The sequence below is a fragment of the Pseudomonas sp. dw_358 genome (genome assembly GCF_018449655.1).
Lineage (GTDB): Bacteria > Pseudomonadota > Gammaproteobacteria > Pseudomonadales > Pseudomonadaceae > Aquipseudomonas.
Window position 1 is genome coordinate 1 of the sequence record NZ_JAAVUX010000006.1, and the last position, 114255, is coordinate 114255.

Genomic DNA, 114255 nt, shown 5'->3' on the forward strand with positions numbered 1-114255 from the left:
GGTCAGGGTCGCGGTGTAGGTGATCACGCCGCCTTCGGTGACGCTCGGCGTAGCGGCGAGGCTGACGGTGGTGGTATCGATGGAGTCGACCACTTGAGTCACGGCCGGGGTGGTGCTCGGGGCCAGGTTCTCGAAGTTTCCGCCACTGGCCGCCGTGATGGTGGTGGTCACGGTGGTCGGGTCTTTGTAGACGTCGTTGGCCGGGGTCTGGAAGTCGACGCTGCCGGTGGTCTTGCCGGCATCGATGGTGATGGTCTGGCCATTGGACAGGGTCACGCTTACCGGCGTCTGCGCAGCGTTGGTCAAGGTGGCGGTGTAGGTGATCACACTGCCTTCCACGACGCTGGCCGCGGCCGTCAGGGTCAGGTTGGTGGTGTCGAGGGTGTCAGTGATCTGCGTCACCGCCGGCGTTGGGTCGGTGGTCAGGGTCAGCCCTGCGCCGCCGCTGGTGCCGGTGATGGTGGTGGAAATCGAATGGGCATCGATGTACGGCGTGTCGTTCGGTGCCAAGGTGAGGTTGGCCGAACCGCTGGTCTCGCCGGCAGCAATGACAATGGTCAGGCCGTTGGCCAGGGTTACGTTGACCGCGCTGGTGCCAGCCTGGGTCAGGGTCGCGGTGTAGATCAGGGTGCCACCGGCCTCGGTCAGGGTCGGCGTGGCGCTGAGGCTGACGGTCGAGGCCAGGTTGGCCGCCGTGGCATTGGTGGTGTTATTGACGACCGGGTTGACTTGCAGCGTGTCGATTACCGGCGCGCCAGTGCTGAAGGCCGTCGGGAAGCCAATGGTCGGAGCGACCGAGCCGCCCACTGCGTCGAGCAGCACGAAGCTGTGGCCGCCGCCGCCTTCACCACCGGTGTCGGCAGGCCCTGCTGCGGCAGCCTCAAGCTCGGTGGTCGGGTCGGCACCAGCAGCGATGGCTTGCTGCAACTCCGACACTGAAGGCGCTTGCTGCGCGGTGTCGGTGGCGACGATGGTCTCCGGTGCTCCGGCGTTCCAATGGCTGTCACGGCCCAGGTCGATGGTGCGGCCATCTTCCAGCGCCAAGGTCACGGCACCGGCGGCGCCAGTGTCGATCTGTTCCCCGGCAAACAACCGGTCTCCCTCGATGAGCACGCGTTGAATCCCTTCAGGGGATACGGCAATTACTTGGCCAACAATGCTTTTAACGATGGCAACAACAGTGCTCATTGGGAAACTCTCCGGTGTAACCGTTCAGTTGGTATCCATTGGACCGACCGGCCTTCTTTTGCCGTTTCAGACAGAGGACTTAATTAGTGTATTGATACGAATACATGACGCTGAATCGCCAATAGATTGGCTATAGCCGATTGGAATTGAGATTATGCCAAAGTATTGACCTTGGCACACAACTACCCATTCCGACCGTAATGTCACACTGATACTACACTGCGGTCGGTCCCTTCGCCTGGGCAAATCCTGTTTCCGACATGCGGTTTTTTCCCGGCACTCTCTGGCGCCCCTCCCGGGCCATCAAGCAATCACGGCAAAGGGCTAGCATCCTAATTCAAACGCAAGCCTGCCGGGGCTTTGAACGATGAAATTCACATCCGTTCATCTGTAAAGCACAAAGCCTGCCACTGCTTGTGCCTTGGTTCTCAAGCCACTTATTCATCAGCGCCAAGCGCTTGACCTGTATAGAATCTTTCGCGTCGCGGGGCGTCAGTGACGGTTCGCCAACGTCACGGAAATGACGGCAATGCCGCCATAATTTGTCAAAGGTGACAAATTTGGTCCGCCTGTTACTCGCCCCTCACTGCCACTGTGTCGTTTTAACGCAGGTCACTGCCGTCTCCTTTATATCGACACATTGCCCCGACTCTTAAATCGGCCCCGTGCCGTCGGCCTGCAGTTTTACGGTGGCTGGCCGATAAGTGAGCAATGAGGCCCGGGATGAGCGCGACAGCCCGCTTGGCATTGCTTGTGCAATGCCAGTCGTGGGCATCAACAGGTCGGCATGCTGGTAGGTGCCGCGCACGGATGGATTAACCGCACAGAGTGAGAGAGTCAGCGTGGAATCAGAAGTAAAAGTCGAACTCAGTCATGACCCCCGGGGTCAGCACGACGATCCGTTGCTCGACGGCCTGCTGGCTCTGTGCGCGCTCCATCAAAAGCCCGCCAGTCGCGCCATGCTCACCACCGGCCTGCCATTGCCCGCCCAGCGCCTGAGCCCCGAGCTGTTGAGCCGCGCCGCTGCACGCGCTTGCCTGCAGGGTCGTCTGCTGCAACGCAAGCTGGAGACAATCCCGGCCATTGCCTTGCCCGCCCTGTTGCTGCTCAAGGACGGCCGCGCCACGGTATTGCTCGGTTGGGAAGATGACACCGCGCGCTTGCTGCTGAGCGAAAGCGACGGTGGTGAAGTGCGCGTGAGCCGCGAAGTACTGGCCGAGGACTACATCGGCAAGGTGTTCTTCGCCCAGCCGCAGCACAAGTTCGACACCAGCACCGGTACCCTCATTCCTCGCGCCCGCTCGTGGTTTCGCGACACTCTCAAGCGCTCGCGCTGGCTGTACGCCGACGCCATCGCCGCCAGCCTGGTGATCAACCTGATTGCCCTGGCCGCGCCCCTGTTCGTGATGAACGTCTACGACCGCGTGGTCCCCAACCAGGCCACAGCCACTCTGTGGATTCTCGCTGCCGGGATCACCGGCGCCTACATTTTCGACCTGATCCTCAAGGGCCTTCGTGGCCTGTGTCTGGACCTGGCCGGCAAGAAAACCGACCTGATCATTTCGGCCACGCTGTTCGAGCGCATCGTTGGCATGTCGATGAAATTTCGCCCGGCACGGGTCGGCAGCTTTGCCCAGAACATTCACGAATTCCAGGGCATGCGCGACTTTCTCACCTCGCTGACCCTAGCCAGCCTGATCGACCTGCCGTTCACCGTGATCATCCTCGCGGTCATTGCTTTGCTGGGCGGCAACCTGGTGTGGATTCCGATCATCGCGTTCCCGCTGGCGCTGGGTATTGGCCACTTTCTGCAGAAGCCGCTGATGGCCACCATGGAACGCACCATGGCCCTGGGCGCCGAGCGTCAGTCGAGCCTTATCGAAACCCTCGCCGGGCTGGACGCGGTCAAGGTCAATAATGCCGAGAGCGAGCGCCAGTATCAGTGGGAACAGACAATCGGCACCCTCAGCCGCCTGGAGCTGCGGGTCAAGGTGCTGTCGAGCCTGGCCATGAACATCACCTTGCTCATCCAGCAGATGGCTGGCGTGGCCATGATCGCCTTTGGCGTGTACCAGATCATCGATGGCAACCTGAGCATGGGTGGCCTCGTAGCCTGCTACATGCTCAGTGGCCGGGCCCTCGGGCCACTGGCGCAGTTGTCCGGTCTGCTGACCCGTTATCAGCAGGCCAAGGTCACCATGGTCTCGGTGGACCAAATGATGGAGCTGCCCCAGGAGCGCAATTTCGAGGAGCGCCCCATGAGCCGCTCCGTGCTGCAAGGCGCCATTGAGCTGCGCAACCTCAATTTCACCTACCCGGGCCAGCAGAACCTCGCTCTGAACAACGTCAACCTGTCGATCAAGCCGGGCGAGAAGATCGGCATCATCGGCCGCAGCGGCTCGGGTAAAAGCTCGCTGGCCAAGCTGCTGGTGGGTCTCTACCAGGCCGACAGCGGTCAGTTGCTGGTGGATGGCGTCGACATCCAGCAGATCGACGTCAGCGAGTTGCGCCACAACATCGGCTACGTGCCGCAGGACATTCAACTGCTGGCCGGCAGCCTGCGCGACAACCTTGTTTCCGGTGCGCGTTACGTCGAGGACGAGTTGGTGTTGCAAGCTGCCGAACTGGCCGGCGTGCACGAGTTCGCTCGGCTGCACCCGCAGGGCTACGAGTTGCAGGTAGGCGAGCGGGGGCAGAACCTGTCCGGGGGGCAGCGCCAGAACGTGGCGCTGGCCCGCGCCCTGCTGCTCAACCCGCCGGTACTGTTGCTCGACGAGCCCACCAGCGCCATGGACAACACCGGTGAAGAGCGCCTCAAACAGCGCCTGCAAGCGGTGGTGGAAAACAAGACCATCATTCTGGTCACTCACCGGGCTTCGCTGCTGTCGCTGGTCGACCGCCTGCTGGTGATCGACCGTGGACAGATCCTCGCCGACGGCCCGAAAGCCGCCGTGATGGAAGCGTTGAAGAAGGGGCAGATCAGTGTTGCTTAAATCCGCTGTGGGCTATTTCAAGGGCGGCGCCTCGCTGGACGGCCAACCGTTGCCCGAAGTCAAGAAGGCGCTGATCGACGACGCACCGCGCATCGTGCGGCTGACAATCTGGGGCGTGATCGCGTTCTTCGTGTTCCTGATCGGCTGGGCGCATTTCGCCGTGATCGACGAAGTGACCAAGGGCGAGGGCAAGGCCATTCCCTCGTCCAAGGTGCAGAAAATCCAGAACCTGGAAGGGGGCATCGTCGCCGAAATCTATGTCAAGGAAGGGCAGATCGTAGAAGCCGGCGCGCCGTTGATTCGTCTGGACGACACGCGTTTTGCCTCCAACGTCGGCGAGACCGAAGCTGACCGTGTGGCCATGGAGCTGCGGGTCGAACGCCTGAGCGCCGAGGTCGATGACCGTCCGCTGAAAATCACCGATGACGCCCGCAAGTCCGTGCCCCAGCAAGCGGGCAACGAAGAGTCGCTGTACCTGAGCCGCAAGCAGCAACTGGCCGATGAAGTCGGGGGCCTGCAACAACAACTGGTGCAGAAGCAGCAAGAGTTGCGCGAGTTCACCGCCAAGCAGGGCCAGTACAGCAGCAGTCTGGCGTTGTTGCGTCAGGAGATCGGTATGTCCGAGCCGCTGATCAAGACCGGGGCCGTGTCGCCGGTTGAAGTGCTGCGGCTCAAGCGTTCGGAAGTCGAATTGCGCGGGCAGCTGGACGGCACCACCCTGGCGATTCCCCGGGCCCAGGCCGCCATCGAAGAAGCCAAGCGCAAAATCGACGAAGCTCGCGGCAAATTCCGCAGCGACGCTCTGACCCAGCTCAATGAAGCCCGTACCGACCTGAGCAAGGCCCAGGCCACCGGCAAGGCACTGGACGACCGGGTCAAGCGCACCATGGTCACCTCGCCCGTGCGCGGCATCGTCAAGCAGTTGCTGGTCAACACCGTGGGCGGCATCGTCCAGCCCGGCAGCGACCTGCTGGAAATTGTCCCGCTGGACGACACCCTGCTGATCGAAGCACGCATCCGCCCGCAAGACATCGCCTTCCTCCACCCCGGCCAGGAAGCCATGATCAAGTTCACCGCCTACGACTACACCATCTACGGTGGCCTCAAAGGCAAGCTGGAGCAGATTGGCGCCGACACCGTGCAGGACGAAGAGAAGAAGAACACGTTCTATGTCATCAAGTTGCGCACCGACCGCAGCCATCTGGGCACCGATGCCAAACCGCTGCTGATCATCCCCGGCATGGTGGCGTCGGTGGACATCATCACTGGCAAGAAGAGCGTGTTGAGCTATCTGCTCAAGCCGATCATCAAGGCGCGAGCGGAGGCGTTGCACGAGCGGTAGGTTTGCCCGCCGGGGGTCGGCGCACCGTGTTTGCGATCGTGCTCGCGTTACCCGCCAGAAACTCTCGGAAATAGAAAAGGGCAAGCTGACGGTCTCCATGCATCTTTACGCGAAAGTCATTGCGGCCATGGACTCGAAGCTCGCTGTGCAACCGGCAAGGCGACCCAGCTTTGACGGGCTTTGCGAGGTCTTCAAATGAAGCCTCGCTCAGCTGATCGCACCGCTATCAGCGCAATATTTCAAAATAAAAATTCCAAAAATAAAATATATAGAATCTTTATTGATTTTCCTGAGCCGTCGTTCTAGCCTCAGCTCACCGACCGGCCTGCTTATGCAGGCCGGTCAGCGACCAGGCCCACAAGAACAAATCAGGAGCCATCATGACTGTGAATCTAGGCGTCATCGGGACCGGGGCCATTGGCACCGATCATATTCGTCGTTGCCATTACGCGCTGTCCGGCGCGGCGGTGGTGGCGGTCAACGACATCAACGCGGAGCAGGCCCGCAAGGCCGTTAGCGGGCTGGGCATCGATGCCGAGGTCTATGCCAGTGCACAGGACCTGATCAACGCTGCCAACGTGGACGCCATCCTCGTGACTTCATGGGGGCCGGCCCATGAAGAACAGGTGCTGGCCGCCATTGCCGCCGGTAAACCGGTGTTCTGCGAAAAACCCCTGGCCGTGACGGCCGCCGGTTGCCTGCGCATCGTCAATGCGGAGCAGGCCCACGGCAAGCGCCTGGTGCAGGTCGGCTACATGCGCGAGTACGATCAGGGCTACCTGGCACTCAAGGCGGCCATCGACAGTGGCCAGATCGGCGCACCGCTGATGCTCCATTGCGCTCACCGCAACCCTACGGTACCCACCGCTTACGGCACCAGCATGGCGATCACCGACACACTGATCCACGAGCTGGACGTGCTGCGCTGGCTGCTGGACGACGACTATGTGTCGGCCCAGGTGATCTTCCCGCGCCGGACCAGCCACACCCATAGCGCACTGCGTGACCCGCAGATCGTCCTGCTCGAAACGGTCAAGGGCGTGCGCATCGACGTCGAAGTGTTCGTCAATTGCCGTTATGGCTACGACATCCAGTGCCAGGTGGTCGGCGAGGAGGGCATTGCCAGCCTGCCGGAGCCCAGCAGTATCCAGATGCGCAGCGGCGCCAAACTGTCCAACGAGATCCTGATGGACTGGAAAGATCGCTTTATCCAGGCCTACGACGTCGAATTGCAGGCGTTCATCCGCAGCGTGGCCAATGGCGAGATCGGTGGTCCTTCTTCCTGGAATGGCTATGCGGCGGCGGTCGCGGCCGATGCCTGCATTCAGGCCCAGGAAAGCGGCGCTATCGTGCCGATCACGATGCCGGTCAAGCCGGCGTTCTATTCCTGATATCCCTCTTGTAACCCTATCCCTGCAGGACCGAGCTTGCTCGGGAACCCGCTACCGCGATCAACCTGACAAATCGCGGCGCGAGGTTCCCGGGCAATCTCGGTCCTATGAGGCGCGAGCTGTATTTTTCCTGCAAACCAACCGCCAAACGGCCTTGACGAAACATCCGGTCCTAATAGATAGTTAGCAAACTATGAATATCGGATGACATCCCGGGCTGGTTCGTGAACATCGACAAGCTTCAACTCAACATCAGTAGCGGCATGGTGGTCGGCGCCCGTCATTGGCGGCGAATCTGCCAAAGTGCGCTGTCCAACTATGGTATTTCCGAAGCCTGCGCCGTGCCTTTGCTGATGATCGTGCGGCTGGGCGATGGCGTGCGCCAAGTGGCCGTGGCCCACGCCGCAGGGCTTGAAGGCCCGTCGCTGGTGCGCCTCCTGGACCAGCTGTGCAGCGCCGATCTGGTGGTGCGCACTGCCGACAGCACCGACCGCCGCGCCAAGGCGCTCAGCCTGACCGACGCGGGGCGCAGCCTGGCCGAAGCCATCGAGACCGAATTGGTGCGGTTGCGCCGGGAACTGTTCAAGGACGTCGATCGCGCCGATCTGGAAGCCGCCCTGCGGGTCATTCGCGTGTTTGAAGACGCCGTGCCCGGCCTGCCGGCGACGCATCCATGAGTGCATGGTGGAAAGCGTTTACCAGCGACATCCCCCGTGCTCCGGAATGGTTCTATGGGGTGCGGACGTTCGCCGCTTCGATGATCGCCCTGTACATCGCAATGAAACTGGAAATGCCGCGCCCCTACTGGGCCATGGCCACGGTCTACATCGTTTCCAGCCCCTTCGTCGGCCCCACCAGCTCCAAAGCCTTGTACCGTGCCATCGGCACCTTCACCGGCGCCGCTGCGGCTGTACTGTTCGTGCCGATGCTGGTGCAGACACCACTGCTGCTGGTCACCGTCGTTGCCTTGTGGACAGGGACGCTGCTGTTCCTCTCCCTGCACCTGCGCACCGCTAACAGCTATGCGTTCATGCTGGCCGGGTACACCATGCCGCTGATTGCCCTGCCGGTGGTGGACAACCCCACGGCGGTTTTCGACATTGCCTCCGCGCGCTTCCAGGAAATCTGCCTGGGGATTGTCTGTGCTGCCGTGGTGGGCGCCGTGTTCTGGCCCAAGTACCTGGCACCCGTGGTGGTGGGTGCCGCCAGCAAATGGTTCGGCGAAGCGACCACCTACAGTGACCGCTTTCTCGCGCGCGACGCCAAGCCTGAAGAAATCGGGGCGCTGCGCTCGTCCATGGTCGCCACCTTCAACTCTCTGGAGATGATGATCGGGCAACTTCCCCACGAAGGCGCCCGGCCACAGACCGTGCGTAACGCCACCGAATTGCGCGGCCGGGTGATTCACCTGCTGCCGGTGGTGGACGCGCTGGACGACGCCTTGATCGCCCTCGAACGCCGTACGCCGGAGTTAGTGGAGCGAATGGCGCCCTTGCTGATGCAAGGGCGTGAGTGGTTGCAACAACCAGCCGACGATGACTCGACGACGCGCTGGAGCGCTTTGCGCGACGCCATCGAGCAGGCTCAGCCAAGCCCGGAAACGATCGGCGACCGCCGCGAGCTGTTGTTTGCCAACGCACTGTACCGGCTAAGCGAGTGGGTCGATCTCTGGGAAGATTGTCGCTCGCTGGAGCGCGCCATCCGCACCGACAGCCGCGCGCCTTGGCGCCCCGTTTACCGGCACTGGCGCCTGGCCCGGCTCACACCGTTTCTCGACAAGGGCTTGATGCTGTACTCGGTCAGTTCGGCGGTGGTAGCGATCATGGTTTCCTCGATGCTGTGGATCGTCACCGGCTGGAACGATGGCGGCAGCGCAGTGATTCTGGCCGCCGTGGCATGCAGCTTCTTCGCCGCCATGGACGACCCGGCACCGCAGATCTACCGGTTTTATTTCTGGACGGTGGTGGCGGTGATTCTCTCCAGCCTGTACCTGTTCCTGATCCTGCCCAACCTGCATGATTTTCCGATGCTGGTGCTGGCGTTCGCCGTCCCGTTCATTGTGGTCGGCACGTTGACCCTGCAACCGCGCTTTTATCTCGGCACCTTGCTGACCATCGTCAACACCTCGACCTTCATCAGTATCCAGACGACTTACGACGCCAACTTTTTCAACTTCATCAACGCCAACGTGGCCGGCCCGGTCGGGCTGCTTTTTGCCTTCGTCTGGACCCTGGTGGTGCGCCCGTTCGGCGTTGAGGTCGCGGCCACACGCCTGACCCGCTTCAGCTGGCGTGACATCGTCAAGATCACCGAGCCGGCCACCCTGGCGGAGCATCGCCGTCGCGGCGTGAAAATGCTCGACCGCCTGATGCAGCACTTGCCGCGCCTGACCCAGACCGGCCAGGACACCGGCACCGCCCTGCGGGATTTGCGCGTGGCGCTCAATTTGCTGGACGTGCAGGCTTACGCTCGGCGCGTGGCGACCGGCCCGCGGGTGTTGCTTGACCAAGTCACGGCGGACGTCGGCGACTATTTTGCGACCTGCCTCAAGTCCCGCGAACGCCTGGCGGCGCCCATGACCTTGCTGATGACCATGGACCGCGCCCGCCGCGCGCTCAACATCGCGGGCGTGGGTGGTACCGAGGAAGATGCCCGCCGCCATCTGCTGCTGGCGCTCAGCGGCCTGCGCCTGGCCTTGCTGCCGGGGGTGCCGGTGTTGATCGATCCGGAGGACCCCGAGGAACAACCACCCTACGGCCTTGATGGAGCGCCGCTATGATCGGTGAGCTGGACGTCAGCGGTATCTTTCTGCCGACTTTGCTGGTGATGATGGTCATCACCTACCTGCTGTTTCTGGTGGTGCATGGCGTTCTCAACCGCCTGCACTTTTATCGCCTGGTCTGGCACCGGGCTCTGTTCAACGTCGCACTCTACGCCGTGCTGCTCGGCGCGGTAGACGCAATCGGTCGAAGCCTGATGCTATGAAAAAACCTTTGATGACCTTGGGCCGGCTGGTCCTGACTCTGCTTGTTGTCGCCCTTGCCTGCGTCGTGATCTGGCGCCTGGTGATGTACTACATGTACGCCCCTTGGACCCGCGACGGCCATATCCGTGCCGACGTGGTGCAGATCGCCCCGGACGTTTCGGGCTTGATCGAAGACGTCGAAGTGGTGGACAACCAGTGGGTCAAGCGCGGCCAGGTGCTGTTCAAGATCGACCCGGATCGCTTCCAGCTGGCGCTGCGTCAGGCCCAGGCCACCGTGGCCGACCGCAAGGAAACCTACGCCCAGGCGCAACGCGAGAACAAACGCAACAAGGGCCTGGGCAACCTGGTCGCCCGTGAACAGCTCGAAGAGAGCCAGTCCCGCGAGGCACGTGCCCTGGCCGCGCTGAACGAGGCACAGGTGGCGGTGGACGCCGCCCAGCTGAACCTCGACCGCTCGGTGATCCGCAGCCCGGTCAACGGTTACCTCAACGACCGCGCACCGCGCTTGCAGGAGTTCGCCAGTGCGGGGCATGCGAGCTTGTCCATCGTCGATGGCGACTCGTTCCACATCGACGGTTACTTCGAGGAGACCAAGCTGCCGCTGATTCATGTCGGCCAGCAAGTCGACATCCGCATGATGGGTGACAACGCCCGCCTGCGTGGGCATGTGCAAAGCATCGTCGCTGGCATCGAAGACCGTGACCGCACCAGTGGCAGCAACCTGTTGCCCAACGTCAACCCGGCGTTCAGCTGGGTACGACTGGCGCAGCGGATTCCAGTGCGTATCGTCTTCGACGACGTGCCGGCGGACTTTCGCATGATCGCCGGGCGCACCGCGACGGTGTCGATCCTTGACGACGTAACCCGCGCGCCGGTGGCGGCTGGAGCGGCGCAATGAACAGCCTGCTACGGGTGATGGTGGCCGTGGGCGGCGGTTTGCTGCTGTCGGCCTGCCAGATGGTCGGGCCCGACTACAAGATGCCCAAGGACGCGGCGGTCAATCGCCCGGATCTGCAAAGCGAGCTGGACCTGGGCAACAGCAATGTGGTGTCCCTGCCGGTGCCGCAGAACTGGTGGCGGATGTATCAGGACCCGCGTTTGAATGCACTGGTCGAGCAAGCCTTGGCCAGCAACACCGACCTGCGCGTGGCCGCCGCCAACTTGCAACGGGCTCACTACCAGGTCGACGAGGCCCAGGCCGCAGGTGGCTTTGGCGCCAGTGCGTCGGCCGGGGTCCAACGTATCCAGGAGTCGGGCGAAGCGTTCTTGCAGACTGAAAAGCTGCCGGTGGATAACTTCGGCACCGCGTCGATCAACCTGTCCTATCAGTTCGACCTGTGGGGTACCCTCAAACGCGGTATCGAAGCGGCCAAGGCCAACGCTGATGCCACCCAGGCCGCTGCCGACACCGCGCGGATCACCTTGGTGGCCGACGTGGTGCGCTCTTACACGCAGATCTGCGCCGCCAACGATGAATACGCGATTGCCCGGCACTCGCTGGACTTGCAGGAAGAAGGCGTCAATCTGACCACCCGCCTGCGTGACGCCGGTCGTGGTGACGAAACCCAGGTGACGCGTTCGCAGACCCAATTCAAGTCCCTGCGCGCCGAACTGCCGCAGTACGAAGCATTGCGTCAGGCCGGTCTGTATCGGTTGTCGATGCTGCTGGCCAAACCCGTGGGGCAACTGCCCGAGGGTACAGGCCAATGCGCCGAGCTGCCGCACATTGCGCAGGTGCTGCCAGTGGGCGATGGTGCCGAACTGCTCAAGCGTCGCCCTGACGTCCGCCAGGCCGAACGCCTGCTGGCGGCGTCCACTGCACGGATCGGTGTCGCCACTGGCGAGCTGTACCCGAACATCAGTTTCGGCGCCTCCGTGGGGACCGAGGGTATTCTCAGTGATGTGACCCACCCGGCCACCAACCAATGGGCCTTTGGCCCACTGATCAGCTGGACGGTGCCCATGAACGGTGCCCGCGCGCGGATTCACGAGTCTGAAGCCGCGACCCAGGCTTCGCTGGCGCACTTCGACGGCGTGGTGCTCAACGCTATCCGCGAAACCCAGACCGCCTTGGCGCAGTACACCGCCGTGCTGGAGCGCCGCGATGCGCTGGCCGATGCCGAACAATCAGCGCACAGGGCCGCTGACCAGACCCACCGCTTCTATCAGATGGGCCGTGAATCGTTCCTGGCGGACTTGCAGGCGACCCGCACCTACACCGATGCGCGGGCGCAACTGGCCTCGGCCAATACCCAAGTGGCAATGCAGCAGATCACCTTGTTTCTGGCGCTCGGTGGGGGCTGGGAGGCGCAGGCTCCGCTCAAGAAATAAGGGGCTGGATACCGTCACGGCAGAGCCGAGCTTGGTCGGGAAGGGGTTAACCCTACTCCCGAGCAAGCTTGGTCCTGCCGTGACGGTGGCATGGCAGATTAACTCAGAAACCTTCCAGCACGATTTTGCCTTGCGCCCGACCGCTCTCGATCAACTGATGCGCGCGCCGTAAATTGGCCGCATTGATGGTGCCAAAATGCTCGCCAAAGGTGGTTTTCAGCACGCCCTGGTCGACCAGATCGGCCACGCGGTTGAGCAGTTCGTGCTGGCGGATCATGTCCGGGGTTTCGTACAGCGAACGGGTAAACATGAGCTCCCAGTGCAGGGACAGCGCCTTGCGCTTCATGGGCACCACATCCAGGGTCGCCGGGTCGTCGATCAAGGCCAGCTTGCCTTGGGGTTGCAGCGCTTCGATCAACTGGGCGAAGTGGCTATCGGTGTGGGTCAGGCTGGCCACATGAGTGACTTCACCTACACCAATGGCCTGCAATTGCGCCAACAGTGGCTGGCTGTGATCAATGACGTGGTGAGCACCCAATTCGGTGACCCACTGCCGTGTCTCGGCGCGCGACGCCGTGCCGATCACGGTCAGCCCGGTGAGCTGGCGGGCCAATTGCGTGAGGATCGAACCCACGCCACCGGCAGCACCGATGATCAGCAGGCTCTGCCCTTTACCACCGCCTTCGCTGACGCCCAGGCGGTCGAACAGCAGCTCCCAGGCCGTGATGGCGGTCAATGGCAACGCGGCGGCATGGGCGTCGTTCAGGCTTTTCGGCTTGCGCCCGACGATGCGTTCGTCCACCGCATGCAGCTCGCTGTTGGTGCCGGGACGAATCAGCGAGCCGGCATAGAAGACTTCGTCGCCGACCTTGAACAGCTGGGCGTCACGGCCCACGGCCTTGACCACTCCTACGGCATCCCAGCCCAGCACGCGCGGCTCGCTGACGGCAGCGCCCGCGCGGATCTTGGTGTCTACGGGGTTGACCGAGACCGCGTGGACTTCCACCAGCAGATCGCGCGAGCCAGGCACCGGGGTGGGGAGTTCAAGGTCGATCAGCGAGTCGGCGGCGTCGATCGGCCCGTTGCGGGTGTAGGCGATGGCTTTCATGGGGATACTCTTGAAAGAAGTGAATGAAGGTGAGGTCAGTCTGTGCTTCTGCCTGATCCATAAAAAGCGGGGAAATCAGGTAAGACTTTCGCTGAAATCGTGAAAATCACCTCTGCATCAACGAAAACAACGACGCGGCGGCTTGTTTGACCCGCTGCAACTCACGCCCCGGCGAAAATTCACCGGCTTCCTGCCGGCGCCGGTTGAGCTGCACGTTCAAACCTTCTTCATAGCGTTCCTGCAGCAAGGCCAGCAGCGCCGGTACATTGAAATGCGGCTGCCCCTCGGGCACCGACAGCGGCACGATGTGGTCCAGATCCAGCAGCTGCTGGTTGTAGTCCATGGCCTCCTTGACCCGCTTGGCCTGGGCCGGGTCTTCCGAGTTCCAGCGGCCCGGTGGCACCAGTCGATCCGCCTGGTTCATCACCCCCACCAGCACCGGTGGCTTGCGGTCATTGTTCTCGCTTTCCCAGGTGTCGATCAGGCCGCGAAAATGCTGGTCCAGCGCCCGGGCTGGCTGGTTCGCCTTGAGCACCCAAAGCACCAGGTCGCAATCAATGACCTGCTCGAAGAGTTTTTTCTCCAGCTTGCCATCGCCATTGAGGCCGGGCAGATCCACCAGGTTCATCGCCTCTTCGCCGTCCACGGTGCAGGCATAGACCTGCACCTTGTCAGTGGCGGGCAGGGCGCTGACTTCGGCGCGGATGCTGGCGGTGAGGACGTTGACCAGGGTCGACTTGCCTGCACCGACCTGGCCGATCAAGCAGACCCGCAGCGGCTCGGGCGCAGCAGCCATGCGTTCGCGGTCTTCGCCGGCGGCATCGCTGGTGGGCAAGTCCTGATCGTCGAAGCGGAAGTGGCCCCCATAGAGGTCGATGGCCACCTGCAAGACTTCCAGCAGCAGCAGGTGCTTGAGGCGCAGCTGCAAGGCCTCGCTCATGCCGCTGAAGGCCTTGTCGGACAAATGGCCGCGCAACTCGGCCAGCAGTCCCTGGGGCGAAAACATCCGGGCCTTGCGGTACAGGCCGTAGGCGTTCATCAGCCACGGCCCGTAGCGCTCGACGCGCTCACCGAGGGTCATCAGAGAAGAGATTTTCATTCGCTCGATCATGGGCACATTGGCCTTCAACACCAAGCGATAGCGGCGGCTGACCTGCTCGGCAATGGCCAGAAACTCGATGGGTGTGAAAGCCCAGGTGGCGGTGTCCGGGTCGTCGCTGTAACGCCCTGCCACCAGCCGCAATATTTCCAGACCCAAATCCGGCATCGCCGGCCAAGGTGGCTGGACGCCGAGCATCTGCTGCACGTGGGGCAGCACTTCGGTGTGAATCTGGCGGTCACGATCATTCCAGTGAGTCGGCGTGTCGATGGACTGCGCCACGGCTTCATCCAGCGCCGGCACTGCCTCGGTCCGCACCCGGCGCTTGAGCACCCAGAACGGCAGAAGTCCCATCAAGAGCAAGACCACCAGCACCACCACGAACGGCAGGAAATAGCCGTAGTGGAACACCGCATACACCCCGAACCCGGCCAGTGCCAGCAGCGGCGCCAAGGCCGCGATCAGCAGCAGAGGCAGGGTCCGTTCAAGCATTCTTGTCATCGTTGGCTACCGGCAGAATATGATCGAAAGCCTGTTTGAACTTGGCCTTGAGGTCTTCGGAGGTGACGGCTTCGCCGCGCTTTTTCTTATAGAAATACATGCAGGCCACCCGGCCCAGCGCGAACGTGAAGCAATAGCTGGCGACGGCAGCCGAAGCCCCGCCGACGGTCTGGCCATAGACCGGAATGAATTTGATCAGTTGGCGCAAACCCAGTTTCGAGGCGTACTGGATGCCAAAGCCGGCGCCCATGGCCGCACCAAACTCGCTGAGCAGCCGCGTGGTCCACTCCAGCCCGTACTGATTCGCCAGGCTGTGCAGCATCTTGGCCTGAATCGCTGGCACGGCCACCAGCCCGACGCCCGGAACGGCGTCGCTGGCACCTGCGGCACCGGCGTACCACATGATTTCGCGCTTGAGCTGCTGAAAGTTGAGCTCTTCACTGTTGTCATGGGCTTCGTCGGTGAACAATTCGGCGAGGATCGGCAACAGCTCCTTGAGCCGGCGCACCAGTGCTTCCAACCCTACGGGGTGACCCTCGCGGCCATAGAAGTCCACGGCCAGGCTGTCGATCGGGCCCCACACGGCTTCCACCTGTTCTTCGTTGTGGCGCAGGCAGCGAACCCGGTCTTCGTCGTCGAGCAACTCGACGCCGGTCTGCACCAGCAGCGCCTGCTTGATGTGCCCGGCGCGCTTGATGTGTTTGAGAGCCTTGAGAATCTGCGATTGCTCGGGGTCTTCGGCGCGCATCACCAGGATCAGCGCATTGCTGGCGGCCTCCAGGTTGCGGATGTCTTCGGCCGGGTCATAGTTGGCCTCGGCCAGGCCGCGGGTGTCCATGAACGCCAGCACCGGCTTGTCCTGAGGGTACAGGTACTGGGCGGAGGTCATGGTGCAGGGTTTGAAGCCCTGGCCGACCTCGATCTTGTCCAGCCCGGTGAGCGCGCGGATCAACGATGATTTGCCTGCACCGGTCTTGCCCAGCAGCCACAGGGTCGGCAGATGGTTCTCGCTGTGGATGAACGCCGATTGCAGGTTGGGGTTCTTTTCCGGGTTCAGCTTGCGGTAGATATCGCCAAGCAGACTCATGGGGCGGTGACTCCTGATAGGCCAGCTCAATAGCTTATGACAACAAACAGGCTGCAGATTCAATCTGATGGACACGGTCTCGAGTCCTCATACCGACAATCGACCCCCCAATTGCCACAAATATTCAGTAAGCTACACGCCTTTCTCCAATCCCTTGACGCAGGGCACACAGCGGCTATGAAAGCAAAGGTCTTCATCGACGGCGAACACGGTACCACCGGCCTCCAGATCCGTACCCGGCTGGCCGGGCGCACCGACCTCGAGGTGCTCTCGATTCCCGAGGCCGAGCGCCGCAACAAGGATCTGCGCGCCGACTACCTGCGCGGCGCCGACATCGCCATCCTCTGCCTGCCTGATGACGCCTCCCGCGAAGCCGTGGCCCTGCTCGAAGGCCACACCAGCACGCGCATCATCGACACCTCCACGGCGCACCGCGTGCACCCGGACTGGGCCTACGGCTTTGCCGAGCTGGAAAAAGACCAGGCCAGCCGCATCGCCTCGGCGCGCGGCGTGGCCAATCCTGGCTGCTACCCCACCGGCGCCATCGCCCTGGTCCGCCCGCTGCGCGACGCCGGCCTGCTGGCCGCCGATCAAGGCATCACGGTCAACGCGGTGTCCGGTTACACCGGGGGCGGCAAGCAGATGATCGCCCAGTTCGAAGACCCGGCCAACCCGGACCCGATCAGCTCGAGCCAGTTTGTCTACGGCCTGAACCTGCAACACAAGCACGTCGCCGAGCTGGCCAAGCATGGCCGTCTGGAGCGTCGCCCGCTGTTCAGCCCGAGCGTGGCGCGCTTCCCGCAAGGCATGATTGTGCAGGTTCCACTGTTCCTCTCGGACCTCAACGGGGCATCGCTGGCCGATGTTCACGCTGCCTTGGTTGCCCATTACCAGGGCCAGTCCATCGTCGAAGTGGTGCCGCTGGAGCAAAGTGCGGCCCTGACCCGTGTCGAAGCGGAAGCACTGGCCGGCCAGGACACCATGAAATTGTTCGTCTTCGGCACGCCGGGGCAGGAGCACGTGAATCTGGTAGCGCTGCTGGATAACCTCGGCAAGGGCGCTTCTGGGGCGGCAGTACAGAATATGGATTTGATGCTGGGTCACTGATCCGCCGCGCCACCGCTTGGTACTGCTTACACGGTACTGCCCGGCAACTGATTCAAGCGAATCTGCTCCATGGGCTCGGCCAATATCTTTTCCAGCACCGGCATGGCATTGGTCAGGGTCGGTGCTTTCATGTGCGCTTGCAGCGCCGCTTCATCATCCCAGCTTTCATAGGACACGAACCGCGTCGGGTCTTTCAGGTCCACCAGCAGGGCATAGGCCTGGCACCCCGGCTCTTGTTGAAAATGGGGCAGTGCAGCCTGCAGCAGGGTATGCAGCTGCGCTTCCTTGCCCGGGGTGGCTTTCATGATGGCGACGACATTGAGGGGGGTGCTCATGGGCTGCGTCCTTGAGTGGCGCCGGGATGGGGCCATTAATCACTCCGACAGGCGCCACGGCGTTTCGATCAAAAGGATTTCTGCGCCCGTCAGGCGTTATCCGCCGGCCGCAGCCACTCCATCAACGCAAACAGGCCGCAGACAATCACCAGCACCACCACCGAAGCTGCCGCCAGGGTGGGCGAGACCTGCAACAGGATGCTGTCCCACATTTGCTTGGGCAGCGTGGTCTTCAGGCCGCCGCCGATGAACATCGCCACGGTCAGTTCCTCGAACGACTGCAGAAATGCAGTGACCAGGCCTGCGAACAGACCGGCCTTGATCAGCGGCAAGGTGACCTTGCAAAACACCCGCCATGGCGGCGCACCCAGGGTCGAAGCCGCCTGATCCAGCCGCCAGTCGTAATGCTTGAAGGTCGCCAGCAGTACCACGAAGGCCATCGGCAAGGCGATTACCGTGTGCCCGATGATGATGCCCAAATTGGTGGCCACCAGTGACATCTTCGCAAACAGATAGAACAGCGAAACCGAGATGACGATAGGCGGAATGATCATCGGCAGCATGAAGATCAAAAACGCCAGGCCGCCGAGGCGGCTGCGGCTGCGCGCCAGGCCGAACGCGGCGAGGGTAGCGATTGGCAGGGTGATCACGGCCGTGGCAATGCCGATGCCGAAGGAGCGCAAGGTGGCACTCATCCATAGCTCGGAATGCACGTATTCGCTGAACCATTTCACGCTCCAACTGGGGGGCGGAAAGGACAGGAAGGTCGAGCCGGTAAAGGCCATCGGGATGAAGGCCAGAATCGGCACCACCAGCACGGCAATCAGCAACCACGCATAGCTGGACAGCAGCCAGCCCGCCTGGCGCTCGCCGAACAGCCGCGCGTAACCACGGGCCAGCGCGTCACACAGATCGCCCATCATACGGCCGATGCCCAGGCCCAGGGCGCGCATCAGGCCGCTGCTGTTGTGCTGGCCCGAGCTTTCTCCCGACAGTGTGGAAAGGCCAAAGGTACGGTCGTAGACAAAACAACTCGCCAAGGCCGCCAGCACCAGCATCACCGCAATGGCCGCGCCCATCTGCCAGTTTTGTAGCTGGTTGATTTGCACGATGATCAGCTGACTGAGCTGAGTGTCCTTGGCACCGCCCAGCAGCGTCGGCACGATGAAAAAGCCGAGGGAGGAAATGAACGTCAGCAAGCCTGCGGCGGCCACCCCTGGCATCGACAGGGGCAGATATATTCGCCAAAACCGCTGCGGCGCGCTGGCGCCCAGGGTATCGGCGGCCTGGGTGAGACGGCTGTCTATCTGGTTCATGATCGGCAGCATCACCACCACGGTCAGTGGCAGCATGGTATGGACCATGGCGAATACCACGGTGGCGCGTTGAAACAGTAACTCGGCCGGGGCCATGCCAAGGGCCGTCAGCAGGTCATTGACCACGCCGTTGCGGCCGAGAAACACCAGCCAGGCGAAGTTTTTGACCAAGGCGCTGGTCCAGAATGGCAGCAACACGAACAACGCCGAAATCCTCTGCCGGCGAGGGCTCAGGCGCGCCAGCCAGTAGGCCAGCGGGTAGCCCAGCCCCAGACACCACAGCGTGGTCTGCAAGGCCACGTTGAACGTGGACAGGAGCGTTCGGGTATAGACGTTGCCGGCGAAGACCTTGTCGAAAGCCGAAAGGGTCCAAACGCCGGTGTGCGGGTCCTTGAGGCTTACCAGCAACAGTTGCCAGGAGGGGTAGAGCAGGAAGACGGTCAGAAACAGTACGCCGGGTAAGGCCAGCCAAAGCGCACCCAACTGCATGCGCGGACTTCGGGCGATCTCGGGGGCTGCGATGGCCAGGTCACTCATGCCCGGGTCCTCCTCTGCTTACTTGGCGTGACGGTTGGTGGGCCGGCTCAGGCCCAGATGGTCGCGCAGGGTCGTGCCGGTGTATTCGCGCTTCATCAGGTCACGCTCCTGCAACAGCGGCACCACGTGTTCGACGAAGTCCTGCATACCGCCGGGCATGGTGTGGAATATCATCATGAAACCATCGGCCGCACCGGCTTCCAGCCACTCCTGCATGTGGTCGGCGACCTGGGTGGCGGTGCCGCGAAAGGTCACGTTACCCCGCTCATAGCGCATGCACATCTCGCGCAGGGTAAGTTTCTCCTCGCGGATCATGCTGACGATGTAGTCGAAGTAGGCCTTGTGGAAGTTGGACACCGCCGGGATGCGCGACTCGGGAATCGGCTCGTCCAGGGGCAGGTCCGATAGGTCGGTTTCCAGGTCCTGGGCCAGGCGCATGCGGCCGACGTCGGGGTGGATCATGCTCTGCAGATGCTGGTATTTCGCTTCCGCTTCCTCGGTGGTGGCGCCAATGACAACCGACAGGCCGGTGAGGATCTTCAACGAATCGGCGCTGCGGCCGAATTTCACCACGCGGGCCTTCAGGTCGTCGTAGAAGACTTTGCCTTTCTCCACCGTCGGGTCGGAGGCGAACACCACTTCGGCAGTACGCGCGGCGAAATCCTTGCCGGTTTCCGAAGCGCCGGCCTGGATGATTACCGGTTTGCCCTGGGGCGAGCGGGCGATGTTGAGGGCCCCGTGCACGGTGAAATATTCGCCGTCGTGATCCACTGGGTGCTGTTTTTCGGCAATAAAGTTCAGGCCGTTCTTGCGGTCATTGACGAAGGCATCGTCTTCCCAGGTGTCCCAGAGCTTTTCCACCACGTCGACGAACTCAATGGCCTTGTCGTAGCGTTTGGCGTGGGGCGGCAGTTTGTCCAGACCGAAATTGCGTGCAGCGTAGTCATTGGCGCTGGTGACCACGTTCCAGGCCGCGCGGCCGTGGCTGAGATGGTCCAGGGAGGCAAACTGGCGTGCCAGGTTATAGGGTTCCATGAAACTGGTGGACGCGGTGGCACCCAGGCCGATGTGTTTCGTCGCCACGGCCAACGCCGAGAGCAGGGTGATGGGCTCGAACACGTTCATGAACATCGGGAAGCGGCTCCACGCGTACAGGTTGTCTGTGCGGGCGGCCGGGGTGTCGGCGATGAAGAAAATGTCGAAGCAGCCGCGCTCGGCCAGTCGAGCCATGGCGATGAAGTGTTCGATGCTGGTGGACGCGTCATCGAGGGTGCCTGTCTGCATCCACGAGGCGGGGTGTGCGCCGGTGCCTTGCACCAGCGTGGCGAGGGCCATGTGGCGTGGGGTGGTCATGTTCAGCTCCTGGGGCCGGGGTTCATTTTTGCCTGTAGGGCAGACACAAGTGCTGGATCATCCCAACATCCACTCCTGAAACCGCTCCGTCACGGCGTCATAGTTGGCGCCCCACCAGACCACATCCATCGGCGTCAGGCCTTTGAGGTTTTCCGGCGAGCTGGGCAGTACCTTGGCCCGCTCGGGCGAGAGAATGTCGAACGCCTTCTTGTTGGTCGGGCCGTTGGCGACGATGCCCGAGAAGATCGCCTGCTGTTCGGGACGCAGGCAGAACGCCACGAACTTGCGCGCCAGATCCAGACGCGGGGTGCCCAGCGGAATCGACCAGCCATCCACCGAATACAGCCCTTTCCAGATGATTTCCAACGGCGTGCCGGCGCTGATGGCGGCATAGCCACGGGCGGACCAGGTGTCGGAGATGTCCACTTCGCCGTTTTGCAAGATCTGGGTGTTCTGCGCCCCGGCCGTCCACCACACAGCAACGTCGTTGCGGATGGCGTCGAGTTTTTTGAAGGCCCGGTCCACGTCCAGCGGGTACAGATCTTTGGGTGCTACGCCATCGGCCAGCAGGGCCATTTCCAGCACGCCCCAGCCGCTCTTGTACAGGCCGCGGCGGCCGGGAAATTTCTTCGCGTCCCAGAAATCCGCCCAGTCGGTCGGGGCGTTGCCGGCGAATTTCTGCTTGTTGTACGCCATGACGATGCCGAACACCGAGAAGCCCAGCCAAGTGCTGGTGGCCATGCCAGGGAGGATGTCACTGATCTGAGCAGCCGGCAGGTTGAGGTCGGCCAGGTAGTTTTTCGGGGTGGTCAGCCGCGCGACGTTGTCCTGGGTGACCATGCTCACATCCCAGATGAAAGTGTTGGCGTCCACCAGCAGCTTGAACTGGGTCACTGGATCGGAATCGTGGGCGACGCCAATCACCTTGATGCCGGTCTCTTTCTCGAACGGATCATAAAACGCCGCCTTGATCGCCGGCGCTACCGCACCGCCGACGTCGGCCACGGTGATGGTCTCGGCGCCAAAGGCACGGTTACCGGTCCAGATAGTCGGCGCGGCCATTGCCGCGGCGGCGACACCGGCCCCCTTGATCACACTGCGTCGCGAAAAACCCTTGCTGTCTGGCATCAACGCGTTCCCCCGGTTGGTTTCATTTGTAAGATGTCAGGCCTTGAGCACATGACCCTGATGAGTAGGCCACTGCACGCCGAGTACGGCGCCAAGCGGCAATGACGGCATTCCTGAAGCGCGACGCGCGATGATCGAATTGCCGGAGGCCAGACGCAGCACCACCCGAGTCTCGACCCCGGCGTACACCGACTCGATGACCTGGCCCTGCACCACACCGGTGTCTTCCAGAACGATGTGTTCGGGGCGGACCACCAGCGCCGCCTGATCGCCCGGGGCGAAGCCATGGCCGCCAGGCAGGGCGAACGTACCGTCGGCCGACTCGATCCGATCACCCGTCATGACGCGTCCTTGGATCACGTTGGAGAGCCCGATGAACCGCGCCACCGCCACACTGCGTGGACGCTCGTACATCACCTGCGGCGCATCGATCTGCTCGATGCGGCCGTTATGCATCAGGCAGATACGATCCGACAGAGCCAGGGCTTCATCCTGGTCGTGGGTGACGAAAATGATGGTCGAGCCGGTTTCGCGGTGCAGTCGCTTGATCTCCATCTGCATGGACTCGCGCAACTGCCGGTCCAGCGCCGACAGCGGCTCGTCCATCAGGATCAGCGACGGCTTGTAGACGAAGCAGCGGGCCAGCGCGACGCGTTGCTGCTGACCGCCGGAGAGCTCGCGGGGGAAACGCTGGTGCAGGTCCTTCAAGCCGACCATGGCCAGAGCGTCGGCCACTTGCACCCTGGCCTCGCTACGGGACACACCGCGCATGTCCAGGGCAAAGGCGACGTTCTGCGCCACGGTCAGGTGAGGGAACAACGCGTAGTTCTGAAACACCACACCGATGCCGCGCTTGTGCGCTGGCGCGTGCGTCTGGTCCTGACCATCGATGACAATGCGCCCACTGCTGGGCGCCACCAGGCCGCTGATGACCTGAAGCAAGGTGGTCTTGCCCGAGCCGGAAGCGCCCAGCAGGGTCAACAACTCACCGCTGCGTACCTCCAGGTTGAGGGATTGCAGCGCGCAGATGTTGCCGTAGTGCTTGCTCAGCGCCTCGATGCGCAGCTTGATGAGCGCTGTGGCCTCGGTTTTGGTGGAGGATTCGGGGGTATTGAAAGTGAGGGGTTTTGCCTGGGCCTGCATGCTCGATTCGACCTCCACTGCGGGCGACGCGGCAGGGTGTGGGGGGGTGAACCCAGCCCTGTATAGACAGGGTTTTGCAAGGGTGGTGCCAGTTTGGCGCCGGGGTGGCCGAGGCGGAGTTTAACTAGCTGATTAAAATCAGATATTTCGTCTGGTGAAGGAGGAGGGATGACAGGCGCAGTCGCTGACGGTGCCAGGCCTTGCACGATATGGGGGCGGTGACGGGTTTGGCGCCCTTAGTTGATCAGTGTTCATGAGGCGGGCCTTACCCGATCCTCATAACCCACCACAGCCCCCTCCACCCGAACCCCAACCACCTCCCCGACCTGCGGGCAGGCATGCCCTGGCAGCCGGGCAATCAAAGCGGTCGACAGCACCTCCAGAAGATCGAGATGCACACAGGCATCATGCCCGTAGTAATCCACTTTCACGACCCGCGCCGTGACGGTGTTCGCACCCTCCTCAACAGTCCCGATCCTGACCTGCTCCGGCCGCAGCAACACCTGTACCGGCCCGGCAGGCATCGGCGCCATGAGTGGGGAAGTACCCAGTGCAAACACCACTTGAGTACCCTCGACCCGCCCAGGCAACAACATCGCATCGCCGACAAACCGCGCCAACTCCGGCGTCACAGGCATCCGATACAACTGCTCGGGACTCGCCACCTGCACCAGCTCGCCGCTCCACAGCACCGCCACCTCGTTGCCCATGGACAGTGCTTCGGACTGGTCATGGGTCACCAGCAAGGCTGTCGCGCCGGCGGCCGAGAGCGCCTGGGCCACGGCCTGCCGGGTCTCCACGCGCAGGCCGGCATCCAACGAAGAAAACGGCTCGTCGAGCAAGACCAGGGTCGGGGCGGGCGCCAGCGCCCGGGCCAGCGCAATGCGTTGTTGTTGGCCTCCAGACAATGAATGAGGTGAGCGCCCGGCAAAGTCGGCGGGCAGGCCCACCAGTTCCAGCAATTCATCGACGCGGTGACGGGTCTTGCGCAGTGCGCGTGGCAAACCGAAAACGATGTTCTCGGCCACCGACAGGTGCGGGAACAGCGCGCCTTCCTGTGCCACGTAGCCGATGCGGCGCTGCTCGGGCGGGACGAAGATACCGGGTCCGGAGACCTCTTGGCCATTGATCCGAATGCTCCCTCCATCGCCCCGTTCGAAGCCGCACAGCAGCCGCAACAGCGTGGTCTTGCCGCTGCCCGACGGACCGAGGATCGCCACCAGGCTGCCGGAGGCGACCGACAGGTCGATGTCGCGCAAGACTGCGATGTTACCGAAGTTTTTGCGCAAGCCGCGAATGTCTACATCAGCCATGCCGATACCTATGATGAGTGGCTTCCCAGCACTGCCGATTTGCCAAACAGCGACATCAGCAGCCAGATCGAAAACAGTGAAATGCCGACCAGCATAGCGGCAAAAGGTGCAGCGGCGGCAAAGGCCAGCGCCGAGGCTTGGTGGGTTCTCGACAAGACTTGAGATAAGCCCTTGAAGTCAAGTTGATGGGTAGGGGGTAGGGTTTGATGGCACAAAAAAAGCCCCGCCTGGCAGACCCGGCGGGGCTTTGTTGCGCCTGAAGCTGCCACCTTCCTGTCAGGAAGGATTCACAGTTCGGCGAAGAGGCTGACAGCCTCGAATGAGATGGTGCACCAGGCGGGATTCGAACCCACGACCCCTGCCTTCGGAGGGCAGTACTCTATCCAGCTGAGCTACTGGTGCAACGCGGGCGCCATGATACCCATCTACCTGCCGTGCGTCTATTGCGACGAGAGGTGAGCTATATTCTTTCGGTTGCCGGGGTCCAAACGTTGGGTGCTCGATAAAAACGACGGATCCGCCCACGGACGTTCTTTTTTTCGAACGGCCTATTGTCCTTTCACCCCATAGATCCTAGGATCTCGTTCGAGATTTCAAACGATCTTCCACATCCCCATCAGCGCCGTCCGTACACGGGGCTAATAAAGGAAGCCGACATGCAACTGAAAGATTCGAATCTGTTCCGCCAGAAAGCCTACGTCGACGGTGCATGGCTGGACGCGGACGGCGGGCAGACGATCAAGGTCAACAACCCGGCCACTGACGAAATCCTGGGCACGGTGCCGAAAATGGGTGCAGCCGAGACCCGTCGTGCCATCGAGGCGGCCGACAAGGCGCTACCGGCCTGGCGTGCCCTGACCGCCAAGGAGCGCTCGAACAAGCTGCGCCGCTGGTTTGAATTGATGATCGAAAACCAGGACGATCTCGGCCGCCTGATGACCCTGGAGCAGGGCAAGCCGCTGGCTGAAGCCAAAGGCGAGATCGCCTACGCCGCTTCCTTTATCGAGTGGTTCGCCGAAGAAGCCAAGCGCGTGTACGGCGACACTATCCCCGGGCACCAGCCGGACAAGCGCTTGATCGTGATCAAGCAACCGATCGGGGTCACCGCGGCCATCACGCCGTGGAACTTCCCGGCGGCGATGATCACCCGCAAAGCTGGCCCGGCTCTGGCCGCGGGTTGCACCATGGTGCTCAAGCCGGCCTCGCAGACGCCGTTCTCGGCCTTGGCCCTGGCTGAGCTGGCCGAACGTGCCGGTATTCCGAAAGGCGTGTTCAACGTGGTCACCGGCAGCGCTGGCGACATTGGCGGCGAGCTGACCAGCAACCCGATCATCCGCAAGCTGTCGTTCACCGGCTCGACTGAAATCGGTCGCCAGTTGATGGCCGAGTGCGCCCATGACATCAAGAAGGTCTCGCTGGAGTTGGGGGGCAACGCGCCCTTTATCGTGTTCGACGACGCTGACCTGGACAAGGCCGTCGAAGGCGCGATCATCTCCAAGTACCGCAACAACGGCCAGACCTGCGTCTGCGCCAACCGTCTGTATGTGCAGGATTCGGTCTACGACGCCTTCGCCGAGAAGCTGAAAGTGGCGGTGAACAAGCTGAAAATCGGCAACGGTCTGGAAGAAGGCACCACCACCGGCCCGCTGATCGATGGCAAGGCCGTGGCCAAGGTTCAGGAGCACATCGCCGACGCCCTGAGCAAAGGCGCGACCGTGCTGACCGGCGGCAAGCTGATCGAAGGTAATTTCTTCGAGCCGACCGTGCTGGTCAATGTGGCCAAGAACTCTGCCGTGGCGAAGGAAGAAACCTTCGGCCCGCTGGCGCCGCTGTTTCGCTTCAAGGACGAGGCCGAAGTGATCGCCATGGCCAACGACACCGAGTTCGGCCTGGCGTCGTACTTCTACGCCCGTGACCTGAGCCGCGTGTTCCGTGTGGCGGAAGCGCTGGAATACGGCATGGTGGGGATCAACACCGGCCTGATCTCCAACGAAGTCGCGCCGTTTGGCGGGATCAAGGCGTCGGGCCTGGGCCGTGAAGGCTCCAAGTACGGCATCGAAGACTACCTGGAAATCAAATACCTCTGCATTTCGGTCTGACACCGGACAGAGACACTCCGGCGGTCCGCCGCCCCCGCAGTCGATCATCGTATGCTGCCGGGGTCTGGCGGGCCGCTTTATCCTTGAACTACGCCGACCGATGAGCGGCGAATGAGGAATGCCCCAATGAGCAACAAGACCAACGAATCCCTGATGCAACGCCGCACGGCCGCTGTCCCTCGCGGCGTGGGCCAGATTCACCCGATCTTTGCCGATTCGGCGAAGAACGCCACCGTGACCGACGTTGAAGGTCGTGAGTTCATCGACTTCGCCGGCGGTATCGCTGTGCTCAACACTGGTCACCTGCACCCGAAGGTGATTGCGGCGGTTGAAGCCCAGCTGCACAAGCTGACCCACACCTGTTTTCAGGTACTGGCTTACGAGCCCTATGTGGAAGTGTGCGAGAAGATCAACGCCAAGGTACCGGGCGGTTTCGCCAAGAAAACCTTGCTGGTGACCACTGGCTCCGAAGCCGTGGAGAACGCCGTGAAGATCGCCCGTGCCGCCACCGGCCGTGCCGGCGTGATCGCGTTCACCGGCGCGTACCACGGCCGCACCATGATGACTCTGGGCCTGACCGGCAAGGTCGTGCCTTACTCTGCCGGTATGGGCCTGATGCCCGGCGGCGTGTTTCGTGCCTTGTACCCGAATGAACTGCATGGCGTGAGCATCGACGACTCCATCGCCAGCATCGAGCGGATCTTCAAGAACGACGCCGAACCTCGCGATATCGCCGCGATCATCATCGAACCTGTGCAGGGCGAGGGCGGTTTCTACGTGGCGCCCAAGGCGTTCATGACCCGTCTGCGTGCCCTGTGCGACCAGCACGGCATCCTCTTGATCGCCGACGAAGTGCAGACCGGTGCCGGCCGTACCGGGACCTTCTTCGCCATGGAACAGATGGGCGTTGCGCCTGACCTGACCACTTTCGCCAAATCCATCGCCGGTGGCTTCCCGCTGGCCGGAGTATGCGGCAAGGCCGAATACATGGACGCCATCGCCCCGGGTGGCCTGGGTGGCACCTATGCGGGCAGCCCGATTGCCTGCGCCGCAGCGCTGGCCGTGATGGAAGTGTTCGAGGAAGAAAACCTGCTGGATCGCAGCAAGGCCGTCGGTGAGCATCTGGTGACCGGCTTGCGCAACATTCAAGCGAAATACCCGGTGATCGGTGATGTTCGTGCCTTGGGCGCCATGATTGCTGTCGAGCTGTTTGAAGGCGGCGACACCCACAAGCCCAACGCGGCCGCTGTGGCGCAAGTGGTGGCCAAGGCCCGTGACAAGGGGCTGATCCTGCTGTCCTGCGGCACCTATGGCAACGTTCTGCGGGTGCTGGTGCCGCTGACCGCTGAAGATGCGCTGCTGGATAAAGGCCTGGCGATTATCGAAGAGTGCTTCGCCGAACTCGCCTGAACTGTGCGCTGATCCAAAAAAACCCGCTTCGGCGGGTTTTTTCATGTGCCTCGTAAACGCCGGCCCGCTATGGTCTATAAGTTAAACGCGGCAAAATACGTTCACAGAGAGCCGTTCTATGGCAGCTACCGCCACACATCACGTCACCCGGGTGCTGATTGCCGACGCCGATGCCGGCTTGCGCGCCGACCTCGAGCAGCTGTTATTGAGCGTGCGTTCGGATGCGCTGGTGGACGTCTGCGAGACTGGCACCCAGGCCATGGCGCAATTGGTGCACCATCCCGATCTGGTGATCGCCGCCCGCGAGTTGACCGGCCTCAACGGGCTGGACCTGCTGCGCAGCGTGCGTCGGGATCGCAGCAAGCCCGCCTTGCCGTTCATTTTGCTCAGTGATCGGGTCGACACCGCCAGCGTGCGCGAAGCCGTGCCCTTGGCACCCACGGCATTTTTGACCAAGCCGCTGAACATGGAGGCGCTGAAACTGCGCCTTCAGCAATTGCTCGAAGCCATGGAGCAGCCTGCACCGGAAGAAGAGACACCGGTGATGATGTCCGGCATGACCCTGGAAGGTTTCCTCGAAATGCGTCGCACGGACACCGAGGGTGCGCCGCTGATGGCCGATGTGCAGACGGCGGTGATGCGCAGCCTCAACCCGAGAGGTTTGAACCTGCGTCTGCTGGAAGAGGAAATCCGCACCGACCCACAGATCACCGCCGTACTGCTGGCGGCGGCCAACAGCGCCTCGGTGCACCGTGAAGCGCCGGTACAGACGGTCTTCCAGGCCCTGAGCAAGTTGGGTGCATTGCAGAGTGTCAATCTGGTCATGGGCCTGACCCTCAAGCGCAGTGCCCGGCTCAGTGATCCGGAGCTGGGGCTGATTGCCGAATATTATTGGGGCCTGTCGCTGCGTACGGCCGAGTACGCCCGGACGTTAGCGCGCATGTATGACGTCGATCAGGAGCGCTGTTATTGCGCCGGGCTGCTGCACTGCTTGGGCGACCTGGCGTTGTTGCGTTGCTTGCAGGAGTGGAAGCTGGCCGGCGGCAAGCTGGAAGAAGGCGAGGCTGATCGGGCCTTGAAAAGCTTCGGTGCAGCCTATGGTTCGGAGTTGCGGCGTCGCTGGCGCCTGCCCCTGGAGTTGCGCGAGCTGATCGCGTCGATCTATAGCCTGGGGCTGGGCACCGGGGTGTATTCGCGCGATGACCTGGTCATGAACCTGTCGGCGCAACTGGCCCGGCTCAAGCCGGTGGAAGATGTCGAGATGGTTGCCCGGGGCAAGACGGCGCGGTTGTTGAAGCTGGGCGTTGAAGAGTTGACTCGCCTGCGTCGTCATTGAACCCCTGCGCCGGGTCGGTATGGCCGTTTCTCAGGACGGTACGATCTGATTCTTGCCTTGGCGCTTGGCCTGGTACATCGCGGCGTCAGCACGGGAGAAGAGGGCGTCGAGCAGGTCGTCTTCGGGCTTGTAACTGGTCAGACCCTGGCTCACCGTCACGCCATAGACATGGCCGTTGTGACTGAAGCTCAAGCGTTGGATTTCCCGCTGCAGTCGCTCGGCAATCTGCTGGGCCATTTCCGGTGAGCAACCGGGGAATACCGCCGCGAACTCTTCGCCACCGATGCGGCCGAACAGGTCGCCGCGCCGCAGAATCGCCCGACCGCTCTCGGCGATACGCTGTAGCACGATGTCGCCTTCCTGGTGGCCGTACGTGTCGTTGATCAATTTGAAGTCATCGATGTCCAGCAACAGGAACGCCATCGACGTGCCTTGCAGGCGCGCCTGTTCGAATTCGCGGTGTGCGCACTCGAAGAAATGCCGGCGGTTACTGCTTTGGGTGAGGACGTCGGTGGTGGCCAGGCGTTGCAGTTCGCCTTCCAAATGCTTCTTTTCAGTGATGTCCTCGGCGATGCCGACCACGATCACGCGATCATCGCTTTGATGACTGATGAAGCATTTGTCGCTGAGCCAGCGAATCTGGCCATCGGCACTGATGATGCGGTATTCGCGATCCTCGATGGAGCCCTTGACCAGTACTTCGGCAAGACTGCGCTCGGCATAGTCGAGGTCGTCGGGGTAGATGCTGTCGCGCCACTCATTGTAATCAGCCAGCAACAATCCGGCCGAACGACCGAAAATACGCTCGTAGGCAGGGCTGACGTAGATCATCTGCTGGGTTTCCCAGTCGAAGGCCCAAAGCACCGCATTGACGCTCACCAGCAGCGAGCTGAAGAGCTTCTCCCGTTCGCTCAGTCGAGCCACTTCACCTTGGGCATGCATCAGTGCCATCAGGGTTTCAGCGGCTTCGGGCATCTGTTCGAAGGGTAGAGATTGAGGTTTTTTGTAGGCCATCATCACGGAATCTCTAAGGGCGAGTAGGCGGCTGAGTCAACGCAAAAGGTAGCGCAACCACAGCACAGCCCGCCGGGATTCGCGACTGAAGCTCTGATCCGAAAAACGTGTCGAAGTTCCGACAGACGCCACCTACAGTAAGGTCGCGCCGATAACCGGTGTCAAGTTGTGGGACGCAAAGAATAGGTTTTCAGCTGAGCGGCAAACTCGTGCAACGACTGGATACCACTGGCCTCGGCTTCATGCACCCATTCCTTGATGGCGGCGAGCATGTCATGGCCATTGGAGCTGGTGCGCGCCCAGATCAGTTGCAGGGCCAGACGCTTCTCGTAGATGACCTTCAGGGCCTGGCTGTGCTCCAGCATGCTCTGGATGCGCAGGTGATGGCGGTCGTCCAGCAGGCTGGTTTCCCGCGACAACAGGCGTTTGGCGCGGCGGAATTTCTGCCGGACCGAAGCATCCACCCTGCACAGCTCCTGTTGCACCAGCGGGCCGATCACCACCTTGCGGTACTGCGCCATGATCTGGAAGCGGTTGTTGAGGATGGCCATGGCGGTGTCCATGTCCAGGCTGCCCTTGCCTTCGACGCGATGGGCAATAGGTGCCGTGCGCTGCACCTTGGCCAGTCGCAGCGCGCAGAACAGCTTGATCCAGGCCCAGCCCATGTCGAACTCCCATTTCTTGACCGATAGTTTGGCCGAGTTGGGGTAGGTGTGATGATTGTTGTGCAGCTCTTCACCGCCGACGATGATGCCCCATGGCACCAGGTTGGTGGCGGCGTCGCGGCATTCGAAATTGCGGTAGCCGACGGCGTGACCCAGGCCATTGATGACGCCGGCGGCCCAGAACGGTATCCACATCATCTGGATCGCCCAGACGGTGATGCCGATGGCGCCGAACAGCAGCAGGTCGATCACGAACATGATGGTGATGCCGGCCAGCTTGTAGCGGCTGTACAGGTTGCGCTCGACCCAGTCTTCCGGGCAGTTCTTGCCGTAGATGCGCAAGGTGTCCGGATTTTGCGCTTCGGCGCGATAGAGTTCGGCGCCAGTGCGCAACACGGTGCTCAAGCCTTTGATGACCGGGCTGTGGGGGTCGTCCGCGGTTTCGCATTTGGCATGGTGCTTGCGGTGGATGGCCGTCCACTCGCGGGTGTTCTGGGCCGTGGTCAGCCACAGCCAGAAACGGAAGAAATGCTTGAGCCCGGCGTTGAGCTCCAGCGAGCGGTGAGCCGAGTACCGGTGCAGGTACACCGTGACCCCGACGATGGTCACGTGGGTCATCAACAGAATGGCGGCAACCACCTGCCACGCCGAGAGGTCGAGAAAACCGTTGTACCACATAGGCTGTAAGGCCCTCATTCAGATGTAGAGACTGTGTATCGCATGTTGCATTTCCCACAGTCTCTGCAGGAAAGCAGCGCGCATTATCACTGAGCGCTTGTGAAAAACCAGTCAGACCGCAACTTAATCGTCGCTACATGTTTCGCCTTATAATCGAATCTTTCACCACGGACCCCGACTTTCCATGCCTGTATTCAACCGCAGTGGCCTGCGGGCCGCCGTCAGTTATGTGGCGGCATCCCTGGCCTGGTCATGGGCCGTCACCCATCTTTATCCATCCGGCGTACCGCCTTACTGCCCGGCCCTCTGGGTTCTGGCAAGTGCCGGCCTGCTGTATCACTGCCGCAACCGGCAACTATCTGCCGCTGGCGTGTCCCCTGACCTGACGCGATTGCGTCTGGCGACGGCTGTCTACGACAACACCCTGGAAGGCGTGCTGGTCACCGACAGACAGGGCCGTATCGTTCACGTCAATCCAGCGTTCATTGACATCACCGGCTATAGCATTGAGCAAGTTCTGGGCCAGAATCCGAACACCTTCAAGTCCGGTCATCACCCTGCGGAATTCTATCGGCAGATGTTCGATACCCTGGCACAGAAGGACAAATGGAGTGGCGAGATCTGGAACCGGCGCAAAAGCGGTGAAGTCTACCCGCAGTGGCAGACGATTCAGGTTATCCGGGATGACCAGGGTGAGCTGAGCCACTACGTGGCGGTGTTTTCCGACATCAGTGCAATCCGCCGCTCCGAGCAGGAGCTCACGCGCCTGGCCCATCATGATCCGTTGACGGGGCTGCCCAATCGCCTGCTGTTCAGTGCGTTGGCCGAGCAGGCGCTCAGCAGCGCCCGCACCGCACGCCAGGGCTGTGCCCTGCTGATGATCGACCTGGACTGGTTCCAGCAAGTCAATGATGGCTTCGGTCATGCCACCGGTGATTTGCTGCTCAAGACCGTGGTGCGGCGCCTGCAGAACCTGTGTGCCCCTGGTTTGACCCTGGCGCGCCTGGGCGGGGACGAGTTTGCGCTGCTGGCCGAAGACTGCTTCACCCTGAACCAGGCCACGTCACTGGCACAGCGCATCATGGGCGTGCTCAAGCCGGCGTTTCAGGTGCAGGGCCACACCTTGCTGATCGGTGCGAGCGTGGGTATCAGCTTGTTCCCGCACGATGCCGACAATGCCGAACAACTCCTGCGCAATGCTGACTCGGCGCTGTTCAAGGCCAAGGGCAAGGGGCGGGGCGGCTATGCCCTGTATACCGAAGAATTGACGGCTCATGCCCAGCAGCGCGTCGAGATCACCGCGCAACTGCGCGATGCCCTGGAGCAGAATCAACTGCGCGTGTACTACCAGCCTGTGCATGACCTGGCCAGTGGCCGGTTGGTCGGTGCCGAGGCGCTGGTGCGCTGGCAGCATCCGCTGCGGGGCCTGGTACCGCCCGCGGAATTCATTCCGATCGCCGAGCAAAGCGGCTTGATCGCCGAAATCGATGCCTGGGTCATGACCCAGGCCTGCTGGCAGATGGTCGCCTGGCAGCAAGCGGGGCAGTCGCTGGACTTCATCGCGGTGAATGTTTCCAGCCGTCTGTTCGGGCAATCTACCCTGTTCGCCCAAGTGGCAGCGGTGCTGTCGGCGACAGGCCTGGAACCGGCCTTGCTGGAGCTGGAGGTGACCGAAAGTGCGGTCATGAACGAACCCGATGCCGCTCTGGAGCAAATGCACCGCCTGCGCGAGCTGGGCATACGCCTGGCTATCGACGATTTCGGCACCGGCTATTCGTCGCTGTTGCGGCTCAAGCGTCTGCCGGTGCACAAGCTCAAGATCGACCAGGGTTTCGTCGCCGGCCTGCCGGGGGATGACGATGACGTGGCGATCACTTTGGCAATCATCGCTCTGGCCCGCAGCATGGGTCTGCAGGTGCACGCCGAAGGGATCGAAGAGGAGGCGCAGGCGCGCTTTCTCCATCGACATGGCTGCGAGTTGGGGCAGGGTTACTGGTATGGTCGGCCGGCGCCGCTCTTGAACGTCGCTATCAATTCGGTTTTACCGGGAACCGTGCAGCCCAAGGCGAAAATTCCGGTTATATGAACATTCTTAAATAGTCTTTTTAAGAATATGTCGGCATCACTACTATTGCGCTCATACCCCTCTATGCCAAGGAGCACCACCATGAGCGCATCTCTGCGTAGCGTTGACGGACAGGACGAAGCCACCATTCTGCGCGAAATCCAGAGCGCGCTGCGCGATCTGCGCTTCGGTGCCGTCGAGATTACTGTGCACAACGCACAGGTCGTCCAGATTGAGCGCAAAGAAAAGTTTCGTTTGCAGAACCCGGGCAACAAGCCCAACTGACTGCACATCCGTAGCAGGCAGTTTATAAAAAGAAAGCCAGCACACCAGGAGCTTCACCCATGTCCATCCGCCGTTATGCGTTGGCAGCGATTGCCAGCGCCGTATTTGCCGGTTCCGCTGTTGCCAAGGACTACGAGCTGTTGAATGTGTCCTACGACCCGACCCGCGAGCTGTATCAGGATTACAACGCTGAATTCATCAGTTTCTGGAAGAAGGACCATCCGGGTGACACCGTGAAAATCCAGCAGTCCCACGGCGGTTCGGGCAAGCAGGGGCGCGCGGTGATCGACGGGCTGCGGGCCGATGTAGTGACCCTGGCGCTGGCCGGTGACATCGATGAAATCAGCAAGCTGGGCAAATCCATCCCGGCCGACTGGCAGACCCGCTTGCCGGACCAGAGCACACCCTATACTTCGACCATCGTATTCCTGGTGCGCAAGGGCAACCCCAAGGGCATCAAGGATTGGGGCGACTTGATCAAACCAGACGTGTCGGTGATTACCCCCAACCCGAAAACCTCGGGCGGGGCGCGCTGGAACTTCCTCGCCGCCTGGGCCTATGGCCTCAAGCAGGGCGGTGGCGACGAGGCCAAGGCCAAGCAGTACGTGCAGACACTGTTCAAGCACGTCCCCGTGCTGGACACCGGTGCCCGTGGCTCGACCATTACCTTCGTCAACAATGGCCAAGGCGACGTGCTGCTGGCCTGGGAAAACGAAGCTTTTCTGGCGATGAAGGAAGACGGTGGCCAGGACAAGTTCGACATTGTCGTGCCGTCCCTGTCGATTCTGGCCGAGCCGCCGGTGTCCATCGTCGACAAGAACGTCGAGAAGAAAGGCACCAAGGAAATCGCCACGGCCTACCTCGAGCACCTGTATAGCCCGGCGGGCCAGGAGATCGCGGCGAAGAACTTCTATCGTCCACGGGACAAGGACGTCGCGGCCAAGTACGCCAAGCAGTTCCCGGCGCTCTCGCTGGTGACCATCGACAAGGATTTTGGCGGCTGGAAATCGGCGCAACCGAAATTCTTCAACGACGGCGGTGTGTTCGACCAGATCTATCAGGCGCAGTAAGCGGCGACGCCGACGCTCCAGGCCCGGACTGCGTTCCGGGCTTTTGCATGTCTATCCACAGGGACTTTTATGTCGCGACGTATCTCCCCCGTCATACCCGGCTTCGGGCTGACGCTGGGCTACACAGTGGTGTACCTCAGCCTGATTGTGCTTATCCCGCTGGCCATCATGTTTGCGCATGCCGCCCAGCTGACCTGGGAACAGTTCTGGGCCATCGTTACCGCCCCGCGCACCCTTGCTGCCTTGAAACTGAGCTTCGGCACCGCGTTGGTCGCCGCCATCGTCAACGGCGTGATCGGCACGCTGCTCGCCTGGGTGCTTGTGCGTTACCGCTTCCCCGGACGCAAGATCATCGATGCAATGATCGACCTGCCGTTTGCCTTGCCCACCGCCGTGGCCGGTATTGCCCTGACGGCGCTGTACACGCCCACCGGCCTGGTCGGGCGCTTTGCGGCTGACCTGGGTTTCAAGATCGCCTACACGCCGCTGGGCATCACCTTGGCGCTGACCTTCGTCACCCTGCCGTTCGTGGTGCGTACGGTGCAGCCGGTACTGGCCGATATCCCCCGTGAAGTGGAAGAGGCGGCGGCCTGCCTGGGGGCCAGGCCGCTGCAGGTGTTTCGCTATATTCTCGCACCGGCGCTGCTGCCGGCCTGGCTCACCGGTTTCGCTCTGGCCTTCGCTCGGGGCGTGGGCGAGTATGGCTCGGTGATTTTCATTGCCGGCAACATGCCGATGAAAACCGAAATCCTGCCGTTGCTGATCATGGTCAAGCTCGACCAGTACGACTACACCGGCGCCACCGCCATCGGCGTGATGATGCTGGTGGTTTCCTTCATCCTGTTGCTGCTGATCAACTTGTTGCAGCGGCGCATCGAAACCCCTTGAAGGAGGCGCATCTTATGTCTGGCAATGCTTCTACGGCGTCTCTGGCTGCCAACGCCGCCCGGCGCGGCAGCGCAATCTCTCGCCGAGTGCTGATCGGCCTCGGCTGGCTGGTGTTTTTCCTGTTTCTGCTTTTGCCGCTGTTCATCGTGGTGTCTCAGGGCTTGAGCCAGGGGTTGGGTGCGTTCTTCGCTGCCATCCTCGAACCCGATGCCCTGTCCGCGCTGAAGCTGACCGTGATCGCGGTGGTGATCTCGGTGCCGCTCAATGTGCTGTTCGGGGTCAGTGCGGCCTGGTGCGTGAGCAAGTATTCGTTCCGCGGCAAAAGTATTTTGGTCACCCTGATCGACCTGCCGTTTTCGGTCTCGCCGGTGATCGCCGGGCTGGTCTATGTGTTGATGTTCGGCGCCCAGGGGGTTTTCGGACCGTGGTTGCAAGACCACGATATCCAGATCGTCTTTGCATTGCCGGGGATCGTGCTGGCCACCATCTTCGTCACCGTGCCGTTTGTGGCCCGGGAGCTGATCCCGCTGATGCAGGAGCAGGGCACTCAGGAAGAAGAGGCTGCACGCCTGCTCGGTGCGAACGGTTGGCAGATGTTCTGGTATGTCACGCTGCCCAACATCAAATGGGGCCTGATCTATGGCGTGGTGCTCTGCACGGCACGGGCGATGGGCGAGTTTGGTGCGGTCTCGGTGGTGTCCGGGCATATTCGCGGGGTGACCAACACGCTGCCGCTGCACGTCGAGATCCTCTACAACGAATACAACCACGTAGCCGCTTTTGCCGTGGCGAGCCTGCTGCTGATCCTGGCGCTCTTCATTCTGCTGCTCAAGCAGTGGAGCGAAGCCCGTATTAACCGACTGCGCGCCGCCGCAGCCGAGGACTGATCCATGTCTATCGAAGTTCGTAACGTCAGCAAGAATTTCAACGCCTTCAAGGCGCTCAACAGCATCAATCTGGACATCCAGAGCGGCGAACTGGTGGCGTTGCTGGGGCCGTCAGGCTGCGGCAAGACCACCCTGCTGCGCATTATTGCCGGCCTGGAAACACCGGATGCCGGCAACATCGTGTTCCATGGCGAAGACGTGTCCGGCCACGATGTCCGGCATCGCAACGTCGGGTTCGTGTTCCAGCATTACGCGTTATTCCGGCACATGACCGTGTTCGACAACGTGGCCTTCGGCCTGCGCATGAAACCCAAGGCCGAGCGGCCGAACGAGACGCGGATTGCCGAGAAGGTCCATGAGTTGTTGAACATGGTCCAGCTTGATTGGCTGGCCGACCGTTACCCCGAGCAATTGTCCGGTGGGCAACGTCAGCGCATTGCCCTGGCGCGCGCCTTGGCGGTGGAGCCCAAGGTACTGTTGCTCGACGAGCCGTTCGGGGCGCTCGACGCCAAGGTGCGCAAGGAGCTGCGCCGCTGGCTGGCGCGATTGCACGAGGACATCAACCTGACCTCGGTCTTCGTCACCCACGATCAGGAAGAGGCCATGGAGGTGGCTGACCGTATTGTGGTGATGAACAAAGGCGTGATCGAACAGATCGGCTCGCCAGGCGATGTCTACGAGAACCCCGCCAGCGATTTTGTCTATCACTTCCTTGGCGATTCCAACCGCCTGCACCTGAGCGAGGAACATCATGTGCTGTTCCGTCCCCATGAGGTCTCGTTGTCCCGCTCCGAGCTGGGCGACCACCACGGTGCCGAGGTGCGCGATATCCGTCCGTTGGGAGCGACCACGCGGGTCACCTTGAAAGTCGAGGGGCAGAGCGAGTTGATCGAGGCTGAAGTGGTCAAGGACCACGACAGCCTGGTGGGGTTGGTCAAGGGCGATACGCTGTTTTTCAAACCCAAGGCCGAAACCCAGCGCTAGCCGGCGGGCTGCTCGATCTGCTGCTTGAGGTCGGCGCGCCAGCCCAGCAGGAATCCCAGCTCGACCACCACGAACAGCGGCCCGACGATCAGGCCGCTGACGTCATCGATGAAGGCTGGCTTGCGCCCTTCGTAGTAGTGCCCCACGAACTGGATCGCCCAACCCAGGACAAAGGCACCGACGCCGCTGCTCAGCCAGAGGCCGGTGCTCTGTGCGGCGAGCGTCTGCCCGGCCCAGAGGCACAGCGCCAGCAACGCCGCCATCAGCAGGCCCAGGCGCAGATCCAGGCGCAGGTAGAAAAGGGCCGACGCCAGCGACACCAGCAGTGCCGGTGACCACCATAACCCACCGAGCCAGCCACCTGGCCGTGAGAGCAGGATGGCCACGGCCAGCACAATCAGCGGGATGCCAATGAAATGGGTGAGGATGTTGCGCCGGTCACGGTGGTAGGCCGCGTACTGGCTGAGGTGGTCAACGAGGGTCTTTTTCATTGTTATGCCTTCGGTTGAGGGTGGGAATACCGTGTGCTGAAGCGCGACTGGAACTGTGGGGGATTCCAGGGTTGGCTGCAATCCCGGTCGGTCCTACAGACACAACCCATTTCTGAACTGCCCCGGCGACAGTCCGGTCCAGCGTTTGAATGCGCGGGTAAAACTGCCGGCGTCGTCGAAGCCCAGGCGTTTGCCGATATGGGTCAGGGAACATTCGGGGTCGCGCAGATAATTGAGTGCGAGGTTCTGCCGGCACTCATCCAGCAGGCTGTCATAGCGCCAGCCTTCATTGGCCAGTTGGCGCTGGAGGCTGAGCAGGCTGATATTCAGCAACTGGGCGATGTCTTCGGCGCTGGGCAGGCCGAGGGGCAGGCTCAGTTCGATGGTGTTGCGCACACGTCGCTCCCACGTCAGTGGCTGCTGCATGCCCAGTGTGGTCTCCAATACCGTTTCGGTGGGCGCAGGGGCAAGCGTCGTCGTGTCATCCAGGTGCGACTCGAAGTCGGTCAGGGCAAACTCCAGACGGTTTTCTGCCGCGCCGAAGGTAATCGGCGCGCGAAACAAGCGCCGCCAAGGGCTGGGGTCCAGCGGCTCGGGCCGTGTCAGGCTGACGGCCAAGGGCGCGTAGTGGCGTCCCAGGCGATTGCGACAGCCGCGTACGTAGATGGCCGCGAAGGCGTCGATGGCCTCGGCGGCGATGACGGTCGCTTGATCGCGGGCCAGCAGGCGAAATGCATAACGCTCCTCCTCACGCTGCAGCACCGGGGTCAGCGCGTCGCCGACCACTTGGTGGTAGCGCTCGATGCGCTCGAATACCTCGCGCAGATTGTCGCTGGCCACCAGGCCGTAGCCTAGCGCGTGAAAATGGCTGGGGCTGACGAAGCGCGAGGCGCGCAGGCCGATCGCCGGATCGCCGGAGGCCTCGACCGCCAACTGCCACAACCGTGCGGTGGCGGGCAATGGGTAGCGAGCGTCGGGGTCATCCAGCCAGGCCGGATCCAGCCCGGCGGCGCTGTAAAGCGCGAGGCTGTCCACGCCCAGACGATCCAGCTGACGGCGCAGCGCACGGGTCCAACTGGCCGGGGTTGTCGCATCGGTCATGGCGGTGAGCGCTCCCTGACAATGCTCTTGGAGCTTGTCACATTAACGAAACACCAGAATGAGAGCAGTCGGGGTGGCTGTGCAAGTGTTGGCGGACTGACTGCACGTCGACAGCCGCCTGCATCGCCAGCAGAAGGTCGGTCTTGACGGGTGCGCAACGGTTTTTGCAATGCTTGCGATGAATACTTTATATGCCTTGAAGGCATTGCGTGGTTTGACGCACTGGCAAAGCCTTGTAAACCGGGGACGGCACGGAGCCCATTGATTCAATATTCGTTATGCGTCTAAGTATCTTAATAAAGATTACTTTAAGCGCTAACGGGCTCTGCCTGAAGATCCACTCCGCTTTCTTCTTTTCAGGAGTTGATCCATGGGCAATGTCCAGACCGCCGCCAATGCCGAACCGGCCCTTTGGCCCAAGGCGCCGAGCGGTGATTTGGTCGACCTCGGTCGCCCACACCGCTTGCCGCTGGGACTTCTGCGTTTGCAGAAGACGCCAAAGGGGGCGTTGAGCCGGCGTGAAGCGATCGGTTTGGGCGTGCTGGCCCTGGTCCTGCACGCGGCGGTGATTTATTGGGTCGGTCAGAAGGCCACCGCCACGGTGCTGATCAAGCCGCCGGAAGTGCCGCCGATGACGATCGAATTCAGCCAACCGGCCCCACCCGCCGTTGAACCGCCACCGCCACCACCCCCTGTAGTGCAGGCTCCCGAGCCGCCGCCTCCACCGCCCGTAGAGGACGAGTTGGCGACCAAGCCGCCGCCCAAGGTCAAGCCCAAACAGGTACCCAAACCTGTGGTCAAGAAGCCGTTGCCCAAGCCCGTCGAGAAGCCGGCCGTGGCCCCGACACCCGCGCCACCACAGCCGGTAGCGGCTCCTGCGCCACCGGCGCCGCCGGCGCCGAAACCGGTCACGCCGCCTTCGGCCAGTGCGGGTTACCTGAAGAACCCGGCGCCTGAGTACCCGGAACTGGCTCAGCGCCGGGGTTGGCAAGGCACTGTGCTGCTGCGGGTCCACGTATTGGCCAGCGGCAAGCCGGGGGAGATCCAGGTGCAGACCACCAGCGGTCGCCAGCAACTCGACGACGCTGCTTTGCAGGCCGTCAAGCGCTGGAGCTTTGTGCCCGCCAAGCAAGGCGATGTGCCTCAGGACGGCTGGGTCAGTGTTCCGATCGACTTCAAAATTCGCTGATTTGCGCCACCCATCCCTATTCGCGACACTCCACACAGGTAACTCATCATGAATGCAATCGCATCTCCCCTCCAATCCATCGAAGGCGCGGTGATCTGGCTGTTGGTGGTTTTCTCGGTCGCCACCTGGGGCCTGGCCCTACTCAAAGGCTTCCAGTTTTCTCGCCTGAAAGGTCAAGATCGACGTTTCCACAAGAAGTTCTGGGCGGCTTCCAGCCTGGACTCGGCGGCTGAACTGGCAGAGTCCCAGCCAGGTGCGGCGGCCCGTGTCGCCCAGGCCGGGTACTCGGCCATTGCGGTGGGTGAGAGTGGCCCAGCCACTGATCTCGCCCATGCGATCAACCATCAGGACCGCCTGGAACGTGCCCTGCGCCAGCAGATTGTCCGCGAGCGCCGCTCGCTGGAAACCGGGCTGGCCGTGGTCGCCAGTATTGGCAGCACCTCGCCTTTCATCGGCTTGTTCGGCACCGTCTGGGGCATCATGTCGGCGCTCAAGGGGATCAGCGCGGCGGGCTCGGCGAGCCTTGAAACGGTGGCCGGCCCGATTGGCGCGTCCTTGGTGGCTACGGGCGTGGGTATCGCGGTCGCGGTGCCGGCGGTGCTGGTTTACAACTTCTTCCTGCGTCGCTTGAAGCTGACGGCGGCGGACCTCGACGATTTCGCCCATGACTTCTACAGCCTCGCGCAGAAGAGCTCGTTCCGCGTCTTGTTGCACCCTGCGTTGAACAAGAGCGCAGCGCCGGCCGGCGCCACCCAAGTAAAGGAGGCATCCTGATATGGCCTTTTCGACCCAGGACAATGATGAGGTCCTCAGCGAGATCAACGTGACCCCGCTGGTGGACGTGATGCTGGTGCTACTGGTGGTCTTTATCGTCACTGCACCACTGCTGACCAATTCGATTCCGATCAACTTGCCCAAGACTGATGCGGTTGCCCCCGTCGAGCAGAAAGACCCGCTGGTGGTAAGCATTGATGGTGGCGGCAAGTGGTTCATCAACAAGGACGAAGTCCAGCCCGATTTGCTGGAAAGCAACCTGGAAGGCGCCAAGGCGAAAAACCCTGACGTGCGCGTCCAGCTGCAGGCCGATGACGGCGTGAATTATGGCGCGGTAGCCAAGGCCATGGCGTCCATTGAAAAAGCCGGTATCACCAAGTTGTCGGTGATTACCAAACGTTGATGGTGTGCAACCTTTTTGGGGCCGTACCGGCAGGGGACGGCCCCTTTTTTTTCTCTCAGGCTCAGCTTTATATGTGATTTAAGAATTACCAAATAGCTTCTTATTCCTTAACGGTTATATGTGCCGCCCTTATACTGGGGTCATGAAGGCAGAACAGTGAGAGGCAACAGGCCATGAGCAGTGAATCGATCCGCTACCTGATCGTGCCGGGCTGGCAAGGTTCGCCAGCAGAGCATTGGCAGAGCCATTGGCAAGCCAGCTTGCCTAACGGCGAGCGGGTCGAGCAGGCTGATTGGCAGGTGCCGCTGTGCCAAGACTGGGTCGCGACGCTGGAACAGGCGGTGGCTGCATCGACTGCCCCGGTCATTCTCATTGCCCACAGCCTGGGTTGCATCACCGTTGCCCATTGGGCTGCACAGGCTCCGCTGGCTTCGCTGCGGCGGGTCCGAGGTGCATTGCTGGTGGCGCCGGCCGATGTCGAACGCCCGGCCTGCCCAGAGCCTTTGCGCAATTTCGCGCCGATTCCGCGCCATCTGCTGCCCTTTCCCAGCCAGGTGGTGAGCTCCGACAATGATCCAGCGATCAGCGCGCCACGGGCGCTGGAACTGGCCCGCGACTGGGGCGCCGAAGCCGGGATTCTGGCCGGCGCCGGGCACATCAATGTGAAGTCCGGGCATCAACGCTGGGAACAGGGCTTTGCCTACCTTTATCGCTTGCAACGTCTGCTGGAACAAGGCGCTCTGCGTCGCGCGTGACCACTGTCGCGCCACTTTAAGTACCACGCGGGTTGAATGACGCCGGGGCCCGCAAGGCCCCGGCGGGAGTATTTTATGAGTATCGATGAGTTTTTCAGCCAGCCATTGCTGACGTTCCCGGATGCGGAAAAGAGCCCTCTGAGCATCCGCGCCAAGGCGTTGGTGTTTGTCGACCCGCGCTCCCGGCGGCTGCGCGAGCAGCTCGAGGATCTGGCACCCAAACGCCTGCCAATCCTGATCCGCGGCGAAACCGGTACCGGCAAAGAGTTGCTGGCCCGGCAGATCCACCGCGCCAGCGACCGCAGTGGCCTGTTCGTGTCGGTCAACTGTGGCGCCATCAGCCCGACCTATGCCGATGCCGAGCTGTTTGGCTACAGCGCGGGAGCCCACAGCGGCGCAGCCAGCAGCCGGGCAGGATGGTTCGGGTCAGCCAATGGCGGCACTCTGTATCTGGACGAAATTGCCGATCTGCCGCTGAGCATTCAAATCAAGCTGCTGACGGCGCTGGAAAACCACGAGGTGATTCGTGTGGGGGCGCAACAGCCTAGCCCGGTGGACGTGCGGTTGGTGGCGGCGACCAGTATCGACCTGACTCAGGCTGTGGCATCCGGGCGTTTCCACGAACGCCTGCTGCACTATCTGGTTGAAGGCCAACTGCTGCTTCCGGCCTTGCGCGAGCGGGTGGGCGACATCCTTTCGTTGGCCGAGTACTTTATCGGTATCTATAGCCAGCGCCTTGGCCTGCCCGTGCCCTTGCTCAGCGAGGCCGCGCAACACGTGCTGGAGGCTCACTATTGGCCGGGCAATACTCGCGAACTGGAGAACGTCATCCACTTTGCCCTGTTGGTCAGCACCGGTGAACAGATTCTGGCGGAGCATTTGAATCTCTTGCCGGTGCTCGATCCGCTGGAGGAAATCCATCGTCAGCTTAAACGCCTGGAGGCTCTAGGCAGCATCTCTGACTGGCGTGCGATCCAGACGCTGCTCGACCGCCGTCGAGAAAGCTGAGGGAATAGTTAGAAAGAGCATAAGCAGCGAAGCAAAAGATATTGTATTGGCATAAAAATTATCGGTATCTTGCGCCCCATGCCGGCTCACTTTCAAAACTGGCACCCCATTGGATCAAGGACTTAGCATGAAAAAGGCTTTGCTGTTCACTGCACTCGCTGCTGCCCTCACCGCTGGCATGGCCAACGCTGCCGAAAAACTCGTGGTGGCCGCCACGCCCATTCCCCACGCTGAAATCCTTGAATTGATCAAGCCGACCTTGGCCAAGGAAGGTGTGGACCTGGAAATCAAAGTCTTCACTGACTACGTACAGCCGAACGTGCAAGTGGCCGAGAAGCGCCTGGACGCCAACTACTTCCAGACCAAGCCTTACCTGGACAACTTCAACAAAGGCAAAGGCACCGACCTGGTGACCGTCGTCGGCGTGCACGTCGAACCCTTTGGCGGTTACTCGAAGAAGTACAAGTCCCTGGCTGAACTGCCGGACGGCGCCACCGTGGCCATCCCCAACGAAGGCAGCAATAGCGGTCGTGCCCTGCTGCTGTTGCAAAAGGGCGGCCTGCTGACCCTGAAAGACCCGACCAACGCCCTGGCCACCCCGAAAGACATCGCCACCAATCCCAAGCACCTGAAGTTCAAGGAGCTTGAGTCGGCCATGCTGCCGCGCGTGCTGGACCAGGTCGACCTGGACATGATCAACACTAACTACGCCCTTGAAGCCAAGCTGAACCCGGCCAAGGATGCCTTGATCATCGAGGGTGCGGATTCGCCTTACGTGAACTTCCTGGTCGCCCGTCCAGACAACAAGGACAGCGACGCCATGAAGAAACTGGCGGCTGCGCTGACCAGCCCTGAAGTGAAGGCGTTCATTGCCAAGAAGTACGAAGGCGCGGTATTGCCGGCGTTCTGATGATTTGAAGTGGCAGGTTTCAACGCCGACGGCTGGTAGAGCGTCGGCGTTTTTTATTGTCGGGAGGGGGTGGTCTCAGCACTCAAGGACCTGGTGTGAGTTTCGACCTCCCCTCGTTGAGCGCTGCTGTTTCACGATCCTGGTGCCTACGACATCCTTGCAGTTTTATTCCAATAGCCTTCCTGGCTGAACAGGCAGTGGAGTATAACGGTGGCCTCAAGGAACCCCTGCCCGCCGAGGGCAGTCGCATAACCACAAAATATTACAATGCATCGCAAGGGAGTCTGCATGGCTGCAAGGCACTGGTTTGCCACGGTATTACTGGCTCTACTGGCCGGTTGCGACAAGCCTGCGCCGTCGTCGCCCGAGCGGCCACGTGTACAGGTCCAGCAGGTGCAGGCCAGCCCCTTTGCGGCCACGGTCGACCTCACCGGTGACATCCAGGCCCGCGTGCAGACCCAACTTTCCTTCCGTGTCGGCGGCAAGATCATCGAGCGCAAGGTCGATGTGGGTGATCGCATTTCAGCCCGGCAAATACTCGCCCGGCTCGACCCCAAGGACCTGCAGACCAGCCTCGACTCGGCCAAGGCTGCCGTGGTTGCCGAACAGGCTCGCGTGGCCCAGAGCAGCGCGGCCTTTGTGCGCCAGGAAAAGTTATTGCCCCAGGGCTATACCAGCCGCAGCGAGTACGACTCGGCCCAAGCCGCGTTGCGCGGTGCGCAAAGTTCGCTGGCCGCGGCACAGGCGCAGCTGGCCAATGCCCGCGACCAGTTGAGCTACACCGCGCTGGTAGCCGATGCGCCTGGCGTAATTACCGCACGCCAGGCCGAGGTGGGCCAAGTGGTGCAGGCCACTATGCCCGTGTTCAGCCTGGCCCGTGACGGCGATCGCGATGCGGTGTTCAACGTCTACGAGTCGCTGTTCGTCAAGCCGGCGGACGATCAGCCGGTGACCATCAGCCTGGTGGACAACCCGGCGATCAAAGTGGTGGGCAAGGTCCGTGAAGTGACCCCGGCGGTGTCGGCCCAGACTGGCACCTTGCAGGTCAAGGTGACCGTACACTCGCTGCCGCCAGGCATGCAGTTGGGCTCGGTGGTCAGCGCCTCACTGGATGCCCCGGCGGCCAGCAGTGTCGAGCTGCCCTGGTCGGCCTTGACCAAGGACCTGACCAAGACCGGTGCCCCGGCCGACAGCGCGGTCTGGGTGCTGCAAGGCGACCGTGCGCAGCTGCGCAAGGTCAAGGTGCTGCGTTACCTCACCGGCAAGGTGATCATCGGCGAAGGCCTGGTCAGCGGTGATCAGGTGGTGGTGGCCGGGGGGCAATTGCTGCACCCGGACATGCAAGTGGAAGTGGCGAGGGAGAGCGGGCTATGAAGCACTGGATGCTGGTCGGCCTGGCATTGCTGAGCGCCTGCTCGAAGCAGGAACCGCCCCCCGAGCCCATTCGCCCGGTGCTGTTCGTCACGGTCAAGGCCGAGCAGGTACAACAACTGGGGCGTTACGCCGGCAATATCGAAGCTCGCTATGAAAGCACGTTGGGTTTTCGCGTTGGCGGACGCATCGCCCGACGCTTGCTGGACGTGGGTGACGAAGTGCAGAAAGATCAGTTGCTGGCGGTCCTCGACCCTACCGATCAACAAAACCAGTTGCGCTCCCGTCAGGGCGACCTGGCGCGTGTCCAGGCGCAATGGCTCAATGCCCAGGCCAATGCCCGGCGCCAGCAAGAGCTGTTTGATCGCGGCGTGGGCGCCCAGGCGGCGCTGGATATGGCCGTGACCAACCTCAAGACTGCCCAGGCTTCCCGCGATCAAGCCCAGGCCGCCGTGGACCAGGCTCGCGATCAGCTCAACTACAGCGAACTGCGCGCCGATCACGCCGCAGTCATCACCCGCTGGCAAGTGGAAGCAGGGCAGGTGGTCACGGTGGGTCAACAAGTGGTCACCCTTGCACGCCCAGACATCAAAGAGGCGGTCATCGACTTGCCCTCCGAGCTGGCCGAACGACTGACCTCCGGCATCCAGTTTGCCGTGGCTGGGCAATTGGACCCCAGCGTCAAGACCATCGCGACCCTGCGCGAACTGGAGCCGCAGGCCGACAGCGCCACCCGCACGCGGCGCGCCCGACTGACCTTGGCCGAGACGCCGGCGCCCTTTCGCCTGGGTACCGCCATCAGCGTAACCCTGACCTCGGCCATCGAGCCGCGCATCACGCTGCCGGCTACGGTGCTACAGAATGTGGATGGCCAGTTGCAGATCTGGATCGTCGACCCGCAAAGCCACACGGTTTCGCCCCGACGCGTCAGCCTGCTCAGCCGCGACCGCGGCAGCGTGGTGCTGACGGCCGGTGTGGCGGTGGGCGAGCGGGTGGTCAGCGCGGGAGTGAACAGCCTCAAGCCGGGGCAACAGGTGAAAGTCGACGAGGAAAGCGCGCAATGAAAGGGAGTTTCAACCTGTCCGATTGGGCCCTTAAGCACCAGTCCTTCGTCTGGTACCTGATGTTCGTGGCGCTGCTGATGGGGGTGTTTTCCTACCTCAACCTGGGGCGTGAGGAAGACCCGGCGTTCACCATCAAGACCATGGTGATCCAGACCCGCTGGCCGGGTGCGACCCAAGAGGAAACCCTCAAGCAGGTAACCGACCGGATCGAGAAAAAGCTCGAAGAGCTCGACTCCCTCGACTATGTGAAGAGCTACACCCGCCCCGGCGAATCCACGGTGCTCGTGTACCTGCGCGACACCACCAGCGCCAAGGCCATTCCACAGATCTGGTACCAGGTGCGCAAGAAGATCGGCGACATTCGCGGGCAGTTTCCCCAGGGTTTGCAAGGCCCGTCATTCAACGACGAGTTCGGTGATGTGTTCGGCTCCATCTATGCCTTCACCGGTGATGGCTTGAGCCAGCGCCAGCTGCGCGATTACGTCGAACAGGTGCGCCTGCAGATCCGCTCGGTACCGGGCCTGGGCAAGGTGCAACTGATCGGCCAGCAGGACGAAGTCATCTACCTGAATTTCTCCACCCGCAAGCTGGCGGCGCTGGGGCTGGATCAGCAGCAGGTGGTCGCCAGCCTGCAAGCACAGAATGCGGTCACACCAGCCGGTGTCATCGAGGCCGGCCCCGAGCGGATTTCGGTACGTACCAGTGGGCAGTTCGCCTCGGAAGACGACCTGCGCAACGTCAACCTGCGGCTCAATGACCGCTTTTACCGCTTGGCCGATATCGCCGAGATCAGTCGCGGCTACACCGACCCACCCGCGCCTATCTTCCGCTTCAACGGCCAGGATGCCATTGGCCTGGCCATCGCCATGAAAGACGGCGGTAACATCCAGGTATTCGGCAAGGCGCTGCATCAACGCATGACCGAGCTGACCGCCAATCTGCCCGTGGGCGTCGGCGTGCACAGCGTGTCGGACCAGGCCCAAGTGGTCGAAAAAGCCGTGGGCGGCTTCACCAGCGCGCTGTTCGAGGCGGTGGTGATCGTGCTCATCGTCAGCTTCATCAGCCTGGGCATTCGCGCCGGCCTGGTGGTGGCCTGTTCGATCCCGCTGGTGCTGGCCATGGTCTTCGTGTTCATGGAATACAGCGGCATCACCATGCAGCGGGTCTCGCTGGGGGCGCTGATCATCGCCCTGGGGTTGCTGGTGGACGATGCGATGATCACCGTGGAGATGATGATCACCCGTCTGGAGTTGGGCGACACCCGCGAACAAGCGGCAACCTTTGCCTATCACTCGACGGCGTTTCCCATGCTCACCGGGACGCTGGTAACAGTGGCCGGTTTCACACCCATAGGCCTGAACGCCAGCTCGGCCGGCGAATACACCTTTACGCTGTTCGCCGTGATCGCGGTCGCCATGCTGGTGTCCTGGGTGGTGGCGGTGTTGTTCGCGCCGGTGCTGGGCGTGCACATCCTCAGCGACAAAGTGAAGAAAAAAGCCGAACAGCCGCCTGGCCGCATGGCACGCCTGGCCAATGGCGGCATGCTGTTCGCCATGCGCCATCGCTGGCTGACCATCGGCGTGACAGTGCTGCTGTTTGCGCTGTCGGTGTTCTGCATGCGCTTTGTGCAGAACCAGTTCTTCCCGTCGTCCGACCGCCCGGAAATCCTGGTGGACCTCAACCTGCCGCAGAACGCCTCGATCTACGAAACCCGCCGGGCTGTGGATCGGCTGGAAGCCACTCTCAAGGATGATCCGGATATTGAGCGCTGGAGCACCTACATCGGCCAGGGAGCGATCCGTTTTTACCTGCCGCTCGATCAACAATTGGACAACCCGTTCTATGCCCAGTTGGTGATCGTCAGCAAGAGCCTGGAGCAGCGCGCGGCCTTGACCGAGCGGTTGCGCAAACGCCTGCGCGAGGACTTCGTCGGCCTGGGCACCTATGTTCAGCCGCTGGAAATGGGCCCTCCGGTCGGGCGGCCGATCCAGTATCGGGTCAGCGGCAAAGACATCGATCAGGTGCGCAAACACGCCGTCGAGCTGGCCACGCTGCTGGACAGCAACCCGCACATCGGCGACATGATCTACGACTGGAACGAGCCGGGCAAAGTGCTGCGCATCGACATCGCCCAGGACAAGGCGCGACAGCTGGGGCTGTCCTCCGAAGACGTGGCCAAACTGATGAACAGCATTGTCAGCGGGGCGGCCGTCACCCAGGTCAACGACGACATCTATCTGGTCAACGTGGTCGGCCGGGCCGAGGATCTGGAGCGCAACTCGCCGGACACCTTGCAGAACCTGCAGATCGTCAATTCAAGCGGGACCTCGATTCCGCTGCTGGCCTTCGCCACGGTACGCTACGAGCTGGAGCAGCCGTTGGTGTGGCGCCGTGACCGCCTGCCGACCATCACCTTGAAGGCCGCAGTGCGCGACCAGATGCAACCCACCGACCTGGTCTCGGAGCTCAAGCCGCAAATCGACACGTTCGCCGCCGGCTTGCCGTTCGGCTACAAGGTCGCCACGGGCGGCACGGTGGAAGAAAGCGGCAAGGCCCAAGGGCCGATCGCCAAGGTGGTGCCGTTGATGCTGTTCTTGATGGCCACCTTTTTGATGATCCAGCTGCACAGCGTGCAGAAGATGTTTCTGGTAGCCAGCGTGGCGCCCCTGGGGCTGATCGGCGTAGTGCTGGCGCTGGTGCCGACAGGCACGCCCATGGGCTTTGTGGCGATCCTTGGCATTCTGGCGCTGATTGGCATCATCATCCGCAACTCGGTGATTCTGGTGACGCAGATCGATCTGTTCGAGCGCGAGGGTTATCGGCCATGGGACGCGGTGGTGGAAGCGGCCCAGCACCGGCGTCGGCCGATCCTGTTGACGGCGGCGGCGGCTAGCCTGGGCATGATCCCCATCGCCCGAGAAGTGTTCTGGGGACCGATGGCTTACGCGATGATTGGCGGGATCGTCATCGCGACGCTGCTGACTTTACTGTTCCTGCCGGCTCTGTATGTAGCGTGGTATCGGATCAAGGAGCCCAGCCAAAGCCCGGGCGAACGAACCCCGCGATAGCCATCACGCCATTTTGCGCCAGACACTCGCCAGCCAAGGCTGCTGCTCGATGGGCAGCCCGGCTGGCCGGTAATAGTGCTCCAGCTCGGTAAAACCCGCCGCCGCAAGAAGCCCCCGCCAATTCTCGAGATCATGCCAGGCGCCGTACCGCGCGCCTTTCCAGCCTTCGCGATTGTCGCCGCGAGGATTGGAACTGAAGAGCACGCCACCCGGCTTGAGGGTCGCGTGCAGTTGGCCGAGGATCCGCGGCAGCTCCTGGCGGGGGATGTGGAACAACACGGCATTGGCGAACACGCCATCAAAGCGCTCGGCCGGCAGGTCCAGTTCCAGAAAATTCTGATGCCAGATTTCGCAGCCGGTCTCTGCGCGGGCCATTTCAATGAATTGCTCGGCGCCATCCAGCCCCACTGCCCTGTGCCCCAAGCGAGTGAAGGTCTTCAGGTCACGGCCAGGACCACAGCCAAAATCGAGAATGTCGAAGGGCGCCGCGCCTTGGACATTGCGCAGCAGGGCGTCGATATTCTGGCTGACGTCATGATCGCGCGTGCCCTCGCGAAAGCGCTCGGCGGTTTCGTTGTAGTCGGCAAGGGTAGTGGCGCTGATCTTTTGCAGGTCTTCAGGTTTGAGTGACATGTCCGGTTACCTGGTGGAAACCGGCACAGCATAACCCGATCCCTAACGATGATTGAGCAGTTTGGCCATCCGATCGCCTGCGAACTGGATGGCCGCCACCAGGATCACCAGCAAGACGATGACCGTCAGCATCACCTGGCTGTCAAAACGCTGGTAGCCGTAGCGATACGCCAGGTCACCCAGGCCGCCGGCGCCTATCGCGCCGGCCATCGCAGACGAATTGATCGTGGCCACCAGGGTGATGGTGAAGCCGCCGACGATGCCGGGCCGGGCCTCTGGCAGCAAGACATGCCAGATGATGTGCCAGCGCCGGCAACCCATCGCTTGGGCCGCCTCGATCAAGCCGTGGTCGACCTCCCGCAGGCTGACCTCGGCAATACGGGCGAAAAACGGCGTCGCCGCGAGGGTCAACGGCACCACCGCTGCCCAGACGCCGTAGGTGGTGCCGACGATCAGCCGGGTGAACGGGATCAGCGCCACCATCAAGATCAGAAAGGGCACCGAGCGGAACAGATTGACGAACGCGCCCAGGGCCTTGTTCAGCAGTGGCGCCTGGTAGATCCCGCCTTGGCCGCTGGTGACCAGAATGACCGCCAGCGGGATGCCCACCAGCAGCGCAATTAACGACGACACCCCGACCATGAGAAAAGTGTCCAGCGTGCCCTGCCACAAACGTTCAAGCCACATAGCCGAATTCCTCTACCTGCTGGGCCCATTGGCCGGCGCGTTCGAGCAGTTGCTCATGGGGGTGGGGCGAGTGGCGCACGGCTACGACCAACTGCCCCAAGGGGTGGTCCTGAATGCGTTCGATACCACCGTGCAGCAGGGTGACGCGCCCGCCCAGCAGGTTGAACAATGACGAGAGATCCGGCTCTTGCGCGTCACTGCCGGTGACCCGCAGGCCCAGCACCAGTGCTGCATCGGGCGTGGGTGGAGCCACCTGCAGGCGCGCTTGCAGCTCGGCTGGAAGACTGCGTTGCAAGGGCGCGAGGAGCGTGCGGCTGATCTCGTGTTGCGGGTGGCCGAACACTTTCCAGACCGGGCCTTGCTCGACGATCTGACCGCCTTCAAGCACCACGACCCGGTCGCAGATATCGCGGATTACGGCCATTTCGTGGGTGATCAAAATCACCGTCAGGCCCAGGCGTCGATTGATATCGCGCAGCAGTTCGAGGATGGCGCCGGTGGTTTCCGGGTCGAGCGCCGAAGTCGCTTCGTCACAGAGCAGGATCCGTGGGTCGTGGACCAGTGCCCGAGCGATGCCGACGCGCTGTTTCTGGCCGCCGGACAACTGCGCCGGGTAGGCATCGCGCTTGTCCGCCAGGCCGACCAGCGCCAGCAGTTCGGTCACTTTGCGCCAACGCTCGGCCTGGCCGACGCCGGCCACCTTGAGGGGCAGTTCGACGTTCTGCCACACGGTCTTGGCCGACATCAGGTTGAAGTGTTGAAAGATCATGCCGATGCTGCGGCGCAGTTCCACCAGTTGGTCTTCATTGAACGTGCCAATGTCCACCTGATCGATCAGCACCCGGCCGGTGGTCGGATCTTCAAGGCGGTTGAGGGTGCGAATCAACGATGATTTGCCGGCACCGCTGCGGCCGATGATGCCGAAAATCTCGCCCCGCTGGATGGTCAGGTCGATGTTCTGCAAGGCCTGGACGAGACCCTGCTGCCCCGGGTAAGTCTTGCCCACGCCGAGCAGCCGCACATGGGCCTCGGCCAGGTCGGGGCGCAGCTGCAAGCGATCCGCTTCGCGTGGACGCGTCTGGGGGGGAGCATCGAGGTGGCGCTGCGGGTTGGACAGGCTCATGGTTTCACTCCTTCCAGCCGACCTGATAGAGCTTGCCGTTGACCTTGTCCAGCGACGCACGCACCACAGGCGAATGCTGGTAAATGTCGATGAATTTGGCCAGGCGCGGGTCGTTCTTGTTCGCGGGCTGGATCACGAACTGAATCACGTATTCCGGGTGATCGAGACCGTCGAAAAGAAGCGCCGAATTGGCATCGAAGGTATTGGCCAGGCGGATGTAGGCGGGATAGCCCTGGACCAGGTCGGCGTCGTCGTAGGCCCGTACCAGTTGCACCGCCTCCACCTGCAGGATTTTCAGCCGCCGTGGGTTGGCGGTGATGTCGTCCTCGGTGGCCTTGTAGCCCACGCCGGGCTTGAGGGTGATCAGACCGGCCTTGGCCAGCAGTTGCAGGCCGCGACCACTGTTGATCGGGTCATTGGCAATGGCGACGGTGGCACCTTGGGGCAGTTGGTCGAAGCTTTTGTATTTCTTCGAGTACAGGCCGACGTTGTTGATAATGCCCGGTGCATAGGGCATCAGGTCGAAACCGGCGGCCGCCTTGGCGTTCTCCAGGAACGGGATGTGCTGGAAGTAATTCACGTCGATGTCGCCCGCCGCGAGGCTGACGTTGGGGGCGATCCAGTCAGTGAACTCGATCAGCTGGACTTTCAGACCTTGCTTGTCGGCTTCGGCCACGGCGGCCTCCAGGGGTATGGCGAATGCAGCCGTGGTGCCTACTTTGAGTGGCGCATCGGCGGCGTGGGCGCCGCCCACTAAACCGAGGCCGAGCAGGGCGGCGAGGACATAATGTTTGCTCATGAGGCGAATCCTTGGCGGTAATGGGCACCCGTGTGCTCGGCAGGTAATCGGGGGCCGCGCTCGAAGAGTTTGTCGCGCAGGGTGCCGGGGGCGTAGGCGGTCTTGTAGGCGCCACGGGCTTGCAGCACCGGAATCACCAGGTCAATGAAGTCGGCGTAGCTCTCCGGCGTCACCGTGCGCGCCAGGTTGAAGCCGTCGAGGCCGGTTTCGGCGATCCAGCTTTGCAGTTCGTCGGCGACCTGCTCGGGGTTACCGACCAGGGTGATGTAGCGTCCGCCCAAGGCGTGTTGATTGAGCAGCTTGCGGCGCGTGAAATCGTTGTTTTGCAGGACCTTGGTCGCCGATTCGATGGCGTTGCTCTTGACGTGCTGGATCGGCTCGTCGAGGCCGTAGCGAGAAAAGTCGATGGCAGTGGAGGCCGAGTAGTGCGCTACACCGGCCTCGGCGCTGGCGTATTGCAGGTATTCAGCGTGCTTGGCGCGGGCCGCCTGTTCCGTGTCGGCGACGACCACGGCCAGGCCCATGAATACTTTGACCGCGGCCGGGTCACGGCCCGCGGCCGACGCGCTGGCGCGAACCTTGTCCACCTGGAGGCGGGTAGCCGCCTTGTCCTGGCCGCTGATGAACACGCATTCGGCGTGATTGCCGGCAAATTGCAGTCCCCGGGGTGAACTGCCGGCCTGGAACAACACCGGGGTGCGCTGGGGCGATGGCTCGCAGAGATGGTAACCCTCGACCTGGTAGAACTCGCCCTGATGCCGAACCTTGTGCACCTTGCTCGGCTGGGCGTAGATGCGGGCGGCCTTGTCGTTCAGTACCGCGTCGTCTTCCCAGCTGCCTTCCCAAAGCTTGTACAGCACTTGCAGGTACTCGTCGGCCTGATCGTAACGACGGTCGTGCTCGACCTGTTCGGTCAACCCCATGGCGCGGGCAGCGCTGTCGAGGTAGCCGGTGACGATGTTCCAGCCCACCCGGCCACGGCTCAGGTGATCCAGCGTGGACATGCGCCGGGCGAACAGATAGGGCGTTTCATAAGTCAGGTTGGCGGTCAAGCCGAAGCCGAGGTGGCAGGTGCTGGCGGCCATGGCCGAGACCAGCAGCAAGGGATCATTGACCGGCAACTGGATTGACTCGCGCAAGGTGATATCGACGTTGCCTTCGTAGACGTCGTAAACGCCGACGATGTCGGCAATGAACAAGCCGTCGAACAGCCCGCGCTCCAGCAATTTGGCCAGGTCGGTCCAGTATTCCAGGGTCTTGTACTGGCTGGACGTGTCGCGCGGGTGGGTCCACAAGCCATGGTTGATATGACCGACGCAGTTCATGTTGAACGCGTTGAGGAGGATCTGCTTCTGGCGCATCAGATCGTCCCTCGCAACGGCGGATAGATATTGTTGAGGTAGTAATTGCCGATGGCGTGGTACTTCCAGCGCACCGGGTCATGCAGCGTGTGCACCCGTGCGTTGCGCCAGTGGCGATCCAGGCCGTGCTCGGCCAGTGTGGCCTGGCTGCCGGCCAGTTCGAACAGGGTACTGCTGGCGGCCAGGGATATTTCGGTGCTGATCGCCCGCGCTTCGGCCACGGCAATCGAGGCTACAGCGACCGTGACGGCATTGCCGTCGGCCTGGGCGATGTCCAGCATCTCGCCGGCGCGCTCCAGCAGCGCCTCGGCGGCGTGCACACGGATAGCCAGTTGACCGAAGCTCTTCAAGGTCAACGGGTCGTCTACCGCACGCTCCGTTCCTGAGTCGATCCAGGGGCGGGTGCGGGTGCGCACGAATTGCAGGGCGTCTTCCAGTGCGGCGCTGGCGATGCCGGTGTCGATGGCCGCATGGAGAATCTGCGCCAACGGGCCGACGGTGGTGGGCCGCTCGAAGGCGCTCTGAAAGGGCACCACGTCAGCTGCGCTGACCCAGGCATGGTCGAACACGACGGAGCCGCTGCCGGTGGTGCGCTGGCCGAAGCCGCTCCAGTCATCGATGACTTGCACGCCGGGGCTGTCGGCGGGGATGAACGCCAAGTGCTGACGGCCCTCGGCATCGACCACCGTGGTGGGGATGCGGTGGGCATACAGAGCGCCAGTGGCGTAGAACTTGCGACCGTTGATGCGATAGTTGTCGCCGTCGGCGCTCAAGGTGGTGGTGCGCTCGTGGGCGGTGCGAGTGCCGAGTTCCGCCAGGGCATTGCCCAACCGTCGACCCGCCAGCACCTCCTTGTACAGACGCTGCTGCTGCGCTTGGCTGCCGTTGACCCGCAGCACTTCCAGTGCATAGAAATGGTTTTGCGGTATCTGGCCGAGCGAAGCATCGGCGGCGGCGATCAGGCGGATGACTTCAGCCAGGGTGACGTTGGACACTCCCGCGCCACCGAATGCCCTGGGCACGCTGATGCCCCACAGCCCGGAGGCGGAAAATTGCTCGAGCTCGTGGATGGGCAGGCGTCGTTCCCGATCACGCAGGGCGCTCTCGGTACGTAACTGCTCGGCCAGTTCGGCGGCCACGGCCAACGCCTGAGCGTCGGATTGAATCAGGGCGACGGGCCCTCGGGATTGAGTTGAAAGCGTCATGTGTCAGATCCATGAATGTCGTGCGGGGTGGCTGCCGTTCAGGTACCAGGCGCCGACGGCGTGGTACTTCCAGCGCACGGGATCGTGCAGGGTATGGACGCGGGCGTTGCGCCAGTGCCGATCGAGGTTGAATTCGGCCAGGGTGGCGCGGCTGCCGGCCAGTTCGAAAAGCTTTTCGCTGGCCAGCAGCGCGATCTCGGTGGTCAGCACCTTGGCTTCGGCCACGGCAATGGAGGTTTGGGCAGCGACGTCGGCATCGATTCGGCCGGCGCTGGCGGCATCCACGCTTTTCGCGGCCTTGCGCAGCAGGGCCTGGGCGGCGTGCAGTTCCAGCTTGAGCCGGCCGATGTCGGCAATGACGTAGGGATCGTCGCTGGCGCGGGAGACGTTGGCATCGACCCAGGGCCGCGAGCGCGTGCGGACGAACTCAAGGGTGTCGTCGATGGCGGCCTCGGCGATGCCGGCATCGATGGCGGCCTGAATCAGTTGGGAGATCGCACCCTGAACATGCGGGGTTTCGCCCAGCCGCCAGATATCGATCACCTGCTCGGCCGGCACCGGCACCCGGTCCAGCAATACGGTGCCGCTGGCGGTGGTGCGTTGGCCGAAACCGGACCAGTCATCGACGATGCGCAGTCCGGGACTGCCGCGGCGGATGAACGCCATGACCGTCCGACCGTTATCATCCTCTGCCTTGACGGCGACCCAGTGTGCGAACAGCGCGCCGGTGGAGTAGAACTTCTGCCCGCTGACCCGAAAGCCATTGCCGTCGGCCACGATCCGGGCCTTGAGTTCCAAGGTGTTCTTGTTGCCGCGTTCCGGGCCACCATTGCCGATGCGGGCACCCTCCAGCACGCTCTGGAACAGCAGATGTTGCTGTTGCGGCGTGGCGGCGGCCTGGAGCATGGAAAGAATGGCGAAATGATTCTGCGGGATCTGGCCCAGGGCAGGGTCGGCACTGGAGATGATCCGAAAGACTTCGCTGACGGTGGCAAAACTGACCTGCGGGCCGCCGAAGGCTTTGGGGACGAGGATACTGCCCAGGCCACTTTGGCTGAACCCTTCCAGTGCTTGCCACGGCAACTGCCGTTCCTGGTCGCGTTTGGCAGCCCCTTCGCGCGCGGATTGCGCCAGCCAACGGGCGGCTTGCACTGCTTCTTCGTCGCTTTTGAGCACCTTGGCCGGGAGCAGGAGGGGCGCTGTGTCCAGCATGCCGTCGGCTTCGCTTGCCAGCGCTGCCCTGGCGTTGAGCACCGGGGTGATTGTGACCATGACGTCCTCGCAAGATTACCTACGCCACGTGTGTCGCGGCGATTGTCTTCAAGTGGGTCCGGTGGTCCGGTGCATATACCTTAAATGTGTAGGAAAATTATAAACAGGAACGTTTAGGTATATGGATAGAAGGGGATGTGACGGTTGAGTCATTTCCGTCGCCAACAGAACTTGCCGTGATGGTTGGCCGGCTTGCAAAGATAAAAACCGCCTCTTTCGAGAGGCGGTTTTTATTGGCCGGCACAAGCGCTCAGCACCTACCGATCCGCCAGAAACTTGCTCAAGAACTGCCGAGTCCGCTCCTCCTGGGGATGCTCGAACAACGCCTTCGCTTCGCCCTGCTCGACAATCACCCCTTGATCGAAAAACACCACCCGGTTCGCCACATCCCGAGCGAATTGCATCTCGTGGGTGACGATCACCATGGTGCGCCGCTCCTCGGCCAGTCCGCGAATGGTGGCCAGTACTTCCCCTACCAGTTCCGGGTCCAGTGCCGAAGTCGGCTCGTCGAACAGAATCACCTCAGGCTCCATGGCCAGTGCCCGAGCGATGGCCACGCGCTGTTGCTGACCCCCGGACAAGCGCCGTGGATAGGCATCTTCCTTGCCCGCCAGGCCCACCTTGGCCAGCAGTTTGCGACCCAGTGCCAACGCCTGCTCGCGGGGTACTTTTTTCACCACGATCGGGCCTTCCACCACATTCTCCAGTGCGGTGCGATGAGGGAACAGGTTGAAGTTCTGGAACACAAAGCCTACGTGCTGGCGCAGTTGCCGGATGGCACTCTGTTGCTGCAGCAACGGGCGACCGGTATCGATCTGGATGTCGCCCACCTGCAGGCTGCCGCTGGTGGGGGGTTCCAGCAGGTTGAGGCAACGCAGGAAGGTGGTCTTGCCTGAACCGCTGGGGCCGATGATAGCCACCACTTCACCCGGCTCGATGCGCAGGTCGATGCCCTTGAGCACCGTGTTGCCGTTAAACGCTTTCGTCAGTTTTTCCACCACGATCATGCTGCGGTCACTCCATATCGTGGCGGTTGACCCGCACTTCAAGGCGATGCTGCAGGTGCGACAGCAGGCTGGCCAGTACCCAGTAAATCAGGGCGGCCGCAAGGTACATGGTAAAGATTTCGAAAGTCCGAGCGGTGATCAGTTGCGCCTGACGGAACAGCTCCGGGACTTGAATGGTCGCCGCCAGCGCAGTGTCCTTGACCAGCGAAATGAAGCTGTTGCCCAGTGGCGGCAGGGCGGTGCGCGCCGCCTGGGGCAGGATCGCCCGGCGCAGGGTCTGCGCCCGGGTCATGCCGATGCTGGCTGCCGCTTCCCACTGGCCGCGGTCAATGGAGCTGATAGCGGCGCGCAGGATTTCACAGGCATAAGCGCCCATGTTCAGCGAGAAGCCGATCAGCGCCGCCGGCAGCGGCTCCAGCTCGATGCCCAACTCCGGGAGCCCGTAATAGATGACAAAGAGCTGCACCAGCAGCGGTGTACCCCGGAAAAACGACACGTAAATCCGTGCGGTCCACTGCAGCACGCGCGAATGCGCCAGCCGCATCAACGCCAGGCCGAAGCCCAGCAGAAGCCCGAAGAACATGCCGCCCAGGCTCAGCACCACGGTATACCAGGCGCCCTTGAGCAGAAAGGGCGCCGAATCCAGCATCAGCTGCAGGCTGTTCTCTATCATTGAGTGATATCGGCGCCAAAGTATTTGGTGGACAGCGCGGCCAGGGTCCCGTCCGCACGCAGTTTGTCGATGGCCTGGTTGATCGCTGCCAGCAGTTCTGGTTCGCCTTTGCGCAACGTCACACCGGCTTCCTGACGGGAGAACGCGGGACCGGCCAGCACCAGCGTGTCATTGGTTTTCTTGATCAGCTCGACGGCGGCCAGACGGTCGACAAGGATGGCGTCGATGCGGCCGATGCGCAGGTCTTGATACTTGGTGGGGTCATCGTCGTAGGTCTTGATGATGGCTTTGGGTTCGTTATCCTTGAGCCATTGTTCATAGTTGGAGCCCAGGCCCACGCCGACTTTCTTGCCGGCCAGATCATCGGCCTTGGCAATCTGCCCGGCGTTCTTCTTCGGGATCAGCGCCTGAATACCCGACACGGTGTAGGGCTCGGAGAAATCGTACTTTTTCTTGCGCTCATCGGAGATGGTCACCTGGTTGATCACCACGTCCAGGCGTTTGGACTCTAGTGAGGCGAGGATGCCGTCCCATTTGGTGGGCTGGAACTTGACCTTCACCCCAAGTTGCTTGGCCAGCGCTTCGGAGAACTCGACTTCGAATCCGGTGAGCTTGCCGCTCTCGTCCTGGAAGCTGAACGGCGGGTAAGTCCCTTCGAGACCAACGCTGAGGGTGCCGGCGTCCTTGATTTTTTGCAGTTGATCGCCGGCCATCGCCGGGCTGATCGCAGCCGCGCCCAATACCAGGCCCAAGCCCCCAACGAGAATACGGCGACGTAATGCGGAAAATGTCATGTTCAGCCCCTGTGCTGTTGTTCGGTTGGCGTAGCGGCGCCACTATAAATCGAGTTTTTTTAAAGTTGAAAATACTAAAAAACAATCTTCTTATTCAATTATGTCAAGCCATTCCACGCATTCGGGTAGGCGAAGAGCGCTGGAGCCCCGCCAGTGTGTAAAAAGATTACCGGGCCTTGGCCAAGACGCTGACGCTCTATGCCGTCGAGCAGTCCCGCCATGGCCTTGCCGGTATACACCGGGTCCAGCAGCAGGCCTTCGCGGGAGGCCAGCAGGCGGACGGCAGATACAGTGCCGGCGTTGGGTTCGCCGTAGCGCGGGCCATAGTATTCGTCCCACAACGTGACACTGAAATCGCTGGGCAGCGGCACGCCCAGCAGGTCAGCCGTATGTTTGGCGAGAGTTTCCACCTTGGGCCGCTGGGTCGACTCCGGGCGCGAGACGGTGACGCCAATCACCGGGACCTGACCCTGGCTTTCACTCAGGCCCAGGGCCAGGCCGCTGTGGGTGCCGGCGCTGCCTGAGGCCAGGATCACGGCGGCGAAGTTCAGCCCTGTTGCGGTCATCTGCTCGGCGAGTTCCAGCCCTGCACGAACATACCCCAGCGCACCCAGGGCGTTGGAGCCGCCGATGGGCACGACGTAGGGCCGCTTGCCTTCATTGCTCAGGCGAGTGGCCACGGCGGCCAGCTGAGCGTCGGCATTGTCGAGGTTGTCGACCCGCTCGACCTGGGTACCGAACAGCTCCAGCAACAAACGGTTGCCGTTGCTCAGGTAGCTGCTGTCCTGAGTGCCAATGGGATTTTCCAGCAGGGCCACGCAGCCCAGGCCCAGTTGCGCGGCCAGTGCGGCGGTCTGGCGCACATGGTTGGACTGAATGGCACCGGCCGTCAGCAGGGTATCGGCGCCTTGGGCCAAAGCGTCGGCCGCCAGGTATTCCAGCTTGCGCAGCTTGTTGCCGCCCAGCGCCAGTGGCGTGGTGTCGTCGCGTTTGACATAGATGTCCCGCCCGACCCATTGCGACAGGCGTTCCAGCTTGTGCAGGGCAGTCGGTCCGGACAGGAGGTCAAGACGAGGGAAGCAGGCGAGGGATTGGCTGAGCATGGATCGATCCGATGGGTGGAGGTGCGCTGGCAACTATAGCAAGTTCATCCATGACGCCCCCATCCCCGGCGTAACCCGGACATTGCGTTTATGCTCTGATGCACGAGTGACTGTGCAAAGTGTTCTTTTTGCCATCACTGAATTTGCCGTATCGTGTGCGCCGCCAGGCGCAATGCCGCCCGTTGATACGCAGGAGTTGACCGTGAACGACATATCTCAACCACGCAAAGGCCATTGGCAGCTGCAGGCCATCGTCGGTCAGCTGCGTTCGGCCCGTGACGATTGGCGCCGGCAAAACGGCCGCAGCTGTGGGCAGCAGGGCGGCCGCGAGTTGCCGTCCCGCGAGGCTATCAAGAGCATTCTCGAGCAGCTCTGTGGCGCGCTGTTCCCCATGCGTCTGGGGCCGGTGGACTTGCGCGAAGAGAGCGAAGATTTCTATGTGGGCCACACCCTGGATGCCGCGCTCAATGCGCTGTTGATCCAGGCGCGCCTGGAGCTTCGCTACGCCGCGCGTAATGGTAATTGCGACTATGCGGAGGTCGATACTCATGCCATGCACCTGACTCAGGCGTTCGCCGCCGCGTTGCCGGAGCTGCGACGCGTGCTCGACACTGACGTACTGGCCGCCTACCACGGCGATCCGGCTGCGCGCAGCGTCGATGAGGTGCTGCTGTGCTATCCCGGCGTGCTGGCAATCATCCATCACCGACTCGCCCATCACTTGTACCGTGCAGGTCTGCCGCTGTTGGCACGGATCAGTTCCGAGCTGGCTCATTCTGCCACGGGCATCGACATTCACCCGGGTGCACAGATCGGTCAGAGCTTCTTCATTGACCACGGGACCGGTGTGGTCATCGGCGAGACGGCAATCATCGGCGAGCGGGTGCGTATCTATCAGGCGGTGACGCTGGGCGCCAAGCGTTTCCCGGCCGATGAGTCCGGGACGTTGCACAAAGGCCACCCGCGCCACCCGATCGTGGAAGACGATGTGGTGGTCTATGCAGGGGCAACGATTCTGGGGCGCATCACCATCGGCAAGGGCTCGACCATCGGCGGTAATGTGTGGCTGACCCGCAGCGTCGAGGCCGGCAGCAACGTCACCCAGGCCAACGCCCAGCATGATGGCAGCGCCGTCTGACGGGGCTATTTGTCGCACCGCACTCATCGGCCCGATTAGGCCAGTCGGGCTTTCCGTGTTTAAATTGAACGCTTGTTCAACAAAAACTGCAGGCTTCTGATGAGTGCAACTCCCAGCGGCGCCGTCCGTATGAACGCGCCGGTGTTCTATTTCGCGGCGAGCTTTATCCTTGTTTTCGGTATCGTAGTGATCGCTTTTCCGGTTCAGGCAGGCGAGTGGTTATCGGCCGCACAGACCTGGGCCGCCAACACCGTGGGCTGGTATTACATGCTGGCCATGACCCTGTACCTGGTCTTCGTGGTGGCCACCGCCTTGTCCGGTTACGGCAAGATCAAACTCGGTGCCGACCATGACGAACCCGAGTTCAGCTACCTCTCCTGGGCTGGCATGCTGTTCGCTGCCGGCATCAGCATCACGCTATTTTTCTTCTGCGTCTCCGAGCCGCTGACCCACACGCTGCATCCCCCGCAAGGCGTGGGCGGCACCGAGGCGTCTGCGCGGCAAGCCATGCAGCTGGTGTTTCTGCATTGGGGGCTGCATGGCTGGGGTGTATTCGCCTTTGTCGGCATGGCGCTGGCGTATTTTGCCTACCGTCACAACCTGCCGTTGGCTTTGCGATCGGCACTGTACCCACTGATCGGCAAGCGCATCAACGGACCTATCGGCTACGCCGTGGACGGCTTCGGTATCATCGCCACGGTCTTCGGCCTCGGCGCGGACATGGGCTTTGGCGTGCTGCACCTGAATGCGGGCCTGGACTACCTGTTCGGCATGCCCCACACCCACTGGGTGCAGATGGGCCTCATCGTGCTGATGATGGGCGCCGCGATTGCCGTGGCAGTGGCGGGCGTCGACAAGGGCGTGCGGGTAATGTCGGACATCAACATGCTGCTGGCCTGTGCCTTGTTGCTGTTCGTGTTGTTTGCCGGGCCTACCCAGCACCTGCTCAATACCCTGATCCAGAACATCGGTGACTATCTGGGCGCCTTGCCGACCAAGAGCTTTGACGTCTATGCCTACAACCCCAAGAGCGACTGGCTGGGCAATTGGACGGTGTTCTACTGGGCCTGGTGGATCGCGTGGGCACCCTTTGTCGGGTTGTTCATCGCCCGGATCTCCCGTGGCCGTACCATCCGCGAATTCGTCTTCGGCGTGCTGCTGATTCCGCTGGGCTTTACCTTGGCGTGGATGTCGATCTTCGGCAACAGCGCCATCGAGCTGGTGCTCGGCCACGGAATGACCGCGCTGGGACAATCGGCGCTGGATGACCCGTCCAAGACCTTGTACCTGTTGCTGGAAACCTACCCCTGGAGCAAGACGGTGATCGCGGTCACCGTTTTCATCAGCTTCGTCTTCTTCGTCACCTCCGCAGACTCCGGCACCGTGGTGCTCTCGACTTTGTCCGCCCGGGGTGGCAACCCCGACGAAGATGGGCCGAAGTGGCTCCGGGTATTCTGGGGTGCGATGACCGCGCTGATCACCGGCGGTCTACTGTTTGCAGGCAACATTGATTCGCTGAAATCGGCGGTGGTGCTGACCTCGCTGCCGTTCTCGCTGATCCTGCTGGCGATGATGTGGGGGCTGCACAAGGCTTTTCACATGGAATCCCAGCGCAAGATCGCTCAGCTGTATTCGCTGGCGCCGGTGGCGAGCAGTCGACGAGGCCGTGGCGGCTGGCGCCAGCGCCTGACCCAGGCAGTAAGCTTCCCGTCCCGCGATGAAGTCTATCGCGTCATGGAAAGCGTGGTGCGGCCTTCCATCGCCGAAGTCACGGCGGTGTTTGCCGAAAAGGGACTGACTGCGGTCACTCAGGAGGACAGCGGCCACGACAACGTCACCCTGGAAATCGGCCACGGTGAAGAGCGGCCCTTCATCTATCAGGTGCAGATGCGCGGCTACTTCACACCGTCCTTCGCCCGTGGTGGCATGGGGAACCAAGAGCTCAAGAACCGCCGCTACTACCGGGCCGAAGTGCACCTGGCCGAAGGCAGTCAGGACTACGATCTGGTGGGCTATAACAAGGAACAGGTGATCAACGATATCCTCGACCAGTACGAACGGCATATGCAGTTCTTGCACATGGTTCGATAGGCGGGGCAGAGAGTCGCCGATGGGCGGGGCCATCACGGCTTGATCGGAACCGCCACCCGCTTTCCCGCCTCAACAACATCCAACAACAACGTCAATGAGAACAGGAAAGACCATGACCTATATCGCTGCCGAGAACCGTTACGAATCCATTCCCTACCGCCGCGTCGGCCGCAGCGGCCTGGTCCTGCCGGCCTTGTCCATGGGCCTGTGGCACAACTTCGGCGATGCCACGCCGATCGACACCCAGCGGGCCATGCTGCGCACGGCGTTCGACCTGGGCATCAACCATTTCGACCTGGCCAATAACTACGGCCCACCCTACGGCAGCGCCGAGGTCAATTTCGGCCGACTGCTGCGCGAAGACTTCCAGCCGTATCGTGACGAGCTGATCATTTCCACCAAGGCCGGCTGGGACATGTGGCCGGGCCCCTATGGGCAGGGTGGGGGGTCGCGCAAATACGTGCTGGCGAGCCTGGACCAGAGCCTGCAGCGCATGGGGCTGGATTACGTGGACATCTTCTATTCCCACCGCTTCGACGCCGATACACCGCTGGAAGAAACAGCCAGCGCATTGGCCACCGCCGTGCAGCAGGGCAAGGCACTGTACATCGGTATCTCTTCCTATTCCGGGGCGAAAACCCGGGAGATCACCCGGTTCCTGAAGGAATGGAAAGTGCCGCTGTTGATTCATCAGCCGGCCTACAACCTGCTGAACCGCTGGGTCGAGAAAGACCTGCTGGATGTGACCGATGAGCTGGGTGCCGGGGTGATTGTGTTCACGGCGCTGGCTCAGGGCTTGTTGAGTGACAAGTACCTTAACGGTGTGCCGGAGCAGTCACGGGTCAACCGTCCGGGGGGTGGCTCTTTGCCCAAATCCCACCTGTCGGAAAGCAACCTGGCGCACATCCGCGCCCTCAATGAAATCGCCCGCAAACGCGGCCAGAGCCTGGCCCAGATGGCCCTCGCCTGGACTCTGCGCGACCCGCGCGTCACCTCGGCCCTGATCGGCGCCAGCCGGCCGGAGCAGATCATCGAAAACGTCCGGGCCCTCGACAACCTGGTCTTCAGCAACGAAGAACTGGCCGAGATCGACCGCTTCGCGGTGGAGGGCGGGATCAATCTTTGGGAGAAGCCGTCGTTGGCAGAGTAGCTGCCCGCAGGTGACGCCTCTGTGGGGGCGTGCGAAGCCCGCGAACAACGTTGCACGGCGGTGACTGCGTAGCTTCCCTCGCGGGCTTGCGGAGCGCCGGAGCAACGCGCCCCCACGGGTTCAAAATGGTGCGTCTCCCAACACCGTCGCCCGGTGCATCACGCGCCGTTGCGGGCGGTAGTCGTCCACCGCGTAGTGCTGCGTGCAGCGGTTGTCCCAGAACGCCACATCCCCGGCTTGCCACTGCCAACGCACGGTGAATTCCGGGCGAGTGCTGTGGGCGAACAGCAGCTTGAGGATCGCCGCACTTTCGTTGGCTTCCAGTTCGTTGATGCGCGAGGTGAAGCCTTCGCTGACGAACAGGCACTTGCGCCCGCTGATTGGATGGGTGCGGATCACCGGGTGGGACAGCGGCGGATGCTGGCGGCGCGTGGCCTCATAGCGAGCGAGGTCTTCGGCAGTGCTGCCGAAGCGCTGCAGCGGGAAGGATTGGGTGAAATCGTGGGTGGCGGTAAGACCGTCCAACAGGTGCCGCAGGGGCGCGGACAGAGCTTCATACGCAGCGATGCCGCTGGCCCACAAGGTATCGCCACCATAGGGCGGGACCTGCTTGGCACTGAGCACCGCGCCCATGGCCGGGGTCGGCAGAAACGTCACATCGGTGTGCCAGATGGCGTTGTCCCGGACATCGGTGACGGCGGTGTCAAGGATCAGCACTTCCGGTTGGTCCGGCACATTGGGATAGATCGGGTGAATGTGCAGATCGCCAAAACGATGGGCGAAACGCGCCTGCTGTCGCGGGGTCAGTGGCTGATTGCGGAAAAACAGCACCTGGTGTTCCAGCAGCGCCTGCTCGACGCTGTCGCGCTCGGCATCGCTCAGGTCGCGACTCAGGTCCACACCGTCGACGCGAGCGCCGAGGGCAGGGCTGATCACAGATATCGTCAGACTCATGTTGGGCTCTTCAATGCAGCGCCGAACTGTCGGCGTGGTCAAGGTCGATTGTGAATCAGTGGCTCTGGCCGTGCCAAGGCACCAGCTTGCGCTGCAGCACGCGCAGTCCCATTTCCAGGCTGAAGGCGATCAGCGCGATGATCAGGATGCCCAGTACCACCACGTCGGTCACCAGGAACTGCGCGGCCGATTGCACCATGAAGCCCAGGCCGCTGGTGGCGGCGATCAATTCGGCGGCCACCAGGGTGGACCAGCCGACCCCCAGCCCGATCCGAATGCCGGTGAGGATTTCCGGCAGGGCGCTGGGCAGGATCACGTGGCGAATCAGCTGCGTGCGTGTGGCCCCCAGCGATTGCGCGGCCCGCAGGCGTGTGGGGTCGACATTGCGCACCCCCGTGGCGGTGGCAATGGCGATCGGTGCAAAGATCGCCAGGTAGATCAACAGCACTTTGGACAGCTCGCCAATCCCGCACCAGATTACGATCAATGGCAGATAAGCCAACGGCGGCACCGGTCGATAGATCTCGATCAGCGGGTCGAAGATACCCTGGGCAATGCGGTTGGTGCCGATGGCGATGCCGGTGGGAATGGCCAGCACCACGGCGAAAAACAGCGCCAGGCCGATCCGTTGCAGGCTGGCACCCAGGTGTTGCCATAGCGTTACGTCCATGTAGCCTTTGGTCGCCAGCAGCCAGGCCTTCTGCAGCACCGCGCCGGGTGGGGGCAGAAACAGCGGGTCGATCAAACCGGCGGCCGTCACTGCCCACCACAGCACCAACACGCTGAGCAACGTCAAAGTGCTGATCCAGCGGGTACTCATCTGCCGGGGTCTGGCGACCTTGGGCGGTACCTGGGCGGTCTTTGCCACGGGAAGTTCGTAGCTGCTCATGCGGGCTCCTGGCGCGACGCGCTGCGTTGGGAGAACACCCGGGCCAACACGTGCTCGCGGGTTTCGATGAAGCGGGGGTCGGACTTGATCGCCCGGGCCGACTCCCCGGCGCTGTAGCGTTGGCCGAAGTCCAGGCTCAGACGCTCTTCGATGTGCCCGGGGTTGGGGGCCAGCAAGATCAGGTCAGTCGCCAGGAACACGGCCTCTTCGATGTCATGGGTGATGAGAAAGATCGGTTTGGCGGTGCGCTGCCAGACCTGCAGCAAGAGCTCTTGCATCTGTTCGCGAGTGAAGGCGTCAAGGGCGCCGAAGGGCTCGTCCATCAACAGCAGGCGTGGGTCGGCGGCGAGGGCGCGGGCCAGGCCTACGCGTTGTTTCTGGCCGCCGGACAATTGCCAGACATGCCGGTTGCCGAAGTCTGCGAGGTCCACCAGCGCGAGCATTTCCTGTGCGCGCTTTTCGCGCTGGGGGCGAGGCACGCCTGCCAACTCCAGGCCAAAGGCGACATTGCCCAGGACGTCTTGCCAGGGCAGCAGGCCGTCGTCCTGGAACACCACCCCGCGTTCGGCACTCGGACCTTGCACGGGCACGCCGTCCAGGGTGATGCGCCCGGCGCTGGGGCTGACGAAGCCGGCTATCAGATTGAGCAGGGAGGTCTTGCCACTGCCTGAGGGGCCCAGTGCTACCAGAAGCTGTTGTGGCCCGAGGGTCAGGGAGATGTCGGCCAGTACCGGCTCGGCAGCGCCTGGGTATTGGGCGCTGATGCGGTCGAGTTGTAGCTGGGCCATGAAAGACTCCTGCTTGAGGCAATAAAAAAATGAGGCTCCTGCAGGACCGAGCTTGCTCGGGAACGGCGGGCTCCGGTTTGAACTGGGGAACCGCGTTGCGTTGTTCCCGAGCAAGCCAGGCCCTGCAGGTCAGTTGCAGCCTGCGCTTATTCGGTCACGAATCGGGTGCTCACATACGGCGAATAATCCGGCAACACGCTTTCTATCTTGCCTTGCTCTTTCAGAAACTCGGCCGTCCTGGCGATCGCCTTCGGTGTACCGTCCAGCAGGGCGGTTTGTGCCTGGGCGTCGGGAAACGCCGAGCCGGTGAGGATTTCCGGTACATCGGCGGCGTTGGAGCCGGTCAGTTTGGCGATTTTTTGCACGGGCACCGAGTCGGCGGTCCAGCTGTCTTTATGGGCTGCGTAATCAGCGAACGCATCCAGAGTGATTTTGGCGAATTTGGCAATCACCTCCGGGTGCTTGTCGGCGTAGTCCTTGCGTGCGACCCAGACTTCGAAGGTCGGCGCGCCCCACTGGGCAACCTGTGCGGCGTCGGTCAAGGTCTTGCCGGTCTTGCGAATCTCGCCCAAGGCCGGTGACCAGACGAAGGCGCCATCAATATCCCCACGTTTCCACGCGGCGGCGATCTCGGTCGGGTTCAGGTTGACCACCTTGACCTTGCCTTCCAGCCCCCAGTGCTTCAGCGCTCCCAACAAGCTGTAGTGGGACGTCGAGACAAAGGGCGTGGCAATCGTCTTGCCCACCAGCTGCTGCGGGTCGGTGATGCCGCTGCCGTTGCGCACCACCAGCGCCTCTGCCGAATTGATTTGCGCCGCGACCAGGAAGGTCACCAGCGGCAGCTTGCGCGATGTGGCAGCGGCCAGCGGGCTGGAACCCAGGTCGCCGATCTGCAGGTCACCTGAGGCCAGGGCCGCCACCACCTCCGGGCCGGCGTTGAAGCGGCGCCAGTCGATTTTTTGCCCAATCGCCTTGTCGTAGGCGCCGTCGGCCTGGGGCACTTTGCTCGGATCGATGCCGGTCTGGTAGCCGATGCGCAGGGTGTCTTCAGCTTGAGCGGGTAGCGCGGCGGCCAAGGCTACCGCCACCGTCAGCCCGGAAAAAAGCCTGAACATGAAATTCGAGTTATGAAAGATGCTGCCGATAGCCATGGAACACCTCAAAGGCGCTGCAAAGATTAAATAAAGGTGGGAAGCAAGGCGTCCGGAGGCCCGGTTTTTCCAATCTAAACGATCTAAAAAATGACCAATAAATAATTTATAGGCATTAGCTTATGAATTTATGTCTTTTAAAGATCTCCTCAGGTTGGTGCTAGCAATTTAATATTTCGAAATCTTCTAAGCTGCGCTGAAACTAATCTTTTTCCTGTCATGAATTTATCTTTAAGCTGCACGCCCTGAGAAACGGTTCGGAAGACAGGCCCTGGTCATTGATTGATCGGTCACCTTTTGGCACTAACCGCGCCCAGCGGCCACCACGGAACAGCAGATTCCGGGCCGATGTTTACAAAAATTAGAAAATTCGAGAGGAGCGCTTCAATGTTCAAATCCACCTTGGCACTGGCTGTCGCGGCTGGCGTCCTTCTGGTTGGTCAGGCGCAAGCCGACGGCTTTCTGGAAGACAGCACCGCCACCCTGAAACTGCGCAACTACTACATCAATACCGATAACCGTGACTCGCAGGCCGGCACTGCGGCCAACAAGAAGGCCGGTGTTCAGAGCAAGAACGAAGAATGGGGCCAGGCGTTTCAGGCCGAATTCACTTCCGGTTACACCCAGGGCACTGTCGGCTTCGGTCTCGACGCCATTGGCGTCTACGCACTGCGTCTGGATTCCAGTGGCGGCAAGAGCGGCAACGCCACCGGCCTGCTGGACGGCGGCACCGTATTCCCCAGCGGTGACGGCAGCAGCGCAGTCAATGATTTCGCCACCGGCGGCCTGACCGCCAAGGCCCGCGTTTCCAAGACTGTCTTCAAACTGGGCACCCTGCAGCCAAAACTGCCGGTGATCATGTCCAACGACGGTCGTCTGGTGCCGCAATGGTGGCAAGGTGGCCAGGTCACCTCTAACGAGATCAAGGACCTGACCCTGATTGCCGGTAAGATCAGCGAGGCCAAGGGCCGTAACTCCAGCAACCTGGAAGACCTGTCCATCAGTGGCGCCAACGGCAGCGGCAACAGCAACATCGGCGAACGCAGCAACGATTTCCGTTACGCCGGCGCCGACTACAAGGTCAACAAGGACCTGTTGTTGCAGTACTACTACGGCAACCTGGAAAACTTCTATAAACAGCACTTCCTCGGTCTGGTCCATAACTGGTCCATCGGCCCGGGTGTGTTGAAATCCGACCTGCGCTATTTCAACAGCAGCAGCGATGGCCATGACGGTAACGACGCGGCGTACTACACCACCGGTGACTACCATGCGGTCAACGGCAAGGGTGAAGTCAGCAACAACCTGGCCAGCGGTCTGTTCCTCTACACCGTGGCCGGCCACACCTTCGGTGGTGGTTACCAGGTCAGCAACGGCAGCAGCGACTTCCCGTGGCTGAACCAGGGTGACGGTTCGTCGAACTACACCATCACTGACATGCAAATCCAGAAGTTCGGCCGTGCCGGCGAGAAAACCTGGCAGGCCCGTTACTCCTATGACTTCGCCAAGCTCGGTTTCCCGGGTGCCACCTTCGGTGTGGTCTACCTGCATGGCGACAACATCGACACCTACGGTGCGAAGTCGGGCTCGACGTTCGTCCAGACCAACAACAACGCATCGGAATGGGAACGTGATATCACCATCGCCTACGTCGTGCCGGAAGGTCCGCTGAAGAACTTCGGCATCATGTGGAAAAACGCAGCCTGGCGTAACGACATCGTCGGCCAGCGCGAGCAGGACGAAAACCGTGTGATCCTGAGCTATCAGATCCCGCTGTTGTAAGCCTTGCCAAGAGACCCGGCCTGATGGCCGGGTTTTTTTTCGTCTGCATTTTGGGAGGCTTATATATATGTTTATAGAATATACAAATCGTTATTTATTCTTTTTTATATTCTGAAACTCCGTGCACAGTAGCGCTCCATGCAACCCCAGCCAAGGAGCAGCACATGAGCCTCAGACTCGGCGACATCGCCCCCGACTTCGCACAGGATTCCAGCGCCGGCACGATTCGTTTTCACGAGTGGCTGGGCGATAGCTGGGGCGTGCTCTTTTCTCATCCGGCGGACTTCACCCCGGTCTGCACCACCGAGTTGGGCTTCACCGCCAAGCTCAAGGATGAATTTGCCCAGCGTGGCGTCAAGGCCATCGCCCTCTCGGTGGACCCGGTGGACTCCCATCATCGCTGGATCGAAGACATCAACGAAACCCAGCACACCACCGTCAACTTTCCGATCCTGGCCGACGCCGACCGCAAGGTCTCGGACTTGTACGACCTGATTCACCCGAATGCCAACGACACCCTCACCGTGCGTTCGCTGTTCGTGATCGACCCCCACAAGAAAGTGCGCCTGACCATTACTTATCCGGCCAGCACCGGGCGCAATTTCCACGAAATCCTGCGGGTGATCGATTCCCTGCAATTGACTGACAGCCACAAGGTGGCCACCCCGGCCAACTGGCAGGACGGTGATGACGTGGTCATTGTCCCGTCGCTCAAGGACGAAGCCGAACTCAAGCAACGCTTCCCAAAAGGTTACAAAGCGGTCAAGCCGTACCTGCGCCTGACCCCGCAACCCAATCGCTGATCCCCACGACAATTTAAAGCTGTATGGAGAGCGCCAATGCGCACCCTGACTTTGCGCCGCAGTCTTTTCGCCCTGTTTGCCGCCGCCGTTTCCTTCGGCGTGCTCAGCCAGGCCCAGGCCGATACCCTGCGTATCGGTTACCAGAAATACGGCACTCTGGTGCTGCTCAAGGCCCGTGGCACGCTCGAAAAGCGCCTGGCCGAGCAGGGTGTGCAGGTGCAATGGACCGAGTTCCCGGGCGGCCCGCAACTGCTGGAAGGTTTGAACGTGGGCTCCATCGACTTTGGCGTGACCGGCGAAACCCCCCCCGTGTTTGCCCAGGCCGCCGGTGCCGACTTGCTCTATGTGGCCTATGAGCCGCCAGCGCCCCACAGCGAGGCAATCCTGGTGCCCAAGGATTCGCCGATCAAATCGGTGGCCGACCTCAAGGGCAAGAAAGTGGTCCTGAACAAGGGCTCCAATGTGCACTACCTGCTGCTTCGTGCATTGGCGGATGCCGGCCTCAAATACACCGATATTCAGACCGTGTTCCTGCCCCCGGCCGATGCACGTGCGGCATTCGAGCGGGGCGCGGTGGACGCCTGGGTGATCTGGGACCCGTACCAGGCCGCCGCCGAAAACCAGCTCCAGGCGCGCACCCTGCGTGACGCCGAAGGCCTGGCCGACAACCATCAGTTCTACCTGGCCACCAAGCCCTTTGCCCAGCAACATCCGCAGGTGATCGCCACGGTGATCGACGAAGTGCGCTCGGTGGGCGAATGGTCCAAGGCCCACCCCGACGAAGTGACCGCGCAAGTCGCACCGCTGCTGGGGCTGCCGGCCGACATCACCCTGACCTCGGTCAAGCGCCAAGGCTACGGGGCCGGATTCATCACCCCCGAGGTGGTAGCCGCGCAGCAGAAAATCGCCGACAGCTTCTATCAACTCAAGCTGATCCCAAAGCCGCTGGTGGTCAAAGACGTGATCTGGACACCGCCGGCCAAGGTCGTCACTGCCCAATAAGCCTTTAGGGACCTGCCCGTACCGGCCCGTCCCGACCCTTAGGAGACAACTCCATGAGCCTCAATATTTTCTGGTTTCTGCCTACCCACGGTGACGGCCATTACCTTGGCACCTCCGAGGGCGCGCGGGCAGTGGATCACGGCTATTTGCAACAGATCGCCCAAGCGGCCGACCGGCTGGGTTTTGGCGGGGTGCTGATCCCTACCGGGCGTTCCTGCGAGGATTCCTGGCTGGTGGCGGCCTCGTTGATTCCGGTGACCCAGCGTCTGAAGTTTCTGGTGGCCCTGCGCCCCGGCATCATTTCGCCCACGGTCGCGGCCCGTCAGGCGGCGACCCTGGATCGCTTGTCCGGTGGACGTGCGCTGTTCAATTTGGTGACGGGAGGCGATCCCGACGAACTGGCCGGTGACGGCCTGTTTCTTACCCATGAAGAACGTTATGAAGCCTCGGTGGAATTCACCCGCATCTGGCGTCGCGTGCTGGAAGGCGAAACCGTCGACTATGACGGCAAGCACCTGACCGTCAAAGGCGCCAAGCTGCTCTACCCGCCCATCCAGCAACCGCGTCCACCGCTGTATTTCGGTGGTTCATCGGATGCCGCCCAGGACCTGGCCGCCGAGCAGGTCGAGCTGTACCTGACCTGGGGCGAGCCGCCGGCCGCCGTCGCCGAGAAAATTGCCGCCGTACGGGATAAGGCCGCTGCCCTGGGCCGTACCGTACGCTTCGGCATTCGCCTGCACGTGATTGTGCGCGAGACCAATGCCGAAGCCTGGCAGGCCGCCGACCGCCTGATCGCCCATGTGGACGACGAGACCATTGCCCGCGCCCAGGCGTCTTTGGCGCGCTTCGATTCGGTCGGCCAGCAACGCATGGCTGCGCTCCACGGTGGCAGCAAGGACAAGCTCGAAGTCAGCCCTAACTTGTGGGCCGGTGTCGGCCTGGTCCGTGGCGGTGCTGGCACGGCGCTGGTGGGCGATGGCCCGACCGTGGCCGAGCGGGTCAAGGAGTATGCGGCGCTGGGTATCGACACCTTCATCTTCTCCGGGTATCCCCACCTGGAAGAGTCCTACCGCGTTGCCGAGCTGCTGTTCCCCCACCTCGATGTCGAGCGTCCGGGTCTGCCTGAAGGTGCCAGCTACGTCAGCCCGTTTGGCGAGATGGTCGCCAACGACATCCTGCCCAAAGCAACGGCAAAGAGCTGAGGGCAGCACCATGAACAATCCTTGGTTACATCGCGCAGCGCCGTGGGTGCTGCCGATTCTGTTGCTGTTGGTATGGCAGCTGTCGGTCAGTGCCGGGTGGCTGTCGACGCGCATTCTGCCATCGCCCAGCGCAGTGGTAGAGGCGGGCGTGAGTCTGGTGCGCAGCGGCGAGATCTGGACCCACTTGGGCATCAGCACCTGGCGTGCGGCCGTAGGCTTTGCCATCGGTGGCTCCATCGGTCTGGCGTTGGGGTTCATCACCGGCCTGTCGGCCTGGGGTGAGCGCCTGCTGGACAGCTCCATTCAAATGATTCGCAACGTGCCACACCTGGCGCTTATTCCACTGGTGATCCTGTGGTTCGGCATCGACGAGACCGCGAAGATTTTCCTCGTGGCCCTGGGCACCTTGTTCCCGATTTACCTGAACACCTACCACGGTATCCGCAACATCGATCCGGCATTGGTGGAGATGTCACGCAGCTATGGCCTGTCGGGTTTCGGCCTGTTCCGGCAAGTGATACTGCCGGGTGCGCTGCCGTCTATTCTGGTGGGCGTGCGTTTTGCCCTGGGTTTCATGTGGTTGACATTGATTGTCGCGGAGACCATTTCCGCCAGCTCCGGTATCGGTTATCTGGCCATGAACGCCCGGGAATTTCTGCAAACTGATGTGGTTGTGCTGGCCATTGTCCTGTACGCCATCCTCGGCAAGCTGGCCGACTTGGCAGCCCGGGGGCTGGAGCGTGTATGCCTGCGCTGGCACCCGGCCTATCAGGTGAAACCCTCGAATTTGAAAAGGAGCGCAGCATGACCGTGCTCAAGGAAAGCCCTCCGCATTTGCTGCGGGGCATCCCGCTGGCAGTGCGCGGTGTGCGCAAGGCGTTCGGTGACCGCGAAGTGTTGCGCGGGATTGACCTGCATATTCCGGCCGGCCAGTTTGTGGCCATTGTCGGCCGCAGCGGTTGCGGCAAGAGTACCTTGCTCAGACTGCTGGCCGGTCTCGACGCGCCCACCAGTGGGCAACTGCTGGCGGGCAGCGCCCCCCTTGGGGACGCCCGCGAGGACACCCGGCTGATGTTCCAGGAAGCCCGTTTGCTGCCTTGGAAGAAAGTGATCGACAACGTCGGCCTGGGCCTTAAAGGCAATTGGCGCCCGCAGGCCTTGCAGGCGCTGGAAGCGGTCGGCCTGGCAGAACGGGCCAACGAATGGCCTACGGCGCTGTCCGGCGGGCAAAAGCAGCGAGTGGCGCTGGCTCGCGCGCTGATCCACAAACCGCGCTTGCTGCTGTTGGATGAACCGCTCGGGGCGCTGGATGCGCTGACCCGTATTGAAATGCAGCAACTGATCGAGCGGCTCTGGCAGCAGCATGGTTTCACGGTTTTGCTGGTTACCCACGACGTGGCTGAAGCCGTGGCGGTGGCCGACCGGGTGATTCTGATCGAGGACGGCGAAATCGGTCTCGACCTTGCCGTCAACCTGCCGCGCCCACGGGTACGCGGTTCACACCGGTTGGCTTCGCTTGAAGCGGAGGTCTTGCACAGGGTGCTGGCATTGCCTGGCAATCCGCCGGACCCGGAACCTACATCACCGTTGCCGACGCAGTTGCGTTGGGCGCTTTAATTTCATACTGGGAGGACTGCACCATGAGTATCAAGGCAATCAACGTACGCAACCAGTTCAAAGGTACCGTCAAGGAAATCATCGAAGGCCCGGTGCTCTCGGAAATCGACGTGCAGACGGCGTCGGGCATTGTCACTTCGGTAATCACCACGCGCTCGGTGAAAGAGCTGGAGTTGGTGGTAGGCAGTGAGGTGATCGCGTTTGTGAAGTCGACCGAGGTCTCGATCGCCAAGTTGTAAGTTGTGCATGAGGGCTGCCGGCTTCATTGCGGGCAGCCTTGCAAGGCCATCAGCGCCGAGCCAGAAATGGCGGCAGATACAGCCCCACATACGCATCGAACACCCGCATGCCTTCCTCGGCCATGCGCGCGGTGATGTGCCCATGCAACTGCACTGAACGCGCATAGACCCGATCCCCCAACTCCATGGCCAGGGCGAACACGTCCACATCCTCCGGCAGGCGCGGCAGTTCGAAGTATTGATCGAACAAGTTCTGCATCAGCTCACCGAGCTCCAGATCATGTTGTCGATCAGCCTGGGTAACCTCAGTCAGACCGTGCTGGGCCAGGATCAGCTGCCGGGCGGCTGCGTCCACTTCGTAGATCTCCAGCATGCGCATTTCCACCAGTCGGGACAGATCACGCCAGCTGTGCAACGGGATGCTGATCGGCGCTTGCAGGCAGGCGCGGAAGGCGCGGTGTACGTCAGCTGTCAGCGCTTCCAGCAATGCCGGGACGCTGGCGAAAAAGTGGTAGACCGAGGAGGGCGGGATCTGCGCGCGTTCGGCGACAGCATAGATCGACAGGCTGGCGACCCCTTCGCTGGCCAATAGCTCGCGGGCCGCTTCGAGAATCGAGTCGATACGGGCCTGGCTGCGGGCGCGGGGTTTGCGGGGCGTAGTCGTCATGCGGCTGAGTATACGGGGCGGGCATCCGTTGTTGTAGGACCGAGCTTGCTCGGGAAGGGCGTATTGGCCGTTCCCGGGCGAACCCGGTGCTACAGGAGGCAACCGTTCTTACACCGTATGCAGATACCAGTTGTACTCAAGGTCGGAGATGGAATGCTCGAACTCTTCCAGCTCGCTTTCCTTGCACGCGACAAAAATGTCGATGTACTTGGGGTCGATGTAACGGGCGAGGATTTCGCTGTCGTCCAGCTCGCGCAAGGCATCGCGCAGGTTGTTCGGCAGGCTCTGCTCATTCTGCTCGTAGGAGTTGCCCTCCACCGGATCGTTCGGTTCGACCTGATTGGTCAGGCCGTGGTGAACGCCGGCCAGCACCGCGGCCATCAGCAGGTAGGGGTTGGCATCGGCGCCGGCCACCCGGTGTTCCAGGCGAACGGCATCCGGGGTCCCGGTGGGCACTCGCAGCGCCACGGTGCGGTTGTCGAGGCCCCAGCAAGGCGAGTTGGGCACGTAGAACTGAGCACCGAAGCGGCGGTACGAGTTGACGTTCGGGCACAGGAACGCCATGGACGCGGGCAGGGTCTCGAGCACACCGCCGATGGCGTGACGCAATGCGGCGTTCTGCTCGGGATCCTCACTGGTGAAAATGTTGCGGCCGTCCTTGTCCAGAATCGAGATGTGCACGTGCAGGCCATTGCCCGCCTGGCCAGGATAGGGTTTGGCCATGAAGGTGGTGTCCATTTCATGGTCGTAGGCGATGTTCTTGATCAGTCGCTTGAGCAGTACTGCGTAGTCACAGGCCTTGATCGGGTCGGCCACGTGATGCAGGTTGACTTCGAACTGCGCCGGGGCGCTTTCCTTGACGATGGCGTCGGCCGGAATGCCCTGCTCCTTGGCGCCTTCGAGAATGTCCTGGAGGCAATCGACGTATTCGTCGAGGTCGTCGATCAGGTAGACCTGGGTCGAATGCGGGCGTTTGCCCGAGATCGGTGAGCGTGGCGGCTGCGGGCGGCCGTTCACGTTCTCTTGATCGATCAGGTAGAACTCCAGCTCGAAGGCGGCGCAGATGGTCAGCCCCAGATCATCGAACTTGCTCACCACCTGGCGCAGCACTTCCCGAGGGTCGGCAAAGAAGGGCGTGCCCTCCAGTTCGTGCATGGTCATCAACAATTGAGCCGTCGGGCGCTTCTGCCAGGGCTCGTTGGACAGGGTGTCGGGGATCGGATAGCAGATGCGATCGGCGTCGCCGATATCCAGACCCAGGCCCGTGCTTTCCACTGTCGAGCCGTTGATGTCGAGGGCGAAGAGCGAGGCCGGCAGGTTGATGCCTTTTTCGTAAACCTTGTGGAGGCTGGTGCGTTCGATTCGTTTGCCACGAACGACACCGTTCATATCTGCAATCAGAAGGTCGACGTACAGAACCTCAGGATGTTCCTTAAGGAATGCGTTCGCTTCGTTAAGCTGAACGGCACGCGGGGGTACCGACATGATGCAACACCTTTGTTGTTAAAAATATCAATCATTGGGCTCAAGCTGAATCAGTCAATCGGAAAGCCATACTGAAGTCAAGCGAGCCCAGTTTTGCCCTAAAGGGGCGCTCAAAAGCAGTTTTTGCAACATTTTGGGGCGATTCAGGCCGCTTCCGTGACCCGATCTCCCGCCCGTGAAGCGCCCCGTGTTGTATTTTTTACGGGGGTGTTGTGAAAAAAAATGAACAGCGCTAAGCTCGATCGCAACCCATAACAGCAATAATACCGGGGGATCATATGCCACACTTGCCTTCGAACGGCGCTAGCGCGGCTTCGCGACTCGGCCCATTGCCGAATATAAATTACGCGCGCTTGTCGAAGCTCTCCGCCCAGTGTGCCGCTGCAAGTGCCTTGCCGTCGATGCCTCGATTCTCCCAAATCACGGGGTGTCTGGCCGATATAATTGACAGCCGACCCGCAGCTTTTTCATTTCTTGATGCTTCACGCCCGCCTCAACCCTATCACGATAGCAGCTCTGCGTCGGGCTTCTTGCTCATCGCCCGGCAAGCCTTTTGCACCGGGGGTGCGCCGGCTGCCTGAAAAATCGGCCGGCTGAATGCTCGAACCCGCAGGCCGCCGGCTCTTTCGACACAAAAAGTGCAGCGCAATCCTGCTACCTTGAAGCTTGCAAGACAAAACGACGCACAAGCGTCAAAGCGCCTGGCGCCCCTGCGCGCCCGGGTTTTCTACCTCCTGAGGTATTTATGAGCAACAGCCTCGACCAGCTCACCGATTGGTTGAAAGAACACAAGATCACCGAAGTCGAGTGCCTGATCGCCGACTTGACCGGGATCACTCGTGGCAAGATCTCCCCTACCAACAAGTTCATCGCTGAAAAGGGCATGCGCCTGCCTGAAAGTGTCTTGTTGCAGACGGTGACCGGCGACTACGTCGAAGACGACATCTATTACGAGCTGCTGGACCCGGCCGACATCGACATGCTCTGCCGCCCCGACGAGAACGCGGTGTTTCTCGTGCCTTGGGCCATCGAACCCACGGCGCAGGTGATCCACGACACCTACGACAAACAGGGTAACCCCATCGAGTTGTCGCCACGCAACGTGCTCAAAAAGGTGTTGAAGCTCTATACCGATCGCGGCTGGCAGCCCATTGTGGCGCCGGAAATGGAGTTCTATCTGACCAAGCGCCACGAAGACCCGGATTTCCCGCTGGAGCCGCCCATCGGCCGTTCCGGGCGCCCGGAAACCGGCCGGCAGTCGTTCTCCATCGAGGCTGCGAACGAGTTCGACCCGCTGTTCGAAGACGTCTACGACTGGTGCGAGGCGCAGAATCTCGACCTCGACACCCTGATCCACGAGGACGGCACCGCGCAGATGGAGATCAACTTCCGTCACGGCAACGCCCTGCATCTGGCCGACCAGATTCTGGTGTTCAAGCGCACCATGCGCGAGGCTGCCCTCAAGCACAACGTGGCGGCGACCTTCATGGCCAAGCCCATGACCGGCGAGCCCGGCAGTGCGATGCACCTGCACCAGAGCATCGTCGATATCCACACCGGCAAGAACATCTTCTCCAATGAAGAAGGTGGGATGAGCCAGCTGTTCCTCAACCACATTGGCGGCCTGCAAAAGTACATCCCCGAACTGCTGCCGCTGTTTGCCCCCAACGTCAACTCATTCCGTCGTTTCCTGCCCGACACCTCGGCGCCGGTCAACGTCGAGTGGGGTGAAGAAAACCGCACCGTCGGCCTGCGGGTACCGGACGCCGGCCCACAGAACCGCCGAGTGGAAAACCGCCTGCCGGGCGCCGACGCCAACCCGTATCTGGCCATCGCTGCCAGCCTGCTGTGCGGCTATATCGGCATGGTCGAGGGGATCAACCCCAGCGCACCGGTGCAGGGACGTGGTTATGAGCGACGCAATCTGCGTCTGCCACTGACCATCGAAGACGCCCTGGAGCGCATGGAAAACAGCAAGACCATCGAGAAGTACCTGGGCAAGAAATTCATTGTCGGCTACGTGGCGGTCAAGCGTGCCGAGCATGAAAACTTCAAACGCGTGATCAGCTCGTGGGAGCGCGAGTTCCTGCTGTTCGCCGTGTGACCAGACCGTATTAGACAGGGAGCCTGAAGATGACTACCCACAACCCGCAAACCCTCGCCTGGCAAGCCCTCAGTGGTGAGCATCACCTGGCGCCCTTCAGCGACTATAAACAGCTGAAGGAAAAGGGCCCGCGGATCATCACCAAAGCCCACGGCGTGCACCTGTGGGACAGTGAGGGCAACAAGATACTCGACGGCATGGCCGGTCTTTGGTGCGTGGCGATCGGTTACGGTCGCGACGAGCTTGCTGACGCGGCGAGCCAGCAGATGCGCGAGTTGCCCTACTACAACCTGTTCTTCCAGACCGCGCACCCGCCGGCACTGGAACTGGCCAAAGTCGTGGCCGAGGTCGCGCCTGAGGGTATGAGCCACGTGTTTTTCACCGGCTCCGGCTCCGAGGGCAATGACACGGTACTGCGCCTGGTCCGCCATTATTGGACGCTCAAGGGGCAGCCGCAGAAGAAGGTGGTCATCAGTCGCTTGAACGGCTATCACGGCTCCACGGTGGCGGGCGCGAGCCTGGGCGGCATGAGTGGCATGCACGAGCAGGGCGATCTGCCCATCCCGGGCATCGTGCATATTGCTCAGCCTTATTGGTTCGGCGAGGGCGGCGACATGAGCCCTGACGAGTTTGGCATCTGGGCGGCCGACCAACTGGAACAGAAGATTCTCGAACTGGGCGTGGATCAGGTCGCCGCCTTCATTGCAGAGCCGATCCAGGGCGCTGGCGGGGTCATCATTCCCCCTGACAGCTACTGGCCGCGCATCAAGGAAATCCTTGCCCGCTACGACATTCTATTCGTGGCTGACGAGGTGATCTGTGGGTTTGGCCGCACCGGTGAATGGTTCGGCAGTGACTACTATGGCCTCAAACCCGACCTCATGACCATCGCCAAGGGCTTGACCAGTGGCTACATCCCCATGGGCGGTGTGATCGTGCGCAACGAAGTAGTCAAGGTGATCAACGAAGGCGGTGATTTCAACCACGGCTTCACCTATTCGGGGCATCCGGTGGCGGCGGCAGTGGCCCTGGAAAACATCCGCATTCTGCGCGATGAAAAAATTATCGAACGGGTGAAAAGCAAAACGGCACCGTATTTGCAGAAACGTCTGCGCGAGCTCGCCGAACACCCATTGGTGGGCGAAGTTCGCGGCTTGGGCATGTTGGGGGCGATAGAACTGGTGGCGGACAAGCAGACTCGCCAGCGCCATGAAGGCTTGGGCGTGGGGATGATCTGCCGGCAGTTCTGTTTCGATAATGGCCTGATCATGCGGGCGGTGGGGGACACCATGATCATCGCACCGCCACTGGTGATCAGTTTTGCCGAGATTGACGAGTTGATTGAAAAGGCACGCTTGTGCCTTGACCTCACACTCGAAGCCATCAATGGCTAAATGCTAGGCTTGCCTGGCACAAGGAGCGACCGTCCACGGGCGGCCGCAAGGAAGTTGAAATCGGTTGTGCAGACCAGGTTCAAAATAATTGGAGCAATACGCATGAAGATACTCGGCAAGACTCTCCTCGCCATGTCCCTGATGGGCGTGATGGCCGGTGCAGTCCAGGCGGACGACAAGGTTCTGCACGTTTACAACTGGTCCGATTACATCGCGCCGGACACAGTCGAGAATTTCGAAAAAGCCTCGGGCATCAAAGTCGTCTACGACGTCTACGACAGCAACGAAACCCTGGAAGCCAAGCTGCTGGCTGGCAAATCGGGTTACGACGTGGTGGTACCGTCGAACAACTTCCTCGCTAAACAGGCCAAGGCCGGGGTTTACCTGGAACTGGACAAGTCGAAACTGCCCAACTGGAAAAACCTGAACCAGAACCTGCTCAAGGCCGTGTCGGTCAGCGACCCGGGCAACAAGCACGCGTTCCCCTACCTGTGGGGCACCATTGGCATCGGCTATAACGTCGACAAGGTCAAGGCCGCATTGGGCCCGGATGCACCGACCAACTCCTGGGACCTGCTGTTCAAGCCAGGCAACATCGAGAAGCTCAAGGGCTGCGGTGTCAGCTTCCTCGACTCGCCGACCGAAATGATTCCGGTGGCGCTGCACTACCTGGGCTACCCGACCAATACGCAGGACCCCAAGCAGATCAAGGAAGCCGAAGCGCTGTTCCTGAAGATTCGCCCCTCGATCACTTACTTCCACTCGTCCAAGTACATCTCGGACCTGGCCAACGGCAACATCTGCGTGGCCGTGGGTTACTCGGGTGACATTTCCCAGGCCAAGGCCCGGGCCCTCGACGCCAAGAACAACGTGAACGTGGCTTACAGCATTCCGAAGGAAGGCGCTGGCAGTTTCTATGACATGCTCGCCATTCCCAAGGATGCCGATAACGTCGAAGGCGCCTACCAGTTCATGAACTTCATCATGGACCCGCATAACATGGCCGCCATTTCCAACGCCGTGAAATACCCGAATGGCAACGCCGCGGCCACCGAGTTCGTCGACAAGGACATCACCAGCGACCCGGGCATCTACCCGCCGGCTGATGTGCAGGCCAAGCTGTACGCCATCGCCGACTTGCCGGCCGCAACCCAGCGGATCCTGACCCGCACCTGGACCACGATCAAGTCGGGCAAGTAAGCCGCCACCCGGTCACCTGTTACAAATGATGTAACAGGTGACACCCTGAACATTTTCTTTTGCCGCACGAGTTCAACGAAGGTAAGTTGCGCGCCGGTGCAGTTGTTCGGCAGGCCGGCTTTCGCCCACGTGAGCGTTATTGAGAGGATCTCCCTTGGCTATTTCACTGCTTCGCAAGACGTTGTTGATCGCCGCAGGCCTGACTTTCGCGGTTGCTGTCCAGGCGGCCTCGACCGTGCGCATCTACAACTGGTCCGATTACATCGGCGAGACCACCCTGGCGGACTTCCAGACCGCCACCGGGATTGTTCCGGTGTATGACGTGTTCGACTCCAACGAAACCCTGGAGGGCAAGTTGCTGGCCGGGCATACGGGCTATGACGTGGTGGTGCCGTCCAATCACTTCCTCAGCAAGCAGATCAAGGCAGGCGTCTTTCAGAAGCTGGACAAGTCCCAGCTGCCCAACTATTCCAACCTCGACCCGGCGCTGCTCAAGCGCCTGGACAAGAACGACCCGGGTAACCAGTACGCTGTGCCGTACCTGTGGGGCACCAATGGCATCGGTTACAACGTCGACAAGATCAAGCAAGTGCTGGGCGTCGACAAGATCGACTCCTGGGCCGTGCTGTTCGAGCCCGAGAACATCAAAAAGCTGTCCAAGTGTGGTGTGGCATTCCTCGACTCCGGTGATGAAATGTTGCCTGCCGTGCTCAATTACATGGGCCTGAACCCGAACTCGCAGAACCCCGAGGATTACAAGAAGGCCGAGGCCAAGCTGCTGACGGTGCGGCCTTACGTGACCTACTTCAACTCATCGAAGTACATCACTGATCTGGCCAATGGCGACATCTGCATCGCCGCCGGTTTTTCCGGCGATGTGTTCCAGGCAAGAGCCCGCGCCAAGGAGGCTGGCAAGGGTGTGAACATCGCGTATGCGATTCCCAAGGAGGGCGGCAACCTGTGGTTTGACATGCTGGCGATCCCGGCTGATGCCAAGGACGTGAAGGAGGCCCATGCCTTTATCAATTACTTGCTCAAGCCTGAAGTGATCGCCCAGGTCAGCGACTACGTCGGTTATGCCAACCCGAACCCCAAGGCCGGGGAAATCATGGATCAGAAAGTACACAGCGACCCGGCGGTCTACCCTCCACAGGAGGTGCTGGACAAGCTCTATGTGAACGCCGAGTTACCGCCCAATGTCCAGCGCCTGATGACGCGCAGCTGGACGCGCATCAAGTCGGGCAAATAAGCGGTTCCAGGCTGGCCCATTCAGGGCCGGCTGCACATTTTTTGTTGGGAGTTTCCAAATGGCAGTTGCCTCCAGTGCCTACAAGAAAGCCCTCGAAGGCGGCCAGCAGCCCAAACAGGTGCTGGTCAAGATCGATCGGGTAACCAAGAAGTTCGACGAGACGGTGGCCGTGGACGATGTGTCCCTGGAAATCGGCAGGGGCGAGATCTTTGCCCTGCTCGGTGGCTCCGGGTCGGGCAAGTCCACACTGCTGCGCATGCTGGCTGGCTTCGAGCGGCCTACCGAGGGGCGCATTTTCCTCGACGGCGTCGACATCACCGAAATGCCGCCCTACGAGCGGCCGATCAACATGATGTTCCAGTCCTATGCGCTGTTCCCGCACATGACCGTGGCGCAGAACATTGCCTTCGGTCTCAAGCAGGACAAGATCCCGTCGGCCGAGATCGATGCGCGGGTGGCGGAAATGCTCAAGCTGGTGCAGATGAGCCAGTACGCCAAGCGCAAACCACACCAGCTGTCCGGCGGCCAGCGTCAGCGCGTGGCGCTGGCCCGCTCCCTGGCCAAACGACCCAAGCTGTTGCTGCTCGATGAACCCATGGGCGCGCTTGACAAGAAGCTGCGTTCGCAGATGCAACTGGAGCTGGTGGAGATCATCGAGCGCGTCGGGGTGACCTGTGTGATGGTGACCCACGATCAGGAAGAGGCCATGACCATGGCCCAGCGCATCGCCATCATGCACCTGGGCTGGATCGCCCAGATCGGCAGCCCGATCGATATCTACGAAACCCCCACCAGCCGGCTGGTGTGCGAGTTCATCGGCAACGTCAACCTGTTTGACGGCGAAGTGATCGAGGACATGGAAGGCCATGCGGTGATCGCCAGCCCTGAGCTGGAGCGCAAGATCTATGTCGGCCACGGCGTCAGTACGGCGGCTCAGGACAAGGCCGTGACCTACGCCATCCGCCCGGAAAAACTGCTGGTGACCACTGAGCAGCCACAGAGCGAATACAACTGGTCGCGGGGCAAGGTGCATGACATCGCCTACCTGGGCGGCCATTCGGTGTTTCACGTCGAACTGGCCTGCGGCAAGATCGTCCAGTCGTTCGTGGCCAACGCCGAGCGCCGCAATGCGCGACCCACCTGGGATGACGAAGTGTTTGTCTGGTGGGAAGACGACAGCGGCGTGGTACTGCGCTCATGAACTTGAAACGATTCCTCAGCCGTTTGCTCCCCAACGGTCGCCAGGTGGTCATCGGCGTACCGTTCCTGTGGTTGTTCCTGTTCTTCATGCTGCCGTTCTTCATCGTCCTGAAGATCAGTTTTGCCGAAGCCGACGTGGCCATTCCGCCGTACACGGAGATCTATCAATTCGTCGACCAGAAGATCCAACTGGTCCTGAACCTCGCCAACTACAGCCTGCTGGCGGGCGATGACCTGTACATCTCGGCATACCTGGGTTCGCTGAAGATGGCCTTGATCAGTACGGTGTTGTGCCTGCTGATCGGCTTTCCCATGGCCTACGCGATCTCCATCGCGCGCAAGGAGCGCCAGACGGTGTTGTTGCTGTTGATCATGATGCCAACCTGGACCGCGATCCTGATCCGCGTGTATGCGTGGATGGGCATTCTCAGCACCAACGGGTTACTCAACGAGTTCCTGCTGTGGCTGGGGGTGATCAATCAGCCGCTGGTGATCCTCAATACCAACCTGGCCGTTTACATCGGCGTGGTGTACGCCTACCTGCCGTTCATGATCCTGCCGTTGTACGCCAACCTGGTGAAACACGATCAGAGCCTGCTGGAGGCCGCCGCCGACCTGGGGTCGAGCCGCTTCAACAGCTTCTGGAAGATCACCGTGCCGCTGTCGCGCAACGGCATCATCGCCGGCTGTATGCTGGTGTTCATTCCGGTGGTGGGGGAGTTCGTTATTCCCGAGCTGCTCGGTGGCCCGGAGACCCTGATGATCGGCCGCGTGCTGTGGCAGGAGTTCTTCAACAACCGTGACTGGCCGGTGGCCTCGGCACTGGCTGTAGTGATGCTGGTGATCCTGATCGTGCCGATCGTACTGTTCAACCGTAGTCAGGCCAAGGAACTGGAGGGCAAGATATGAGAAGTTTCCGTTTCTCCAACCTGATGCTGGTGCTCGGGCTGCTGTTCATCTACGCGCCGATGGTGATTCTGGTCATCTATTCGTTCAACGCGTCCAAGCTGGTGACCGTCTGGGGTGGCTGGTCGGTGAAGTGGTACGTGGGGCTGCTGGATAACTCCCAACTGATGAGCGCGGTGGCACGCTCCCTGGAAATTGCCTGTTATACCGCTGTGGCGGCGGTTGCGTTGGGGACCATGGCCGCGTTCGTGCTGACCCGAGTGGCGCGCTTCAAGGGGCGCACGTTGTTTGGAGGCCTGGTGACCGCGCCGCTGGTGATGCCTGAGGTGATCACCGGCCTGTCGCTGCTGCTATTGTTTGTGGCGATGGCGCAATTGGTCGGCTGGCCCCAGGAACGGGGCATCGTCACCATCTGGATCGCTCACACGACCTTCTGTGCGTCCTATGTGGCGGTAGTGGTGTCGGCACGTCTGCGCGAGCTGGATCTGTCCATCGAAGAGGCGGCCATGGACCTGGGTGCGCGGCCGTGGAAGGTGTTCTTCCTGATCACCATCCCGATGATCGCGCCATCGCTGGCAGCCGGCGGCATGATGTCGTTTGCCCTGTCGCTGGATGACTTGGTGCTGGCCAGCTTTGTATCTGGGCCAGGCTCGACCACCTTGCCGATGGAAGTGTTCTCGGCGGTGCGTCTGGGCGTGAAGCCGGAAATCAATGCCATTGCCAGTCTGATTCTGCTGGCGGTGTCGATTGCCACGTTCCTGGTCTGGTTCTTCACACGGCGTGCCGAAAACCAGCGGCGCAAGGCGATTCAGCTGGCTATCGAGGAAGCGGCGGCAGACGGCTGGAAGCAGCCGGATCCACGTCGGGCACCGACCCCCGTGGCGGCTTGAGGGATTAAAGCGCCCCTTGGGCTTGTGGGAGCAGGGCTTGCCCGCGATGCAGGCAACCATGGAATCTTCCACAGTATTCGGCACCGTTACGCGGGTTCAGCGCACGGCCGCCCACCCGCAATAACACCCCACCGCCAAGGTGTGCGTGGCATTGACCGAGCGGTGTTCGGTCAATGCCTGTAGGACCGGCTCGATAAAACTGTTGGCCGAACTGCACACCGCCCCCTCGCTGTACGGCCCGAAATAGGCCAGTTGCCCCTGCTGGTTCCAGATTGCCACAGCGGGGCTGGCGGGCAGGGCGTCGGCGCCAGGCAAAGCCTCCAGACGCTGCATCACTGAAAGATTGTCCGGCAGCCGCGAACGGCCATGGCCTTTTTCCAGCGCGTAGAACTTCACCCCTTTGGGTTCATACTGTTGCACCAGTTCGGCCAGATGTTCTTGGTTGCCGACGTTGCACGGACAGGTCGCGTCCCAGAAATGCACCACGCGGATCGGCCCCGGTCCTGCCAATTCCGGCGGAAGTTGCAGGTTGTCACCGGTAAACAGGGTGGCGTGTTGGTCGAACGCGCGAACGTAACGGCTCTGGAACCAGTCATATGCCAGCCACAAGGCGCTGGCGCACAGCAGTGCGATCAGGCTGGCAGCCAGGGTACGACGGTGAATCCTTGGCATCGGCAGTGGTCCGGTAAAGGTGTGCCAGCTTGCCATGTCTGCGCCGACAGATGAATATCTCACCGAATGATTCGGAAACCTATATGCCTGCCACTTTCCAGCCCGACATACTGCGCAGCCGCCTGTCGCCTTTGGCCGCCCGCCAAGGGCCGGATGAGCATGGGCAAAGCTACCGGCGCTTCTACCGACTGCCGGGAAGCGACCCGCAACGCAGTTGGCTGGGTGGCTTCAGCGCGGCTGGCTGTGATCTGGTGGGGCAGGTCTGGTTGCCAGCCGCGCCCAAGGCCACGCTGTTTCTGGTGCACGGATTCTATGATCACATGGGGCTGTATCGACATCTGATCGAGTGGGCGCTGGCCCGTGAGTTTGCGGTCATTTCCTGCGACCTGCCGGGGCACGGGCTGTCCAGTGGGCCGCGTGCCAGCATTCAGGACTTCGCCGACTATCAGTCGGTGCTCGATGCCTTGTTCGTGGAGGCCGCCGCCCTGAAGCTGCCCCAGCCTTGGCATCTGTGCGGTCAGAGCATGGGGGGCGCCATCGTCATCGACCATTTGCTGCATGCCGGCGCCGCTAGCCCTGCCCAAGGGCGACCCGTGTTGCTGGCACCGTTGATACGGCCGCGTTCCTGGACCTGGTCACGGATGAGCTATCAGGTGCTGAAGCCTTTCGTTGGCGGGATCGCGCGGCGTTTCAGCGAGAACACCAACGATCCTGAATTCATGCCTTTTCTGCAGGCCGATCCATTGCAGCCGGTGCGTCTGCCTACCGCCTGGGTGGGCGCGCTGGTACCGTGGATCAAACGTGTCGAGGCGGCACCGCACAGTGTCTGCTCACCGCTGGTGGTGCAGGGCCAGCAGGACATGACGGTGGATTGGCAACACAACATGCGGGTGCTCGCCGACAAGTTCACCACGCCTGAAGTGTTGATGGTGCCACCCGCGCGTCATCATCTGGCCAACGAGGTGCCGGAGATTCGGCGGGTTTATCTGGCGTTTCTGGATGAGCATCTGGGTTGAGCGAATAACACCTCAGCCCCCCGATCGGTCCTGCGTCGGTTGCCCGACCGCCAGGCCGGCGCGAATACCCGCCAGCGCCGCCTGGTAATACGCCTTGCCCTCGGGCGACTCGGCGAAGGTCACGAATTCCTCCAGTTCTGGATCGGACAGGTCGCGATACACGTACAGCAAGGTGTTATCCAGGTCACTGCCGATCTGCCCCATCAGCCGTTCCCGCTGTCCATCGAGCATGTTCTGGCTTTGGCCGCTGCCCAGCAGCCCGGGAATCATGGAGCTAAGGCTGTCCGCCGCCACGCCGGCGATGGCCAGGCTGACTTCCGCGCCGGCCTCGCGAACTGGCAGCGCCTGGGCCAGGTGGCGGATCAGCAGGGCGCGGGTGGCGGTGGCGTCCATATGGGGCAAGCCACGGGCGTTTTTGGCCAGTTGGTCGCTGCGGGTGGCAAGCAGTTCGGCGCCGACGATCTTGTGCCCAAGCGGGGACTGGAAAAAGCTCAAGGCCGGCTGTGGGTCATTGAGGGTCTGGCGCAGGCGAGTCTCGGCGCGCTGGTCCATGGCCTGCGGAGCGAAGCGCTGGTTGCTGTTGTTCACCAGGGCCTGGAACAGCGCCGGTGGCAGACTGTTTTGATAACGCTGCTGCGCGGCCTTGAGTGCGTCGTTGAAATGCGCGCGCTGTTCCGGCCAACCGGCGACCTTGTACAACAGGTCATGGTTGTCTGCCCAGGCGGGCATCACGCAAAACATCAGCAAGGCAACACACAAGCAACGCATTGAAGACTCCTGTCGGCAGGCCGCTATTGTCCGTGCCCAGGCCCGGCTTTGTCGAGCCATGACACACGCCGGCCAGGCGGCTCTGTCGGTTTATCGGGCGGATGGATACTATGCGCGCCATGCACACACTCCCTGATCCGATGTTGCAACGTATTGTCGACGACCTGGCCGAGCACGGCTGGTCGCAACAGGATGTCTTTATTCCAGAGTCTCTGACCCTGGCGTTGGCGACTGAGTGCCATGAACGTGCAGCTGCCGGCCAATTAGCCCCGGCGGCGGTGGGGCGCGGCGAGGCTCAGGAGGTGCGCGAAGGTATCCGCGGCGATCACATTCAGTGGTTGGAGCCGGGCGAGTCGGCGGCTTGTGATGCCTACTTGATGTTGATGGGGCATGTGCGTCTGGCACTGAATCGGGGGTTGTTCCTCGGGCTGGAGGACTACGAAAGTCATTTCGCCATGTATCCGCCCGGGGCGTTCTACCGTCGCCATGTGGACCGTTTTCGCGATGATGATCGGCGTATGGTCTCGGCGGTGCTCTACCTCAACGAGGGATGGCAGCCGGAACATGGTGGGCAGTTGCGGATGTACTTGAAGGGCGGGCGCGAGCACGACATCAATCCGGTCGGTGGATCACTGGTCTTGTTTCTGTCGGGCGAGATGCCCCATGAGGTCTTGCTGGCTCACCATGAGCGCCTGTCATTGACGGGGTGGTTCAGGCGGCGGGGGACAGATATCTTTTGAGTGACGCCCTGGCACCGCACGACCGAGCAATTTCGGGCCTGCGGTGCAAGGTGAAAGCCCTTAGAACAACACGCGGCAACGAATGGTGCCGTTGATCTTCTGCAGTTTCTCTTGCGCCAGATCCGAGTACTCGGCGTCGACGTCGATAACCACGTAGCCAACCTTTTCGTTGGTTTGCAGGAACTGACCGGAGATGTTGATGCCGTTTTCGGCGAAGACCTTGTTGATCTCGCTCATCACGCCCGGGATGTTCTCGTGGATGTGCAGCAGGCGGTGCTTGCCTGGGTGGGCAGGCAGTGCCACCTCCGGGAAGTTGACCGACGACACTGAGGTGCCATTGTCGCTGTACTTGACCAGCTTCTCGGCCACTTCCAGACCGATGTTGGCCTGGGCCTCGGCGGTGGAGCCGCCGATGTGAGGGGTCAGGATCACATTGTCCAGGCCACGCAGCGGGCTTTCGAAGATGTCATCGTTGGAGCGCGGCTCCACCGGGAACACATCGATGGCGGCGCCGATCAAGTGCTTGTCCTTGATCGCGTCAGCCAGGGCATCCAGCTCCACCACGGTGCCGCGCGCCGCGTTGATCAGAATACCGCCTTTCTTGATGGCGCGGATTTCCTTCTCGCCGATCATCCACTGAGTGGCTGCGGTTTCCGGTACGTGCAGGGTGACGATGTCGGACATGCCCAGCAGCTCGTGCAGGTTGCCGACCTGGGTCGCATTGCCCAGCGGCAGCTTGGTCACGGTGTCGTAGAAGAACACTTGCATGCCCAGGCCTTCGGCCAGCACCGACAGCTGCGTGCCGATCGAGCCGTAGCCGACGATGCCCAGCTTCTTGCCGCGAATCTCGAAGGAGTTCGCCGCGCTCTTGATCCAGCCACCACGGTGGCAGGAAGCGTTTTTCTCCGGGATGCCGCGCAGCAGCAGGATGGCCTCGGCCAGCACCAGCTCGGCCACCGAACGGGTGTTGGAGTACGGCGCGTTGAAGACGGCGATGCCGCGCTCTCGGGCTGCGTTGAGGTCCACCTGGTTGGTGCCGATGCAGAAGCAGCCGACGGCGACCAGTTTCTTGGCAGCGTCGAAAAGCTCTTCGGTGAGTTGGGTGCGCGAGCGGATACCGATGAAGTGCGCATCGGCGATCTTTTCTTTCAGTTCGGCTTCCGGCAGAGACTTGGTGTGGTACTCGATGCTGGTATAGCCGGCCGCCTTGAGGACGTCCACGGCAGATTGGTGGACACCTTCGAGGAGAAGGAACTTGATCTTGCTCTTATCGAGAGAAGTCTTGCTCATCTGCGTAAACCTGTGTCCCGGAGAAAATTGGCAGGAGGATAAAGCCTTCGCGGATCGGCCAGAAGCTCGATTAGCGGGGGGGCTATGCTAGCATATGCACCCTGCCAAGCGCCCATCCCTGGGTCATGAAGTGTGCTCAGGGTGACTATGAATTGTTCGAGAGTTCGTGCGATGACCCATCCTGCATTGATTGATGAGCTGAAGACCCTGGTTGAGCCGGGCAAGGTCCTGACCGACGCCGATTCGCTGGAGGCATTCGGCAAGGACTGGACCAAGCATTTTGCACCGGCACCCACGGCCATCGTGTTTCCCAAGACCATCGAGCAGGTCCAGGCCATCGTCCGCTGGGCCAACGAGCGCCACGTGGCACTGACCCCTTCGGGTGGGCGCACCGGGCTTTCGGCCGCTGCGGTGGCCGCCAATGGTGAAGTGGTGGTGTCATTCGACTACATGAACCAGATTGTCGAATTCAACGAATTCGACCGTACTGTCATCTGCCAACCGGGCGTGGTCACCGCGCAGCTGCAGAACTATGCCGAAGAGCGCGGGCTGTACTATCCGGTGGACTTTGCATCTGCCGGCTCCAGTCAGATTGGCGGCAATATCGGCACCAATGCCGGCGGAATCAAGGTCATTCGCTACGGAATGACCCGCAACTGGGTTGCCGGTCTGAAAGTGGTCACCGGCAAAGGTGACGTGCTTGAACTGAACAAGGCCCTGACCAAGAACGCCACCGGCTACGACTTGCGTCAGCTGTTCATCGGCGCCGAAGGCACCTTGGGCTTCGTCGTCGAAGCGACCATGCGTCTGGATCGTGCGCCGAAAAACCTCACTGCCATGGTCCTCGGCACCGCTGATTTCGATTCGATCATGCCGGTGTTGCATGCCTTCCAGAGCAAGCTGGACCTGACCGCTTTCGAATTCTTCTCCGACAAGGCTTTGGCCAAGGTCATGGGCCGTGGCGACGTGCCAGCTCCGTTCGAGTCCGACTGCCCCTTCTATGCACTGCTGGAATTCGAGGCCACCACTGAGGAAGTCTCGGACGCGGCCCTGGAAATCTTCGAGCACTGCGTGGAGCAGGGTTGGGTGGTGGACGGGGTGATGAGCCAGAGCGAGCAGCAGCTGCAAAACCTGTGGAAGCTGCGCGAATACATTTCCGAGACGATCTCCCACTGGACCCCGTACAAAAACGATATCTCGGTGACTGTTTCGAAAGTGCCGGCTTTTTTGCGGGAAGTGGACGCGATTGTCGGCGAATATTACCCGGACTTCGAAATTGTATGGTTCGGTCACATCGGCGATGGCAACCTGCACCTGAACATCCTCAAGCCGGAAAACCTGAGCAAGGACGAGTTCTTCGCCAAGTGCGCCACGGTCAACAAGTGGGTGTTCGAAATCGTGCAGAAGTACAACGGTTCGATCTCCGCCGAACATGGCGTGGGCATGACCAAGCGCGATTACCTGACCTACAGCCGCTCGCCTGAAGAAATCGAATACATGAAGGCGGTCAAGGCGGTGTTCGACCCCAATGGCATCATGAACCCGGGCAAGATCTTCCCCGTTCAGTCTTGAAGAACCCTCAACGGAATCAGGAGGCAGTCAATGAGCTATCAGCACCAGTACATCGACGGTACGCACATTCACTACCCGCTGGGCAAGGTGGTGTGCATCGGCCGCAATTACGCCGAGCACGCCAAGGAGCTGAACAACCCGGTCCCGACCGAGCCGCTGCTGTTCATCAAGCCAGGCAGCTGCGTCGTGCCATTGGGCGGGGGCTTCAAGATTCCGACTGAACGGGGATCGGTGCATTATGAGGCTGAAATCGCCGTGCTGCTGGGCAAGGCCTTGTCCACTCACCCGACCGAAGAGGAGGTGCTGGATGCCATCTCCGGCTTCGCCCCGGCGCTGGACCTGACCTTGCGCGAAGTGCAGACCCGGCTCAAGGAAAAAGGTCTGCCTTGGGAGTTGGCGAAATCCTTCGACGGCGCCTGCGTGCTCGCGCCGTTCGTGTCCGCCAGTGCGTTCAGCGACCTGACCGACATCGGCATCCGCCTGTCTATCAACGGCGCGGTCCGTCAGGACGGCAACAGCCAGTCGATGCTCAACCCTATTGTGCCGATGATTCAATACATGGCGGCGCATTTCTCCCTGCATGCGGGCGACGTGATCATGACCGGTACGCCGGCCGGAGTCGGGGCGCTGAGTGTGGGGGATGAGTTGGTGCTGGAATTGCCCGGGGTGAGCCGTTTCACCGGCTCGGTGCTCTGACAGGGCTTTTTAAGCCTCGATTAAGCCTGGATGGCTAAGCTCTCGGCTCATTTTTTTGAGCCGGTTACATGCCTTTCAATCTCTACTTTCGTCCTTGGTGCGCCGCGTTATTCGCGGCGTTGCTGCTGGCGCTCGCCCTGACGGGGCAATATCTGCGCTGGTATGAAAAGACTTGGTTCGACTTGCGAAATCGGTTCAGCCAACCGGCCGAGCGGGCCCTGGGACTGGCGGATTACCGCGCGGTGATTCAGGGCAAGGTGATCGAGGGGGTGGCCAGCGATGTTTCGGCGCTGACCTTCGACCCTGGGCGCCGATCACTGTTTACCGTGACCAATCAGAATTCAGAGCTGATCGAGCTGTCGCTGCAAGGCGACGTCCTGCGTCGTATAGCGCTCAACGGTTTTGGTGACCCCGAAGCGGTGGAATACATTCGCCCGGGCGTGTTTGTCATCAGTGACGAGCGGGGTCACCGGCTGCTGGCGGTCAAGGTGGATGACAGCACCCTGGCATTGGACGCCGATGACGCTGAACAGTGGGTGCTTGATCTTGGCGTGCGGAAAAATCGTGGCTTCGAGGGGCTGGCCTATGACCCGGGTCAGGCGCGCCTGTTTGTTGGCCAGGAGCAATCGCCGATGCAGATCTTCGAGATCAAGGGGTTTCCATCCTTCGCAGAGCCGCCACGTGCCGTGGAGATTGTTCGGGACCCGCTGCGCGATCGACGATTGTTTGTTCGCGATCTGTCGGGTCTGCAGTTCGATGAACGCAATGGGCACTTGCTCGCGCTGTCCGACCAGTCACGGATGCTGGTGGAAATGGATGTTCATGGCCAGCCGGTTGGAACGCTGGTCTTGCGACGCGGGGCCCATGGGCTCGAGGGCAGTGTGCCGCAAGCGGAAGGCGTGGCGCTGGATGATGAAGGGACGTTATACGTGGTGAGCGAGCCTAATCTTTTCTATGTCTTCAAAAAGCCCTGAAGTTGAATGGCGCCGCAGGAGCGCGCGAAGCTCGCGATGGCATCACCCCGATTGAGTGACGGGTGATGCCGTCGCGAGCTCTTGCGGCGGGGATAGGTCTCAGGGCTTGAGGGTTCTCACGCCCTCCGGTGTCCCCAGAAGCAGCAAATCCGCCGGGCGCGACGCGAACAGGCCGTTGGTCACCACGCCGACAATGGCGTTTATCTGGGTTTCCAGCACCGTCGGTTCGGTGATCTGCAGGTTGTACACGTCCAGAATGATGTTGCCGTTATCGGTCAGCACGCCTTCGCGGTAGACCGGGTCGCCGCCCAGTTTCACCAGCTGGCGGGCCACATGGCTGCGGGCCATGGGAATGACTTCGACCGGCAGTGGGAAGGTGCCCAGAACAGAGACCAGCTTGCTGGCGTCGGCAATGCAGATGAACGTCTTGGCCACGGCGGCGACGATTTTCTCGCGGGTCAGGGCGGCGCCGCCGCCTTTGATCAGGTGGAGCTTCTCGTCGGTTTCGTCCGCGCCGTCGACATAGAATTCCAGGTCACCAACGGTGTTGAGTTCATACACTGGAATGCCGTGGGCCTTGAGGCGCGCCGCGGAGGCTTCCGAGCTGGCCACGGTACCATCGAAGGCGCCTTTGTGCAGCGCCAGCGCGTCGATAAAACAGTTGGCAGTCGAGCCGGTGCCGACGCCGACGATGCTCTTGTCGTCGAGCTTGGGCAGAATGAAATCAACCGCCGCCTGGGCGACGGCTTGTTTGAGTTGGTCCTGGGTCATGCGGGCTCCGAAGGGCGGGCAGGGGGCTTTCAAAGCCCGGATTATACCGCTTTGCGTCTGTAAAACCTTGGTTCCGGCCGGTTCATTGGCTTAGACTCGGCGACCTCCGACTCAACGCCAGCGATGTTTCCGATGCTCGAACATTACGTCAAGAAGATCCTCACCTCGCGCGTGTACGACGTGGCCGTGGAAACACCGTTGCAGGCGGCGGGCCAGTTGTCCGCGCGCCTGGGTAACAAGGTGTTGCTCAAGCGTGAGGACTTGCAGCCGGTATTTTCATTCAAGATTCGTGGCGCCTACAACAAGATGGCGCAGCTGGCCGATGAAGAACGGGCTCGTGGCGTGGTCACCGCTTCTGCCGGCAATCACGCCCAGGGCGTGGCATTGGCAGCCCGCGAGCTGGGGATCAAGGCGACGATCGTGATGCCCCGCACCACTCCGGAAATCAAAGTGGAAGGCGTGCGTTCGCGCGGGGGCAAAGTGGTCCTGCATGGCGACTCGTTCCCCGAGGCGCTGGCGCACTCGCTCAAGTTGGTGGACGAGCAGGGCCTGGTCTACATCCACCCCTACGACGATCCGCTGACCATTGCAGGGCAAGGTACCGTGGCCATGGAGATCCTGCGTCAGCACCCCGGGCGCCTTGACGCGATTTTCGTCCCGGTGGGCGGCGGCGGACTGATTGCCGGTATTGCGGCCTACGTGAAATACCTGCGCCCGGAAATCAAGGTCATCGGCGTCGAGCCGGACGATTCAAACTGCCTGCAAGCCGCCATGGCCGCGGGCGAGCGGGTGGTACTGCCGACGGTCGGGCTGTTCGCCGACGGCGTGGCGGTGGCACAGATCGGACAGCACACCTTTGATCTGTGCAAGGACTATGTGGATGAAGTGGTCACCGTCAGCACCGACGAGATCTGCGCAGCAATCAAGGATATCTACGACGACACCCGCTCGATCACCGAACCTGCTGGTGCTTTGGGAGTCGCCGGGATCAAGAAATACGTGGAATCTCGTGGCGTCACCGGCCAGACCCTGGTGGCCATCGATTCAGGCGCCAACGTCAATTTTGATCGCCTGCGTCACGTGGCCGAGCGCGCCGAACTCGGAGAGGGGCGCGAGGCAATCATTGCGGTGACCATCCCCGAGCAGCCGGGCAGTTTCAAGGCCTTCTGCGAGGCCATCGGCAAGCGCCAGATCACCGAATTCAACTACCGCTACCACACCGGGCGCGAGGCGCACATTTTCGTCGGTGTTCAGACCCATCCGGAAAACGACCCGCGCGCGGCTTTGATTGCGAGCCTGACTGCCCAAGGTTTGCCGGTGCTGGACCTGACTGAAAACGAACTTGCCAAGCTGCACATTCGCCATATGGTGGGTGGGCATGCAGCCAAGGTCAGTGATGAAATGGTCTTGCGCTTTGAGTTCCCGGAGCGGCCAGGGGCATTGTTCAACTTCCTTAACAAGCTCGGCGGGCGCTGGAACATATCGATGTTTCACTACCGCAACCACGGCGCGGCGGACGGCCGGGTGGTGGCGGGCTTGCAGGTGCCGGAAGACGAGCGGCATCTGGTCGGCGAAGCGCTGGGCGAAATCGGCTACCCCTATTGGGACGAAACGGCCAACCCGGCCTATCAGCTATTCTTGGGCTGACTAAAGGCCGACTGACAGGAGCCGTACATGCAGAACCTTGTGGTTTTGAAAGCGCTGCACGGCGTTGCCGTTGCGCTGCTGATCGGCGGAGCGCTGGCGGTGGTGTATCACTGGTGGCGCGGCTGGCGGGCCGGGGACAAAGCGGCCTTGGGGCAGACCCTGCAACGGCCCTGGCTGTTTGCCTGGCTGGCCATGGGCTTGAGTCTGTTGATATTCCCGGTCAGCGGCTGGTGGATGGTCCATGATACCGGTTGGTCTCTGGGGCAGACCTGGTTGTTGAGCGGTTCGCTGCTCTATACCCTCGGAATACTGTGCTGGTTGCTATTGCTGGGCCGGGTCAACCGCATGAGGGTGGCCGGCGCTGCGGTGAGCGTCGGGCAACGTCGGACGGTGTTGGGGTTGTCGCTGCTGGGCGGGGCAATTCTGGTCGCGGCTTTGGCTGTGATGGTGCTCAAGCCGGTTTGACCTGTGCACACGTGCTGCAGGACCGAGCAAACTCGGTCCTGCAGGGGCATTTCACCCCCGCAACGACATCGCCTTCCACCCGCGCCGCTCGGCCTCGGCGGTCAGGTTTGGATCGGCATCCACCACCACCGGGTGGGTCACCTGCTCCAGCAGCGGCAGGTCGTTCATCGAGTCGCTATAAAAGTAGCTGTCTTTCAAATTGAAACCGTTCTCTTCCATCCACCGGTTCAGGCGCGTCACCTTGCCCTCGCGAAAGCAAGGCACATCGCAGCTGCGGCCGGTGTAGCGGCCGTCCTTCATTTCGCACTCGGTGGCCAGCAGGGTTTCCACGCCCAGGCGCTCGGCGATCGGGCCGGTGACGAAGCGGTTGGTGGCTGTGATGATCACGATCTTGTCCCCCGCCGCCCGGTGCTCGGCCAGCAATGCCAGGCTCTTGGGCAGGATGATCGGCTCGATGCAGTCGCGCATGAAGTCGCGATGCCACTCGGCCAGTTGTTCCATCTCGGTGCGCGCCAGAATTTTCAGGCTGAAGGCCAGGTAGTCCTCGAGGATAAGCCGCCCGGCGAGGTAGTCCTGATAAAAGGCATCATTGCGCGCCTGGTACTCCACAGGATCAAGAATGCCCCGGGCGCACAGGTAGTCGCCCCAGGCGTGATCGCTGTCGCCGCCCAGCAGCGTGTTGTCGAGGTCGAAGAGAGCCAAGCGCATGAAATGTCTCGCTGAAAGCTGAAAAATGGCCCCCAGAATACGGACTTTTCACATAGCTGCACATAACCTGTGACGCCTCGTTGCTGCGCTGATGACCTTTGTGGAACAATGCGGAGACATGCGTTTGCGAGGTTGCTGCCGTGATCGACCCCGATGGTTTTCGTCCCAATGTCGGCATCATTCTCACCAATGATGCCGGGCAGGTGCTGTGGGCTCGGCGAATCAATCAGGATGCCTGGCAGTTTCCCCAGGGCGGAATCAACCCGAATGAATCGCCGGAAGAAGCCCTGTACCGTGAGCTGAACGAGGAAGTCGGGCTGGAGCGCCAGGATGTCGAAATTCTTGCCTGCACCCGCGGCTGGTTGCGTTATCGTTTACCCCAGCGGCTGGTGCGCACGCACAGTCAGCCGCTGTGCATCGGACAAAAACAGAAGTGGTTCTTGCTGCGCCTGATCTCCAACGAACAGCGTGTCAGGATGGACTTGACCGGCAAGCCCGAATTCGACGGTTGGAAATGGGTGAGTTACTGGTATCCGCTGGGTCAGGTGGTGACATTCAAGCGCGAGGTTTACCGTCGCGCTCTCAAAGAGCTTGCCCCGCGCCTGTTGGCGCGCGACTGACGACGGAGTTCGACCCCGAGCCATGCTCAATACGCTGCGCAAGATCGTCCAGGAAGTTAACTCCGCCAAGGATCTCAAGACGGCGTTGGGGATTATTGTGCTGCGCGTCAAAGAGGCCATGGGCAGCCAGGTCTGTTCCGTCTACCTGCTGGACCCCGAGAGCAATCGCTTTGTCCTGATGGCCACCGAGGGCCTGAACAAGCGCTCCATCGGCAAGGTCAGCATGGCCCCCAACGAGGGCCTGGTGGGCTTGGTGGGCACGCGTGAAGAGCCGCTCAACCTGGAAAATGCCGCCGATCACCCTCGTTACCGCTATTTCGCCGAAACCGGTGAAGAGCGTTTTGCTTCGTTTCTCGGAACGCCCATCATCCACCACCGTCGCGTGGTGGGGGTGCTGGTCATTCAGCAGAAAGAACGTCGCCAGTTCGACGAGGGTGAAGAAGCCTTTCTGGTCACCATGAGTGCCCAGCTGGCCGGCGTCATCGCCCACGCCGAGGCCACCGGGTCCATTCGCGGCCTGGGCCGTCAAGGCAAGGGCATCCAGGAGGCCAAGTTCGTCGGGGTGCCCGGCTCGCCAGGTGCGGCGGTGGGTACGGCCGTGGTCATGCTGCCGCCGGCCGATCTGGACGTGGTGCCGGACAAGGCCGGTGACATCACCGCCGAGTTGGCGCTCTTCCAGACCGCACTCGAAGGGGTGCGCAACGACATGCGTACGCTGTCGGCCAAACTGGCGACGCAGCTGCGCCCCGAAGAGCGCGCGCTGTTCGATGTCTATCTGATGATGCTGGACGATGCGTCCCTGGGCAGCGAAGTGACCAACGTCATCAAGACGGGTCAATGGGCTCAGGGTGCGTTGCGTCAGGTCGTGACCGAACACGTCAATCGTTTCGAACTGATGGACGATGCCTATCTGCGTGAACGGGCCTCGGACGTCAAGGACCTCGGGCGGCGCCTGCTGGCCTATTTGCAACAGGCGCGCCAGCAGACGCTGGTGTATCCCGACAACACCATTCTGATCAGCGAAGAGCTGTCGGCCGCCATGCTCGGCGAAGTGCCGGAAGGCAAGTTGGTCGGGTTGGTCTCGGTCCTCGGGTCCGGCAACTCCCACGTGGCGATCCTGGCGCGAGCCATGGGTATTCCCACGGTGATGGGCGTGGTCGATCTGCCGTACTCCAAGGTCGACGGGATCAACATGATCGTCGACGGCTACCACGGCGAGGTGTTCACCAACCCCAGCGAGGTCCTTACCAAGCAATACGCCGGTATTGTCGAGGAGGAGCGTCAGCTGTCGTTGGGCCTGGACGCACTGCGCGAACTGCCCTGCGTCACCCTCGACGGCCATCGCATGCCGCTGTGGGTCAACACCGGGTTGCTGGCCGACGTGGCGCGGGCCCAGCAGCGTGGCGCGGAGGGCGTCGGCCTGTACCGCACCGAAGTGGCATTCATGATCAACCAGCGCTTCCCCAGCGAAAAGGAACAGCTGGCGATCTACCGCGAACAACTGGCGGCCTTCCATCCGCTGCCGGTGACCATGCGCAGCCTCGACATCGGCGGCGACAAATCGCTGTCCTATTTCCCGATCAAGGAAGACAACCCCTTCCTGGGTTGGCGCGGTATCCGCGTGACCCTCGATCACCCGGAAATCTTCCTGGTCCAGGCCCGCGCCATGCTCAAGGCCAGCGAGGGCCTGAACAACCTGCGCATTCTGCTGCCGATGATTTCCGGCACCCATGAGCTGGAAGAGGCCTTGCACCTGATTCACCGTGCCTGGGGCGAGGTGCGGGACGAAGGCACCGACGTGCCGATGCCGCCCGTGGGCGTGATGATCGAGATCCCGGCGGCGGTTTACCAGACCAGGGAACTGGCGCGGCAGGTGGACTTTCTTTCGGTGGGTTCCAACGACCTGACCCAATACCTGCTGGCAGTGGACCGCAACAACCCGCGCGTCGCCGACCTCTACGACTACCTGCACCCTGCGGTCTTGCAAGCCTTGCAGAATGTCGTCACCGATGCCCATGCCGAGGGCAAGCCGGTGAGTATTTGCGGCGAGATGGCCGGTGACCCGGCCGCGGCCGTGCTGTTGATGGCCATGGGGTATGACAGCCTCTCGATGAACGCCACTAACTTGCCCAAGGTCAAATGGATGCTGCGTCAGATCCACCTGAGCAAGGCCAAGGAACTGCTGGCGCAGTTGAACAAGATTGACAACCCGCAAGTTATCCACAGTACGTTGCAACTGGCGCTGAAAAATCTTGGGCTCTCGCGGATGATCAACCCGACCTCGCCGAAGAAATTCTGATCTCCTCCCGCGCGTCTACGGCGGTGTGGGGGAGTCAGCCAGCGGTACGGCCATCGCCACCTCGCTCAACCGCGCGCCATACGGCCCGAAACTGCGCTCCACTATCCGAGTTTCCTCCTGCGTCTGTATCACCACCGTACTGGCCCGTGTGCCGTAATGGGGGCTGGCGATGAACACGCTGGACAACAGCCGCTCGGTCGCCAGGCCCACGCCGGTCTCGGGTAATTCGCCGTCTATCGCCGGAGCAGGATCGGCCAGCAGCGTCATCAGCGACTTGACGCTGTAGTCCTCCAACTGGTCCGCCAGCGCCTGGCGTGCCTTGACCAGCTTGGGCCACGGCGTATCCAGCCCCGCGTTGGACAGGCCGTATACACCCTGCGGCAAGGTTCTGGCGGCCGCTGAAGAGCTGCAATAGACCAGGCGCCGGCCGTCTCCGAGCAGCAGATTGAAGCCGGCATACTCACCGCCAAGCCGGGCAACCTCGGTGAGGTATTCATCCGTTGTCTGCGTCCCCTGCACAAAGCCCGCCACCAGTTCACCCCGCGAGCGCAGCGCCGCTGGCTGCCCCGGCTGGCGGATATTGGTCAGCGCCGCAAAGCGCCCTGCGGGGCCCAACCCCAGCCAGGTGCCCCCGGCTTCGAGATCGCGGCCGGCGACAATTTGTGCGAAATCATCCCAGCGCGCCAAGGGCTGGGTTGGGCGGGCATAGAATTCATCGCGGTTGGCCGCCACGATCAGCGGCTGGGCATGCCCCGGCCGCCAGGCAAATACAATCAGGCACATGGAATAATCCCGGTGATCAAGTCGCACTTTACCCATTCACTCATCGCTTCGGGTAGGGTCAGGCGCCGGGTTGCGTTAACATGCTGCGCAAATTGCCTGCGCAGATGGCACAGGTTTCATCGTGGGCTGCTGGTATCTTCGATTTCCAGTCGCCATAGTTCGGATCTTTTTTGGCAGGGCATTGCCCTACCAGTCTCTGATTGCCCGTTTCGTGCTCGTTAAGGAGTCGCAATGCTGCCTTACCCGCAGATTGACCCGGTGGCCGTTGCCATCGGCCCCCTGCAAATCCATTGGTACGGTTTGATGTACCTGATCGGCATCGGCAGCGCCTGGCTGCTGGCCTCGCGGCGCCTCAACGATTTCGATCCGACCTGGACCAAGGAAAAGCTCTCGGACATGGTGTTCTGGTGCGCCATGGGGGTCATTGTCGGGGGCAGGCTGGGGTATGTGCTGTTTTATGACCTGCCGGCCTATGTGGCCAACCCATTCCTGATTTTCGAAGTGTGGAAAGGCGGCATGGCGTTCCATGGCGGCTTCATCGGGGTCATGGTCGCCACCTGGTGGTTTGGCCGTCGCAACGGTAAATCCCTCTTTCAGTTGCTCGACTTCATCGCGCCCTTTGTACCGATCGGCCTGGGCGCGGGGCGTATCGGCAACTTCATCAACGCCGAACTGTGGGGCAAGCCGACGGATCTGCCGTGGGCCATGGTATTCCCGCCGTTCAGCGATCCCGCACAATTGCCACGTCACCCGTCCCAGCTCTATCAGTTCGCGCTGGAAGGCGTGGCGTTGTTTGTGATCCTGTGGTTCTTCTCGCGCAAGCCACGCCCGACCATGGCCGTTTCCGGCATGTTCGCCCTGTTCTACGGGATTTTTCGCTTCCTGGTGGAGTTCGTCCGGGTCCCCGATGCCCAGTTGGGCTACCTGGCGTGGGGCTGGGTCACCATGGGCCAGATTCTTTCGTTGCCGATGATCATCGTGGGCATCGTGCTGCTGTGGCTCGCCTATCACAAGAAGCAGCCAGCGGTACAAACCTCCTGACAGCGCGGAGCTGAGCCATGAAGCAATACCTCGATCTGGTCGCCGACGTCATCAAGAATGGCAGCGTGCAAGCGAACCGCACCGGCGTGAAGACCATCAGCCTGCCGGGTGCCATGTTGCGCTTCGATCTGCAGCAGGGCTTTCCGGCCATCACCACCCGCCGACTGGCCTTCAAGTCGGCCATCGGCGAATTGGTGGGGTTCCTGCGTGGCGTCAACAACGCCGCCGAGTTCCGCGAGCTTGGCTGCAGGGTCTGGGACCAGAACGCCAACGAAAACCAGCAGTGGCTGAACAACCCCTTCCGTCAGGGTACCGATGACCTGGGCGAGATCTACGGCGTGCAATGGCGTCAGTGGCCGGCCTACAAGCGCATCGCCGCCAGCAATACCGCGGCCATCGAGCTGTGCCTGAGCCAGGGCTACGTGCAGCTGGCCGCCGCCGAGGAAGACGGCGAAGCCTTTGTCGTGCTGTACAAGGCCATCGACCAGATCCGCCAGTGCGTGGACACCATCATCAAGGATCCAGGCAGCCGGCGTATACTGTTCCACGGCTGGAACTGCGCGCAGCTGGACGAAATGGCCCTGCCTCCCTGCCACTTGCTTTACCAGTTCCACCCCAACCCGGAAACTCGCGAAATCTCGTTGACGCTGTACATCCGCTCCAATGATCTGGGCCTGGGCACGCCGTTCAACCTCACCGAAGGCGCAGCCTTGCTGTCGCTGATCGGGCGCCTGACGGGCTACACACCGCGCTGGTTCACCTATTTCATTGGTGACGCCCACGTGTACGAGAATCACTTGGCCATGCTCACCGAGCAACTGGACCGCGAACCGTTTCCGGCGCCTCGACTGGTGATTTCTGATCGCGTGCCGGAGTTTGCCAAGACCGGTGTGTACCAGCCGGAGTGGATGGAATTGATCGAACCGAGTGATTTTGTGCTGGAAGGCTATGAGCACCATCCGCCGCTGACGGCGCCGATGGCCGTTTGACCTTTCAGGGCTGCGGGCACTCAGTGCCCATGGCTTCTGCCCACATGGGAATGCTCCCCTCCCGGGGCTGTCACCGCACCGCTGATTTCCAGCTGCTGAATGATCCCGCAAGTTTCCTCGGTGCCCGCCGCTGCGCATTTGTCTCGCAGTTCCAGCAGCTGTGTCTGCAACGCCGTCAATCCTTCGATCCGCAGTTTCACGTGCTCGATGTGCTCGTCGATCAGTGCGTTGACGCTTTGGCACTGGTCGTCGGGCAGGTCGCGCAGGGTCAGCAGGCTGCGGATCTCGTCGAGGGTCATGTCCAGGGTGCGGCAGTTGCGGATGAAGGTCAGCCGCTCGACGTGGGCCTGGGTGTACAGCCGGTAGTTGCCGTCGGTGCGGGCAGGGGCGGGCAGCAGTTGCTCGCGCTCGTAGTAGCGGATGGTTTCGACCTGGCAGTCGGTGGCCTTGGCCAATTCTCCAATTTTCATGGCGAACGCTCGAAATGGTTTTATGAGGGTAATGAGGCTTGACCCTATAGTGGCTACAGGGTGTTCACTTGGCAACACGCTCTTTCAGGACGCACCCATGTATCGCCTCCATCGCCAAGACGACCACGACTCGCACGCCCACTCCCCGTTAGCGCACAAGCATGATCATTGCTGTGCGGGCAGTGCGGTCGCGGCTGACATCAAGTTGGCCGAGGCCAGCGCCCATGCGCGGTTGAGTCGCTTCCGGATCGAGGCCATGGATTGCCCCACCGAGCAGACGCTGATCCAGAACAAGCTGGCCAAGTTGGCGGGTATCGAGCAGTTGGAGTTCAACCTGATCAATCGCGTACTGGGTGTGCGTCATGTGCTGGACAGTACGGCGCCCATCGAACAGGCCATTGCTTCATTGGGCATGACGGCCGTGGACATGGACGTCGATTCGGCTGAGCCGCCCATCGCTGCCGGGCCTGTATCGCGCTGGCCGTTGTGGGTGTCCGGGGTGATGGCGGTGGCTGCCGAAGTGTTGCACTTTTCCGGCCACGCGCCCGGTTGGCTGATCGCTTCGGTGGCGCTTGTCTCTATCGCCATGGGCGGTCTGGGTACCTACAAGAAGGGCTGGATTGCTCTTAAACACTGGAACCTGAACATCAACGCGCTGATGAGCATTGCCGTGACGGGTGCGGTCCTGATCGGCCAGTGGCCCGAAGCGGCGATGGTGATGTTCCTGTTCACTGTGGCCGAACTGATCGAGGCGCGCTCGCTGGCTCGGGCGCGGGATGCCATCGGCGGCTTGATGCAGCTGGCACCTGACCTGGCCACTGTCCGCGAGGCCGATGGACAATGGCGGGAAGTGGCTGCAGATGCCGTGGTGCCCGGGAAAATCGTCCGGGTGCGTCCCGGGGAGCGGATCGCGCTGGATGGCGAGGTTATCAGTGGACAGTCCACTGTCGATCAGGCGGCGATCACCGGCGAAAGCCTGCCGGTCGAAAAAGCCCTGGGCGATCCGGTGTTTGCCGGGACATTGAATCAAGTGGGCTCGCTGGACATCCGTGTCACGGCGGCGGCGGGGCAGTCGACCCTGGCGCGCATCATTCAAGCTGTCGAGCAAGCGCAGGGCGCGAAAGCGCCTACGCAACGTTTTGTCGATCAATTTTCGCGGGTCTACACACCGCTGGTGTTCGTCCTCGCGCTGGCCGTTGCGCTGGTACCGCCGCTGCTGGGCGCAGCCTGGTTCGACTGGGTCTATCGAGCCTTGGTGTTATTGGTCGTGGCTTGTCCCTGCGCGCTGGTGATCTCCACCCCGGTGACCCTGGTCAGCGGGCTGGCAGCGGCGGCGCGCAAAGGCATTCTGGTCAAGGGTGGGGCTTATCTGGAAAGCGGGCACAGGTTACGACTGATCGCTCTCGACAAGACTGGCACGCTGACTCATGGCAAGCCCGTACAGACTGACTTTGAAGTGCTGGGCAGTGCTGATGCCACTCAGGCTGCCACAGTCGCCGCCAGCTTGGCCGCGCGCTCGGACCACCCGGTATCCAAAGCCATCGCTCAGGCCAATCGCCAAGGCTTGGCGGAAGTCGAGCAGTTCCAGGCGATGCCCGGCCGTGGCGTGCGGGGGGAAGTGGCGGGCCAGGTCTATCACCTGGGCAATCAGCGGCTGGCTGAAGAGTTGGGCGGGCTGAGCCCGGCGGCCAGGCAGCGGCTGGACGCGCTGGAGCGCGAAGGCAAGTCGGCGGTGGTGCTGCTTTCGGGCAATGCGGCATTGGCGCTGATCGCCGTGGCCGATACCCTCAAGGACAGCAGCCGCGAGGCCATCGCCCAGCTTCACGCCATGGGCATCCAGACGCTGATGCTGACGGGCGACAATGCCCACACCGCGCAGGCCATCGCAGTTCAGGTCGGCATCGACGAAGCGCGCGGCAACCTGTTGCCGGCCGACAAACTGGCTGCTATCGAAGCTTTGGAAAGCCAAGGGCAATCCGTTGGCATGGTCGGCGACGGCATCAACGATGCCCCGGCGCTGGCGCGGGCGAGCATCGGTTTTGCCATGGGCGCGGCGGGCAGCCATACCGCCATCGAAACCGCCGATGTCGCGTTGATGGACGATGATCTCCGCAAGTTGCCAACTTTTATTCAGCTGTCGCGGCAGACTCGGGCAATTCTGATTCAGAACATCGGCCTGGCGCTGGTGGTCAAGGCGGTGTTTCTGGCGATGACCTTTGCCGGGATGGCGACCCTGTGGATGGCGGTGTTTGCCGACATGGGCGTGAGCTTGCTGGTGGTGTTCAACGGGTTGCGGTTGTTGCGCGTGTAGAACAGAGCCTCACAACACCTGCGCCAAGGCTTCGATTTGCTCCTCTCGCTCGACCTGCCCCAACCGCTTGTGCCCATTCAAGGACGACCACTGCGGATAAGCCCGCGCCCTGACCAGCGCTGCCGGCAGCTTGCCCTCACGCCAGCTCTTGTCTTGAGCTGCATCCACCTGAATGCTGTCCATGGCGGCATGCCCGCGCCGTTCCAAAGCGGCGATGAGCAAACGTTGACGCAGTGCCAGCAGCCGTAACACGTTGTCGTCTACGCTCAATTCGCGCTCACCCTTGAGCTTGGCCAATAGCCGGCCACCATAACCCCGTGCCGTCTGCAAGGCACCGCCGGCAATGGCGCCGGCCAGCGCAGCCAGGCCCAGGGTCACGCCACCCACCAACAGGTCGACGCCTGCTCCGGCCGCCGCACCTGCCGCGATGCCGCTGCCGACCTTTACCCCGAGCTGCTTGAGGGTCTGCGGGTGGAACAGATCATCGCCCCAGCGGCCGTCGCTCAAAGGCAGGTCACTGGTGCTGGCGTCTTCGCGACGAAAGCCATACAGCTTGAGCAACGTCTGCACGCAGCTTTGTTCACGTTGGCGCACGGCCTGGCGCAGGTCCTCGACAGCGGTCAAGGCGATATCGCGAGCCACGCTGCGTCGGCCCGCCGCGCAATCGATCAGCAACTCGGCAATCAGCCGGCGCGCGGCCTGGCGGCACAGCAGGCGCTGCTGGGCCTGATCATCGATCAAGCGTTGCAGAGCAGGCCGCGAGTGCTCCAGCAACAAGGCCAGACTTTGATAAAGCCGTTCCTCGCCATCCTCCGGCGGCGCAACACTATCAAAGCGCACCAGCGCATGCAGGCCGAGGCGGGCCAAGGCCTGGCGCCACTCGTGCTCGCGGTGCGCGCTGGCGCTGACGAAGTTCAGTACCGGTAGCAGCGGTCGCCCACAGCTGGCCAGGATCTCCAATTCGTCGCGGTATTTGGCCAGCACGGGCTCTCGCGCATCAATCACGTACAGCCCGGCGTCCGAGGCAAGCAACTGACGCAAGACCTTGGCTTCCTGTTCGAAACGCTGCCGGGCTTCAGTGCCTTCCAGAAAGCGCGCCACCTGCGCCGGCCCGTCAAGGCGTTCCCCCGGGCGCTCCAGTCGCTCGAAAAACTCCAGCAACGCGATGGCATCTTCCATGCCGGGCGTGTCGTAGAGCTCCAGGAGCGCTTCGCCGTCGACCGACAGCCGGGCGCCTTCGACATGCCGGGTGGTGCTGGGGCGATGAGAGACTTCACCGAAACCGATGTCACGGGTGAGGGTGCGCAGCAGCGAAGTTTTGCCCACGTTGGTATGGCCTACCACGGCCAGTTTCAGGGGTTTAGTCATGGCCATGCTCCAGCCAGCTCAGGGCGCCGTGGTCACTGACCGGCAGTTGCAAGGGTGCCAAGGCTTCATGCCAGGCACTCAGGCGGCGGTCATCCAGCGCCTGGCCATGGGGCGCCTGCAATAGCCAGATCCGGGTGTTGGCGGCGCAGCGGGAGAGTTCGGCGATCAATGCAACGCTGCCACGGTCAGGCGAACGCAGTGGGTCGCAGGCGATCAACAGGCGGGCGGCGGGAAAGTGGGCCAGTTGTTCCAGCAGGCGCCGACGGGATTCACGGTTGTCGAGTAAGCCACCATGGCTGACCGAAGTGGGTAATGACGGCGGCCATGGGCGCTGATCGTCCAGCTCCAGACCCACCAGCACGGCGCTTTCGCTTGAGTGAGCAGGCGCGAGGGCAATGGCCTCTGGCAGCGAGTCTGGCGCAGCATCGCTGACGCCCAGACGCTCACTGCTGGGCATGAGCAGGGCCCTGAGGGCGCTGTAGTCAGCCATGTCCAACCCAAGCCGGGTCCGGCCGTGGCGCCAGCGCATCAGGCAGAATGTCGCCAGCAGCAGGCGTGGGCCGATGCCATACACTGCCAGCACCCCGACCAGCCATCCGGCCCAGGCCTGTCGCGCGCTGTCGACGTCCAAGGCCACGCCACCGCTGGAGGCGATCATGGCGGTGTCTGGCACGGTGAAGCCGAGCAAAGCGGGCAGGGCGCTCAACACCTCGGTCAAGCGAATAAAGCTGTCGGCGCCGAGAATGGTGGTTTCCCAGACAAAGCCGTAGCGACGAGTGGCCAACAACAGCAACACGATCACCAGTGCGCTCAGCAAGGCCACCAGCCACAAACTGTGCACCAGCAAACCCAGGATCCAGCGGTTGAGCCGCCGGCGCTGCAACAACAGCACGATCGCCGGGGCCAGATGGGCGGCCTGGGCATCGCGCGCCAGCTTTTCACTCAGCCACCACCACAGCCGTCCAAGCCCGGCCGTCTGGCCGCCAGCCAGCAGCAAGCCCCCCAGCCAGCCGAGCAGCATGAGCAGATCCAGCCCGAGCAGGCTGCCCAGTGCCCAGAACACATTGACCGGTGCGCTCGCGTCGCCCAGCGCTGCGAAGCCCAGGCCGGCGCCGCTGAGCACGGCGAACACCAGCAGCACCAGCACCGCCAGCCGCGCACCCTGCTGCCAGTGCTTGAGGGCGACGAGCAAGCCGTTGTGCTCCGCCAGCCAGAGTGCGCGATTGATGATGCGCTGGCCCAGATCGCCGCCCTGTGCGCGGGCCAGACGATTGGCCTCGCTATCGTCGAGCGCGCCGGCATGGCTCTCACGCAGGCGTACAGCTTCGGTCAACCAGAGTTTTTCCAAGGCGCTGGGCGTCGTCACACGGGGCTCCGTCGGCTAAGTCAGCGCTGAGCATAACCCATGGCGGCTCTGCTATTCTGCCGCCCATGAAGACATCACTCCCCCTCAGCCTGATCGCGGCGCTTGGCGACAATCGCGTGATCGGCATCGATAACCGCATGCCCTGGCACCTGCCGGGGGATTTCAAATATTTCAAGGCCATCACCTTGGGCAAGCCTATCGTCATGGGCCGCAAGACCTGGGATTCGCTGGGCCGGCCGCTGCCGGGTCGTCTGAATCTGGTGGTCAGTCGCCAGGCAGGCTTGCAGCTGGAAGGTGCCGAGGTATTCGCTTCGCTGGGGGCGGCCCTGCAACGCGCCGACGTCTGGGCGCGAGAGCAGGGCGTGGATGAGGTCATGCTGATCGGCGGCGCCCAGCTCTATGAATCGAGCCTGCCCCAGGCAGACCGCCTGTACCTGACCCGTGTCGAGCTGAGTCCGCAGGGCGACGCCTGGTTTCCCGAAGTGGACCTTGCGCAGTGGGCGCTGGTGTCCAGCGTGGCGAATCCGGCCATCGAGGGCAAGCCGGCGTACCACTTTGAAGTATGGGAGCGCGTTCAGGCGTGATCAGGACAGAGTTTGTCGTCAACAGACGCGATTTGTCATAACTATTTGCTAGCGTCATGGATCATCTCAGGGAGATCCGTCCATGAAGCTAGTGCCCCACCTGCTTGCCGCCGCCTTTTGCCTGTCATTGACAGTGCCCGCCGTCGCTACAGAGCTCACCCACTGGCCGGAACCTGCCGCCAAACAGCTCAATGCCATGATCAAGGCCAACGCGAACAAGGGCAATTTCGCGGTTTTCGACATGGACAACACCAGCTACCGCTACGACGTCGAAGAGTCCTTGCTGCCGTACTTGGAAAATAAGGGCATCCTCACCCGCGAGAAGCTCGACCCGTCCCTCAAGCTGATCCCGTTCAAAGACACGGCTGACCACAAGGAAAGCCTGTTCAGCTATTACTACCGCCTCTGCGAAATCGACGACATGGTCTGCTACCCCTGGGTCGCACAGGTGTTCTCCGGTTTCACCCTGACTCAGCTCAAGGGTTACGTGGACGAGATGATGGCTGCGGGCAAGGCGATCCCCAGCACCTACTACGACGGTGACGTGGTCAAGACCATCGACGTGCCGCCGCCGAAGGTGTTCACCGGCCAGGCCGAGCTCTATCACAAGCTGATGGAAAACGGCATCGAGGTTTACGTGGTGACGGCCGCGTCCGAGGAGCTGGTGCGCATGATCGCCTCAGACCCTAAATACGGTTACGACGTCAAACCCGAGAATGTCATTGGCGTCAGCACCTTGCTCAAGGACCCCAAGACCGGCGAGCTGACTACCGCACGCAAGCAGATCGAGGCCGGTCATTACGACCCGAAAGCCAACATGGGCCTGGTGGTCACCCCTTACCTGTGGACCCCGGCCACCTGGATGGCGGGCAAGCAGGCGGCGATCCTGACCTATATCGATCAATGGAAGAAGCCGGTGCTGGTGGGCGGCGATACGCCTTCGAGCGACGGCTACATGCTGTTTCACAGCGTCGATGTGGCCAAGGGCGGAGTGCATTTGTGGGTCAACCGCAAAGCCAAGTACATGGACCAGCTCAACGGGATGATCAAGAAGAATGCCGAGGCGCAGGCAAAGGAAGGGTTGCCGGTGACGGCGGACAAGAACTGGGTGATTGTGAAGCCTGAGGAGATTCAGTAGGTCCTTGCAGAACCAGAGCCCGGTCCTACAGGTTGGCCCCAGCGTGGGGCCAATCTGACTTCACAGTATTACAAACCGTCCAGCATCGCCTTGTTACGCACGGCGCCTTTATCGGCACTGGTCGCCAGCAACGCATAGGCTTTCAGCGCCGTGGTCACCTTGCGTGGCCGCACTTCGACCGGCTTCCAGCCTTTCTTGTCCTGCTCGGCCCGACGGTCTGCCAGTTCGGCATCGTCGACCAACAGGTTGATGGAGCGGTTCGGGATATCGATCAATACCTTGTCGCCATCACGCACCAGACCAATGGCACCGCCGGCGGCGGCTTCCGGCGAAGCGTGACCGATGGAAAGGCCCGACGTACCACCGGAGAAACGCCCGTCCGTAAGCAAGGCGCATGCTTTGCCCAGGCCCTTGGATTTCAGGTACGAGGTGGGATAGAGCATTTCCTGCATGCCCGGGCCGCCCTTCGGACCCTCGTAACGGATGATCACGATGTCGCCGGCTTTCACTTCGTCGGCGAGGATGCCGCGCACGGCGCTGTCCTGACTTTCGAAGATCTTCGCGTTGCCTTCGAACACATGGATCGACTCGTCCACGCCCGCCGTTTTCACCACGCAGCCGTCCAGGGCGATGTTGCCGTACAGCACGGCCAAGCCACCTTCCTGGGAGTAGGCGTGTTCGACACTGCGGATGCAGCCGGCTTCACGGTCGCTGTCCAGGGTGTCGTAACGGGTCGACTGGCTGAACGCGACCTGGGTCGGGATGCCCGCAGGGCCGGCCCGGAAAAAGGTGTGCACGGCTTCGTCCGTGGTCTGGGTGATGTCCCACTTGGCAATGCCTTCGGCCATGCTCTTGCTGTGCACGGTGGGCAGATCGGTGTGCAGCAGGCCGCCGCGGGCCAATTCGCCGAGGATGCTGAAGATGCCGCCGGCGCGATGGACGTCTTCCATGTGGTACTTCTGGATGTTCGGCGCGACTTTGCACAGCTGTGGCACATGACGGGAAAGACGGTCGATATCGCGCAGGTCGAAATCGATCTCGGCTTCCTGAGCGGCGGCCAGCAGGTGGAGGATGGTGTTGGTGGAGCCGCCCATGGCGATATCCAGCGTCATGGCGTTCTCGAACGCCTTGAAGTTGGCGATGTTGCGCGGCAGTACCGACTCATCGTTGTCGCTGTAGTAGCGATGGCACAGCTCGACGATGCTGCGTCCGGCGCGCAGGAACAGCTCTTCGCGGTCGCTGTGGGTCGCCAGGGTCGAACCGTTGCCCGGCAAGGCCAGGCCCAGGGCTTCGACCAGGCAGTTCATCGAGTTGGCGGTGAACATCCCGGAGCAGGAACCGCAAGTCGGGCAGGCGCTGCGCTCGTACTCGGCAACCTTCTCGTCAGAGGCGCTGGAGTCGGCGGCGATGACCATGGCGTCAACCAGGTCGAGGCCATGGTTGGCCAGCTTGGTCTTGCCGGCTTCCATCGGGCCGCCGGAGACGAAGATCACGGGAATGTTCAGGCGCAGGGCGGCCATCAGCATGCCGGGGGTGATCTTGTCGCAGTTGGAGATGCAGACGATGGCGTCGGCGCAGTGGGCGTTGACCATGTACTCGACGGAGTCGGCGATGATCTCGCGGCTTGGCAGCGAATACAGCATGCCGTCGTGGCCCATGGCGATGCCGTCATCCACCGCAATGGTGTTGAATTCCTTGGCGACACCACCGGCGCGTTCGATCTCGCGAGCAACCAGTTGGCCCAGATCCTTGAGGTGCACGTGGCCAGGCACGAACTGGGTGAAGGAGTTGGCGATCGCGATGATCGGTTTCTTGAAGTCGGCGTCCTTCATCCCCGTGGCGCGCCACAGGGCACGGGCGCCGGCCATGTTGCGGCCGTGGGTGGACGTTTTCGAGCGATAGTCAGGCATGGAGCACTCCGGGCGGCTAATCAGGTTTCAGGTTGGGAGTGAGCTTCTCGTGTCTGCCGCAGGCGGTAGATGGGTGCCTGTTACAGAGTGGGCCGATAGCACTGCGGGATCACCGCAGGCTCGGCCTGAGCTCATAAACCCGCCGGGGGATGATTGGCGATGAATGAGTCGATTCTACACCGCTGGCGCCAGGAAGAAATGGCGCATGGCGCGAGCTGCCCGGTTGAGCCGTAATTTCATCCGGCTGGCCGGCATTGTAGGAAAAGTTACCGACGTCTGTAGGGCGTTTCTGAAAGTATGGGGAGGCAGGTTTTAGCAGTTGCCATGCCCCGGGATCTGAGTACTATTTCGTCCGCCGCATGTGCGGCTCAAGAGCATGAATGCCACATGGACCTTCCAGCTTTACGACTTTCAACCAACCCTTACCGTTGCGGCGGTGGGCGTGCCTGTGAGCTGATCCGGCGTTAGCCGTGTTCTTGCGGGCGCCTGCCGTAGCGCCCGGAGAATGCAATGATGAATCCCTTCGTTCAACCCCCTCGTCACTCGGCCGACAAAGGCCCCCTGGCACCCTCGGCACAAGCGGCCGTCCAGGAAGCCACGGAAGACTTTCACAAAAGCGCATTGATCGAAACGCCGATCGGCAACCTGAAAACAGCGACCATCTCGCTGCTGTACCGCAAACGCGTGTTCTGGCTGGTGTTGCTGGTCTTCGGCAACCTGTTCTCAGGAGCGGGCATCGCAGCTTTCGAGGACATCATTGCGGCAAACATTGCGCTGGTGTTCTTTCTGCCCCTGCTGGTGGACAGCGGCGGCAATGCCGGGGCGCAATCGGCCACGCTGATGGTGCGGGCGCTGGCCACGGGCGAAGTGGTGCTCAAGGACTGGCTGTCGCTGCTGGGGCGTGAATGCGCGGTGGCGTTGGGCTTGGGGGTGACCATGGCGGCGGCTGTGGCATCGTTGGGATTGCTGCGTGGCGGCCCGGAAATTGCCTTGATCGTGGCCAGCAGCATGATGCTGATCGTGGTGCTGGGCAGCGTGATCGGCATGAGCCTGCCGTTTCTGCTCAGCCGGATGAAGCTCGATCCCGCCACCGCCAGCGGACCGTTGATCACGTCGATCGCCGATGCCGCCGGGGTGCTGGTGTACTTCGGGATTGCTTCGCAGGTGTTGGAGTTGGGGTGAGCCCATCCCTCAACTATTAGGCAACAACCGGCAGGTGATGCTCTTGATGTAACGGGTTTCGATGATGGCTGGGTGCACCGGATGATCCGGACCCTGGCCACCGCGCTCCAGCAGCTGGATGTTACGGTCCAGATGCCGAGCGCTGGTCAGCAGGATGTTCTGCAGGTCATCTTCCGGCAGGTGCATGGAGCACGACGCGCTCACCAGGATGCCGTCCTTGCTGAGCAGGCGCATGGCCTGCTCGTTCAGGCGGCGGTAGGCGCCTTCACCGTTCTTCAAGTCTTTCTTGCGTTTGATGAAAGCGGGCGGGTCGGCCACGATCACGTCGAAGCGCTCTTCGGCAGCCTTGAGCTCTTTCAACGCTTCGAAGACGTCACCTTCCACGCAGGTCATTTTCTCGGCAATGCCGTTGAGCGCGGCGTTGCGCTCCACACCGTCCAGCGCAAAGCCCGAAGCGTCCACGCAGAAGACTTCGCTGGCGCCAAAGGCACCGGCCTGCACGCCCCAGCCGCCGATGTAGCTGAACAGGTCGAGCACGCGTTTG

Annotated in this window: 101 protein-coding genes and 1 tRNA gene (1 of these 102 only partly in view); 59 read left to right on the top strand and 43 right to left on the bottom strand. The window is 61.9% G+C overall.

The window, feature by feature from the left end:
• Positions 1–1188: retention module-containing protein (locus HB675_RS10925; protein WP_213878325.1), on the bottom strand; the 1188-nt coding region annotated here is incomplete at its 3' end.
• 842 nt (positions 1189–2030) lie between these two features.
• Here HB675_RS10925 and HB675_RS10930 point away from each other — a divergent pair.
• The 8 genes from HB675_RS10930 (at position 2031) to HB675_RS10965 (ending at position 12231) form a co-directional block, all read left to right on the top strand.
• Entirely contained in the window at positions 2031–4181 is a 2151-nt protein-coding gene (locus HB675_RS10930; protein ID WP_213878326.1) for a type I secretion system permease/ATPase, read from the top strand.
• Positions 4171–5523 carry an HlyD family type I secretion periplasmic adaptor subunit gene (locus HB675_RS10935; protein ID WP_213878327.1) on the top strand — a complete coding sequence of 451 codons (1353 nt, stop codon included), beginning with the start codon at positions 4171–4173 and terminating at the stop codon, positions 5521–5523. The genes HB675_RS10930 and HB675_RS10935 overlap by 11 nt, the downstream gene beginning before the upstream one ends.
• Before the next feature lie 380 nt (positions 5524–5903).
• A complete protein-coding gene (locus HB675_RS10940) occupies positions 5904–6914 on the top strand; it encodes a Gfo/Idh/MocA family oxidoreductase (RefSeq protein ID WP_213878328.1) in 1011 nt (336 codons plus the stop codon).
• Positions 6915–7138: 224 nt separating this feature from the next.
• On the top strand, positions 7139–7591 hold the full coding sequence (locus HB675_RS10945) for a MarR family transcriptional regulator (protein ID WP_213878329.1): 453 nt from the start codon (positions 7139–7141) through the stop codon (positions 7589–7591).
• Positions 7588–9693 carry an FUSC family protein gene (locus HB675_RS10950; protein WP_213878330.1) on the top strand — a complete coding sequence of 702 codons (2106 nt, stop codon included), beginning with the start codon at positions 7588–7590 and terminating at the stop codon, positions 9691–9693. Before HB675_RS10945 ends, HB675_RS10950 begins: the two co-directional genes overlap by 4 nt.
• Entirely contained in the window at positions 9690–9899 is a 210-nt protein-coding gene (locus tag HB675_RS10955; protein WP_213878331.1) for a DUF1656 domain-containing protein, read from the top strand. Before HB675_RS10950 ends, HB675_RS10955 begins: the two co-directional genes overlap by 4 nt.
• Positions 9896–10798 carry an HlyD family secretion protein gene (locus HB675_RS10960; RefSeq protein ID WP_213878332.1) on the top strand — a complete coding sequence of 301 codons (903 nt, stop codon included), beginning with the start codon at positions 9896–9898 and terminating at the stop codon, positions 10796–10798. Before HB675_RS10955 ends, HB675_RS10960 begins: the two co-directional genes overlap by 4 nt.
• The gene (locus tag HB675_RS10965) at positions 10795–12231 is read left to right on the top strand and encodes an efflux transporter outer membrane subunit (RefSeq protein WP_213878333.1); all 1437 of its coding nucleotides are present in this window, start codon (positions 10795–10797) and stop codon (positions 12229–12231) included. The genes HB675_RS10960 and HB675_RS10965 overlap by 4 nt, the downstream gene beginning before the upstream one ends.
• 103 nt (positions 12232–12334) lie before the next feature.
• On the opposite strand, the gene HB675_RS10970 is transcribed toward HB675_RS10965, so the two are convergent.
• From HB675_RS10970 to HB675_RS10980, 3 genes are all read right to left on the bottom strand, one after another.
• Positions 12335–13339 carry a zinc-binding alcohol dehydrogenase family protein gene (locus HB675_RS10970; protein WP_213878334.1) on the bottom strand — a complete coding sequence of 335 codons (1005 nt, stop codon included), beginning with the start codon at positions 13337–13339 and terminating at the stop codon, positions 12335–12337.
• A gap of 106 nt (positions 13340–13445) precedes the next feature.
• Positions 13446–14930 (bottom strand): GTPase, encoded by a 1485-nt coding sequence (locus HB675_RS10975; protein WP_213878335.1) that lies wholly within the window; start codon positions 14928–14930, stop codon positions 13446–13448.
• A complete protein-coding gene (locus tag HB675_RS10980; RefSeq protein WP_213878336.1) occupies positions 14923–16026 on the bottom strand; it encodes a GTPase in 1104 nt (367 codons plus the stop codon). The genes HB675_RS10975 and HB675_RS10980 overlap by 8 nt, the downstream gene beginning before the upstream one ends.
• A 177-nt stretch (positions 16027–16203) precedes the next feature.
• Between HB675_RS10980 and argC the strand changes: the two genes are divergently transcribed.
• Positions 16204–17133, top strand: coding sequence for an N-acetyl-gamma-glutamyl-phosphate reductase (argC, locus tag HB675_RS10985; RefSeq protein ID WP_213878337.1), 930 nt, complete (start codon positions 16204–16206; stop codon positions 17131–17133).
• A gap of 26 nt (positions 17134–17159) precedes the next feature.
• Here argC and HB675_RS10990 read toward each other — a convergent pair whose 3' ends face one another.
• The 7 genes from HB675_RS10990 to HB675_RS11020 form a co-directional block, all read right to left on the bottom strand.
• Positions 17160–17468, bottom strand: coding sequence for a putative quinol monooxygenase (locus tag HB675_RS10990; RefSeq protein WP_213878338.1), 309 nt, complete (start codon positions 17466–17468; stop codon positions 17160–17162).
• A gap of 89 nt (positions 17469–17557) precedes the next feature.
• The gene (locus HB675_RS10995) at positions 17558–19321 is read right to left on the bottom strand and encodes an ABC transporter permease subunit (protein WP_213878339.1); all 1764 of its coding nucleotides are present in this window, start codon (positions 19319–19321) and stop codon (positions 17558–17560) included.
• Positions 19322–19339: 18 nt separating this feature from the next.
• On the bottom strand, positions 19340–20674 hold the full coding sequence (locus HB675_RS11000; protein WP_213878340.1) for an LLM class flavin-dependent oxidoreductase: 1335 nt from the start codon (positions 20672–20674) through the stop codon (positions 19340–19342).
• 57 nt (positions 20675–20731) lie between these two features.
• Positions 20732–21802: an ABC transporter substrate-binding protein gene (locus tag HB675_RS11005; RefSeq protein WP_213878588.1), complete on the bottom strand. Its 1071-nt coding sequence runs from the start codon at positions 21800–21802 to the stop codon at positions 20732–20734.
• A gap of 36 nt (positions 21803–21838) precedes the next feature.
• Entirely contained in the window at positions 21839–22945 is a 1107-nt protein-coding gene (locus tag HB675_RS11010) for an ABC transporter ATP-binding protein (RefSeq protein WP_213878341.1), read from the bottom strand.
• A gap of 251 nt (positions 22946–23196) precedes the next feature.
• Entirely contained in the window at positions 23197–24258 is a 1062-nt protein-coding gene (locus HB675_RS11015) for an ABC transporter ATP-binding protein (RefSeq protein ID WP_213878342.1), read from the bottom strand.
• Between the two features lie 325 nt (positions 24259–24583).
• Positions 24584–24660: transfer RNA gene (locus HB675_RS11020), tRNA-Arg, on the bottom strand.
• Between the two features lie 254 nt (positions 24661–24914).
• On the opposite strand from HB675_RS11020, the gene gabD reads away from it, so the two are divergent.
• The 3 genes from gabD to HB675_RS11035 all read left to right on the top strand — a co-directional run bounded on the left by gabD (position 24915) and on the right by HB675_RS11035 (position 29103).
• The gene (gabD, locus tag HB675_RS11025) at positions 24915–26357 is read left to right on the top strand and encodes an NADP-dependent succinate-semialdehyde dehydrogenase (protein WP_213878343.1); all 1443 of its coding nucleotides are present in this window, start codon (positions 24915–24917) and stop codon (positions 26355–26357) included.
• 126 nt (positions 26358–26483) lie between these two features.
• On the top strand, positions 26484–27767 hold the full coding sequence (gene gabT, locus HB675_RS11030) for a 4-aminobutyrate--2-oxoglutarate transaminase (RefSeq protein ID WP_213878344.1): 1284 nt from the start codon (positions 26484–26486) through the stop codon (positions 27765–27767).
• 118 nt (positions 27768–27885) lie between these two features.
• Entirely contained in the window at positions 27886–29103 is a 1218-nt protein-coding gene (locus HB675_RS11035) for an HDOD domain-containing protein (RefSeq protein ID WP_213878345.1), read from the top strand.
• Between the two features lie 30 nt (positions 29104–29133).
• Here HB675_RS11035 and HB675_RS11040 read toward each other — a convergent pair whose 3' ends face one another.
• Both HB675_RS11040 and desA read right to left on the bottom strand, forming a co-directional pair.
• On the bottom strand, positions 29134–30117 hold the full coding sequence (locus HB675_RS11040) for a sensor domain-containing diguanylate cyclase (RefSeq protein ID WP_213878589.1): 984 nt from the start codon (positions 30115–30117) through the stop codon (positions 29134–29136).
• A 161-nt stretch (positions 30118–30278) separates the two neighbouring features.
• Positions 30279–31460, bottom strand: a complete 1182-nt coding sequence (desA, locus tag HB675_RS11045; RefSeq protein WP_213878346.1) for a delta-9 fatty acid desaturase DesA — start codon at positions 31458–31460, stop codon at positions 30279–30281.
• Positions 31461–31644: 184 nt separating this feature from the next.
• On the opposite strand from desA, the gene dibA reads away from it, so the two are divergent.
• From dibA to HB675_RS11075, 6 genes are all read left to right on the top strand, one after another.
• A complete protein-coding gene (dibA, locus tag HB675_RS11050; protein WP_213878347.1) occupies positions 31645–33546 on the top strand; it encodes a phosphodiesterase DibA in 1902 nt (633 codons plus the stop codon).
• 81 nt (positions 33547–33627) lie between these two features.
• Positions 33628–33810, top strand: a complete 183-nt coding sequence (gene oscA, locus HB675_RS11055; RefSeq protein ID WP_213878348.1) for a sulfur starvation response protein OscA — start codon at positions 33628–33630, stop codon at positions 33808–33810.
• Positions 33811–33869: 59 nt separating this feature from the next.
• Positions 33870–34880: a sulfate ABC transporter substrate-binding protein gene (locus tag HB675_RS11060; RefSeq protein WP_213878349.1), complete on the top strand. Its 1011-nt coding sequence runs from the start codon at positions 33870–33872 to the stop codon at positions 34878–34880.
• Between the two features lie 69 nt (positions 34881–34949).
• Entirely contained in the window at positions 34950–35768 is an 819-nt protein-coding gene (gene cysT / locus HB675_RS11065; protein ID WP_213878350.1) for a sulfate ABC transporter permease subunit CysT, read from the top strand.
• Between the two features lie 14 nt (positions 35769–35782).
• Positions 35783–36655 (top strand): sulfate ABC transporter permease subunit CysW, encoded by an 873-nt coding sequence (gene cysW / locus HB675_RS11070; protein ID WP_213878351.1) that lies wholly within the window; start codon positions 35783–35785, stop codon positions 36653–36655.
• 3 nt (positions 36656–36658) lie between these two features.
• Positions 36659–37639, top strand: coding sequence for a sulfate ABC transporter ATP-binding protein (locus HB675_RS11075; RefSeq protein ID WP_213878352.1), 981 nt, complete (start codon positions 36659–36661; stop codon positions 37637–37639).
• Here HB675_RS11075 and HB675_RS11080 read toward each other — a convergent pair.
• Entirely contained in the window at positions 37636–38130 is a 495-nt protein-coding gene (locus HB675_RS11080; RefSeq protein WP_213878353.1) for an Mpo1-like protein, read from the bottom strand. The two genes, HB675_RS11075 and HB675_RS11080, sit on opposite strands and share 4 nt — an antisense overlap.
• Positions 38131–38223: 93 nt before the next feature.
• On the bottom strand, positions 38224–39231 hold the full coding sequence (locus tag HB675_RS11085) for an AraC family transcriptional regulator (RefSeq protein ID WP_213878354.1): 1008 nt from the start codon (positions 39229–39231) through the stop codon (positions 38224–38226).
• Positions 39232–39601: 370 nt separating this feature from the next.
• Here HB675_RS11085 and HB675_RS11090 point away from each other — a divergent pair, with 370 nt between their 5' ends.
• The 9 genes from HB675_RS11090 (at position 39602) to HB675_RS11130 (ending at position 49773) form a co-directional block, all read left to right on the top strand.
• Positions 39602–40420: an energy transducer TonB gene (locus tag HB675_RS11090; RefSeq protein WP_213878355.1), complete on the top strand. Its 819-nt coding sequence runs from the start codon at positions 39602–39604 to the stop codon at positions 40418–40420.
• 48 nt (positions 40421–40468) lie between these two features.
• Positions 40469–41194 (top strand): MotA/TolQ/ExbB proton channel family protein, encoded by a 726-nt coding sequence (locus tag HB675_RS11095; RefSeq protein WP_213878356.1) that lies wholly within the window; start codon positions 40469–40471, stop codon positions 41192–41194.
• A gap of 1 nt (position 41195) precedes the next feature.
• On the top strand, positions 41196–41597 hold the full coding sequence (locus HB675_RS11100; RefSeq protein ID WP_213878357.1) for a biopolymer transporter ExbD: 402 nt from the start codon (positions 41196–41198) through the stop codon (positions 41595–41597).
• A gap of 173 nt (positions 41598–41770) precedes the next feature.
• Positions 41771–42352: an alpha/beta hydrolase gene (locus tag HB675_RS11105; protein WP_213878358.1), complete on the top strand. Its 582-nt coding sequence runs from the start codon at positions 41771–41773 to the stop codon at positions 42350–42352.
• A gap of 75 nt (positions 42353–42427) precedes the next feature.
• Entirely contained in the window at positions 42428–43360 is a 933-nt protein-coding gene (locus HB675_RS11110; RefSeq protein WP_213878359.1) for a sigma-54-dependent transcriptional regulator, read from the top strand.
• A gap of 127 nt (positions 43361–43487) precedes the next feature.
• Entirely contained in the window at positions 43488–44270 is a 783-nt protein-coding gene (locus tag HB675_RS11115) for a MetQ/NlpA family ABC transporter substrate-binding protein (RefSeq protein ID WP_213878360.1), read from the top strand.
• Positions 44271–44558: 288 nt separating this feature from the next.
• Positions 44559–45644 carry an efflux RND transporter periplasmic adaptor subunit gene (locus HB675_RS11120; protein ID WP_213878361.1) on the top strand — a complete coding sequence of 362 codons (1086 nt, stop codon included), beginning with the start codon at positions 44559–44561 and terminating at the stop codon, positions 45642–45644.
• On the top strand, positions 45641–46705 hold the full coding sequence (locus HB675_RS11125; protein ID WP_213878362.1) for an efflux RND transporter periplasmic adaptor subunit: 1065 nt from the start codon (positions 45641–45643) through the stop codon (positions 46703–46705). The genes HB675_RS11120 and HB675_RS11125 overlap by 4 nt, the downstream gene beginning before the upstream one ends.
• On the top strand, positions 46702–49773 hold the full coding sequence (locus HB675_RS11130; protein ID WP_213878363.1) for an efflux RND transporter permease subunit: 3072 nt from the start codon (positions 46702–46704) through the stop codon (positions 49771–49773). The genes HB675_RS11125 and HB675_RS11130 overlap by 4 nt, the downstream gene beginning before the upstream one ends.
• Positions 49774–49776: 3 nt before the next feature.
• On the opposite strand, the gene HB675_RS11135 is transcribed toward HB675_RS11130, so the two are convergent.
• The 11 genes from HB675_RS11135 to HB675_RS11185 form a co-directional block, all read right to left on the bottom strand.
• Positions 49777–50406, bottom strand: coding sequence for a class I SAM-dependent methyltransferase (locus HB675_RS11135; RefSeq protein ID WP_213878364.1), 630 nt, complete (start codon positions 50404–50406; stop codon positions 49777–49779).
• A 42-nt stretch (positions 50407–50448) separates the two neighbouring features.
• Positions 50449–51093, bottom strand: a complete 645-nt coding sequence (locus tag HB675_RS11140) for a methionine ABC transporter permease (protein WP_213878365.1) — start codon at positions 51091–51093, stop codon at positions 50449–50451.
• Positions 51083–52216 carry an ATP-binding cassette domain-containing protein gene (locus HB675_RS11145; RefSeq protein ID WP_213878366.1) on the bottom strand — a complete coding sequence of 378 codons (1134 nt, stop codon included), beginning with the start codon at positions 52214–52216 and terminating at the stop codon, positions 51083–51085. Before HB675_RS11145 ends, HB675_RS11140 begins: the two co-directional genes overlap by 11 nt.
• A gap of 4 nt (positions 52217–52220) precedes the next feature.
• Positions 52221–53015 (bottom strand): MetQ/NlpA family ABC transporter substrate-binding protein, encoded by a 795-nt coding sequence (locus HB675_RS11150; RefSeq protein WP_213878367.1) that lies wholly within the window; start codon positions 53013–53015, stop codon positions 52221–52223.
• On the bottom strand, positions 53012–54376 hold the full coding sequence (locus HB675_RS11155; RefSeq protein WP_213878368.1) for an LLM class flavin-dependent oxidoreductase: 1365 nt from the start codon (positions 54374–54376) through the stop codon (positions 53012–53014). Before HB675_RS11155 ends, HB675_RS11150 begins: the two co-directional genes overlap by 4 nt.
• The gene (locus tag HB675_RS11160) at positions 54376–55581 is read right to left on the bottom strand and encodes an SfnB family sulfur acquisition oxidoreductase (protein WP_213878369.1); all 1206 of its coding nucleotides are present in this window, start codon (positions 55579–55581) and stop codon (positions 54376–54378) included. Before HB675_RS11160 ends, HB675_RS11155 begins: the two co-directional genes overlap by 1 nt.
• Before the next feature lie 3 nt (positions 55582–55584).
• Positions 55585–56793, bottom strand: a complete 1209-nt coding sequence (locus HB675_RS11165; protein WP_256737520.1) for an SfnB family sulfur acquisition oxidoreductase — start codon at positions 56791–56793, stop codon at positions 55585–55587.
• A gap of 317 nt (positions 56794–57110) precedes the next feature.
• Entirely contained in the window at positions 57111–57860 is a 750-nt protein-coding gene (gene tcyN, locus HB675_RS11170; RefSeq protein ID WP_213878371.1) for an L-cystine ABC transporter ATP-binding protein TcyN, read from the bottom strand.
• A gap of 7 nt (positions 57861–57867) precedes the next feature.
• A complete protein-coding gene (gene tcyL, locus HB675_RS11175) occupies positions 57868–58533 on the bottom strand; it encodes a cystine ABC transporter permease (protein WP_213878372.1) in 666 nt (221 codons plus the stop codon).
• Positions 58530–59327, bottom strand: a complete 798-nt coding sequence (gene tcyJ / locus HB675_RS11180) for a cystine ABC transporter substrate-binding protein (RefSeq protein WP_213878373.1) — start codon at positions 59325–59327, stop codon at positions 58530–58532. Before tcyJ ends, tcyL begins: the two co-directional genes overlap by 4 nt.
• 98 nt (positions 59328–59425) lie before the next feature.
• On the bottom strand, positions 59426–60430 hold the full coding sequence (locus HB675_RS11185) for a D-cysteine desulfhydrase (protein WP_213878374.1): 1005 nt from the start codon (positions 60428–60430) through the stop codon (positions 59426–59428).
• Between the two features lie 172 nt (positions 60431–60602).
• Between HB675_RS11185 and epsC the strand changes: the two genes are divergently transcribed.
• The 3 genes from epsC (at position 60603) to mgrA (ending at position 64809) form a co-directional block, all read left to right on the top strand.
• Complete coding sequence (gene epsC / locus HB675_RS11190; protein ID WP_213878590.1) at positions 60603–61568, top strand: serine O-acetyltransferase EpsC; 966 nt, start codon at positions 60603–60605, stop codon at positions 61566–61568.
• A 129-nt stretch (positions 61569–61697) separates the two neighbouring features.
• Positions 61698–63659: a choline BCCT transporter BetT gene (betT, locus tag HB675_RS11195; protein WP_213878591.1), complete on the top strand. Its 1962-nt coding sequence runs from the start codon at positions 61698–61700 to the stop codon at positions 63657–63659.
• 112 nt (positions 63660–63771) lie between these two features.
• On the top strand, positions 63772–64809 hold the full coding sequence (gene mgrA, locus HB675_RS11200; protein WP_213878375.1) for an L-glyceraldehyde 3-phosphate reductase: 1038 nt from the start codon (positions 63772–63774) through the stop codon (positions 64807–64809).
• 120 nt (positions 64810–64929) lie between these two features.
• Here the strand turns inward: mgrA and tauD are convergent, their stop codons facing one another.
• The 4 genes from tauD to tauA form a co-directional block, all read right to left on the bottom strand.
• The gene (tauD, locus tag HB675_RS11205; RefSeq protein ID WP_213878376.1) at positions 64930–65763 is read right to left on the bottom strand and encodes a taurine dioxygenase; all 834 of its coding nucleotides are present in this window, start codon (positions 65761–65763) and stop codon (positions 64930–64932) included.
• 55 nt (positions 65764–65818) lie between these two features.
• The gene (tauC, locus tag HB675_RS11210) at positions 65819–66652 is read right to left on the bottom strand and encodes a taurine ABC transporter permease TauC (RefSeq protein WP_213878377.1); all 834 of its coding nucleotides are present in this window, start codon (positions 66650–66652) and stop codon (positions 65819–65821) included.
• Positions 66649–67440: a taurine ABC transporter ATP-binding subunit gene (gene tauB, locus HB675_RS11215; protein WP_213878378.1), complete on the bottom strand. Its 792-nt coding sequence runs from the start codon at positions 67438–67440 to the stop codon at positions 66649–66651. The genes tauC and tauB overlap by 4 nt, the downstream gene beginning before the upstream one ends.
• A gap of 146 nt (positions 67441–67586) precedes the next feature.
• Positions 67587–68591 carry a taurine ABC transporter substrate-binding protein gene (gene tauA, locus HB675_RS11220; protein ID WP_213878379.1) on the bottom strand — a complete coding sequence of 335 codons (1005 nt, stop codon included), beginning with the start codon at positions 68589–68591 and terminating at the stop codon, positions 67587–67589.
• 387 nt (positions 68592–68978) lie between these two features.
• Between tauA and HB675_RS11225 the strand changes: the two genes are divergently transcribed.
• The 7 genes from HB675_RS11225 (at position 68979) to HB675_RS11255 (ending at position 75236) form a co-directional block, all read left to right on the top strand.
• Positions 68979–70373: an OprD family porin gene (locus HB675_RS11225; RefSeq protein WP_213878380.1), complete on the top strand. Its 1395-nt coding sequence runs from the start codon at positions 68979–68981 to the stop codon at positions 70371–70373.
• 164 nt (positions 70374–70537) lie between these two features.
• Complete coding sequence (locus HB675_RS11230) at positions 70538–71176, top strand: peroxiredoxin (protein ID WP_213878381.1); 639 nt, start codon at positions 70538–70540, stop codon at positions 71174–71176.
• A gap of 36 nt (positions 71177–71212) precedes the next feature.
• On the top strand, positions 71213–72178 hold the full coding sequence (locus HB675_RS11235) for a sulfonate ABC transporter substrate-binding protein (RefSeq protein WP_213878382.1): 966 nt from the start codon (positions 71213–71215) through the stop codon (positions 72176–72178).
• 53 nt (positions 72179–72231) lie between these two features.
• Positions 72232–73380 carry an FMNH2-dependent alkanesulfonate monooxygenase gene (gene ssuD / locus HB675_RS11240; RefSeq protein ID WP_213878383.1) on the top strand — a complete coding sequence of 383 codons (1149 nt, stop codon included), beginning with the start codon at positions 72232–72234 and terminating at the stop codon, positions 73378–73380.
• A 10-nt stretch (positions 73381–73390) separates the two neighbouring features.
• Positions 73391–74188 carry an aliphatic sulfonate ABC transporter permease SsuC gene (ssuC, locus tag HB675_RS11245; protein WP_213878384.1) on the top strand — a complete coding sequence of 266 codons (798 nt, stop codon included), beginning with the start codon at positions 73391–73393 and terminating at the stop codon, positions 74186–74188.
• On the top strand, positions 74185–74997 hold the full coding sequence (gene ssuB / locus HB675_RS11250) for an aliphatic sulfonates ABC transporter ATP-binding protein (RefSeq protein WP_213878385.1): 813 nt from the start codon (positions 74185–74187) through the stop codon (positions 74995–74997). The genes ssuC and ssuB overlap by 4 nt, the downstream gene beginning before the upstream one ends.
• A gap of 23 nt (positions 74998–75020) precedes the next feature.
• Positions 75021–75236, top strand: a complete 216-nt coding sequence (locus HB675_RS11255; protein ID WP_213878386.1) for a TOBE domain-containing protein — start codon at positions 75021–75023, stop codon at positions 75234–75236.
• A 49-nt stretch (positions 75237–75285) separates the two neighbouring features.
• Here the strand turns inward: HB675_RS11255 and HB675_RS11260 are convergent, their stop codons facing one another.
• Together HB675_RS11260 and HB675_RS11265 are read right to left on the bottom strand one after the other, a co-directional pair.
• The gene (locus tag HB675_RS11260) at positions 75286–75903 is read right to left on the bottom strand and encodes a TetR/AcrR family transcriptional regulator (protein ID WP_213878387.1); all 618 of its coding nucleotides are present in this window, start codon (positions 75901–75903) and stop codon (positions 75286–75288) included.
• A 108-nt stretch (positions 75904–76011) separates the two neighbouring features.
• The gene (locus tag HB675_RS11265) at positions 76012–77388 is read right to left on the bottom strand and encodes a glutamine synthetase family protein (protein WP_213878388.1); all 1377 of its coding nucleotides are present in this window, start codon (positions 77386–77388) and stop codon (positions 76012–76014) included.
• Positions 77389–78133: 745 nt separating this feature from the next.
• Between HB675_RS11265 and HB675_RS11270 the strand changes: the two genes are divergently transcribed.
• From HB675_RS11270 to HB675_RS11300, 7 genes are all read left to right on the top strand, one after another.
• Positions 78134–79492, top strand: a complete 1359-nt coding sequence (locus HB675_RS11270; RefSeq protein WP_213878389.1) for a glutamine synthetase family protein — start codon at positions 78134–78136, stop codon at positions 79490–79492.
• A gap of 29 nt (positions 79493–79521) precedes the next feature.
• Positions 79522–80886, top strand: coding sequence for an aspartate aminotransferase family protein (locus HB675_RS11275; protein WP_213878390.1), 1365 nt, complete (start codon positions 79522–79524; stop codon positions 80884–80886).
• 102 nt (positions 80887–80988) lie between these two features.
• A complete protein-coding gene (locus HB675_RS11280; RefSeq protein WP_213878391.1) occupies positions 80989–82086 on the top strand; it encodes a polyamine ABC transporter substrate-binding protein in 1098 nt (365 codons plus the stop codon).
• 154 nt (positions 82087–82240) lie between these two features.
• On the top strand, positions 82241–83335 hold the full coding sequence (locus tag HB675_RS11285) for a polyamine ABC transporter substrate-binding protein (RefSeq protein ID WP_213878392.1): 1095 nt from the start codon (positions 82241–82243) through the stop codon (positions 83333–83335).
• Between the two features lie 58 nt (positions 83336–83393).
• Complete coding sequence (gene potA / locus HB675_RS11290; RefSeq protein ID WP_213878393.1) at positions 83394–84536, top strand: polyamine ABC transporter ATP-binding protein; 1143 nt, start codon at positions 83394–83396, stop codon at positions 84534–84536.
• The gene (locus tag HB675_RS11295; RefSeq protein ID WP_213878394.1) at positions 84533–85444 is read left to right on the top strand and encodes an ABC transporter permease subunit; all 912 of its coding nucleotides are present in this window, start codon (positions 84533–84535) and stop codon (positions 85442–85444) included. Before potA ends, HB675_RS11295 begins: the two co-directional genes overlap by 4 nt.
• Positions 85441–86331, top strand: a complete 891-nt coding sequence (locus HB675_RS11300) for an ABC transporter permease subunit (protein WP_213878395.1) — start codon at positions 85441–85443, stop codon at positions 86329–86331. The genes HB675_RS11295 and HB675_RS11300 overlap by 4 nt, the downstream gene beginning before the upstream one ends.
• A gap of 96 nt (positions 86332–86427) precedes the next feature.
• On the opposite strand, the gene HB675_RS11305 is transcribed toward HB675_RS11300, so the two are convergent.
• Positions 86428–87003 carry a DUF6436 domain-containing protein gene (locus tag HB675_RS11305; protein WP_213878592.1) on the bottom strand — a complete coding sequence of 192 codons (576 nt, stop codon included), beginning with the start codon at positions 87001–87003 and terminating at the stop codon, positions 86428–86430.
• An 83-nt stretch (positions 87004–87086) separates the two neighbouring features.
• On the opposite strand from HB675_RS11305, the gene HB675_RS11310 reads away from it, so the two are divergent.
• Positions 87087–88019 (top strand): alpha/beta hydrolase, encoded by a 933-nt coding sequence (locus HB675_RS11310; RefSeq protein WP_213878396.1) that lies wholly within the window; start codon positions 87087–87089, stop codon positions 88017–88019.
• A 12-nt stretch (positions 88020–88031) separates the two neighbouring features.
• Here HB675_RS11310 and HB675_RS11315 read toward each other — a convergent pair whose 3' ends face one another.
• Positions 88032–88787 (bottom strand): DUF2059 domain-containing protein, encoded by a 756-nt coding sequence (locus HB675_RS11315; protein ID WP_213878397.1) that lies wholly within the window; start codon positions 88785–88787, stop codon positions 88032–88034.
• A gap of 110 nt (positions 88788–88897) precedes the next feature.
• Here HB675_RS11315 and HB675_RS11320 point away from each other — a divergent pair, with 110 nt between their 5' ends.
• On the top strand, positions 88898–89527 hold the full coding sequence (locus HB675_RS11320; protein ID WP_213878398.1) for a 2OG-Fe(II) oxygenase: 630 nt from the start codon (positions 88898–88900) through the stop codon (positions 89525–89527).
• A gap of 60 nt (positions 89528–89587) precedes the next feature.
• Here HB675_RS11320 and serA read toward each other — a convergent pair whose 3' ends face one another.
• Positions 89588–90817 carry a phosphoglycerate dehydrogenase gene (gene serA, locus HB675_RS11325; RefSeq protein WP_213878399.1) on the bottom strand — a complete coding sequence of 410 codons (1230 nt, stop codon included), beginning with the start codon at positions 90815–90817 and terminating at the stop codon, positions 89588–89590.
• A gap of 171 nt (positions 90818–90988) precedes the next feature.
• On the opposite strand from serA, the gene HB675_RS11330 reads away from it, so the two are divergent.
• The 3 genes from HB675_RS11330 (at position 90989) to HB675_RS11340 (ending at position 94059) form a co-directional block, all read left to right on the top strand.
• Positions 90989–92389, top strand: a complete 1401-nt coding sequence (locus tag HB675_RS11330) for an FAD-binding oxidoreductase (RefSeq protein WP_213878400.1) — start codon at positions 90989–90991, stop codon at positions 92387–92389.
• 30 nt (positions 92390–92419) lie between these two features.
• Positions 92420–93085 (top strand): fumarylacetoacetate hydrolase family protein, encoded by a 666-nt coding sequence (locus HB675_RS11335; RefSeq protein ID WP_213878401.1) that lies wholly within the window; start codon positions 92420–92422, stop codon positions 93083–93085.
• Between the two features lie 68 nt (positions 93086–93153).
• On the top strand, positions 93154–94059 hold the full coding sequence (locus HB675_RS11340; protein ID WP_213878402.1) for an SdiA-regulated domain-containing protein: 906 nt from the start codon (positions 93154–93156) through the stop codon (positions 94057–94059).
• 99 nt (positions 94060–94158) lie between these two features.
• On the opposite strand, the gene rpiA is transcribed toward HB675_RS11340, so the two are convergent.
• The gene (gene rpiA / locus HB675_RS11345; protein WP_213878403.1) at positions 94159–94830 is read right to left on the bottom strand and encodes a ribose-5-phosphate isomerase RpiA; all 672 of its coding nucleotides are present in this window, start codon (positions 94828–94830) and stop codon (positions 94159–94161) included.
• Positions 94831–94953: 123 nt separating this feature from the next.
• Between rpiA and ilvA the strand changes: the two genes are divergently transcribed.
• Both ilvA and HB675_RS11355 read left to right on the top strand, forming a co-directional pair.
• The gene (gene ilvA, locus HB675_RS11350) at positions 94954–96477 is read left to right on the top strand and encodes a threonine ammonia-lyase, biosynthetic (RefSeq protein ID WP_213878404.1); all 1524 of its coding nucleotides are present in this window, start codon (positions 94954–94956) and stop codon (positions 96475–96477) included.
• Positions 96478–96504: 27 nt separating this feature from the next.
• Positions 96505–96942: a DUF2269 family protein gene (locus HB675_RS11355; protein ID WP_213878405.1), complete on the top strand. Its 438-nt coding sequence runs from the start codon at positions 96505–96507 to the stop codon at positions 96940–96942.
• Between the two features lie 51 nt (positions 96943–96993).
• Here the strand turns inward: HB675_RS11355 and HB675_RS11360 are convergent, their stop codons facing one another.
• On the bottom strand, positions 96994–97650 hold the full coding sequence (locus tag HB675_RS11360) for an HAD family hydrolase (RefSeq protein WP_213878406.1): 657 nt from the start codon (positions 97648–97650) through the stop codon (positions 96994–96996).
• Between the two features lie 140 nt (positions 97651–97790).
• On the opposite strand from HB675_RS11360, the gene HB675_RS11365 reads away from it, so the two are divergent.
• Both HB675_RS11365 and ptsP read left to right on the top strand, forming a co-directional pair.
• Positions 97791–98270: an RNA pyrophosphohydrolase gene (locus HB675_RS11365; protein WP_213878407.1), complete on the top strand. Its 480-nt coding sequence runs from the start codon at positions 97791–97793 to the stop codon at positions 98268–98270.
• A 22-nt stretch (positions 98271–98292) separates the two neighbouring features.
• The gene (ptsP, locus tag HB675_RS11370) at positions 98293–100569 is read left to right on the top strand and encodes a phosphoenolpyruvate--protein phosphotransferase (protein WP_213878408.1); all 2277 of its coding nucleotides are present in this window, start codon (positions 98293–98295) and stop codon (positions 100567–100569) included.
• Between the two features lie 15 nt (positions 100570–100584).
• Here ptsP and HB675_RS11375 read toward each other — a convergent pair whose 3' ends face one another.
• Positions 100585–101352, bottom strand: coding sequence for an NRDE family protein (locus tag HB675_RS11375; RefSeq protein WP_213878409.1), 768 nt, complete (start codon positions 101350–101352; stop codon positions 100585–100587).
• A gap of 231 nt (positions 101353–101583) precedes the next feature.
• Between HB675_RS11375 and lgt the strand changes: the two genes are divergently transcribed.
• The gene (gene lgt, locus HB675_RS11380) at positions 101584–102393 is read left to right on the top strand and encodes a prolipoprotein diacylglyceryl transferase (protein WP_213878410.1); all 810 of its coding nucleotides are present in this window, start codon (positions 101584–101586) and stop codon (positions 102391–102393) included.
• A 17-nt stretch (positions 102394–102410) separates the two neighbouring features.
• Positions 102411–103382, top strand: coding sequence for a thymidylate synthase (locus tag HB675_RS11385; protein WP_213878411.1), 972 nt, complete (start codon positions 102411–102413; stop codon positions 103380–103382).
• A 20-nt stretch (positions 103383–103402) separates the two neighbouring features.
• Here HB675_RS11385 and cadR read toward each other — a convergent pair whose 3' ends face one another.
• Positions 103403–103852, bottom strand: coding sequence for a Cd(II)/Pb(II)-responsive transcriptional regulator (gene cadR, locus HB675_RS11390; RefSeq protein WP_213878412.1), 450 nt, complete (start codon positions 103850–103852; stop codon positions 103403–103405).
• Positions 103853–103949: 97 nt separating this feature from the next.
• On the opposite strand from cadR, the gene HB675_RS11395 reads away from it, so the two are divergent.
• Positions 103950–106163, top strand: coding sequence for a heavy metal translocating P-type ATPase (locus tag HB675_RS11395; protein WP_213878413.1), 2214 nt, complete (start codon positions 103950–103952; stop codon positions 106161–106163).
• A gap of 9 nt (positions 106164–106172) precedes the next feature.
• Here the strand turns inward: HB675_RS11395 and HB675_RS11400 are convergent, their stop codons facing one another.
• Together HB675_RS11400 and HB675_RS11405 are read right to left on the bottom strand one after the other, a co-directional pair.
• The gene (locus tag HB675_RS11400) at positions 106173–107531 is read right to left on the bottom strand and encodes a DUF3482 domain-containing protein (protein WP_213878414.1); all 1359 of its coding nucleotides are present in this window, start codon (positions 107529–107531) and stop codon (positions 106173–106175) included.
• Entirely contained in the window at positions 107524–108897 is a 1374-nt protein-coding gene (locus HB675_RS11405) for a DUF2868 domain-containing protein (RefSeq protein WP_213878415.1), read from the bottom strand. The genes HB675_RS11400 and HB675_RS11405 overlap by 8 nt, the downstream gene beginning before the upstream one ends.
• 65 nt (positions 108898–108962) lie before the next feature.
• Here HB675_RS11405 and HB675_RS11410 point away from each other — a divergent pair, with 65 nt between their 5' ends.
• Together HB675_RS11410 and HB675_RS11415 are read left to right on the top strand one after the other, a co-directional pair.
• Positions 108963–109481, top strand: a complete 519-nt coding sequence (locus HB675_RS11410) for a dihydrofolate reductase (protein ID WP_213878416.1) — start codon at positions 108963–108965, stop codon at positions 109479–109481.
• A gap of 82 nt (positions 109482–109563) precedes the next feature.
• Positions 109564–110619 carry a haloacid dehalogenase-like hydrolase gene (locus HB675_RS11415; RefSeq protein ID WP_213878417.1) on the top strand — a complete coding sequence of 352 codons (1056 nt, stop codon included), beginning with the start codon at positions 109564–109566 and terminating at the stop codon, positions 110617–110619.
• 68 nt (positions 110620–110687) lie between these two features.
• On the opposite strand, the gene ilvD is transcribed toward HB675_RS11415, so the two are convergent.
• Positions 110688–112529 carry a dihydroxy-acid dehydratase gene (ilvD, locus tag HB675_RS11420; protein WP_213878418.1) on the bottom strand — a complete coding sequence of 614 codons (1842 nt, stop codon included), beginning with the start codon at positions 112527–112529 and terminating at the stop codon, positions 110688–110690.
• A gap of 510 nt (positions 112530–113039) precedes the next feature.
• Between ilvD and HB675_RS11425 the strand changes: the two genes are divergently transcribed.
• Positions 113040–113711, top strand: a complete 672-nt coding sequence (locus tag HB675_RS11425) for a magnesium transporter (RefSeq protein WP_213878419.1) — start codon at positions 113040–113042, stop codon at positions 113709–113711.
• 9 nt (positions 113712–113720) lie between these two features.
• Here HB675_RS11425 and HB675_RS11430 read toward each other — a convergent pair whose 3' ends face one another.
• Positions 113721–114255 carry the end of a class I SAM-dependent rRNA methyltransferase gene (locus HB675_RS11430; RefSeq protein ID WP_213878420.1) on the bottom strand. 662 nt of this gene lie beyond the right edge of the window, so 535 of the gene's 1197 nt are visible here — the last part of the coding sequence; its start codon lies beyond the right edge, outside the window; its stop codon occupies positions 113721–113723.

Coding starts and splice junctions, on each gene's coding strand:
- desA (WP_213878346.1), bottom strand. CDS start 31,460: ATGTGGTACAACGGTTTTCTCGACCTCTCGGCGTGGCAGGTGGTTGCC.
- cysW (WP_213878351.1), top strand. CDS start 35,783: ATGTCTGGCAATGCTTCTACGGCGTCTCTGGCTGCCAACGCCGCCCGG.
- ptsP (WP_213878408.1), top strand. CDS start 98,293: ATGCTCAATACGCTGCGCAAGATCGTCCAGGAAGTTAACTCCGCCAAG.
- HB675_RS11260 (WP_213878387.1), bottom strand. CDS start 75,903: ATGACGACTACGCCCCGCAAACCCCGCGCCCGCAGCCAGGCCCGTATC.
- HB675_RS10940 (WP_213878328.1), top strand. CDS start 5,904: ATGACTGTGAATCTAGGCGTCATCGGGACCGGGGCCATTGGCACCGAT.
- HB675_RS11090 (WP_213878355.1), top strand. CDS start 39,602: ATGGGCAATGTCCAGACCGCCGCCAATGCCGAACCGGCCCTTTGGCCC.
- HB675_RS11280 (WP_213878391.1), top strand. CDS start 80,989: ATGAAGATACTCGGCAAGACTCTCCTCGCCATGTCCCTGATGGGCGTG.
- cysT (WP_213878350.1), top strand. CDS start 34,950: ATGTCGCGACGTATCTCCCCCGTCATACCCGGCTTCGGGCTGACGCTG.
- ssuD (WP_213878383.1), top strand. CDS start 72,232: ATGAGCCTCAATATTTTCTGGTTTCTGCCTACCCACGGTGACGGCCAT.
- HB675_RS11165 (WP_256737520.1), bottom strand. CDS start 56,793: ATGCTGGACACAGCGCCCCTCCTGCTCCCGGCCAAGGTGCTCAAAAGC.
- HB675_RS11125 (WP_213878362.1), top strand. CDS start 45,641: ATGAAGCACTGGATGCTGGTCGGCCTGGCATTGCTGAGCGCCTGCTCG.
- tcyN (WP_213878371.1), bottom strand. CDS start 57,860: ATGATCGTGGTGGAAAAACTGACGAAAGCGTTTAACGGCAACACGGTG.
- ilvA (WP_213878404.1), top strand. CDS start 94,954: ATGTTTCCGATGCTCGAACATTACGTCAAGAAGATCCTCACCTCGCGC.
- tcyJ (WP_213878373.1), bottom strand. CDS start 59,327: ATGACATTTTCCGCATTACGTCGCCGTATTCTCGTTGGGGGCTTGGGC.
- HB675_RS11360 (WP_213878406.1), bottom strand. CDS start 97,650: ATGCGCTTGGCTCTCTTCGACCTCGACAACACGCTGCTGGGCGGCGAC.
- argC (WP_213878337.1), top strand. CDS start 16,204: ATGAAAGCAAAGGTCTTCATCGACGGCGAACACGGTACCACCGGCCTC.
- HB675_RS10990 (WP_213878338.1), bottom strand. CDS start 17,468: ATGAGCACCCCCCTCAATGTCGTCGCCATCATGAAAGCCACCCCGGGC.
- HB675_RS11225 (WP_213878380.1), top strand. CDS start 68,979: ATGTTCAAATCCACCTTGGCACTGGCTGTCGCGGCTGGCGTCCTTCTG.
- HB675_RS11105 (WP_213878358.1), top strand. CDS start 41,771: ATGAGCAGTGAATCGATCCGCTACCTGATCGTGCCGGGCTGGCAAGGT.
- HB675_RS11135 (WP_213878364.1), bottom strand. CDS start 50,406: ATGTCACTCAAACCTGAAGACCTGCAAAAGATCAGCGCCACTACCCTT.
- HB675_RS11115 (WP_213878360.1), top strand. CDS start 43,488: ATGAAAAAGGCTTTGCTGTTCACTGCACTCGCTGCTGCCCTCACCGCT.
- HB675_RS11035 (WP_213878345.1), top strand. CDS start 27,886: ATGGCAGCTACCGCCACACATCACGTCACCCGGGTGCTGATTGCCGAC.
- oscA (WP_213878348.1), top strand. CDS start 33,628: ATGAGCGCATCTCTGCGTAGCGTTGACGGACAGGACGAAGCCACCATT.
- HB675_RS11335 (WP_213878401.1), top strand. CDS start 92,420: ATGAGCTATCAGCACCAGTACATCGACGGTACGCACATTCACTACCCG.
- HB675_RS11305 (WP_213878592.1), bottom strand. CDS start 87,003: ATGCCAAGGATTCACCGTCGTACCCTGGCTGCCAGCCTGATCGCACTG.
- rpiA (WP_213878403.1), bottom strand. CDS start 94,830: ATGACCCAGGACCAACTCAAACAAGCCGTCGCCCAGGCGGCGGTTGAT.
- HB675_RS11015 (WP_213878342.1), bottom strand. CDS start 24,258: ATGGCTGATGTAGACATTCGCGGCTTGCGCAAAAACTTCGGTAACATC.
- HB675_RS11155 (WP_213878368.1), bottom strand. CDS start 54,376: ATGCGCCAGAAGCAGATCCTCCTCAACGCGTTCAACATGAACTGCGTC.
- mgrA (WP_213878375.1), top strand. CDS start 63,772: ATGACCTATATCGCTGCCGAGAACCGTTACGAATCCATTCCCTACCGC.
- HB675_RS11075 (WP_213878352.1), top strand. CDS start 36,659: ATGTCTATCGAAGTTCGTAACGTCAGCAAGAATTTCAACGCCTTCAAG.
- HB675_RS11080 (WP_213878353.1), bottom strand. CDS start 38,130: ATGAAAAAGACCCTCGTTGACCACCTCAGCCAGTACGCGGCCTACCAC.
- HB675_RS10970 (WP_213878334.1), bottom strand. CDS start 13,339: ATGAAAGCCATCGCCTACACCCGCAACGGGCCGATCGACGCCGCCGAC.
- HB675_RS11120 (WP_213878361.1), top strand. CDS start 44,559: ATGGCTGCAAGGCACTGGTTTGCCACGGTATTACTGGCTCTACTGGCC.
- HB675_RS11060 (WP_213878349.1), top strand. CDS start 33,870: ATGTCCATCCGCCGTTATGCGTTGGCAGCGATTGCCAGCGCCGTATTT.
- tauC (WP_213878377.1), bottom strand. CDS start 66,652: ATGAGCAGCTACGAACTTCCCGTGGCAAAGACCGCCCAGGTACCGCCC.
- HB675_RS11400 (WP_213878414.1), bottom strand. CDS start 107,531: ATGACTAAACCCCTGAAACTGGCCGTGGTAGGCCATACCAACGTGGGC.
- HB675_RS10955 (WP_213878331.1), top strand. CDS start 9,690: ATGATCGGTGAGCTGGACGTCAGCGGTATCTTTCTGCCGACTTTGCTG.
- tauB (WP_213878378.1), bottom strand. CDS start 67,440: ATGGCCCAGCTACAACTCGACCGCATCAGCGCCCAATACCCAGGCGCT.
- HB675_RS11255 (WP_213878386.1), top strand. CDS start 75,021: ATGAGTATCAAGGCAATCAACGTACGCAACCAGTTCAAAGGTACCGTC.
- HB675_RS11230 (WP_213878381.1), top strand. CDS start 70,538: ATGAGCCTCAGACTCGGCGACATCGCCCCCGACTTCGCACAGGATTCC.
- HB675_RS11145 (WP_213878366.1), bottom strand. CDS start 52,216: ATGAGCCTGTCCAACCCGCAGCGCCACCTCGATGCTCCCCCCCAGACG.
- HB675_RS11340 (WP_213878402.1), top strand. CDS start 93,154: ATGCCTTTCAATCTCTACTTTCGTCCTTGGTGCGCCGCGTTATTCGCG.
- HB675_RS10995 (WP_213878339.1), bottom strand. CDS start 19,321: ATGAGTGACCTGGCCATCGCAGCCCCCGAGATCGCCCGAAGTCCGCGC.
- HB675_RS11010 (WP_213878341.1), bottom strand. CDS start 22,945: ATGCAGGCCCAGGCAAAACCCCTCACTTTCAATACCCCCGAATCCTCC.
- HB675_RS11130 (WP_213878363.1), top strand. CDS start 46,702: ATGAAAGGGAGTTTCAACCTGTCCGATTGGGCCCTTAAGCACCAGTCC.
- ssuC (WP_213878384.1), top strand. CDS start 73,391: ATGAACAATCCTTGGTTACATCGCGCAGCGCCGTGGGTGCTGCCGATT.
- HB675_RS11160 (WP_213878369.1), bottom strand. CDS start 55,581: ATGACGCTTTCAACTCAATCCCGAGGGCCCGTCGCCCTGATTCAATCC.
- HB675_RS11300 (WP_213878395.1), top strand. CDS start 85,441: ATGAGAAGTTTCCGTTTCTCCAACCTGATGCTGGTGCTCGGGCTGCTG.
- HB675_RS11270 (WP_213878389.1), top strand. CDS start 78,134: ATGAGCAACAGCCTCGACCAGCTCACCGATTGGTTGAAAGAACACAAG.
- gabT (WP_213878344.1), top strand. CDS start 26,484: ATGAGCAACAAGACCAACGAATCCCTGATGCAACGCCGCACGGCCGCT.
- HB675_RS11310 (WP_213878396.1), top strand. CDS start 87,087: ATGCCTGCCACTTTCCAGCCCGACATACTGCGCAGCCGCCTGTCGCCT.
- serA (WP_213878399.1), bottom strand. CDS start 90,817: ATGAGCAAGACTTCTCTCGATAAGAGCAAGATCAAGTTCCTTCTCCTC.
- cadR (WP_213878412.1), bottom strand. CDS start 103,852: ATGAAAATTGGAGAATTGGCCAAGGCCACCGACTGCCAGGTCGAAACC.
- HB675_RS11415 (WP_213878417.1), top strand. CDS start 109,564: ATGAAGCTAGTGCCCCACCTGCTTGCCGCCGCCTTTTGCCTGTCATTG.
- HB675_RS11095 (WP_213878356.1), top strand. CDS start 40,469: ATGAATGCAATCGCATCTCCCCTCCAATCCATCGAAGGCGCGGTGATC.
- HB675_RS11425 (WP_213878419.1), top strand. CDS start 113,040: ATGATGAATCCCTTCGTTCAACCCCCTCGTCACTCGGCCGACAAAGGC.
- HB675_RS10980 (WP_213878336.1), bottom strand. CDS start 16,026: ATGAGTCTGCTTGGCGATATCTACCGCAAGCTGAACCCGGAAAAGAAC.
- tauD (WP_213878376.1), bottom strand. CDS start 65,763: ATGAGTCTGACGATATCTGTGATCAGCCCTGCCCTCGGCGCTCGCGTC.
- HB675_RS11385 (WP_213878411.1), top strand. CDS start 102,411: ATGAAGCAATACCTCGATCTGGTCGCCGACGTCATCAAGAATGGCAGC.
- epsC (WP_213878590.1), top strand. CDS start 60,603: ATGCCGCCCGTTGATACGCAGGAGTTGACCGTGAACGACATATCTCAA.
- HB675_RS11110 (WP_213878359.1), top strand. CDS start 42,428: ATGAGTATCGATGAGTTTTTCAGCCAGCCATTGCTGACGTTCCCGGAT.
- HB675_RS10950 (WP_213878330.1), top strand. CDS start 7,588: ATGAGTGCATGGTGGAAAGCGTTTACCAGCGACATCCCCCGTGCTCCG.
- tcyL (WP_213878372.1), bottom strand. CDS start 58,533: ATGATAGAGAACAGCCTGCAGCTGATGCTGGATTCGGCGCCCTTTCTG.
- HB675_RS11375 (WP_213878409.1), bottom strand. CDS start 101,352: ATGTGCCTGATTGTATTTGCCTGGCGGCCGGGGCATGCCCAGCCGCTG.
- HB675_RS11040 (WP_213878589.1), bottom strand. CDS start 30,117: ATGGCCTACAAAAAACCTCAATCTCTACCCTTCGAACAGATGCCCGAA.
- HB675_RS11395 (WP_213878413.1), top strand. CDS start 103,950: ATGTATCGCCTCCATCGCCAAGACGACCACGACTCGCACGCCCACTCC.
- HB675_RS11005 (WP_213878588.1), bottom strand. CDS start 21,802: ATGCCAGACAGCAAGGGTTTTTCGCGACGCAGTGTGATCAAGGGGGCC.
- ilvD (WP_213878418.1), bottom strand. CDS start 112,529: ATGCCTGACTATCGCTCGAAAACGTCCACCCACGGCCGCAACATGGCC.
- HB675_RS11410 (WP_213878416.1), top strand. CDS start 108,963: ATGAAGACATCACTCCCCCTCAGCCTGATCGCGGCGCTTGGCGACAAT.
- HB675_RS11085 (WP_213878354.1), bottom strand. CDS start 39,231: ATGACCGATGCGACAACCCCGGCCAGTTGGACCCGTGCGCTGCGCCGT.
- HB675_RS11235 (WP_213878382.1), top strand. CDS start 71,213: ATGCGCACCCTGACTTTGCGCCGCAGTCTTTTCGCCCTGTTTGCCGCC.
- HB675_RS11315 (WP_213878397.1), bottom strand. CDS start 88,787: ATGCGTTGCTTGTGTGTTGCCTTGCTGATGTTTTGCGTGATGCCCGCC.
- HB675_RS11000 (WP_213878340.1), bottom strand. CDS start 20,674: ATGACCACCCCACGCCACATGGCCCTCGCCACGCTGGTGCAAGGCACC.
- HB675_RS11150 (WP_213878367.1), bottom strand. CDS start 53,015: ATGAGCAAACATTATGTCCTCGCCGCCCTGCTCGGCCTCGGTTTAGTG.
- HB675_RS11100 (WP_213878357.1), top strand. CDS start 41,196: ATGGCCTTTTCGACCCAGGACAATGATGAGGTCCTCAGCGAGATCAAC.
- HB675_RS11330 (WP_213878400.1), top strand. CDS start 90,989: ATGACCCATCCTGCATTGATTGATGAGCTGAAGACCCTGGTTGAGCCG.
- HB675_RS10965 (WP_213878333.1), top strand. CDS start 10,795: ATGAACAGCCTGCTACGGGTGATGGTGGCCGTGGGCGGCGGTTTGCTG.
- HB675_RS11295 (WP_213878394.1), top strand. CDS start 84,533: ATGAACTTGAAACGATTCCTCAGCCGTTTGCTCCCCAACGGTCGCCAG.
- betT (WP_213878591.1), top strand. CDS start 61,698: ATGAACGCGCCGGTGTTCTATTTCGCGGCGAGCTTTATCCTTGTTTTC.
- HB675_RS11275 (WP_213878390.1), top strand. CDS start 79,522: ATGACTACCCACAACCCGCAAACCCTCGCCTGGCAAGCCCTCAGTGGT.
- HB675_RS11185 (WP_213878374.1), bottom strand. CDS start 60,430: ATGCTCAGCCAATCCCTCGCCTGCTTCCCTCGTCTTGACCTCCTGTCC.
- dibA (WP_213878347.1), top strand. CDS start 31,645: ATGCCTGTATTCAACCGCAGTGGCCTGCGGGCCGCCGTCAGTTATGTG.
- HB675_RS11355 (WP_213878405.1), top strand. CDS start 96,505: ATGCAGAACCTTGTGGTTTTGAAAGCGCTGCACGGCGTTGCCGTTGCG.
- tauA (WP_213878379.1), bottom strand. CDS start 68,591: ATGGCTATCGGCAGCATCTTTCATAACTCGAATTTCATGTTCAGGCTT.
- HB675_RS10960 (WP_213878332.1), top strand. CDS start 9,896: ATGAAAAAACCTTTGATGACCTTGGGCCGGCTGGTCCTGACTCTGCTT.
- HB675_RS11320 (WP_213878398.1), top strand. CDS start 88,898: ATGCGCGCCATGCACACACTCCCTGATCCGATGTTGCAACGTATTGTC.
- lgt (WP_213878410.1), top strand. CDS start 101,584: ATGCTGCCTTACCCGCAGATTGACCCGGTGGCCGTTGCCATCGGCCCC.
- potA (WP_213878393.1), top strand. CDS start 83,394: ATGGCAGTTGCCTCCAGTGCCTACAAGAAAGCCCTCGAAGGCGGCCAG.
- ssuB (WP_213878385.1), top strand. CDS start 74,185: ATGACCGTGCTCAAGGAAAGCCCTCCGCATTTGCTGCGGGGCATCCCG.
- HB675_RS11265 (WP_213878388.1), bottom strand. CDS start 77,388: ATGTCGGTACCCCCGCGTGCCGTTCAGCTTAACGAAGCGAACGCATTC.
- HB675_RS11140 (WP_213878365.1), bottom strand. CDS start 51,093: ATGTGGCTTGAACGTTTGTGGCAGGGCACGCTGGACACTTTTCTCATG.
- HB675_RS10975 (WP_213878335.1), bottom strand. CDS start 14,930: ATGCTTGAACGGACCCTGCCTCTGCTGCTGATCGCGGCCTTGGCGCCG.
- gabD (WP_213878343.1), top strand. CDS start 24,915: ATGCAACTGAAAGATTCGAATCTGTTCCGCCAGAAAGCCTACGTCGAC.